Raw genomic sequence first — 115,343 nt, 5'->3', positions numbered from 1 at the left:
ATATTTTGACCTGAGTTAGCACCAATGTGGAAGATTTTGTCGGAAAAAGTACCATCCAACACTTTCTGGTTGTTGAACTCGGTATCGGTGGAGATCCGCTTGATTTCTTTGGAAAGCTCGTCAATTTCTGCTTGCAGCTTCTGACGGTCTACACCTTCGTTGGTATCTGTGGCTGCTTGAACGGCCAGTTCACGCATACGTTGCAGAGCTGCGTGAGTTTCAGTCAAAGCGCCTTCAGCCGTTTGAATCAAGGAAATTCCGTCTTGAGCGTTCTTGGAAGCCATTTGCAGACCGCGAATTTGTCCACGCATTTTTTCAGAGATTGCCAGACCGGCAGCGTCATCCCCAGCACGGTTGATACGGTAACCGGAAGACAGCTTCTCCAGGTTTTTAGCAGAGTTGCTTGTGTTCACACCCAATTGACGGTGAGTGTTCAGAGCAGAAATGTTGTGATTGATAATCATTGAGTTCTTCCTCCTTGAAATTTGTATAGTCCACATCCATGTGGTCGCTTTCTCCATCAGGTCGGCCGCACCTGACAGAAATAGCTTCTATACATATTTATCGTTAGTTGGAAGGTTTTCATGAAGGAGTCAAAAACCGCAAATTTGCCCTTAATCTCTCAATTTTCGATATTTTACGCATCCATTGTCCTATATACCTGCCTTTATCTGCTCAATCCTCCTTTTTTCATCAGATTTTTTATCTGCCCAATCGAAATCCTGCTATCAACCGCTTCCCTATTCGATTCTTTGATGTTGAGATACACTTCTTTACGATAGATATTGATTGCTTTAGGCGCGCTAATGCCGAGCTTGATCTGTTCCCCCTCTATTCCAATGACCGTTAATTCAATATCATCCCCCAGCATGATTGATTCTCCCGGTTTGCGAGTCAACACTAACATGGCTTAGCCCTCCCCCATCTCATCTTTATTACGAATCAAAGCATGCTTAGGCTTATAGGCTGAATCATGAAGAATCACTTGTTTGCCTAGCTTTTGAGCGGTATTGATGACGAGAGGGGCCTGCAAATTAATAGTAGCCGATTCCAACTGTTCCCGAACAGAGATAATAGCTGCGACCTGAACGACCTTCTCATCCTCAATTTCCAACTCCTCTCTAGTACTCTCGGGGAGTTCGAAGGAATACTCCGGATAGAACATGAAAGGATCTGCGATGATAAACGATATATTTCCATCTTCCACCGATTGCAAATAGGAAAAAGGAATTTGTTCATCCGGCTGAAGTATAACGAATTGACGTAAGTGTTCAAAACCAGGAAGCCCTTGTTTGAAATATATAAGTTGATCTTCCTGAATCTCTAATTCACCTAATCTTACAGTTGATAGTTTCATAGCTTCTCACTCTCCCGATTGCATTAAAGTAAAAAAACAAAAAAGCTATAGACCATTTCTCATCTATAGCTCATTATAACGGATTATTTCAACAAATCGATTTGCGGAGGAATTATTTCTACCGATGCGTATTGCCGCATATAAATATCCAGCTTGCCGCGGGTATACTCAATCTCCGGAAGATTCACGCGGGCTTGTATATTTAAAGAGCCTTCTTTTACTTGAATATCGGGTTTATATACCTTATATTCCATCTTCACCATCGGATAGCTGGCAGGCGCCCGTACCTCGACACCTACCTCTTGAAACATGCGTTCTTGGGCAATTTCCGCAAAGGCGTTGCCCTCGAGATGAATGGCTGCCATCCGATTTCCGTCCTCTACTATACGAGCTAACCCTTGCAAAGCAATTTCCTTCGACTGGGAATAAATTCGTTGATTCAACTCAAGAATGTTATCCAACCCCATAGATGCCCATATTCCGCTTTGATCTATGAACAACTCTCCTTGACGAGTCTCGATTTCCCATTTAGCCGGGGTCGTCTCGATCTCCATATCTGCCCTGTGTTGTCTGATCGACATACTTCCCCGGCTTGTTTCTACCCCAATCTTCGCAAATTGTTGACGAATCTCAATCGAAGGGAAAGGAAGCATCATCTATCCCTCTCCTCATCTTAAGAAGTCTACAAGTGTTGGAGTAATAATTTTCGCTCCGACGGACAAGGATGCCTGATAAATGCTTTCATTAATTTTCGATTGAATGAGCAATTCATGATAGTTGGCATCCTCTACCTTCGATTGCATCGTTTCCAGATTAATCTCCAGATCCTTCAATCGACTTTCTATCAGCTCAACCCGGTTCATTCTGGCTCCTACTTCAGCGTGCATGGATAAAATTTGGTCCAGCCTGGAATCAATCTTGTCCAAGGCATTTCCTATATCCTCAACTTCCCCATTCTCTAAGGAGATTAATAGCTGATCAATGATTTGAAATGCATTATCCTCTGCTCCCGGCTCACCAAAAATATCATTCCCCGACAGATTAATCGAAACTTGAACCTTGGTACCGAGTTCCAATGGAATCAATGTCGCATCTGTTACGTCGTTTGCTGCATTGTCAGACGTATACGGTGGCTGATCGGTAAGCTGCCCATTAAACACGTATTTGCCGTTCAATCGACTGTTGGCAATATCTAGTAATTGCTCTCGGAGCTCCTTAATCTCTTTATGGATCGCATCACGAGCCTCATCCGGATTCGAATCTGTTGATGCGTTCACGGTCAGTTCTTTCAAACGATGGAAGATGCCCTCTGTCTGACTAAGCAATGAGTCGGTATGCTCGAGCCATGAATTAGTCATGCTTACGTTCCCCTTATACTGCTCATTGGTGGACAGCTCACTCCGGTATCTCAAGCCATAGGTGATTCCTACCGGGTCGTCAGACGGTCGGTTGATTTTCATGCCGCTGTTCATTTGTTCCTGCAGCTTCTGCATCCGGCCCAGGTTCCGATTCAGGTCGCGCATGAGCTGAGTATTCATCATGCCTTGTGTAATTCTCAAGGACATTCCATTCCCTCCTTCATCTCAAACTGTTATCTGCCAACGACTCCCATGCCGTTGATCACCTTGTCCAACATCTCGTCGAAAGCCGTCATCATCCGCGCTGCGGCCGTATAAGCATGCTGGAAACGAATCATGTCGCCCAGTTCTTCATCAATGGATACCCCGCTGACAGATTGCCGGCCCCCATCAATCTGGGCCACCTTCGAAATCTGGTTATCCAGGTAACGGTTCGCTTCCTGGGCTTGAACACCCAATTGCCCTACAATGGAGCGATAATGTTCGTCTATCGAACCGGAAGAGGCATTGGCCCCCGTCCCGAATTGAAAAGAGGCGTCCCGCAAGCCGCTCATCAACAGAGCCAGAGTATTATTCCCCTTGACCACTTTCTCGCTTCCGCCTGATGTATCCGTCCGCAGGGAGGAGGCGATCTTCTCGGGGTTAGCGGCAATATCCGGATTGAGCTGAAAGCTCTCCGCTGTAATCGGCCCGCCATCCTTGGAGGTGAAGAAATCCCCGCCCGCCTGAATCGGGTCTCCCAGCGTATAGCCAAGCTTGTGCAAGCCGTTAAGTCCGTTGACGACAATCTTCATCCCGCCCGGACCAATCTCCCTGTTGGCTCCGGTCAGAGTAACCGGCTGCACCGTACCGTCCGGCATGACTCGATTGACGGTTGTATTATTCGGCAGCACGGATCCTTCAGGCAGAGTGATGGTGACCTCTCCGTTTGCAATCGTATTGGCCAGTTGATTCAGTTGATTCAAATAGTCGGCAACATACCGGTCCCGGGAAACAATCATCCCGTGAACCTCTCCGCCGTTCAGCGCTCCGGAGGTGAAAGCCGCTTCCAAATTGGCCGCAGTTGTCGGAGTCACATTGTTGTATTGAACCAAATTAGCCCCGGCCAAATCAATGGTATACCCTTGAGGGCCGTCCTGAACCTGAATGTTGGCAATCTGCGCCAATTGGTCGGTCAGTAAATCTCTCTGATCCCGCAAGTCATTGGCATTATGACCCAGCCCCTCGATCCTCTGAATCTCCCGGTTCAAGCTCGCAATGCCCTCAGCCAGAGAATTGATCTCGGTCACTCTTACTTCAATGCTGCTCGTTAAATCCGCATGAAGATCTTTAAGCTGCTTGCTGGCAAAATTAAAGGCATCCGCGAGCGCAATCGCCGATTCCTTAACCAGCTTGCGTCCGGTCGGATTCTCCGGATCCTTGGCCAGGTCGTTCCACGATTTCCAGAACTTGTCGATCACCGTTCTTAGTCCGGTATCGGATGGCTCGTTAACGACCCCCTCGAGCTTGCTTAATGCATCCGCCCGTATGGACCAGCTTCCGAAGTGTTTGACCTCATTGCGGAATTGGTCGTCCAGAAATTGGTTTCGCACCCGGGTAATCGAATCAAACTCCACCCCGGTCCCCAACTGTCCCGGAATGTTCGTCCGCTGCATTCCTACCGGCTCCAACGGCAGGGATGTCCTCATATTGACCACTTGTCTGGAATAACCGGGGGTATTTACATTCGCCACATTATGCCCGGTTGTAGACAGTGCAGTCTGGTGAGTAAATAAACTTCTGCGGATCGTCTCCAGATTATGAAAAGTAGATCTCACGTTGATGGCTGCCTCCTTTACGCTCTCGTGTCAAAAAGCCCGGATCTCTGTATTTTAGACGCTGTTTGATCGGGATGCCGATAGGACCAGTCTTCCTCGGAACCCGACATCACATCGATGGAAAATTCAATGAAGGCCAAAGATTGCTTCACCAGCTCCTGATTCGCTTCATTAAGCTGCTTAAGCTGGTGCAGTGTGTCTACAAGTCTCCCCTGGGCCTCCAGCAGAGCACCCTTCTCCTCCGCATTAAATATAAGCTTGGCTATTTCGGCTACCGTAATCCGATCACTCGGCTTATATCCCTTGGACAACAGAAAATCGTTCGTTACCACCGCTCTCTGCTGTTCAAGCTGACCGATCTGTTTAATCAACTTGTTCTCGTTATGAACCAATTGGTTGAGGGCGGCGACATCATTCCGAATGAGGGCTTGCTTCTTCTGTTCACCGGATTCCAGAAGCAGGGCATGAATTTCGTCCAGCTTGTTCAATACATGAACTAACTGCTTTATTGCCATAAGGTTCACCTGATCTCCATAAAGCTTTATTTAATATAAGGATAGAGCTTCTCCGCTATCTTGCCTGCTTCCACATGGTACGTCCCGGTAGATACGGCGTTCTTAAGATCCTCCACCTTCTTCTTCCTGGCTTCGCTGACCTCCGATGAGGCCGGCTCGGTCCTGGAGCTTAAGAGCTCCTTCGCTTCAGGTGAAATCTGAACTTCATCCTTCGGCTTGCCCTTCTTGCCCGCTTGTATTTGGGCATAGGCGTTCTGATTCCTCTGATAAGGATTGATCGCTCCTATGCGCTGTATATCGTTAATTTTCATAATCTCACCTCATTTGCAAATAAAAAAAGCCGATAAACCCTTCACCCTCTTTATCGGCACGAAATACTTCATAGTTTAGATTTATTTAAAACGGTTCTTGAGCCGATCCTGTATGTTAAATCCCATCCCTGCCTCCTTGTCTTCGTTCTCCTTCTCTTCCGCCAGTGTATGCTGAATGTCCTTCACCAGCCTTCTACGGCAGGAGTCGCACATCGTATGTTCGCGGATCATCGTTCCGCATACCTCGCAAGGATAAGACATGTTAGGCATATTATGAATCGATATCCGGCCTTCCTTGATAAACCTGATTATTTGTTTATAAGGGACTTCCGTAGCCTCATGCAGCTCCTGTAAATTGGCCTTCCGGTTCTCCCTTAAATAGTGATAGCAAGTCTCATACTGCTTTTCAATTTCTTTGATGCATGACGGACATACGTCTTTATAATTTTTCACATAGACTTTGCCACAGCGGGGACAATTATCAACGTTCAATCCCAATGAAGCAACCTCCCATCCTCAACGACCCTTCCCTTACTCTCTGTTCCCGATATCACATCGATCGGATCAAGTTTTCTCTAAATCAGCTTCGCTTAAGCTGATTTTCTTTATATATAGTTTATCGGCTTTTAACGTCTTTGTATAGCTTTTCGTATATACTACGATAAAGATTTGCCCGACAATCCATCAGTCATTCCCATCAAGCGCCCGATGCTATCTGGCCCAGGTCAAACCATACACTTGTGCATTCCTATATGAAGCCAATAGCCGGCTGCATTGATTCAAGGTGCTTCCGGTTGTATAAACATCATCGACCAAAATAACTTTCATTGGCCTTTGGGAAGGGTTGTCCAGCCATAAGGGATCATCATACAAGGACGGATGAAGGGCGAAAGCATCCTGCAGATCGGATAACCGCTCTTGCCTTGTTTTAAAGCTCTGCTTGGGGGTGTTGCGAGTACGTATAAGTGTGCACCGGACGGGAAGCCGAAGCTTGTTCGCCAACCCGGACGCAAACCTCTCCGCCTGATTAAACCCCCGTTCCTCCAGGCGTTCCTCATTCACCGGAACATATGTAATACAGCGGAAATCTTCAATCGACAGCTTCTCGCTTTGCAGAAGAAGGTGAAAAGCATGAACAAGCATCGTAGAAAAAATCGTTTGAAGCCGTTCATCTCCCCGGTATTTATACAGCGCCAGCAAGTCCTTCATCACAGAGTCGTACTTCACGGCACTGCGATTTCTCACAAAATAAGTCTCCTGGCGCCGAGTACAATCCGGACACGGCTCCGCCCTTCCACAACGGTCACATTCAACATTGGTAATCCATGGGATTTGACTAAAACAAGCGTCACACAACCCTAGCGCATTCGGCTGTGAACGGGTATGGGCACTGCAATATGCACATTCCGCAAATGGAGGCGCTAACACCCCTCCGGCTTTGTGGATCCACTCCTTTAGCTTGCTGCGGAAGGATGAAACGGGAGTTTGCGGCATCGTTCATTCCCCTTTCGTTTGAAGAAGATACCCTTTGGACATGGCTAATCGGTTCATCTGCTTTATCTGGCGAATTGCCCCGATCTGGGAGCGGGTTCTGTCTTCCGCCGCGAAGAATACCCTTCCGTCTGGGTCATCCTTCGATCTTCCAGCTCGTCCGGCCATCTGCACAAGGGAAGCTTCATCGAATAATTCGGCATCCGCATTCAGAATAAATACATCGGTCCGCGGAACCGTTACTCCCCTCTCCAGAATGGTCGTTGTCACCAGCATTCTGATCTTGCTCTGACGGAAGAGGATGACCTTCTCCGCTCTAAAAGGATCCATGGAGGAGGTCCCCTCGATCACAATGTTCGGGAAAGCTTCTCTCAACAGCTTCACTAGCGGCTCGACCCATTTAATCTTCGAGATGAAGATAAACAGCTGAGCCCCTCTTTCTACGGATAATTGCAGTTCCTTCAGCAAATTTGCGGGCAGCGACTGCTTCTGAACACAAGAAGCCACCGATTTCATTCGAATAAGGTTCGGGACAGGAAGCGGGTGTCTGTGATATCGAACAGGTACTTTGACATGTGGAAGCTTTTTGCGGGCTGCGGCCTTTTGCATCGGTGGAGGAGGGGTTGCTGAGAGGAATATCGTTCTTCCTTGCTCAGCCAAGGCTTTGCGCGCCGCGTACTGTAGCATGGGATTATTATGATACGGGAAAGCATCGAGTTCGTCGATAATGGCCATGTCAAAATATCCGTGAAAGCGAAGAAGCTGATGGGTCGTGGCCAGAGTAATATCCCCCTGCTCCCACTTCTGCGGGCTCCCTCCGTATAGTGTCACGAGGGAATATTCGGGAAAAGCGGCTTGGAGTCTCGGCATCAATTCCAATACAACATCCTTGCGCGGAGTCGCTATCAGCACCCGATGGCCGCGATGGAGCTCATGTTCTATTAATGGAAAAATCATCTCCGTCTTCCCTGCCCCCGTGACGGCCCAAATCAGGAACGTATTGTCCTCTGATTGTCTGGAATGCTTCCTGGCACCTGATCGTGAAGCCAGGAAATCTAATCCGGCATAGGACGCTTCCGTTTGAGCCGGACTTAGACCCCACCGTTCCTGGAGATGCTGCTTCAATTGCTCTCCCAGAGGCACGGTATCATCCGATGCAGATGGACTGCCTTGCATCCGGATTCCCTGGACAAATAAAGAACAAAACCGGACTCGCCCCATATTGAGACATTCTTCGCAGTACGGACAGGGCTGTCCGCAGTGGAGACATTCAGACCAGAACATCCGGCTTTCATCGGTTCCGCACCTTCTGCACCGGTACCCTAATGTCTTTTTCCATCCCTTTCTGCGAACAACTTTATCCATCCCATTTCCAAAATTAATCCATCCCTGCAAATAAGCCAATTGAATAGCTCGGCGGAGCTCCCTTTTTCCCAATAAAAGATTATGATAGCCAAGCAACGACTGAATCTCCTCATACAAAAGAGACCGGCCTTGCAACCGTTCTGCCGCTTTCTTGGTTGTTTGAATAGTCTCCGTATCTATTATTTCGTCATTTTCTCCGCTTTCTATTAGTTGAAGTTGAATAGATTTTATTTGCAGGCCCATAGGTTCCTTGCGGATTCGGCGCTCCAACTCCTCCTTGGCGGATGGAAGCTGATGAAGGGGAACCGGATGATTCGACAAATTCTCTATCAACCAGGCAGCATGTCCAACAGATAGCTCCGGCTCTACCCGAATCAAACGATCTGCTCTACGGCCTTGCCCGCCTAACCAATAAGAGACATCCATTTGAAAATCCAGCGAGAGCTTCCATCTCCATTCTCCCTGGATTTGAACCGAGTATACAGTTACTTTCATGAATTCCTTCCTTTTCCACGTAAGCGTTTACCAACGCAAGGTTGTTAATGGTTTCTGCGTACTTTGCTGCAACGATACGATATGAAGCGTCTCTTCCTGGTGAGCCCGAATGTACTCCTCAAAACCGGCGACAGATTCATAGATTTCTAAATCCTCCCGGCTCCTTCTTACCCTGCGGGCAATCTCCAGCGTTTCATCCGTCGAACCATCGTCGAATACGGCAACCTTAATTTGGCGTCCCCTCAACCAGGAAGTAAATAATAAGGAATATAAATACCACTCTATTAAGTTCGCATTATTTTTCGTAGTGAAAATAAACCTCGTAACCTTCGACGTTCCTCGTTGTTGTTGGAAATAGCAGACCAGGTGGACAACCAAAACAGCGGCCCCATAAACTCCGCCTATAAAAAGCAACCCAATCCCCATAGCGGCTACCCTCCTTATGGAGATAGTATATGCCGCCATGAGCAATCGGGTTCCTACAACGTTACCCAGCCATTCTTAATCGCAATGATTACCGCTTGGGTACGATCGTCCACTTCCAATTTTTGCAAAATGCTGCTCACATGGTTCTTTACTGTTTTCTCGCTAATGAATAAAAATTCCCCTATTGCCTTGTTGCTCTTGCCTTCCGCCATTAATCGAAGCACTTCCGCTTCTCTCCGTGTCAGCGGGCTATTAGGTGAATGAATATATTTGACTCCGGCTTCATTAACCACAGAACCGTCAGAGGAACCTCCTCCATCTTCCAGGTAGGTCATGCGCCGCAATTGATTAATCAGTTTCCCGGTGACTTTAGGATGAATATAAGCATGTCCGGAAACAACGGATCGAATAGCATTGATTAGAGATTCGGCTTCCATATCCTTCAGCAGATAGCCCGAAGCTCCTTTCCGCAAGGTTTCAAAAACATAGCTTTCATCATCATGAATCGAAAGAATGATCACTTTGATCGATGGAAAGATTTCCTTCAATCTTTGGGTGGCGGTTACCCCGTTCTCTACCGGCATGTTAATGTCCATTAGAACAATATCCGGATTTAGTGAATTGCACAACTCGATGACCTGAATACCGTCCCCACATTCTCCGATGACTTCCAGATCGCTCTCCATATTAATAATTCTTTTGACACCTTCACGAAATAGCTGATGGTCGTCAGCAAGCAGCAGTTTAACGGTTTTCTTAGGATTTTCGGTAATGACCATCCATTTCATTCCTCCCTTTGTTCAGGATTAATCGGAATCAGCATTGTAATTTTGGTGCCTTCGCCCTTTTTCGACTCGATGTCGATCTTCCCTTCCAGCAGGTCGATTCGTTCCTGCATCCCTATCAGGCCATAATGGCTGCTAGTGATCATCTTGGACTCCATCTCTTCGACGTTAAATCCAATTCCATTGTCTTTAACGACGATCTGAGTCATATGCTTCTGGAAGGTTATCGTTAATGAGATATAGGTGGCTTTAGCATGCTTCAATACATTGGAGAAAGCTTCTTGAATCAGACGGTATACGGCTACCTCCATCTCGGATGGAAGCCGCTTCTCCCTTCCCGCCAATTCAAACCGCGTTCTTATTTTCGATTTCTCTTCAAAATCCTGTACAAATTTGTGAAGGGTGGGGATTAGGCCTAAATCGTCCAGAGCCATAGGGCGGAGGTTGAATATCATTTTGCGGACCTCTTCCAGCCCGTCTCTTACCTGACCTTTAAGATCGCTCAGTTCTTCCTTTACCGAATCGAGATGCTCTTGACTCAGCATCCGTTCCGCTATCTCCGTCCTCAGAACGACATGGGCCATCGTTTGAGCTAGACCGTCATGAATTTCCCGCGCAATCCGCTTCCGTTCTTCTTCCTGTGCCATAATAATTTTCAAGCCAAGCATTTGTCTGTTCTTGGCTGATTCCAGCATACGCGTAACCTGGTTCAAATCACCAGACAAGTACTCCAGTACGACATTCATCTGGGAAACTAGCGTCTCCGCACGTTCTACCTGCCGTTCCACACTGCGAATCCGCTTCTGCAGGTCATCCCGGCGCATCTTTAAATGATGCTCCTTCTCCCTGTATATGGTCAGCTGCAATTGTAATTGAGTAGCCGCTTCATAAGCAATCCGGATATCCTCTTCCGTGAAGCGGTGAAAATCCCGGCTTACTTCCGTAAGCCGAATTCTCGATCTTCGGTAGTCCAGCTCAAGCTTATCCACTTGATGGATGGTCAACGTGGTCTCCTCTATCACCTGCTGCAGCTCACGATTGAGTGCATCCAGTTCATTGCGGGCGCTTTCACTGATCTCATATATTTTATACTTGCTGCTTTCCATTACATGAATGGCGTCCTTAATGACACGATCTATGGCATCTACCTTCACTCTATCCCACTCTATCCTTTACCCCTTTAACTCATCGGGTTATTCCCTCAATGATACTATACTAACACATTTCGGAAACATTTGAAGAGTTTCGATGGAACTATTTTACCATATTTACATGCCACTTAAAGGACGCCATGCAGAAGTTTTACAAGAATTGTCGAATTTTTCAAAAATTCGACCTTGTTTTATCGATCTATAAGCTTAATTTAGTTCCAACCCTTATTGGAATTTCTAGTTCAAACTACTCCAGTGTGACAGTAAGTGTCTCTTGGTCCCAAGAAACTTTCCAGCCGAAGTTTTCAGTCAATATTCTAAGAGGTATCATGGTGCGCTCATTCATTAACTGTGGAGGCACTTCGGCGGTTACTACTTTGCCGTTAACGACCAGATCCAGTTGATCCAGCCACAGCTCGGCCATCTGTCCGTCTCTAAAAATCGTCACTTTCCGTTCAGTGTCCCCTTCGTTCCACGGAATGACCTCTCCGCCGAGAGCCTCTACTACAAAACGAACAGGCACCAGTGTATTTCCGCTAATGAGTACCGGGGCTTGATCGATCGTCATGGTCTCTCCATTGACCGTAATCTTCGGCTCATCGATGGTCAAGCTTACCTTGTTGCGCTTGGGACTTGGGACTTCCGACTTATAATGCAGTTTAATATCATCGAATGCGATGGTTCCCTTGCGGGCTCTATCCGCTCTTCCTTGCTCAATGTCCGCAATGTAAATTCGCGTCAGTTGTACCGGATAAGTCATCCCCAGATTAGAGAAGTTCCCCGTCACGGTTTTCCATCCGTCCCAGTCTATCTCTTTGGCGAGATCTACCCGATGGGTTTTGCCGGCTGCATCGATCAGTTCCGCGCGGAGCCAGTTGCGGCTGTTATCCCCCCACACATTAACACTCATCGATTGGGGCTCGCCTTCCAGCAATACACCTTCTTGGCCAAAGTCAGCATATGCCGCCAACGTCCCGGTCTCAGCGATAAACTCATAGTTCATTTGTACCGCATAATTGTCCATTGCCAAGCCAAATAGTCGAGGAGCTCTACTAATATCGCCGGTTACTCCTTCAGTGGCGCTGAAGGATACAGCCGGATTACTCTGCTCAAAATCTGCCCAAAGCTTCTCCGATCCAAGCGGCAGATTCAGTATCGTGCTAAAGCCATCATAGCTGGCGATCAGCTGCCCTGCGGTTGTGCCTTGGATGTCCGTGACATGAAGAGTGTCTCCCTTGATTTCCCCTTGAAACCCTTTGATCTGCCATTGGAATGATTCCGCGGGAACGGTTCTTTCTGTGCCGTCTTTTAATTTGGCCTTAACGGACAATTGAATCTCTTCGTTATTCATCAGCACTCCACTGGAAGGCTGTATGGTCAAGCTTTCAATATCTTCCCTGCGAACAACATCCACCTCTTTGCTGGAGGTAGCTTGTCCTGACGAGACGGAAATCGTAGCTTTCCCCGCTTGCGTAAGTGTGAAGACGTTGTTTTCGAAGGTACCCATGCCATCCGTACTACTCCAAACCGCGTTGTCGTCCAAATTTGTAATCGGGTTATAATAAGTATCATAGCCTCTTGCGTAATAAGCTGCCGATTCATTGACGAATAATTTCTTCGGTCCGGAAATGTTCAATCCAAGCGCTTCTCCCTTAGGGGCAAGAGTGTATACACCAATCCCATTAACAATTTCGCGCTGATAGTTAGACTCTGGAGCAGCAACCAACTCCACACCGGTTTCCCCAAGCGGGCGGGCTACCATCTGGGAGGAACCTCCGCCGTCCAGATTCATTCCTTTCCAGATTCCAATCTGGGTCATAACATCCTGCATTTCGGCAAAGCTCATTCCATCACTGTTCGCATTATCTTCCACATTTATAAGATAAACATATTTTTCATCCTGGGAGTAACCAATTGCGGTACGCGCCCTGGCCTTTGTGTAATCCGCATCTTTTCTAGACAAGGCTGCAGGCTGCCCATTATCCACTAGAATCGTATGACCACCGATCATCATTTGAAAATCTTCGGCATCGTACGGACGGCTGGGATCCCTCGGGACTATATTATAGGCAGAATGAATGGGGTCTCCTATCTTCAAATTATCCTGAACAAATTGTGCTCCTGCACCCGCTGCTCTAAGTATGTACCCGTCTTCAGGAGGTGCCATCTCAAAAATTCCATTTACTTTAATATCTTGAATAATGCCGTTCTGAACCAGCACTTCCGTTGGTACCGTCACCCCATCATTGGCACGGTCTGAGCTTCCCCAAGAACTGGTATAGAGGAAAATACTATCTATCATACTGTGCTGCCCACTAGGTTCAAACCAATAGTAAGTTTTATTAACGCCACCCAAATAATAGCTATTTCCATTGGCGGCCGTAACCGATCCGGTGAAAGTAAACATATCAATGACCGGCTTGTTATCTTTGGTCAATCCAAAGCTGTAGAAGCCCGGCAGTTCATTCGGGGTAGCCATAATCTCGCCGCCGGACATTTGCGGTCCCATCGGAGCTAGGTTTGCTTTAGTATTATAGAAGTCTCCGTTCACTCCGGCTACGGCACCGGTCTCCTGCGCCATTTTCTTTACTGTATTTTTCGTTGTAAATTTGCCGCCTTTTCCGGTCATCACATCCAACTTGACCATAGGGTTTTCCAACGCTACTTCAATCACATTGACGTTGACATGGGCAGGCTTATTATTACGGGTAGACACCCAGTCGTATTTTTTCAGAATCGCTCCAGCGGTAATAATCTCTTGCCCCTTATAAGTTACAGTTCCGCTGGCAGAAGCTGTCTCAGCCGAAAAGGACCATGTCTGCAAAACCAGCATGAACGCTAATACCCAAGTCAAAGCTTTTACATAGCGTTTTTTTCTTTTTTTACGTTTCTCTTGCTGTTGCATTTGCTTTTCTCTCCTCCAAATTTATTAGTCTCTCATTCTTTTTCTCTAGTATTAGACTCTACTTATAGGTAAAAAGTTACGTTAATCAACAAAAAAACGCCTATTAGGAAAAATAGGCGTCGGAATTTTGTCGAATTCAATTTAAAAAGCATCGATGTTGTTATTTTATATCTGTGTAATTTAGTTCTTTGCTTCCTGCTTAAGAATTTCGGCCTTATCCGTTCTTTCCCAAGGAAGATCAATGTCCGTCCGTCCAAAATGGCCGTAAGCCGCTGTTTGCTTATAAATAGGATTTCTTAAACCAAGCTCCTTAATAATGCCTGCGGAGCGAAGGTCGAAATGTTTGCGAATGAGTTCAACAAGCTTTGCTTCGCTAACTCTGCCCGTTCCGAATGTGTCTACACTTATGGAAACAGGGCGAGCTACTCCAATAGCATAGGCCAATTGAATTTCACACTTATCCGCAAGACCTGCGGCCACGATATTCTTTGCCACATAACGTGCGGCATAAGCGGCAGAACGGTCAACCTTAGTCGGGTCTTTCCCCGAGAACGCACCTCCGCCGTGGCGGGCATATCCTCCGTAAGTATCTACAATAATTTTACGTCCGGTTAAGCCGGCATCCCCTTGAGGACCTCCAATAACAAATCGGCCTGTCGGATTAATGAAATACTTCGTATCTGCGTCCAAAAATTGTTCAGGAACTACTGGCAGGATAACATGCTCTTTAATATCCTTCTGAATTTGCTCCAATGTAATATCTTCAGCATGCTGAGTAGACACAACGATAGTATCCACCCTTACCGGCTTGTCTCCTTCGTATTCGACCGTTACCTGCGTTTTCCCGTCTGGGCGCAGATAGCTCAAAGTTCCATCTTTACGAACTTCGGCCAACCGGCGGGACAACCGATGGGCCAATGCAATCGGCATCGGCATGTATTCAGGAGTTTCATTCACGGCGAAACCGAACATAAGGCCTTGATCGCCTGCTCCAAGCGCTTCAATCTCTTCATCCGTCATCTGTCCCTCACGGGCTTCCAGAGCACGGTCAACCCCCTGAGCGATGTCAGCGGACTGTTCGTTTAAAGATGTTAAAACAGCGCAGGTTTTATAATCAAAACCATATTTTGCGCGAGTATATCCAATGTCCTTAATCGTATTACGCACAATCGCAGGAATGTCCACATAATCCGCACGGCTCGAAATTTCCCCAATCACGAGAACCAGCCCTGTCGCTACAGATACTTCACATGCTACACGAGCGTTAGGGTCTTCTTTAAGAAATGCATCTAAAACCGCGTCCGAAATCTGGTCACAAATCTTATCGGGATGACCTTCCGTCACCGATTCCGAAGTAAATAAACGTCTATTACTTGAAGTCGTCACTTCTTCGACCTCCCTATTCAAATATGCTTTACACAAAAAACCAACCTTCTCCAATTAGGAGAGATGGTTGGAATACCTTCATTAATTCATAGTACTTTATTTGTCTAAAGCTGTCAATCGGTGACTTGCCTGATTTAGCGCGGAATTATTTAGGATAAGGAAAAGAGAGCTTCTTCTGCCTTTTGGATCAATCTTTTGGTTATGGTACCACCAACAGCCCCCGTGTCCCGGGTGGCAATATGCCCCCAATAATCTTCACGAACCGCCGGGGAAGCAACGGATCCTAATTCTGCAGCGAATTCAGTATCCAACGCCGCTGTTTGATAATATTGCTGGCCCACCGGAAGCCCTAATTCAGCAGCAATTTCGTATTTCATTTGATCCAAGGCCTGTTTGCTTGCAGGTACTACTTTATTGTTATTGGACTTTGCCATTGCTAGAGTCACCTCCTTATATCGTGTAACCCTAGTATGGCTTGTCCTTCGACCTACAAACGTATAACTTTATGCCATGAGGGGAAAAATTATGGCGTAACTTTAGAGCCGTCTTTGTTAGTTACCATGTAATTGCCTTTAACCATTACATATATGACGGTTTGGTTACTTGTATCCGATTGAATACCGCGTCCTTCTCTTGGGAATAATAATAAATGATTCAATTCAATGACGGTTCCTGCTGACAAATCTTTTCCTGAGGTAACATCGGGAATCCCATTATCGTCACTGCTTACGGCAATTGCCTTGCCATTTCGCACTATAACCTCCGTGCCGGGGGCAGCATATAAAGTCTGGCCAGGATCTAGTTCAACTACCGTCACTTCCAGACTGCTTCCAACGGAAGAACCGGATCCTGAACCTGCCTGTATTTCTTTAAGAATTTCTTCCTTCAGCTTTTGAAGATCAATATCCGTTGTTGCCGGGGTGCCACCGCCTCCGGTTATAGCCTTAATTTGCTGATCTACATAACTTTTTGTAACTAACGGATCGTCAGCCGTTCCAGGCTTTTCACCAGCTCCGGTATCAGCACTTGTCGTCATAATCGAACCAAGCCACAATCCCGCTCCCAACAAAACGGGGGCCGCTATAAACTTCCATTTCGATTTCATAAAGTCACCTCTTGTTCTTTTTTAAACCAGGCTAACTACATTAAACCAAAACCGGACAAAAAAAAGAACCCCCGAAGGGGTTCTTTCGTTGTAACGATTAGTTAATGTCAACAGATACAGAGTATCCATTTGCAGTTTTAACCGTTACAGTGAAGGAAACATTACCACTAATGGACAGAGTTCCATTGTAGTTGTTGGTAATTTTGCTAGTGTCAGAAACGTTGCTAACTCCAACAGTTACTCCAAGGTATCCAGTTTCGAACAATTGAGCATCTTTCAGCTCAACGCCGTACTGATCTTTTACCTTGATTTCGCCAAGAATCGCATCGTCCCAAACATTAACATTACCGCTCAGGTTAGCAGTTCTCTTCTTGCCATCATGCTTAGCAGTGATGGATTGAGCAACTGGAGCTGCTTCGCTAACTTTAACAGCTTTCAGTTCGACTTGATTGTCATTGCCACCAACGCGTACGTTTACGTTAATGTCAATTTCACCATTTTTCTTACCAACGATTTTGAACTTGTTACCGTCTTTTTCAATTGCTGCTACATCGGTGTTAGAGGATGTAACAAACTGAATGGCATCAGACGGAAGAGCAATCGATTTGCCGGAAGAATCTTTAGCAACAACTTTTACTTCTTTCTTGTAAGCAGAATAAGTGCTGCCAGTTACGGAATCTTTGAACTTCTCTACTGCAAAGACACCGTTAGAGATAGGTTCTACTTCGTATCTGATCTTGTTAAGATCAGCATAAGAGATCGTATCAAAAGTTAAATTTCTTGTTCTAACGACGTTACCATTGCTGTCAAGAAGTTTTGCAGTAAAGCGATTTGTAGTTTCGATACTTGTATTGTTCTTGAACGTGATATTCGTATCGTTGATATCCTTGATAGCAAATGTACCATTGCCATTGCCCGTAGTATTAATTACGTCTGCAGCAAGGTTGGATTCAGTCACTACCTTGTAAGCGTTCAGGTCAATGCTGGTATTGTTTACATCAATAACATCGCCATATTGGTCTTTGAACTTCAGCTTCAGGCTGCTGTCAGCACCTGGCAGTAACTTTTCTTTCATTTCGGAAGAAACATAAACATCGTTCACATAACGCTTCTCTTGAATGGAAACATTCAGATTTGCGCTCTTGTTAGTTCTATAAATTTGCACACTGACGTTGACTGTTCCTTGGCGTCCGTTGTCAGCAGGCTTAATGGAAAGATTACCTTTGTTAGAACCGGATTTGATGACATCAACAGTAGCTAATGCGCTAGGAACATAAACAGCCATTTCCTTTTCGTTAAATGCATTTACAACATCTTCAGGAGACAAGGTGTCGCCGTATTGATCCTTAACAACAATCGGAATAACCTTCTCGGAATCACCGAATGCTACAGTTTCGTTGAAGTATCCGAAGCTTACTTCATAAGGAGTCTTGGAAGAAGCAACTTCAAGCTTCAACTGGGAGCTGGAACCAGTTCCCGCTGCAATCGCATTAACAGTCACATCACTATAGTAATTGTATCTGTCGGAAGCTTTGATTCTGATTTCCGGAACGTTATCTCCGGTTTCATCATCAACAAACTTCAACTCGGAAAGCATTCCGCCAGGGAAATGATTCAGACTAGCGTACAGATTAAGAGTATCCAAATCTGTTACAGGGTGACCATATTGGTCAAGAGCATCGTAACTGATATAAGCAGTGTCTCCTGCATCAAAACGCTTCTTGTTGTTTTTCAGAACAAGCTCTTTCAGGGTAATTTTACCTACAGTTTGAACATCACCGATTTGGAATGTTTTGTTCGCAGTAACAGCGCCATCCTCTGCGATGATTGTAATCGGCAGGTATCCGCCTCTTACCAGGTAACCAGCTTCAACTGCAGCAGCAGTGTTGATAGTAAGTCTTTGCTTGTCATTAGAAGCCGTTACAGCAACATTTGCATTACCGGAATGAACGGTCAAACGGGAAGCCGGCAAAGAAGCAGGCTCGTTGTATTGGTTCAATGCCTCAAAATCGATGTTCACTCTCTTAGCTTGAGGAATGATATCGCTAGTAGACTTGAACTTGATAGACTTGATAACTTCTTTTTCAACTTTCAGTTCTTTGGAATCTGTACCAATTACTACGCCGTTATCTTCAGCAGCACGTGCCAATTTTACATTGTAAGTACCTTCTGTCATGGCATTGCTAGTGATGAAAGTAGCCTTAGTTTTAGCGTCGTTCCACACCAAACCGTCTTTTTCCAGAGTTACAGCAGTGTTTCCTCTGTTCAAAGTCAGCTTGATTTTGCTTGTATCTTCAACTGCTTTGTTGAAGGATACTTCAACTTTCTTAGCGCCTACTGCTTTAGCATCACTGATGGAAAGTTCAGCAGGTACGTTAACTTTGTTGTAAGCAGCATAGATTGCCTCAACCAGTTGAGCACGAGTAGCAGGTACAGTGTAGTCAGCAGCTTCAGCAATATAACCGCCTTTGAGAGCAGCAGCAACATGAGCTTTAGCCCACTCGGAAACTACACCTTTTACTTCGTCGTCAGACTGAGCAATTCCCAGTGCGCGAACCAAAGTAGTAGCCAGTTGCTCGATGGTTACTTCACCGGAAGGAGAGAAAATTCCATCCCAAGTACCATCCATGATTTTAGCTTTAGTTACAGCACCGATGAAACCAGCAGCCCAACCTGCACCATCCAGGTCAGTATAAACGTTAGCTGCAGCAGCATCCTCGGTCAAACCTTTAGTTTTAGTCAAAACTTTCGCGAATTGTGCGCGAGTCATGTTTTCTTCAAGAGCCGGCTGGTCGCCGTCAGTTCCTTCGAAAACTCCCTTTTCTTTAAGGAACTCATATTTCTCCAAAGTAGTTGCAGGCTCAGCAGCAGAAACTACTGAAGCAAACATGGAGAAGACCATAGCTATTGCTACGAGTAAAGACAAACTTTTCTTCATAACCTTTTTTTCTCCTCCTCGAAATCGTTTCGGTTCATGAGTGTGAGTATTACAATAATTGGAGCTCGATTTCCTCATTGGCCGATTCACCCCCTTTCCAGAGTTGAGCGTCATTACTATAATGAAAGTCTGCAACATGATGTTACAGAAACTAGTAAACATAGAAAACTAGAGACTCGAATGCCACTTTACCTATTATACAATGGTCTATCCTTGTCGTAAAGTGCATTTTGAGAAATTTATCCAATCGAATCCTGGTAGTAACGGGTTGGATCATTGTTGCTCAATGTATTAAACGTACCCCGTTTCAAAAAGTTGCGCTTATTCGGAAAAAGTTTTTAGATGGAAATAAATACAATATGTTTTCTCACTTGTTTATGTATTCACCCTACTTGTCCGGCACTTCCTAGTATACATGGTTATTCGGGGACCGTCATTCTGAAATAATTACCATGGGATAGAGCCTGACCGTTAATAGACAGGCTCTACCATTATAATACCCTAGTTTAAGTTTTTAGGAAACATCTTTGTCGATTTTTGCAGAAGACGAACAGCAATTTGTCCGGCTTCCGCTCTTGTCAGGTACGATTGCGGATGGAAACTGTAGGTTGGCTTCTTCTCCCCTTCAACAAGCGGGTTCTGCTGCCCCACCATAATCCCCGCTCCGTTGATAGCTTCTACAGACGGACGGGCATAATAAGTGATCTCCGAAGCATCCTTAAAACTCTTCTCCAGCTTAGCAAACAGCTTCTCGTCATTAATGGCAAGCTTCAGCTCCAACGCACGTGCTATCATGGTTGCAGCCTGTTCACGTCTCAGCCTCTCTGTTGGCGCAAAGTATCGATTCGATACCCCGTCAATAAGACCCGCCCGGGCTGCAGTCTCTAAATATTCGTAATTCCATGTGATGGCCTGATCCCCTGGGTTGACGTCTACAAAGGTTGGAACTCCTTCATAGTTTAACGGAATATTTAGCGCTCTGACCAACAGTGCCGCAAATTCCCCGCGAGTGGTGTAATCATCTACCCCGAAATCCTCTGTCCGCAGGTTCGTCATAACACCTTTAGAGAACAACGCCTGCAGAACATTACGGGCCCACGGATGGTTGGTGACATCGTTAAATCCGTATCTTAATTTGGCCACCATATAATAACCAAAGTCGTCGAACGGAACCGTAATTGTATTTTTCTTGGTATCTACTTCTCCACCAATATTAACCCACTGCCCCTTGTCGTTAAAGAAGAATACGGTCACGTTCGTTCCCGCATCATTCACCACGGAATCGTCGAACTTGATGGTCAACTCGCCCCGTTTGGTGGGAACCAGCTTCCGTGCGGGCTCGAATAGGGTAAAGGTCCCTTCCAAAGAATATGGGTTTAAACCGTTTGTAGCCGGCTTATAGGAAGTTGTCCCCTTACGCCCATACTCTCCCACTCCCCCGGAAATCCAATAAATATCTGAAACCGGGGTAAAATGATCCCTGTTCATCATACTGGTAAACAGCCTGGAAAGGCGGGGCTCGATAGGAACAATTTTATGCCCGTTCCCATCCTTATTATCCGATCCCTGGTCCGGATCAAAGTTGATAATATTCCCGTAATCGTTCATTCTTTCCACGACACCATCGCTCGGGTCGGCAATCCCGAACAACAGCTTGGTATCTTCATAAAACTGTTCGACATTATTATTTAGGCCTGGATAAGCCTTTCTCAAAATAGTTCCTTTCGGGAAAGTTAGCTCCAGATTTTTATCGAAAACGCTGTGCTTATTTGATATTTTCTCCATGTACTGAGCGCCTGTTTGATTACTGTAGGCATAGTAAACATTAACCGAAGCATTAATTTTTCCCGATGGTCGCTCGATGACAATTTTGAGCGCGTTATCCTTTTGAGGCTTCAAGCCGACATAATCAAGCACGAAACGGTCATTATAATCCGAACGTTTCTCGGCCTTCTGCCCATTGATCAACACTTCAGTGGCACCTTCCGCCTCGATGTCGAAATGAACGAAGTTTTTGTTCACGACAATCCGATCTCCTACAGTTGGCTGAGGGGAGAGTATACGGAAGCTGGCCAATTCGCGGACCACTTCAATTCTCTGAACGCTGGTAGCTCCCACATTATTTTTCAATTCCAGTACAAAAGGGTAGCTTCCGGTATTGCTCATATCGAAATTTTGCAGCCGGAACGTAAAGTTCTTGGGACTTCCATAATAATCGTAGTCATACCCCTGCTTTATGCTAAGATCCAACGGAGTCGAGCTTTTCGGCCGGTCATTATAAGGATCGGGATCTCCATCGTTCGTTGTTTTAAATTCAACAATCGTTTCTCCGCCATGAGAGAGCTTGACATAGTTGGCTCCACCTGCCTTAAAGACTATATCCACCTTCTTCAGACTGGTAGAAAATTGACCGTTGCGGAACAGGATGTCCGGGGAATCGACAAATATTCTATTCAATTCATTATCCGTGCCATTTACGGACAAAGGAGCTCGGCCATCACTCGGAATAATAACAGGCTCAAATCTTTCGATTGTCGACACATTAGTGTCTACGATATACAAACGAATTTCTTTGATAACTTCACGAATAATGGAGTTATCGTCTGTATATAGCGCTCGAAGAACAAGTCTGTTCTCGCCATAGTTTAATTGCCCCAGAGCATTCCCTACCACTAAAGGCTCCAGAGTAAACTCCAGTGAAGTTCCATCATAGCGGAAGGAAGACGGGGTTATCCCGTTGACCGAGTAGTCGAATTCTTTAACCGAATCGAATCCGACCAGCTTTACTTTAGGAGCATCCAAGGTCTTGTTCCCTTGCCTGGAATCCAGTGTAATGGTCTGGCCATCATAATAATTTTCTACGTAGATAAAGTTTTTGGATACATAATTAACAGTAACGGTATAAACTGCCGTCGTTCCATCATAACTAAACCGAATTTTTTGCTCTCCGCTTGGGAAATTACTGATCTCGTAAATATGGTTTTTAGAATCAATTCGACTGATATGCTTTACAGTCAGGCTGCCTAACGGCATGAGCGCCGCCTTTAATTTATCTTCGGCCCCTGCAGCAATGTCCTTATCAAATTCTACCTGTACATAGAAAGTAGAAGACTGTACTTCGCTATTATCCAGTTTTCCCTTGTTAATATACTGTGAGCCGTCTTTCTCTACCAGATACATATTCTTTATAAGCCTTTGGTTTGGCAAATAGCTGAAGTAACGAGTAACGGTTGTATCCAGAGAGTCGTATTCCACACGAATCGCTACGGCCTGTTCTCCCGAAGCCGGCAGTCCCGTGGTCGTGATTGTATACGGGTTCGTTTTGAACTCCACTAACCGATATTTGATACTTCCATCATTAGCGGGTACATCGGTAATAGAAGTGACGTTCGCCAAATTAACCGGATTTGGATTGTTGGCGGCATTATTGGGGTCTTGAACGGTTACCGTAACATTATTCAAGTCAAACGGTACGGCAGAATACGGAATAATCATGCCCGCTTCAATCACAGCTTGCTGTGAAGGATCGGTCAGTGCCGGTTTCCCTGCTAATAGAGACTGGGTTCCATCCCCGGCATGGACAATGTCCAGCTTATAGTACGGCTGATCAGGATCATAATAGTAAATAGTGCGCTTTACATTGACTTTATTGGCTTGATTCTCCAACTGAAAATCGAGCTCATTCTTACCGGGCTTCAGTGTCAATGGAGGAACGAAGAACATCCCGTCCTCGAGAACATTCGCCTTCTGGCCATTGACCAGAATTGTCTTAACATTATTGGCTTTCCCATCAATATAGACCTGCATTTCAAACGCTTCATCCACTCCGGACGGCTTTTCTATCACAATGGGTGCCCCTTCGTTCAGGTCAACCGCCGTGCTGTTATCGGATCTCACCTTCAACGATTGCAGGTAAGGAGCATCATCATACACGATATAAAACGTATCCGAACGTTCGATATTTCCCTGCTTCCCGGTAATGGTCACTTTATTGAATCCGGAAAACAACTCCAAACTGCGAATTTCAAACCGATTGTTTGACAAAGGATTGCCCGCCGCCGTGAAATATCTCTGGGGATCCGGAACCCATTTGCCCGATTGGTTAATTAACTGTTCCACCCTTACGGTTATGGATTCGGCGGATACATACTGATAAGTTCCAGTAATGTTCAGGCGATTGGAATCCGCCACATAGGAATTATCCCTGCTTATTTCACCGGGATTGGCTTTGTTGGCTAATTGCTGGTTGTCGGGTATAAAATAGTTTGGAGCCGCCGCATACACCTTGGGCGCCAATGCCGGAATAAGAGTGACCAGCAAAGCCGCAACCATAAGCATGCTTGTCCATTTTCGCAATAATACGTTCAACGTTAGAACCTCCTTGTGTATTATCCTATATACTCCGTTCGGGGAACGGGTAATCGTTCATCCAGTCTGTTGAGGCACTTCTGTTCCTCTCCCTTTTCGCTACTTCCCTCCAATCCAAACATCAAAAAAAAGTGGATACATACTTAACTTTATCGGCAAATGAACGATCTTTTTTTATAGCTTTTTGCAGACCAAAAAACCCTGCATCACAAAATGCAGGGTCTTAAAAAAAATAGTATGTTATTTAGAAGTCCGCCTAACGGATGCCGGAAGAAGTCGCCGGAGAAGTCTTAGTACCGGCTTGCGGCTCTTGCTTATTATTCCTATCGCCTCCGCTCCAACCTCCATAACAAGCAATAAAACAACGACAATGACAATTGCGCCCCATTGGGAGGCTTTGGTTAGCAGGACCGCACATAGACCGAAGGCCAGCGAGATGCCGTAGATAATCAGAACCGTTTTGCGCATGCTGAAGCCAAGCCCCATCAAGCAGTGATGGAGATGGCCTTTATCGGCCGTAAAGATAGGCTTCTTGTTCAACTTCCTGCGGATGATGGCCATTAATGTATCCGAAATCGGCACTCCCAATATCGCAAGAGGGACCAAAAAAGAAACGATGGTAGCCGACTTAAACCCAAGAATCGATAAGGTTGCCAAGCTGAATCCGAGAAACAGCGATCCGGAATCGCCCATAAAAATTTTGGCAGGGTGAAAGTTATAGAACAAAAATCCTACAATACTACCAAGCAAAATCAAGCTTATGACAATAACGGTCAGGTTTCCCATCATAATCGCAAGTACAAGAATTGCAGATGTGGCGATCGCAGAAACCCCTGCGGATAAACCGTCTAGTCCGTCAATCAGATTAATGGCGTTAGTTACTCCAACTATCCAAAATATTGTAATTGGAATGCTGATCCAGGAATTCAGATCAATGGCATCGCCGAAGGGCAGCTTTATGTAATCAATCTGCATCCCAAAAGCTATAACCACCCCGGCAGCCGCTAATTGGCCTGCAAGCTTTATCTTGGGAGATAAATTATACTTATCATCCAATGCGCCTACGAATACAATGATGGCACCGCCCAAGATCAACCCAAGAACGACATGAGTATCAAAATCGTTAAGGGCGGGCGAAATAATAAAGAAAGTTGCAACAAAAGCAAGGAATATGGCCAAGCCACCCATTCGAGGCATAATCCGTGTATGAACCGAACGATGATTAGGCACATCAATAGCGCCGAACCAAACCGCAAACTTCTTCACTAGCGGGGTCAAAATGACAGCCAGAACGCACGAAACCGTTAATCCTATGACATAAATGATCCAATTCATTATAATTTACAACCCCTTAGTCTCTCCAGTTGCTTTCAGCACTCCATTATACCTTGTTTGCAGTGCTTACTCCAACCCGTTTTATCGACAAAATGCGGGTTTTTAGTGATATTGTCAGTCATTTTTTCATAGTTTGGTCACATTATCTTTCTCCCGCATTACTTTTCCGATATTTCTCGAACATGCAAGGATAAACAGCTATCGCCGTCCTTTGGACAGGCGTGTTTACCGATGAAATATAAGAACAGGATAGATGATATACTTTCTTATATTTTCAAAAAATCGCTTGCGGCCAAACTAACGCCTTAAGACATCCGGTGGTTAAATTGATACTATCCGCATTCAATCTATACAACTGTATTCTTATATCGCTCACTATGGATGGTATTTGAAGACTTATGAGCCTTCTTTCAGCGCTCGCTTACTTTCCTGCATCAGGGATAGGACATGTTCAGCCGGCCGGTGGGCCGCTTCCTTCAATTGATCGATTAATAGATGCTTGCTCTCTATCCATTCCATTTTACCGCGCAACAGTCCGTCTACTTCCTCCAGAATCTTAGGAACATCCATATGGTCCGTCGATCCGGCCGCTTCCATCCCCAAACGATGCAAAAACTGATCAATCTTCGGATCGTAGGAAATTCCGATCACCGGAACGTATTGAGAAGCGGCGTAAATAAGTGAATGCAACCTCATTCCAATCAGCAAATCACATTGTCCGACCTGAGCCAGCATATCCTGCGGATGTATGACATCCCGTACGATATGTACATTAGGCTTGCCCTTTGCATTCATCCAGTCCATTACATCCAGGGATGCCCTCTCGTCGTCCGGAAGATGGAACGGAAGGAAACGGATTTCGATCTCCCGCTCCTCCTCTAACCTGCCAAGGCATTCAGCCAGCTTGAGAAGTTCCGACCGGTCTTCCTTCCAATACCGGACCGACACGCCGACAACAGGACGATTCGTCCCCGAGCGCTCCGACCTTTGTCCGTTATCCCTTGGGGTCAGCCCCATAACGGGATCCGGGACGACTTCCACCCGCTCCCCTCGAATTCCCATTTGGGCTAGAAGCTCTGCCGACTCGGAATCCCGGACGGAGAGATACTGACATTTGTTATATACCCGCGAAATCCATGAATAAAACATTTTTCGACGAACAGGGCCAATTCCTTGGGAATAAACAAATGTCGGCTTTCCGAACCATTGGGCAAGCTTAATAATAGCCAGGTAATACGGGATCGTCTTGGCTCCCGTCGCATCCTGAAGCAGGCTTCCGCCCCCGCTAATCAAGCCGTCGCTTTGCCTGATGGCCCTAATGACCTCCATCGGCTTCATTCGATGGGCGGCCCTTACCCCATACATACGCTCGGTCCAAGCCGGATCGCCGGACAATACGATGGGTTCGACCCGCACTCCATGCCGCCCGCCTTCTTTTTGCAAAGCGAGTAAGATAGACTGCAGGACAGCCTCGTCGCCGCTATTTTTATATCCGTAATAACCCGAGAGAACTATTCTCTTGACGGCAGCACCCATCTTCGCCAACTCCTCGCCAACAATTCCCATACCACTATAAAGAGGATTCCGACAATGATCCCTAACAAGAGTCCGTATCCGACACGGATCGATGAAATATATACCGGCGTATGCAAATGCGCGAAGGTATCGACAATGGACAGTTGTCCAATAATTCCAAGAATAAAGATGTACAGAGCAGACGGACGATATTTAACCGCTAGATACGCCCCCAAGATAAATACGGGGTGTGCGAATAAGAACTCTTTAATTCTTGGACGTACCCCAAGATTATTTTCCAAAAGCGCGCGAAACAGCTTTTCAAAGGCAGAGGCTTTGCCCTCATTGCCTGTCCTCGACAGATAATACATAATCATGGCGACCAATGCTCCGGCGATAACCACCCAGAGAACAGTTACGGTCGAAGATAGCAAGCTTTTAGCCCGATTAACAATTTCACCCGGCTTGAGCCCCTCACTGAAGAACAGCAAATAGATTCCGATAATGAGAATAGGAGCCAGATGCAGCAGGCTAACCCCTCGGTATTGGTCGATCACAAGGCTATAGATAATATTGTTCAACAAAGCAACAATGAACACAACGCCGATCATCGAGATCAACGAAGTCCGGATGAACAGATTAATGGCGAAGCCCATTTTGGCCCCGGTCAGTTTGCCGGCCCGCCGCTTGCGGATACTCTGGATCGCTAGAATCATCCCCAGAGTAGGTGCGCATACTCCAACACCTAATGCAAGCATTTTGAACAGCATATTGGGGGAGAGGATGTACAAGCCTCCAGCCATCACCGCGCCAAGAATAAAGCTGATCAGCAGCAGCCAAGGGAAGAAATGGGCCAAAGTCAATGCGATAACGGCAACGGACCCAATGACGGCCACCGGCTTGAGCAAACCTTGCCAACTCGAATTATAGATCGTGAATGAGTGAGCGGGACCCAAAGTGTAGCCTGCCTTAACAATCCGTTTTAAAGCCCCTTCCTCCCCCCTCAAGGTCTCTCTTATCTGTTCGAGAGGATCCGTATAGGATGCCCTCTCCAAGTTTTTGGAAGGCCGTGCATTCAGGAAAATCATCTTAATATTGCGATCCTTCGCTGCCAGGACGAAACGGTCGGCTATGACTTGAATTCTCTCTTCCTGCTCTTGCTCGGTTAAGTTTCCGCCGAGCCTGTCCGCTTCCGCTTCAGAGAGAGAGTGCAAACGGAACACATTGTAGCGGCTTTCCTTGGCTAAATAATTGAAGCCTTTTTGCGGAGCCTTCTGCAGTTCTATGGCTGCAAGGGCCATATCGTATTTATCGAGGAGCTCAGCCATTTGCTCCAGTTCCGGAGAATCCTCTTTCCCGGTATAACCCGGTACGCTTTCTCCTTCGAAAATAATCGACTTGGCACCAGCCTCTTTAAACAGGCTCAGCTTGCGGTCCATATCCTCCGCGGAGAAAGGCAGGCTGCGGTTGGACAAACGGGCAACGATGCGAAAGCCCTTGTTCTGAAGGTGTTCCAAGGCGAACGGATCCGGATCCATCACCTTCAACGAAGCCTCCTCCAGTGATGCTTCGACAACCAGTCCTTGCCGATCTTCATACGACCAGGGCCGGACCGTTATGCCCTGAGTTTGGAAAGCCCTCTCCACCATTGGCTGCAATCGCTGCTGTGATTCTTGATCTTTAAACAGCACATACGTAAAATTTTCCCCTGCAGCTGCAGGCTGACCTGTTATCAAAGCGGCATCACGCGACGAATATAAATCGACCCGCTGCGCCAGTCTAAGCTCATTCAGCGTGCTTTCATAAACCGCCATCGATTCGATTCCGGCACGCTTCATGGCATCCAGCTGCTCATCGACGAATTCGCTCGGGTTAGGGCGAAACTCCGCAATATCCAGCAGATCGCGGTAATCAAAAACAAACTCTATCTTGTTGGAGGAACTCTCGGTCATAATCCTCTCATAAGCCAGTGGCAGGGAAGCCAACAAACCGGCTATCACTACCCACCAAAGCCATTTAGAGGCTCTTCGATTCCAGCGTGTGTACCATTGAATCAATAGTTCCACTCCCTATCCTATATCCTTGTCTATCTGTCGATCCGAGTCATCACTTCTTGGCGCAGCTCTGCCAATAACCGTTCCGACTCCTCGGCACTATTGGCTTTAACCGCAAAATATACTTTGATCTTGGGTTCCGTACCGGATGGACGCAGGCAGAACCACGATCCGTCTTCCAGCAAGTATTTGAGCACATTTTCTTTAGGAAGACCATCAATGCCTTCGGTATAATCGAGCATAGTCGTTATTTTCTTCCCGCAGACATTGGATGGCGAATGGCTACGCCACTCCTCCATAATTTGTCTAATTTTGGCCAAACCATCCTTGCCCTTCAAAGTTCGGGACTCCAATGCCTCCCGGTAATAACCGAACTGCCCGTAAAGCTCCTGCAGAACGTCGTACAACGTCTTCCCTTGACTTTTGTAGTAGGCCGCCGCTTCGCAGATTAACATGGAAGCTACTACGGCATCTTTGTCCCGGGCATAAGTTCCCGCCAAATAACCGTAGCTTTCTTCATAACCAAATAAGAAGCTATGATGGCCGCTGCGCTCGAATTCGGTCATTTTCTCGCCAATATATTTAAAACCTGTCAGGGTGTTCATGACTTCCACCCCGTAATGTCTGGCGATCTCCGCTCCCATCTCGCTCGTTACAATCGTCTTGATGACGACTCCGTCCGTCGGGATTCCCTTGCCTTCCTGTAAGCTGGAGAGCAGATAATGAACCATGATAGCGCCGGATTGATTACCGCTTAGCACTACATACTGCCCTGTGGCATCTTTAACAACGGCACCCATCCGGTCACAATCAGGGTCCGTTCCGATAATGACATCGGCCTCAACTTGTTTACCCAACTCTATGGCAAGTGAAAAGGCCTCTTTCTCCTCCGGATTCGGGGATTGGACGGTTGAGAATTGAGAGTCCGGCTTCTCCTGCTCCGGGACAACATGAACGTTCCTAAACCCGGCTTCCCTAAGCACTCTGCGAACAGTTATATTTCCCGAGCCGTGCAGAGGGGTATAAACGATATTCACTTTATTTCCTTGTTGCATACCCACTTCAGGCCTCGGACGGACTGCCAGCACTGCCTTCACATAGGCATCGTCGACAGCTTGGCCTATCCATTGGAGAAGCCCTTGGGATTCCGCCTCTTCCTTGGAAAGCTTGCGAATCATGTTGAATTCCAGTGATTGAATCTGCCCGATGATGCGATCCGCCTGTTCCTTAACGATCTGTCCCCCATCAGGCCCATATACTTTATAGCCGTTATATTCCGGAGGGTTGTGACTGGCGGTAATAACTATCCCTGCAGAAGCTTGTAAATGTCTAACGGCAAAAGAAAGCTCCGGAGTTGTTCTCAAGGATTCGAAGACATATGCCTTGATACCGTTACCGGCAAGCACTAATGCAGCTTCCAAAGCAAATTCAGGACTCTGATTGCGCGAGTCATAAGCAATAACAACAGAAGGATGCCCGCTTGAAGCTTGCAGCAAATCCTGGGCCAGTCCCTGGGTCGCCCTACCCACTGTATACTTGTTCATACGGTTGGTTCCGGCTCCAATAACTCCTCTTAACCCTCCGGTGCCAAACTCCAAATCTTTATAGAAACGATCCTCGATCTCTTTCTCCTGGCCCTCGATAGCCTTCAGTTCTTCTTTGGTCGCGGGATCAATTCCCGGGTCCTGAAGCCATTGTTCATACAGCTTGCGTACTCGAGACATAGTATCCACCTACAAATTCCTCCCTCATTGTATTTATTCCGGATTAGCCAGAGCGAACATCAGTTCACCTTCTGCCACAACTTTATCATTCACTTTAGCAGTTCCCTTTCCTTTACCAATTGAACCCTTCAACCGGGTCACTTCCAGCTCCAAAATCAGAGTATCCCCCGGTTTGACCTGACCTCGAAAACGAAAGTTGTCGATTCCCGCAAGAAATCCTATCTTTCCGCGATTTTCCTCCGCCTTGAGCATAGCCACCGCACCGACTTGTGCCAAAGCTTCGACGATCAGCACTCCAGGCATGACCGGGTATTCCGGAAAATGCCCTTCAAAAAAGGGCTCGTTAATGGTAACGTTTTTCAGACCGACCGCACGTACCCCGTCTTCAACCTCCAAGATTTTGTCAACAAGCAGAAAAGGATAACGGTGAGGGATAATCTGTTTAATTTGTTGAACATCCAGCATATGGACAGCTCCTTTTTCTTTATCATTGTATAAATCATTCCCAATATACTTAAACTATTAGTGTCCCCTTCACGATCTGCAGTAGTGAAGGTTGATATAAGGGACATATTTCCACATGAGGCATCGCGAGTCTTGGAAATATGTCCTTTTCCTATTTATGTGCCATGGAATTCAGCAGGCGGAACTTCAGTATATAAATAGCTGATGTTATAAAAGAAAAAGCTATGACGGCCCATAAATAAGGAATAGCATACGGGATACTGAAGAACAGCATCAGAATGGCTATGTAATACAATACCGTGGTTAATTTGCCCAAAGAATTGGCGGGGACCGTCTTCTTGCCCCGAAAATGGAAAAACGCCGAACCCGCAATCATACCCGCATCGCGAATCATGATGGCTGCAGCCGCCTCCCATGGAATCATACCCGAGATGAGCAATGAGACAAAAACCGCCAGCATCATCGTTTTATCTGCCAGAGGGTCGAGCACGACTCCCAAATCCGTTACCATCCCCCTGCTTCTGGCTAAATGCCCGTCCAGGACATCCGTTGCTCCCGCGATGACTATTATAAAGAAAGCAATTTTGACATGCCCCGAGAAAAAAACAAATAAATAGACAGGCACTAGAGCAAAACGAAGCAGTGTCAACGTATTTGGCAGGTTCACTTCGGGTCTCTCCTCTGTACACAATTCTACATTGTTACATTATACCTTTGAAATTGTAAAAAAAAAACTCCCCTGGGGGAGTGCTGTCGATAAGCGGCATGTAAATGTAAAAAAGATGATGCCTTTTGGCTAATAAACTTATTAATGTCCCCCTAAGTACCGGCAAACATTAAGTCGAATAAGTGCCTCCATGTTTCTATACTCCATACATCCTCTAAAGGCTGTTTCCCGACGTAAACATAACCGATGATCAGTCCTGCGAAAAGAGCTGCCACACACAGGATCGGCACGAGAAGTATTCTTAACAAGCGCAATACCGGTTTCAGTTTGCGATACCAGGGACGGCCCTTCGGAGTTGGTTTAGATTCGCTCATGGTCATTCCTCGCTCACTATCCTCTAAGATTGTTGGCCAGCTGCATCATGGTGTCAGAGGAAGCGATGGCCCGGGAATTTAATTGAAATGCCCGTTGAACCATCATCAGTTCAGCGGTTTCATCCCCTAAATTAACGTTCGATTGTTCTACAAATCCTTGTTTAACCGAAATTCCTCTCTCCAACCCGCCTGGACCAAAGGCATCCTGCACGACCAAATTCCGATCGGCCCCCGCAGCTACCTGGTAGCGGTTATTCCCGATTTCCTCAAGATATTGGGGACGCATGACGCGCATTAACTTAATACGGCCTGCAGGAACTGCCTCCGCCTCGGGCATGGAAGGCCGATAGGCCCAGACATTGCCCTGTTCATCTACTTTCATATCGTAGCCAGATGGAATAGCTATGGGCTGTCCGTTCACATCGCTAATAAGCAGCCCGTCCTTAGTGGCCAAGTAGGTACTTTCCGTATCACCTGCACGAAGAGTAAGTTGAAAGGAGCCCTCTCTTGTATAGACCTCTTCCATTGCCGGGTTGCCGTCCGGCCCCGTAACAGGGTTCAGAACAGCAAAAACGGCTTGTCCCTCAATCGCCAGATCCGTCGAAAGCCCGGATTCGCTTAACGGACCTTGAGACAGGTCTACCTTGACCTGACCCAGCCTGACTCCCCAGCCTTGCGTCAAGCCGAGCGGAGTCAGCCTGCCCTCCTTGCGAAAGCTTTCGGGCTGCTGTTTAACATTAGTCAGCACATCTTCGAAGGTTACATCTTTTCTCTTATATCCAGCCGTGTCAAAATGGGCTACGTTATTAGATAATACATCCAGCTTCTGTTGAAGTGAACGCATCGTCACCATGGAGCTAATCATGGAATGATTCATTATAGTTCCTCCTCAAGACAAGACGGCGTTCAGAAGTACGTTCGTTGGGTAACTCACAAGATTCGTTAGAACTTCCGAACACTGTTATTTCGCTTCAAGTATACATCTATACCCGTCCAATTTCGTTAACAGCTTTCTCCAGGCTCTTGTCATAATACTGAACCATCTTCTGATTCGCTTCATAAGCACGGAGTGCGGACATCATATCGATCATAGCATGGGACGAATCTACATTGGAGCGTTCCAAATACCCTTGATAAACCTCCACATCATCGTCCGGATTCATCCCACGAACCAGATCGGCATCCTCTTCATTCAACCGATATTGCCCATCGCCCATGCGGATCAGCCGATTAGGCTCTTCGACGATCGACAGCAGCAGCCCCGCCTGTTCTCCGGCTGTATTCAGCAACGGTTCCCCGTTCAGAGGATCCAACAGTTCTCCGTTCCGGCCGATGACTGCACCCGATAACGGCTCACCCGTGGCGACATTCATCAGTGTCAATGGCTGTCCGTCCCGTCCAAGCACCCGATACCCGCTCTCGGTTACCAGTTCCCCCGCCATATTCACTTGGAAGCTGCCGTTCCGAGTATAAGTGCGGTTGCCTTGTCCATCAACAACGGTAAAAAAGGCCTGCGGCTGATATATCCTCTCTCCATCAGCGGTTATAGCTTTACCTGAACCATCGAAGGTCACCCCAGGAAGCTGCACATTGGAGACAATGGCCAAGTCAAATGGCTGCTTTGTTTCCATAAGGTCTCCTTGCAGATATACCGACAGAGCCTCCTCCGCGAACACACCGGTATTCATTCGGCCTATATGTCTGGAGTTCGCGCCCTGATCGTCTCCATTCAAAAGCGAGATCATCATTTCCGGAAATGACCGGGCTACCGCATTATTCTGCTTATAGCCGGGAGTCAGCACATTAGCGATGTTATTGGTTGCAACATCGTGACGCCTTTGCTGTGTGATCATCCCGGCACCTGAAGTATACAATCCTCTTAGCATTCCTACGCCCCTTTCCTCTGCCGAGCTTTATAATCCTTTCAAAGCTGATTTCTTGGCTACTTTATCGAGATTATCCAGCATGACTCCGGTCCCCTTGACGACACAATGCATCGAGGATTCCGCCACCAGCACGGGAACCAGCAGTTCATCGGCCAGAAGCTGGTCCAGACCGTGCAGCATCGCACCGCCGCCAGTCAGAATGATTCCTTTATCAATAATATCAGCGGCTAATTCAGGTGGAGTCTTCTCCAGCAGTGCTTTGGCAGAGGCTACGACCGAATAAATCGGCTCCATCAAAGCCTCCTTGATCTCCATGGCATGCACGGTTATAGAGATGGGGAGGCCGGTGACCATATCCCTTCCCCTAATATCCATCTCTTCCTGGCGGCCTTCCGGATGAACCGTAGCTATCCTAATCTTGATATCTTCCGAAGTCCGTTCGCCAATAAGAAGCTTGTACTTATTCTTGATATACTTCATAATGGCATCGTCAAACTTGTCCCCTGCAACCTTAATAGAGGAGGCGGCTACAATGTCGCCCATCGAGATGACGGCTACATTCGAAGTGCCCCCTCCAATGTCAATAACCATATTTCCGCTAGGTTGTGATATATCCATACCCGCGCCGATCGCGGCCGCCTTCGGCTCCTCTACCAAAAATACCTCTTTGGCCCCACTGCGCTTCGCCGATTCCCGAATCGCCTTCTGTTCCACGGAAGTGATATTCGTAGGAGCGCAGATCAAAATTCTTGGATGACTATACCATTTTTTGCCGCCCACTTTATCTATAAAGTATTTTAACATAGCTTCCGTCATTTCGAAATTGGCAATAACTCCTTCACGCAGGGGTCGAATCGCCACAATATTGCCCGGCGTCCGCCCAACCATTCTGCGAGCCTCTTCCCCTACAGCCAGCACCTTCTTCGATTCGCTGTCTACAGCTACAACCGAAGGCTCATCCAGCACAATGCCGCTGCCTTTAACATAAATCGACACATTAGCTGTACCTAAATCTATTCCGATGTCCTTACTGAACATTAAATATGATCCTCCCTGCCCGTCACTGACCGTTCATTTACCCTTGTAAGAAGGTAAGCCCAGTTATCCTTAATAGGTAGTTTCGCCAAAAAAAAACAAAATCCTCCTTTTTCCGTTAAAATATAAGGGTAAAAAAACGAACGGTTGGGAGAATCGAATTTACGATTTGGACGAGACTAATAAATCGGAATTTTTCTTATAATTTCTCGATTTCTTATATTTAATTTTCGTTGCCTCACCTCCCCGCAGATGGCGAATCGATTTGTGATATTCCAATATCGTCTTAACTTGATTGGCCAATTCCGGGTTTATATCCGGAAGCCTCTCGGTTAGATCCTTGTGAACCGTGCTTTTGGATACCCCAAATTGTTTAGCGATTGCACGAACTGTGTGCCTCGTCTCCACGATACATCGACCGATTTTAATGGTCCGCTCTTTGATGTAATCATGCACTCCCCTCGCCTCCCTACTCAAGATAGTTTGGTACATTATATGAGGAGCGAGCCTATATATTCTTTGTTTAAAGAGCTGACAAGCACGGACGAGCCAATAAATTTGTGGGACAAGGCTTCTTTTTATTATTTCGGACTATGGCCCGACGATTTTTAGGGGTTCCACATAACCTTATAACTTATGGAAAAAACAAATAGCGGGAGGTTTACCTCCCGCTGCTTTAATCTGCATGGCCCCCGCAGGCCGTTTCATTATTGTTCTGCGATTAACTCACTTGGATTCAAGGCTGCTCCGTCTTGACCCTGGCGTACTTCGAAATGAAGGTGATTGCCGAGATGCTTCTCCAGCTCGTTGCGACCGGCTGTGCCGATAACATCGCCCTTCTTCACCTCTACATCCTTGGCCACCTTAATTTCATCAAGGCTCTGATATACCGTAACCAATCCGTTGGAGTGAGTAATTTCAACCAGGTTTCCGACAACCGGGTTTCTCTCCACCGCAGTTACCTTACCGCTTAGAGCCGCCAGTACTTCGAAAGACTCTTTATCCGGTCTGGCCAGATCAACACCGATATGCGGTGTGAACGTATCACCATACTCAACCATCGCTTCCTGCTTTACATCACTGGAAGCTTTGCTGTCGAAGAATGGCATGGTCACATCCATTTCGTTGTAATCCTTGACCGGCCACTGCATATTCTCTACATTGGCTGCAACAGGTTGGGCATCCGGATCAGTTGCGTTCTCGCCTTGCTCCAAACCGAGACCGATGCTCTCATCCGTTAGGGGTGGCTGTTTCCCCGAGTTTTGATACACCAACATTAACGTTAAAATAATTGCAGCCGCCACCATGTAGAGCGCCGGAAAAGCCCATTTCTTGGCGAGCAGTCTGCGCCACGGAGAGTACGGGGTTGCAGTTTGTGCTCCTTCTTTGGATTGAGGAGCTTCTTTTTCGGTTTGAATCTCTTTGTTTTGTTCACTCATAGTTATATCACCTCAGTACCATTGTTGCCAGATCGATAGCTTTTATACTTGAGATGATATAAATCGGCATATTATTTTAATTTGCTATATTCGATGCGTTCTGAACTTCTACCCCGGTATAGTAATGTTTAAGAATTTCCACTGCTGTCTTGCCTTCCTTGGCCATGCCGTTGGCCCCCCACTGGCTCATTCCAACCCCATGACCGTAGCCTGTCGTAGTAATCTCCACTTCTTTCCCGTTAAGCTTCCATTGAAATTGAGAGGAGTTCAAACCGAGCTTCTCTCTCACCTCTTTGCCGGAGAAGGTCTTGCCTCCTATCGATAGTTTCTTTATTCTTTTTCCATCCGTATATTCCAAGACTTTACTGTTGGCAAAAACGCTGCTGGCGGACAAGGTTTCCGACAATCCCAGCTTGCTGCGAAACTCGCTATAAGGGATAGAGATCGTCTCCTTATATCTTGGCGCTATCTCTTTATCCCAAGGACTGGCCACACTTCTTAAATAAGGAATTGGATTAGTCCAGTAATCTTCCGAGTTTTCCGTATATCCGTTACTAGTTGAGAAGAAGGTCGCCTCAATCGGTTTATTCTGATAGGTTATCACTTGCCCTCTAGTTTCTTCGACCGCCTGATTCAACCTCTCTCGGTTGCGTTCGAAGTTTTCGCTGCCCCACTGCCGTTTCAGCTCCTCATCGGTCAAATACGCCTGATGCAGTACCGTATCGGTAACAAGCGCTTCCTCATCGGGGACATTGCTGCGATCCTCCGCGAGCCAACGGCGAATGATATAGGTCCGGGCCGCTATCGCCTGGGCTTTTAACGCCTCCAGCTCGAAATCGGACGGCATCTCCGCCGCTACCACCCCACGCACATAGTTCTCCAAATCGATATGATCCACGCGCTTTTCCTTAGTTAGATAGACGGGCACGATCAAAGGGGAGACAGCTTCCGAAACAGGATCGGTCAAACCCTCCTCAGGCTCAGGAAGAAAATTAGATGTCTGCTCGGGCTGATCGGTCTTGCGAACGATCAGGCTCGGCACAAGAATAGTAAGAAGCATGGAAATAGATAGGGCCAGAGCCATCCATAGAATCACTTTCTTCCTTGTTTCTTGGTTCATAGCATCGTTCCTCCCAGACATGATGTATGTAGGCACTGTAGCGATTTGCATCGTGCAGTTATCCTATTTTATGAGATTGGAAGACATGCTAGAACATAAAGAAGCGTTAACGTTTAATAGCTTGCTAGCCAGCCGGGATAATATTCGGTAAGGAAGGATGCGTCGACATCTGCGAAGGGGGATTAATAGAAGCTTTCTTATCGCCAAATAGAATTTAAACCCTGTTCATGACAGAAAACCTATAAAATAAAAAAGCCTCGGTCATCAGACCAAGGCAGATCATTCGTTTTATATTTAAGTTATACGGGAAGGACTCAGACCGAGGCAAACATTACGCCCAAGTGGGCTGCACCGCGAAGAAGCCGACCTCGCTAGGTTTCTCCTCGACTTCTACGGCTCCATCCACTCTCTGGATGTCCGCTCCCAGCGCTTGAAGCTTCTCAACAATGTTCACGTAGCCCCTGTCAATGTGGTGGATACCGGATATTTCCGTTTCCCCATCCGCGGCCAGAGCAGCAAGCACCAACGCCGCCCCCGCTCTTAAATCCGTGGCATTCACCTTGGCTCCCCGCAGACGGGTATTGCCTTGAACAACAGCCGTCCGGCCCTCGACCTTAATTTCGGCATTCATTCGAATAAATTCATCCACATGCATAAAACGATTTTCGAACACCGTCTCTGTCACAAGACTCGTTCCTTCCGCTTTCAAGAGAAGGGCCATCATTTGCGATTGCATATCGGTTGGAAACCCGGGATACGGCAGCGTCTTCATATCGACAGCCCGCAGCGGGCCTTCCCCGCATACCTCGACTCCATTCTCGTCTTCCAGCACCTTCACGCCCATCTCCCTAAGCTTGGAAATGACGGGCTTCAGATGATCGCAGATTGCCCCTTCTATAAACAAGGTGCCTCTGGTAATAGCAGCTGCAACCATGTAAGTTCCCGCTTCAATCCGATCCGGAATTACCGTATGTATAGCACCCTGCAGCGAATCAACCCCATCTATACGGAGCACCCCGGTCCCTGCACCGCGAATACGGGCACCCATGGCGTTTAAATAATTCGCCAAATCTACAATTTCCGGTTCCATGGCCGCGTTCTCGATGTAGGTGGTCCCTTCAGCCAAGGTGGCCGCCATCATAATATTTTCGGTGGCCCCGACACTGGCAACATCCAAATAGATCTTGGCGCCCCGCAGCCTCCCCTTCACTCTGGCTTCTATAAAGCCTTGGCCAAGCTCTATATCCGCCCCCATGGCCTCGAAGCCTTTCAAATGCTGATCGATCGGCCGGGTTCCGATAGCACAGCCGCCGGGGAGCGGTATTCTCGCTCTCCCCATCCGGGCCAGCAGCGGACCGAGAACAAGAAAGGAAGCCCGCATTTTGCGGACCAACTCATAAGGTGCTTCGCATGAATCCAAGCGCGAGGAATCGACCCGAATGACCTCATTCTCATATTTGATTTGTGCCCCCAAGCTTTTGATCAGCTGGTAAATCGTTTTGACATCCTCCAGCAGAGGGGCATCCTTAATTACGCTAATTCCTTTTGTACCGAGCAAGGAAGCAGCAATAATAGGCAGAACAGCGTTTTTGGCGCCGTGTACTTTGACTTTTCCCGATAATCGTTTGCCACCGCGGACGATTATTTTGCTCATCTCTGGTCCCTCCGCGTTCCGTTGTATTTATGTCTTTTCCTTATTCTGTTGAAAAAGGGCTGGATACCAGCCTATCTTCATAATCCGCCCTCGATTAAATTATCGGCGAATAATCGAACATTACACACAGTTTGAGAACCAAAACGCTGTTTTCTTCGTCTATATTATTAAAGACGCCATCTAACTTAGACCAGTAGCTGCGTATATTAGCTCCAAACCTTGGTCGCTCCTATGTTCGCTGGGCTTCGAAGTTTGTCGAAACAACCTGTTTTATTTCCATTGTTGACAAGTAAGACCGATGTTATTCGAAGTCTTGATAGAGCGGTGCAACCGACCCGGGTAATCATCCCCGCCGCTGGTTAATCACTCTAAAACAGCCCCTTCAGCATAGCCGACCAGTTAAAATAGTCAATGAAGAATCGGGCCACCTGATATCCTAATGCCAAGGATAGAAAAATTTGCAGCAGCTTGCTTTGAATGCTTCGCGGATTTTTCACAAACAGATCGAATCGGAATTGCTGCAGCCCCCACCAGGAGAGGGCGATACATACCAAAACAATCAATATGTAGATCATTCCGCTCATTGCAAAAGTAAAACCGATGGAGTCGGTTTCGCCCATCCTGCTCCCCGCCTTCCTAGTGGCTATAAATAACAGGCTTCATTGAATTTACAAATTGCTGACGCAACTATAGTATAGCCATTAAATAGCCCAACTTCTATATAAAACTTCTGAGAAGTGCTGAATTCATTTTGTCTCATTAAGTAAGAATGCAACTGGCCACAGGGAGAAGGGATTCCCGGTACCCTTCAGAACACCGATGGCTTCTTCAGGCTTCCTACCATCCGAAATTGCCTTAAATGGCATCAGCTGAAGGCAAGACTAGTATTATTTCAACAGTTTAGCAAGGACTGAAACAAATTCTGCCCTGGTGGCTTTATGGTCGGGACGAAATGTATTGTCAGGATAGCCTGAAACCCAACCTTCATTCATCAGCTTGACTAGAATAGGGGCTCCCCAGTAGCTTGGGTCCACATCTGCATACGGGGCCTCTGTAACAGCGGGCAGACCGTTCATCAGATTCTGCACTTTGGCCAGAAGAGCGACCATTTCCATCCGGCTTATCGTCCTTTCCGGTTGGAATGAAGCGTCGGGATAGCCGTCGATCCATCCTTGCTGGGACACGGCGGATATCGCATCGTAAGCCCAGTGGCTGGGAGTCACATCGGGAAAGGCAGCCGCTCCGCTCTTGCTGGTAAGGCCGAAGGCCCGGCTAATAACAGCCGCTGCCTGAGCCCTCGTCATAGGCTGATCAGGGGCGAAACGGAATGGCTCAATTCCCTCGACAATCTTCAGGTTCGTTAACCGTATAATATCCTCTTCCGCCCAATGTCCCTCCACATCGCGGAAACCGGCGGTCAACGGAATGCTTTCGGCTTTCAGTCTATAAAACTGATTATCAAAAGCCTGATCGGCTCTTAATCGAACATAATAAGTTCCCGCTTCCAGCTCCTGCGAAAGAGTAAGGGCATCCGCACTCCCCTGCTCCTGGCTGATCAATTGAATGGAATGATCGTATAACTCCATCTCCATCCGTACCCCTTGCGGAATATCCCGCAGCCCCACATCCACCAAGCTGCGTTCATTCAGCCTGAACTGGAACCAATCCGAATCATCCTTCGTCTGAATGTGGCCCTTTACTTCTTTTCCTAAATTGAGGGAGGAAGCCTGGTTCGGTCTATTATTAGGTTCGTTGGGATCCTCCAATTTGGGGGAGTACTCGATAGACAGCGTATATTCGCCAACTACAGGGGCCGAGTAACCGGGGATATTGCTTACTCTGAAATAATAGGTTCCCGGTGTGACATTCATCGGTCCCGAAGTTTCCGTTTCGCCATCTCCGTTCTTATCGATCAGAAGCTCCTTCTCCCCTTGCTTCTGAACAAGAAGAACAGGGTCTATCCGTGCCGTATCGACGGACACCGTCAATTGCAAGGTGCCTTCGCTCCGCACATGCATCGCGAACCAGTCATGGTCATTCTCCTGATGGAAGGTTCCTACTATCGTCTGGCTTCGGTCAGGCAGTACATAAGCTTTATATTGCCGGTCATTATCTTCGAAAGGACCCTTATAGATTAAAAAATCGGTGGTCAGACGGTAAGTTACAGGCTGGTCCGCCTGCAGCTTGATATAGCTTCTGCCTTTGTTTACCTGGATATCCGCTCCGCTTGACAATATGTTCTCATAAGGCACGCCGGACTCGCCGGGATCCGTATAGTAAGTCAAGGTCATTCCGGCCCCAGCCTGATCGGCCTCTGCCGAGAAAGACAAGGTTCCGTCATAAGGCGCATCGATATAAAACCAATCCTGATCAGAAGCTCCGGATAAAGCCGCATTGATTTGTTGACTGATGGAAATGGGATAAGCACCGTCCGGGCTTTGATTTCCCTCATACATATCTTCCTTATACGGAATCGTTAGCGCCCGGTCCGCCCGAAGCAGACCATAACCCGATTTCGGATCCCACCCCGTTTGTGTAATCTCCTGGGCCGATTGGCGGATCAGATTGCGCACCTGATAAGGCTTCAGGTCGGGATACTTGCTCCATATCAACCCGGCAACCGCTGCTACCTGCGGAGCAGCCAAGGAAGTGCCTTCCTTATATCCATAATTTCCCCCCGGAAGAGTCGTAAAGACGTTCCAAGGAGCAACTATATCCAGTTCAGGGCCGTAATTCGATCTTCTATGGGGCTGTAAATCATGAGTGACCCCGCCCACAGCGATAACCGTTGGATAGGCCGCCGGATACTTGACTGCATTCCCTTCATTCCCGGCAGCCGCCACCAGAAGAACCCCATGATCTTCCGCATATTGAACTATGGATTTCATAAATGGTGAAGGCTTATTCAAACCAAGAGAAAGGACCACGATACGCGCCCCATTATCGACTGCGTACCGAATGCCTTCTCCTAACTTATCCTCGTCGCCGCTACCGTCCGCTTCCAAGGCTTTGATCGGCATAATTTGGGCCCTCCACAGAAGTCCGGAAACCCCGATCTCATTATCCGAAACCGCAGCCAGCACACCGGCAACGCTTGTTCCATGACCGTTGTCATCATAAGGGGGAGTCCCCGGTTGAATGAGATTCACCCCGTCAATCAAGTGATCCTTTAAATCCGGATGATTCATATCTATGCCGGTATCGACCACGGCTACAACCAAATCCTCGCTGCCGACCGCTTGATCCCAGGCCTCTTCCGCATGAATCAACTTCAAATATTGTTGATTGCTTAGCATTGAATCGTTCGGCATTTCGGCTATACGGTATTGATGATTGGGCTGAATGTATTCGACTTGTCCCGAAGCGCGCCAGTAATCCAGCCAGGCAGCTTCATTCTCCGTTGTTTTGGGACGAACGACCATTACATTCATGTCGGGATACTGAGAAATGATCGAACTGTTCTCATAAACAACCGGGTCCACATCATTCTTCCACTGAATAATCCAGGATAATTCGGAATCCGTAGTATTTGACGAGAGCAAGGGGGTGGGTTCCTCCGCCGCGAATAACGGGAAGGACAGAAGCAGAATACAAACCAAGCCAAAGGAGAGCAGAGCTTTAGTTAGTCGCATATGTATAATCCTCTTTAAAGGTAGTCCTAATTTCTTCTTAAAAAATACATTCGATACTCTTCACACTACCCCCTTCCGCTCTTTCACAAAAGGGTCTAAAGACCTATATCTTTGAATAATTAACTGCAGGCTGGATTATGGGACAGAATTAATGAAAGCAATGGCTATCGAGGCTGTGCAGATGAGGTGATCAGTAAGGTCTCTGAATCTGCCATTTCCCATACAAAGACCTACAAACTCTACTTGCCATTCGATGTCCGGAACAAGTATCATGCTAGATAATCAAGGAGCATTCCACAAGATGGAAATGCCCTCTGCGATGGTTAAAACTTGTATTCTTTGACGTACACACCTCATATTTGCTGCAAGTACAATCATTATTGGACTACGGTGGTGAAGCCGACATGAATTTTATTGGTCTTGCCGACCCCTTTATCGTGATGTTCGGCAGCGAGCAAAACAAGCTGATGCACCGTCATTACGGAATTCAGTTAGTTATTCCGATCGGCAGTTTGACTATTTAAAAGAGCATTTGCCTTACGCCGATGTGACCAGCAGACTCTTCACCGAAGCCGAAGGCGGAGAGCAGCATTGTCAGGTCGGCAACTATGACCTGGCTATCGAATATATTCTGTCGTGGCTCAAATCTAAATATTGACTCGATTCCGGATTAATCGCAAAATAAACCTTCCCGCAACCCAGTAGGTTCGGAGAAGGTTTATTATTTAGAGATTTCAATGCGCCCGCATCGTTGAAGAACTCGCTAGTAAATAAACAGATCCTTGCCCAGCCTGAAAACCGACTCTACATAATTTAACAATAAACCGGGGAAAAAGCCGAGCACAATTCCAAGTCCGGCACACACCCATAGAGTGATCTGCTGAGGAATGGTTGTCTTGAGCTTTTCCGGCTCCTCGCCGCTGCGCATGAACATTTGCCGGATAACGCCAAAATAGTAATAGTAAGAAACTACACTGGTCAAAATCATAATGATCGCCAGCCAATAGAGCTTCATCTCCAATGCGCCCAGGAGGATGAATAATTTTCCGAAGAAACCGGCGGTAACCGGAATCCCGGCCAGGGACAGAATGATTAAGACCATCGCGACGGCTGTCCATGGAGCACGGTAATACAATCCGGCAAATCCTTTGATTTCAGAGCTTCCGGACGTTGCCTCTATCGTGAATAACAGAGCGAACGCTCCGATATTCATCAATGCATAGGCTACCATATAATAGATAAATTCAGAGAAATTGCTTGTATGAATTAATGAGATTTTAGCCGCTATAGGAACCAGCAGATATCCGGCATTGGCTATTCCGGAATAAGCCAACAGTCGCTTCATGTTTTTTTGCTTAAGGGCCATGAAATGACCGGCAATCATGGAGATCGCGGCCAGCACGCTTAGGGACATATAAACATCCGCATCGATCGGCAGATTGGGGCCGGCGTTGACCTGGAAGAAGACCATATAGAACACCCGGAACATCAGGGCAAGCCCTGCTGCTTTGGAGACTACCGCCAGGAAAGCGGTAACCGGTGTCGGAGCCCCTTGATAAACATCCGGTGCCCAGGTATGGAAAGGCGCTGCAGCTATTTTGAAACCAAAGCCGGCCAGCAGCAGGAAAAACGCCACATAGATCAGAGCCCCGAAAGAACCGGAATAAAGAGACAGCTGCGCATTGATCTCCGCCAAATTGGTGGACCCCGACATTCCATACAAGAATGACATCCCGTATAAAATCATGGCCGAGGACACTCCGCCAAGCACCACGTATTTAAAGGCCCCTTCGTTGGATCGGCTGTCCTTCTTTTTCATGGCTACCATAATATAAGAAGTAATGCTTAGGAGCTCCAATCCGACAAATAATGTAATCAGATCGCCGGAAGAAACCATAATCATGCCGCCCAGTACCGCAGGAAGATAGAAATAATAATATTCCCCGACATGCGGAATTTCCTTCTGCTTGATCCCCCCGATGCTCATCAGCACGATCAAGGCGGTAGATCCCAGCAGCACCAGCTTCACCAGATCGCCGAAATGGTCGACCCGATAGCTGTGATGGAGCAGCTCAATCGGCTCCTCCAGATTAAGGCGCATACCTATGAAGGCAGCAGCGGCCAGTAACCCGGCAATCGTGAGCCAGCCAATGACGGTTCGGCTCCGATGACGCGGCATCAGCAGATCGATTAATGAAATAATGACAGCAGAGATGACCAATGTCAGCTCCGGCGCCAAGTGAGCTAAATCGCTTAATTGGATACCTTGTTCCATTGGTCTACCCTCCCAATCCTACAGTTACTTGTTGTATAAACTGGTTCAAGCCGCTTATGGTTGTGTCCAATGGCTGGCTGAGAATGCCCGGATAAATCCCAAGCAGCAGAATGAAAGCGACTAGGGTGACCATAGGCACCGCTTCAATCAAACGTGCGTCGCGAAGGCTCTTATACTGCTCCGGCATTGGACCGAAAGTAATCTTCATAACCGCACGGAGGACATATACAGCTGTTAGAATAACCCCCAGCAAGCTGATGGCCGTGATGATCTTCATGGAGCCGAATAAGCCGAGGAAGGAAAGATATTCACTGATAAAGCCTGACAAGCCGGGCAAGCCCAGGGAAGCCATACCCGATATGAGCAAGATGCCGCTCATAAACGGCACAGATGCCGCCATCCCTCCGAGTTGCTCCAGCATTGATGTCTGCGTTCTCTCATAAATACTTCCTACAAGCAGGAACATCAGTGCAGATATCAACCCATGCGACACCATCTGGAAAACCGCCCCCTGCATGCCGATTTCGTTAAAGGCGGCTAAACCGAGCAGGACTATGCCCATATGGCTGATACTGGAATAGGCCAACACAAGCTTGAAATCCTTCTGTACAAAAGCCAGTACGGCCCCGTACAAAATGTTAATTAACCCCAACAAGGCAAGTACGAATGCCCATTCCTTGGCCTGCTCCGGAAATAGCAGGATCCCGAAGCGAATTAATCCATACGCTCCCATCTTAAGCAGAATACCGGAGTGAATCATAACAACAGACGGTGGAGCTTCGGTATGGACCTTAAGCATCCAGGTATGGAAAGGAAACATCGGCAGCTTGATGCCGAAGGCTATGAGCAGCATCAGGAAGAGCGCCCATTTTAACCCTTCCGTCATAAAGAATGGGCTCTGTGGATGATCTGTATTGACGAAGGACTGCGGTTCATTAAACAAATGGTTTGAAATCTCGTACAAGCTTCCGGTGAAATAAACCGACGTTCCATCGGGTCCTTCTATTTGAGCAAATCCGGCGGTCGTCACCACAATCAGGAAAGCAATAAGCATGATGGCGGATCCTACTCCGTTATAAAGCAGGAAACGGTTGGCGGCCTTCTCCCGATTCATGTATCCCCATATGCCTACCAGGAAGAACATCGGAACCAGCGTGACCTCGAAGAAGACGAAGAACAGGAACAAGTCCCGGGCCATAAATACACCCAACATCCCGATCTCCAGCAGCAGGAACATGATGAAGTAAGTTTTCCACCGTTTCTTAATTGAGAACGAGGCCAGAGCCGCCATGGCAGCAACGAGCGCTGTCAAGAACACCAGCGGAAGCGACAATCCGTCTACCGCGAGGCTGTAATCGAATTTCAGGTGGAAAGTGCCCTGCTCGTTAAAAAGCAGCTCTGAATTTAGCGGAATGTTGATCCAGCTATAGCTCTCGGCGTACTGATCCCCTCCGTCAGACTGATTAAAATCAACATACAGCCAGCCCGCCAATACTAATGGTATCAGCGTTGCGGCGATTCCAATCCATTTGATCCAGCGGCCTTGCTGGTTAGGGATAAATAACAGAACCAGGATGCCCAGCAGCGGAGCAAAGACAATCATACTCAGGATAGGTAAATTAGCCAAGGTCGATAAACCTCCTTCCGGCCAAAACCAATGCTAAAGCAACAAAGCCAAGGAGTGTAACGAGCCCGTAAGTCTGGACCTGCCCGTTCTGCAGCTTCGTTCCGAGACGTCCGAGCGAAACGACAGACCCCGCTACCAGCCGTACCAGACCATCGACTACGGACCGGTCTATCCCGTAGAGAAGCTTCCCCAAAACCTTCAGCGGACGAACAAGGATCCGGCTGTACAGCTCATCGATATAATATTTTCGGTTGACCAACTGATACAGCCAAGGTGCTCTCTCCGAAACCATTTCTCTGGACAAGCTGCCTTTGCCATAAATCGCCCACCCCAAACCGATTCCAAGAATAGCTGCCAAATTGGAAAGAATCACTACGATCCAATTCAGCGACTCCTCGACCGCCTCCGGTGCAAGCCAATTTCCAAACCAGGGATTAAGCCCTGGAATAAACACAAACCCGGCGATGACCGCAAGCACAGCAAGAACTATCATCGGGAAGGTCATGGATGCCGGCGACTCCTTCACTTCATGCTCGGTCTTGGGCCGACCGGTAAAGACGAGAAAGAACAATCTGGACATATACAAGGCCGTGAAGAAAGCCGCAATTAACCCGACCCAGAATAACATCTGATTATGATGATAAGCCTCGGACAGGATAGCGTCCTTGGACCAGAACCCGGATAGTGGAATCACACCTGCAAGCGCCAGTGCCCCGATGGCGAAGGTCCAGGTTGTAATCTTCATTCTGCCCGCCAATCCGCCCATTTCGTTAATGTTCTGCGTGTGCACGGCATGAATGACACTGCCCGCAGCCAAGAACAACAGAGCCTTGAAGAATGCATGGGTAAACAAATGGAAAATTCCCGCCGTGTAAGATACCCATGTACCTATCCCCAGCGCCATCATCATATACCCCAATTGGCTGACGGTAGAATAAGCGAGTACCCGCTTGATATCGTTCTGTGCCGTTCCTATAGTGGCTGCAAAGATGGCCGTGAAGGCTCCTACGATCGCAACCACTGTCAAGGCATCCGGCGACGCCCGGAAAATATCGAAGGTGCGGGCGACCAGGTAAACACCGGCAGCGACCATCGTTGCAGCGTGAATAAGCGCACTGATCGGAGTCGGGCCTTCCATTGCATCCGGCAGCCAGACGTGAAGCGGGAATTGCCCTGATTTCCCGACGGCGCCGACAAAGATTAATATGGCAATCCATGTAACGATGCCGGGAGCTATATCCGGTTGGAGAGCGAATACCTTATGTATGGATGAGAAGTCCAGAGCATGACCAGGCATATACCAGAAAAGAAGCAAAATGGCCAGAAGAAGGCCCACATCCCCGATTCGCGTCACAATAAAAGCCTTCTTGGCCGCGGCCTTCGCTTCCGGTTTATAATACCAGAAGCCGATAAGCAAGAACGAACATACCCCTACCAATTCCCAGAATATGTACATCTGTAGAAGATTAGGCGACATGACCAAGCCAAGCATCGAGAATGTGAATAACGATAAATAACTGAAAAAGGCCGACTTTCTTTCGTCCTCCTGCATATAACCTTTGGAATATATGTTAACGAGCAGACTGACTGTAGATACAATTACGAGCATGAGAGCATTCAGATTGGAAATCTCGAATCCGAATTTTACGGACAGATCGCCGATTTTAAGCCATTGAATTCCGGTCCATAAATAATTTTCGGTCGGGCCTCCCAGCCTTTCGATCAAGACGAGCACAGCCAGGATGAATGAAACGGCCGAGGCTAGAATGCTGATGTAGGCGCCCGTATCTTTAGCCTGCCGGCCTACGCCGATCAGGACCAGGAAAGCCAATAACGGAATTAGCGGGATTAACCACGCATATTGTGAAATGTCCAATTCCATGGATTTATTGTTCCTCCTTATGGTTGTTAGACAAAAGAGGCTTTTTTCTAAAGATTAGGCTAATGCTTCATCGAGTTCATTTCATCGACATTCGATGTTCCCCGATTTCGGTAGAGCATAATCAGAATAGCTACCCCGATAGCCGCTTCCGCCGCCGCAACGGTTATGGCAAATAAAGAGAACACCTGACCGGTCAAGGAAGGGTTGATCCCCAGCTTCGAGAAGGCTACCAGATTAAGATTGACCCCGTTCAGCATCAATTCAATCGAAAGCAAGATAATGATGGCGTTCCTTTTGGAAAGTGCTCCATAGAGACCGATACAAAAAAGAATGGCTCCCAAGGTTAAATAAGGAGAAATAAGGCCGCTCATCGTCAATCCTCCTCTCTTTTGGCCACGACAATCGCTCCTATGAAGGCTACGGTCAGCAGCACCGACATTAATTCAAACGGGATGACATGATCGGTAAAAATACGCGTTCCGATCTCCAGTGTGTTATCCTGTGCCAACGACACGTTCTCCACGGGAAAATCCGCTGTCTGGATGGCATAGAACAAAATTCCGAACAAACCCAGGATACCGATTCCGAGCAGAATGTTATGCGTCTGTCGGGGAGGGGGTGCCTTGTCTTCATCCCGATGCTTGGTCATCATAATTCCGAAGATCATCAGGATCGATACTGCCCCTGCGTAGATCAACACCTGGACAAAAGCTACAAATTCCGCTTCAAGCAGCACGTACAAGCCTGCCAGGCTTAGAAAAGAAAAGGCCAGCGCCACGACCATATGAACCACTTTGGTGAAGCTGATCATGAAGATCGCTCCCCCGATAATCAACAAGGCAAAGACAAAAAACACCAGATTGCTTCCGTTCGAGAAAAATTCGACAATATTGCTAAGCATCCTTCTTCGCCCCCCCTTTAGGAGACGACGAATGGTTTTCCTGTCGAATGTTCTGATCGTTCTCGTACAGCCATTGCATGTTCTTGAACAAATCATCCCTGCTGTAAGTCGCTAGTTCGAAATTATTCGTCATCACTATCGCTTCCGTCGGACATACTTCTGTGCAAAAATCGCAAAGAATGCATATTTCGAAATTGATGTCGAACGTTTCCAGTACCCGGGCTATTTTCGACTCCGGATCGGGGTTCGGCTTGCCTACCAAGGTGATGCACTCCGTCGGACAGACTCTGGCACACTGATTGCATACAATACATTTTTCAGGATCCAGATACTGAATTCCCCGGAAACGATCGGGCATTTTCAGCGGAACATCCGGATAAGCGTAAGTCACTTTCTTCCGGGTCATATTTTTGAAGGTCACGCCTAGTCCTTTCAATAAGCCTTTCATGAGATCTCCTCCCTTCGGCTCGCTCTACCGGCCAAAAATTTCGTAGAAGACGGCGGTTATAATAATATTAAGCAGGGCCAGCGGAAGCAGCACCTTCCAGCCCAACCCCATCAACTGGTCCACTCGCACCCGTGGGAAAGTAGCCCGGAGCCAGAACAGGAAAAAGACAATAAACGAGAATTTCAGCAAAAACCAGATGATGCCCGGCACGAAATCAAGAAAAGGGAACGGCGCATGCCAGCCGCCCAGAAACAGAACGGTAGTCAGCGAAGCAATGGCAAAGACGTAGACATATTCCGCCAGCATAAAGAAGGCAAAGCGAAAGCCGCTGTACTCTACATGATAACCCGCAACCAGCTCCGATTCAGCTTCGGGCAGGTCAAAGGGGGTCCGGTTCAGTTCCGAAACCGCAGCCACGACAAATACACCAAAGCCGATGATTTGGGGCAGGAAGTTCCAGTGCCAGAAACCTCCGCTTTGACCTTCTACAATGGTGGTTAATTGCATGCTGCCGGACAGCATAATGACCCCAACCACCGAAATCACGAGCGGAATTTCGTAGCTGATCATCTGTGCCGCAGAGCGCATGCCGCCGAGAAGCGCATATTTATTGTTCGAGGCCCAGCCTCCCAGAATAATTCCGATGGTCGATATCCCTGACAGGGCGACGTAGTAGAGCACACCGACATTCAAGTCGGCGAAATATATGTTTTGTGTATAAGGAATGGTGGCTAATACGGCAAAGGAAGGAACGAATGCGATGATCGGCGCGAGAATGAATAGCTGTCTTTCCGCCTTCTTCGGAATCGTATCCTCTTTCATCAACAGCTTGGCGACATCGGCCACCGTCTGCAGCAGCCCTAGTGGGCCCACCCGGTTCGGACCGTGTCTGCTCTGCATCCAGCCGATCACCTTCCGCTCGAAATAGATGGCATAGGTCACATAACCCAGGATGACGAGAAGCAGTACCACGGATAACAGAAAATAAATAGTGAAGCTCTTCCACGTTAACGCGTCCAGAAACCAGTTGGCCATTAGCTGTCCACCTCCCCAACAACGATGTCTATCCCGCCGAGAATCGTAATCAGATTGGTCATCGTTTCCCCTACCAGCAGTTTAGGAAGAATTTGCAGATTGATAAATGAAGGCCTTCTGAACTTCAATCGATAAGGCTTATCACGCCCTCTGGATATAATATAACATCCAATCTCCCCGCGTGGCGATTCAATTCCCGCATAAACTTCCCCTTCCGGAGCGCGGATGACTCTCGGTACCTTACCCATAATTGGCCCATCTTCGGGGAACTGCTCCAAAGCTTGTTCCAGGATGCTAAGCGATTGCCTGATCTCCTCCAGCCGAATGCAATAGCGGTCATAGCAATCCCCGTTCTTGCCTACCGGAACGTCGAATTCAAATCGGTCATAGAGGCAATAAGGTTGAGCTTTACGCAAATCCCAGTTCACACCCGTGCATCTGAGATTGGCTCCGCTTAACCCATAGCTGATGGCAGTTTCCGCATCGTATTGACCGATTCCCTTTATTCGGGCCAGAAAGATTTCGTTGCCGCTCACCAACTGATCGTATTCTTCGACTTTTTTCTTCATATACGGCACGAAATCTCGTACTTTATCAATCCAGCCTTCGGGAGCATCCCATTTGACGCCCCCTACCCTCATATAACTATAAGTTAATCGGGCCCCGCACAGCTCATTGAATAAATTAATAATCATTTCCCGATCGCGAAAGGCGAACAGGAACGGGCTCATCGCCCCAATGTCGAGCAGGTAAGTCCCCCACCAGACCAGATGACTGGCAACCCGCTGCAGCTCCATGACAATAAGCCGTAGAAATTCGGCTCTCTCGGGAACCTCCAATTGCAGAAGCTTCTCCACCGTATGAACAAGCACATAGTTATTGGTCATGGCCGAGACGTAATCCATCCTGTCCGTATAAGGTATGATTTGAGTATAGGATAAATTCTCGGCCAGCTTCTCTGTCCCTCTGTGAAGATAACCCATAACCGGGATGGCTTCCTTAATGACCTCTCCATCCAGTTTGACAATGATGCGGAACACTCCATGCGTGCTGGGATGCTGTGGTCCTACGTTTAGCAGCAGCTCTTCTGTCCGTATCAATCGTTACACCTCCGGATCAATCGGTTCATAATCTTTGCGCAGCGGGTGACCGACCCAATCGTCCGGCATCATAATTCTCCTTAAATCCGGATGCCCCGGAAAATCAATCCCCAGCAAATCGTAAATTTCCCTTTCCTGCCAATTTGCCCCCTGCCATACGGAAGTAACAGAAGGAACGGCAGGCTGCTCCCGGTCGGTCTTAACCTTAAACAAAAACTCCTGCTTCGTGTTCAAAGAAATTAAATGGTACGCAACTTCCATATGCGTTTCCTGATCGATCCCGGCAACATTCCGTAAATAATTCAATTGAAAATGCTCATGATCCCGAACGAATTTCGCTGTTTCCGCCCAATAATCGCTCTTGATGAAAATGTATGGCCGATGACCGTCTAATTCGTTAATAAACGCATCCTCAACGGCCTCGTGAGAGACTTTATCCCTTATCCATTGTACCGACTTATCCAATAAAGGCTGCATCGGAGAGGGCTCCTTGGGAACTTCCGCCTCTTCTTTCTTAGCCTTGGCTTCCGCTCTGGCGGCACGCGCCTCCGCGGCTCTCTTCAGCTTGGCTTCGCGGTCCTCTGCAGCCTGTACCTTTCCTTCCTTAGGCGCGGAATCGGAAGGCTCTGAAGCAGTCTTCTGCTCGGAAGCCTCTGGTTTCGGGCTCTCCGCTTGATTCCGGGTACTCCGCGCGGCTCTGGGAGGTGGGCTGGCCGCATTCTCCCCCGCAAGCGGTTTCATAATTTTATCCTGTTCCGATTCGGGAGGAGGGCTTGTTTCAGCTTTCGCCTTGACCGCTTCAGAATCACCAGATGAGACTTCGCCGCTGTTCTTCGAATGGTCCTGTTGTCTCGGCTCCTCAGATGGAATATCTTCTCTCTTCCCCTGCTCCTTCTTATCCTCACTCACAGATTCGTCACCTGCTTCCCGGTTTTCGCTTCGTAACGAATTTTCTCCTGCAGCTTCATTACCCCATAAATCAACGCTGCGGGATTAGGCGGACAGCCTGGAATATAAACATCGACAGGTACAATCTGGTCTACTCCTTTGACGACCGAATACGACCGGACATAAGGCCCTCCGGCTGTTGCACACGAGCCCATGGCAATAACCCATTTCGGTTCCGGCATCTGCTCATACAGCCTGCGAATGAGAGGGGCCATCTTCTTAGTCACCGTCCCGGACACGATCATGACATCCGCCTGTCTGGGCGAGGTACGGAACATGACGCCGAAGCGGTCAAAGTCATAGTGGGGGCCACCGGCTCCCATCATCTCAATGGCACAGCAAGCCAAACCGAAAGTGAGCGGCCATAAGGAATTGCTCCTAACCCAACCCTTGACCTGCTCTATAGTCGAGTAAAAAACAGTTCTCTCCAGCTCCTGTCTTTCCTCCGGACGAATAGACTCTAACGGGAATTCCATTTCAGCACCTTCTTCTTCCAAGCATAGATTAGCCCCACAACCAGCAAGGAAATAAAGATTAGCATCTCTACAAGCGCAAACAGCCCTAGCTTATGATAAGCTACGGCCCACGGGTAAAGAAAGACGGCTTCCACATCAAAAATTACGAACATCAAAGCAAACAAATAATAGCGGATATTAAATTGAACTTGACCTTCTCCCACTGGTACGTTACCGCTTTCATAGGTGGTCAATTTTTCTTCGTGCGGTTTATTAGGTCTCAAAAGCTTGCCGATCGTCAGAGCGATTACTGGGAGCAGTACGCCTAACGAAACGAAAATGGCGACAATTACGTAATTGTTAATATACTGCATTCTCGCCGTTTCCCTCCAGTCTCTTGAAATGAATAATCCCCACAATTATAACAAATGGGGAAAATAGTGTCTAATGAAATAACACATCAAGGATAAACTGCTATAAGCCGTCCTTAGGACGGGCGCGTTTACCGATGAAATACTAAGAACAGGTATAGATGAAAACTTATACTTTCTTATATTTTGAAAAAGCCCGAAGCCCACATCTATTGCCCATTATTAACCGCCAAATGTCCAAAATCAGGAAAATGTAGCCATGCACAAAAAAAAGCGCGAAGGATTGTCCCTCGCACTTCATTCTCGGGGTTACTTTCTACCGGCAACTTCCAAACGGGTCAGCGCACGCTGAAGCGCCAACTCGGCCCGGCGATAGTCAAACTCATCTCTCTTCGCCAAATACTTCTCCGCACGTTCCTTGGCCGCTCTCGCTCTTTCCAAATCGATATCGCCAGGATATTCGGCACTCTCCGCAAGAATGACTACCTTATCCTTACGAACCTCCATAAATCCTCCATGGACGGCCAGAACCTCTTCCGTATTCCCTTTTTTGATTCTGACCGGAGCGATTTTTAAAGGAGAGACCATCGGAATGTGGTTCGGCAAAATTCCAAGTTCCCCTTCTACTCCCTTAACAACGATCATATTGGCGTCAGACCCGTAGAGAACTTTCTCGGGTGTAACGACTTCTAAGAAAAAGGTACTCATGCCGATCCCTCCTGAGAGTTTCCCGGTTCAAGCTTCATCCAGACGAGGATGAAGCTCAGCCAGAAAACACCACTTCGTAAGCCCGTGTCGATTTCTGCCGACGATACAGGCCTTTAAAAACCATTTCACAGGCTATCCGTTACATACTTTTAGCTTTTTCGACAGCTTCTTCGATCGTACCAACGTACAGGAATGCTGCCTCCGGCAAATCGTCATGCTTTCCTTCCAGAATTTCTTTAAAGCTGCGAACCGTATCTTTAACCGGAACGTACTTACCGGGATTACCCGTGAACTGCTCAGCAACGTGGAAGTTCTGGGACAGGAAGTTCTGGATCTTACGTGCACGTTGAACGGTCAGCTTATCTTCATCGGACAATTCGTCCATACCCAGAATTGCGATAATATCCTGCAGCTCCTTATAGCGCTGCAAAATTCTTTTAACGCCTTGAGCTACATTATAGTGCTCTTCGCCAACTACTTCCGGTGTCAAAATCCGGGAGCTGGAAGCGAGCGGGTCTACCGCAGGGTAAATTCCCATCTCGGAGATTCTACGCTCCAGGTTGGTCGTTGCATCCAAGTGAGCGAATGTCGTTGCCGGAGCCGGGTCCGTATAGTCGTCCGCCGGAACGTAAATCGCCTGGATCGAAGTAACCGATCCTTTCTTGGTTGACGTAATCCGCTCTTGCAGCTGACCCATCTCTGTTGCCAGAGTAGGCTGGTAACCAACCGCAGAAGGCATCCGTCCAAGCAGGGCCGAAACCTCAGATCCCGCTTGGGTGAAACGGAAGATGTTGTCTACGAACAGAAGAACGTCTTTACCTTCCTCGTCACGGAAATGCTCTGCCATTGTCAGACCGGTCAAAGCTACGCGAAGACGGGCACCCGGGGGTTCGTTCATCTGTCCGAATACCATCGCGGTTTTCTCGATAACGCCTGCATCCTTCATCTCGTGGTACAGGTCGTTTCCTTCCCGCGTTCTCTCTCCAACGCCCGCAAATACGGAAATCCCGCCGTGCTCCTGGGCAATGTTATTAATTAATTCCTGAATAATAACGGTTTTACCAACTCCGGCACCGCCGAACAGACCGATCTTACCGCCCTTCGCATATGGGGCCAGCAGGTCTACTACTTTAATTCCGGTTTCCAGAATTTCCGCTTGGGTGGTCAGTTCTTCAAATACAGGAGCCGATTTATGAATCGGGCTGGTCAGAGATCTGTCCACTTTTCCGGCATTGTCAATTTCATCGCCCAATACGTTAAACACGCGGCCCAGCGTGGCATTACCTACCGGCACGGAAATCGGTGCCCCTGTATCCAGTGCTTCGATTCCGCGAACCAATCCGTCCGTGGAGGACATAGCGATACAGCGAGCTACGTTATCTCCCAGATGAACCGCCACTTCCACCGTCAAATTGATTTCCGGATCGTTGGCGGAAGTGGATGGCTTATGAATCTTGACCGCATTTAAAATCTCAGGCAGTTGTCCGCGCTCGAACTCAATGTCGACGACCGGACCCATAACCTGCAAAACGCGTCCTTTGTTCATTCTTTTCCCTCCTAAAGCTTTTTACCCGGGGTAAGAAGCTATCTTCGTAAGCTTAAGCTGAACTTTGAAATCTATATAGTGCTGCAAATTTTGTAGGAATAAGCCGAATCTTGTTAGGCTGCCGGGGTTATACCTGGGCATTCGCACCGGCAACAATTTCCGATATTTCCTGGGTAATAGCAGCCTGACGTGCCCGGTTGTACTGAAGGGTCAGCGAGGAAATGAGCTTGGATGCATTTTTCGACGCATTTCCCATAGCTGTCATTCTTGCCCCGAATTCCCCGGCTTTTGCCTCCAGTACAGCACTGTACACAAGAGTTTCCGCATATTTGGGCAGCAGTACTTCCAATACCTTCTCTGCAGAAGGCTCATACTCATATTCCGTCCGAGCATGGCCGCTATCCTCAACCTCTACAAGAGGGAGCACGCTCTTCTCTATCGGTCTTTGCGAGAGGGCATTGATAAATTGGTTGTAAACCAGTATCAACTCGTCGCAATGGCCTTCTTCGAAATAGCGGACAGCAGCATTGGCAATCGTCTTAATATCGGAAAACTTCGGAGAGTCGGACAGACCAACTACTTCCTCTACGACCGGGTACCCGCGCTTCGTCAGGAAATCCCGGCCCTTGCGCCCGATCACGAACAGTGAGTATTCGTCAAAAGATTTATGCTTGCTCTGCAGCGTCTGAGTAAGCTTCCTCAACAGGTTGGAGTTATATCCTCCCGCCATTCCACGGTCAGATGTAATCACCAAATAACCGGTTTTCTTAATCTCCCGTTTCTGCAGCATGGGATGCTGAACATCCCTTGTCCCGGCCGCAACGTTAGAAATGACTTCCTTCAGCTTGTCGGCATAGGGCCGGGATGCCAATGCGGCATCCTGCGCCTTCTTCAACCGGCTGGCGGCAATCATCTCCATCGCCCGGGTAATCTGCTTCATGCTCTGCTTACTTTTGATCTGACGCTTTATATCACGCATACCTTTAGCCATTCATGTTCACCGCCTTTGAACTTGCCCGGTGCAAGTCAGAATCGTTGTGAATCGTTACTCAGATACGGAAAACCCTTTTTTAAACTTCTCGATAGCCGCACCCAGCGCCTTCTCATTATCCGCCGTCAAGTCTTTCGTATCGCGGATCGACGCCAGAATTTCAGGGTGACTCATATCCAGGAACGCCAAGAACTCTTTCTCGAACCGAAGGACGTCCTTAACCGGAATATCGTCCAAATATCCTTTAACGGCTGTGTAGATGCTGACTACCTGTCTCTCTACCGCCATGGATTCGTTAACGCCTTGCTTCAAAATTTCAAGCGTACGGGCTCCGCGGTTAAGGCGGGCTTGTGTCGCTTTATCCAAATCGGAAGCAAACTGGGAGAAAGCCTGAAGCTCACGGTAAGAAGCCAGATCCAGCTTCAATGTACCGGCTACTTTCTTCATGGCTTTGATTTGGGCCGATCCCCCTACCCGGGAAACGGAAATACCGACGTTGATAGCCGGACGCTGTCCCGAATAGAACAGGTCGGACTCCAGGAAGATCTGTCCGTCCGTAATCGAAATAACGTTCGTCGGGATATAGGCCGACACGTCGGAAGCTTGGGTTTCAATGAACGGCAGCGCCGTCAAGGAGCCTCCACCCAGCTCATCGTTCAGCTTAGCCGCACGCTCCAGCAAACGGGAGTGTAGATAGAACACGTCACCGGGATAAGCTTCACGGCCCGGAGGACGTCTAAGCAGAAGGGACAGTTCCCGGTAAGCTGCGGCTTGCTTGGTCAAGTCGTCATAAATAACGAGAACGTGCTCGCCTTTATACATGAAGTATTCGCCCATCGCGCATCCGGAATAAGGAGCGAGGAACAGGAGCGGAGCGGGCTCGGACGCACTGGCCGTAACTACAATGGTGTAATCCATTGCACCGTTGCGGCGCAGCGTTTCGACAACTTGAGCAACAGTCGATTGCTTCTGTCCGATAGCTACGTAAATACATTTCACGCCGTTGCCCTTCTGGTTGATGATCGTATCGATGGCAATCGTCGTCTTACCGGTTTGACGGTCACCGATGATCAATTCCCGCTGTCCGCGTCCGATTGGAACCATCGAGTCGATCGCTTTAATTCCGGTCTGCATCGGCTCATGAACGGATTTACGGTCAATAACACCAGGAGCAGGCGCTTCCACCGGCCGGAACGCTTTCGTAGCGATCGGCCCCTTGCCGTCTACCGGCTCGCCAAGAGGGTTAACTACACGGCCCAGCAGCTCTTCGCCTACCGGAACCTCCATAATGCGGCCCGTCCGTTTAACTTGATCGCCTTCGCGAATATCTTTGTAAGGACCCATGATAATGATCCCGACATTATCTTCCTCGAGGTTCTGGGCCATTCCCATTACCCCGTTGGAAAATTCCAACAGTTCGCCGGCCATAACGTTCTGGAGGCCATGCGCACGGGCAATTCCGTCCCCGACTTGAATGACGGTTCCCACGTCGACTACTTGAATATCGGATTGATATTGTTCAATCTGCTGTTTAATCAGAGAGCTTATTTCTTCAGGTCTGATACTCAACGAACCTCACCCCTATCTACATTGCTTGAGTTTGCTTCAACGTTTTTTCCATCCGTGCAAGCTTGCCGGACAAGCTTCCGTCATACAGCCGGTCGCCAATCCGCACCTGAATCCCGCCGATCAGGCTGGAATCAACTACATTATGGACACGTATGGTCTTGCCGATCAATTTGCCGAACTGTGCAGCGATCGCCTGATTCTCCTGCTCATTCAGAGCGTCCGGAGAGTAGACGGTAGCATCCGCTTGCCCCAGTCTTTCGTTGGCAATGCTGATGTAATAGTCCAGCAGAACATGGAACAGCGTTCCTCTCCTTCTCTCGATCAAAAGGCATATCGTATTGAACACAATATCGGAGACGCTGTCTTTAAACACCCGGGACAGAAGGTTAATTTTATCGTTCAGATCAAATTTCGGATGCAGCAGAAACTCGTACAAATCCTCGTTTTGTTCGATAATGGCAACAACCGATCTCAATTCTTCCTCTACCTGAGAGACGAGGCTCCGGCTTTGAGCAATCTCAAACAGCGCTTTGGCGTACCTTTTCGCTACGATCGTATCGCTGCTCATAGCTTGCCTCCCACCTCTTTAAGATATTGATCGATCAGCTGCTGCTGGGATTTCTCATCGATCTGCTTTTCAATAATTTTGGAGGCGATCATAACAGCCATGGCGCTTACTTGACTGCGCAGAGCGGCTACAGCCTTATCTTTCTCGTTGGCAATATCCTTAATCGCTTCCTCTTTAATGCGGTTGGATTCGTCTCTTGCCGCCTGAACGATCTCTTCCGCCTGTTTCACGCTCATTTGTCTGGCTTGTTCAATAATTTCATGCGCTTCCTTGCGGGCTTCCTGAATTGCCTGTCTTTGCTCGGTGATCAGCTTCTCGGCCTCTTGACGGTTGGATTCCGCAGATTGGATTTGACTCTGAATCATCTCTCTCCGCTTCTCCATCATTCCGAACAAAGGACCGAAAGCGAATTTATTCAGCAACCAATATAAAATCAAGAAAGCGATAATCGCAAATACTGTAGATTCCCAATGAAAACTCATTCGTGTCACTCCCTCCTTACTTGACGACGTTCCAAGAATGCAACCTTAAGCAAAACGAAGGCGTGGATGGCCCAGGCCCTCCCCGCCAAGCTTCGGGCTTATGTGGAATTAGCTGCTGAAGAACATCAAGAATGCCAGAACGACCCCGATCAAAGGAACAACCTCAACGATACCAACCCCGATAAACATCGTCGTTTGCAAAGTACCGCGCAGCTCAGGCTGACGAGAGATTCCTTCTACTGTTTTGCTGACAATCATACCGTTACCAATACCGGCGCCGAAAGCACCCAAACCAACTGCAATAGCTGCTGCTAAAAATTCCATTGTTAAAAAACCTCCCAAATTGTTTAAGTTATAATAGTATATCTGATCTCATGCCCAAGGAAAGTCTCGTGTCCTCCGACAGAGCTCGACAAAGGTTAGTGTCCTTCTTCATGGACAGATGCCTGAGAAATATAGACCATCGTCAAAATAGTGAACAAGAAGGCCTGTATTGCCCCGACGAAAATACTGAAGCCTTGCCACACGGCCAACAGCGGAATACCAAATGCTCCCGCCATGATAATGGTCGCTATCAAAATTTCGCCCGCAAAAATGTTCGCGAACAAACGAAGACCTAAAGTAACCGGCTGGAAGATAGTTTTAATCAAGTTCAGCGGGAAGAATATCGGATAAGGTTCAAGGTAATGCTTGAGGTAATGCTTGGTGTTCCGTGTCAAGCCCAGATAGTGGACCAGAACAAACACGATAGCCGCAAGCCCCATCGTCACCGAAAGGTCGGCTGTCGGGGATTTCCACCACAGCACCTCGGCTCCCTCGTGCCCTTTCGCTTGCCCTTCCTGAATAGCATCCTCAGAAACTATCGGCATCCCCATAAACTCGACAGGCTCCGTATGCCCCGTAACGACAGCAAACGGCAGTCCCAGCACGTTGGATATAAAAATGAACATTATCAAGGTAAGACCTAACGAAACGAAGGCCTTCGCCTTCTTCAAAGGCATGGTGCTGGCAATGGTATTATGAACAAACTCAACCAACCATTCCATAAAATTCTGCATCTTGGAAGGATTCTCGACGGAGAGATTCCGGACACCCAAGCGAGCAACGATAAAAGTGATGATCGCAGCTACGATAATGACGAAAAAAGTCGACAGATCAATTGTAAGACCGCCAATCTCTAGCAAAGGAGAGCTATGCATCGATCATTTTCACCCCTTTCCACGCATGCCTTTATTGGTTTTGAAATACGACAAGATTCCCATCAGGAGTGTTGCCATCTGAACAAAGAATAAACCTATGATCATGGAAATCAAATCGAACTGCGGAAACTTGACACAAATCATCGTTCCGATCAGAGCCATGCAGGCCCTAGAGATAAAACCCGAATTGATCCGCTTCCCCGTATTCTCCATGACAAGCCTTGTAATCGCCTGGATCTTGGCTCCCAGCAATCGGGCATTGATCAGACTGATGACCGTTCCGAGGACAAGTCCGGCCGCATAAGGCTTGGCTTGAGGCACGAGAGCCCAGACGAGCAGACAAATAGCCAGAAAAAACATGGCGGCACGGGAAACGGTTTTCATATAGGCCGTTAAATCATTCATTCGTGTCCTCCAGAAATCGCTTGATCAGAAACACGACACTGACAATGCCGACAAACAGACCTATAATCAGTCCTCCGGCTTTCCAGGCTGGGGATAAGCCGAATCGATCGCTCACAAACGAACCTCCAAAATATCCAAGCAGTATGCATACAATAAGATCAGCGCCGATCGCACTGACCATTCCCGCGGCCCGCCATGGATTATCATTCGGGTTAGGCTTTTTCATACTTTTTCTCCTATCGTCAGTGACGTAAACGGACAAAAAGGAACCTGCCTATGAAATCGTTTTTATTCGGGTAATTTGCGCAGCAATCCTAATTCATTTTAATAAAGCGCGGTCCTGTTTGTCAATTCATTAAAATCCAAACATTTCGTGAACAGCATACAAAAAAGCCTTATAAAATCTGGATTTTTCAGTATCGCCAACTAAACAGTGCAACTGTATGGTGTATGGTAGACTTTAACTTATTACACTTTAAAAGGTTGTGGTCTTTGTGACGATAACCCAAAGTGATAAAGAATCGCTTGAACAATCCTTTGGGAGGCTTGTCCGTCACCATAAGGATTTGCCGCCCTGCTCATTTTACCATAGAGTTCTTCGTTCGTCAGCAAAGCCCGCATCCTTCCATAAACATCCTCTTCCTTGGTGCCGACCAGCTCGAGCGTCCCCGCCTCAATTCCTTCAGGCCGCTCAGTGGTATCCCTAAGGACAAGCACGGGAATCCCGAAGGACGGAGCTTCTTCCTGCAATCCCCCGGAGTCGGTCACTATCAAATGAGTATGAGGATAAAAATTATGAAGATCTACGACATCCAATGGTTCAATCAAGCGAATCCGCGGGTGATCTCCTAAATATTGGCGGGCAGGCTCCAGAACGGCTGGATTCGGATGGACCGGATAGACAATTGCAATATTTTCGAACTCATCGGCGATCCGGCGGACAGCCTGGAAAATTTGACGGTGAGGCTCGCCCTGCGATTCCCTGCGGTGAGCCGTCATCAGAATCATCCGCTTGCCCTCCGCCCATTCGAGCATCGGATGGGTGTAACCTTCTTTAACCGTATATTGGGGAACATCCGTCACCGTGTTGCCGGTAATGTAGATTCCGTCTTCGGGCTTGTTCTCCTTGCGCAGATTACCCGCAGACCATTCTGTCGGAGCGAAATGCAAATCGGCGAGCACCCCGGTCAGCTGGCGGTTCATTTCTTCCGGATAAGGAGACAGCTTATTCCATGTTCTTAATCCTGCCTCCACATGGCCTACTTGAATCTGCTGCAAGAAAGCGGCGTAGCTTGCGAGAAATGTCGTTGACGTATCCCCGTGGACCAAGACAACATCCGGCTTTGCTTCACGGAAGACCGGCTCCAGACCTTGCAGCACCCGGACGGACAGCTCGGCCAATGTCTGGCGGTCCTTCATCACATCCAGATCATAGTCCGGCTTAATATCGAATACCTCCAGCACCTGGTCCATGATTTGACGATGCTGGGCCGTAACGCATACAAGCGACTCTATCTGATCGGGATGTTTCTCTAATTCCTTGACCAGCGGAGCCATCTTGATGGCTTCGGGTCTTGTTCCGAATACGGTCATCACCTTTATTTTCTTCATGATTATCCCCCTCCCGATTTACATGTAACCCGCAGGTAGTCTGTCGGTAAAAAGTGTTTATTTCGTGCCGAAAAGACGATCTCCGGCATCCCCGAGGCCGGGAATAATATAGCCGTGTTCGTCTAAACGATCGTCAATGGCCGCCACATAAATATCGATGTCCGGATGCTCCTCCTGTACGGCCTTGACTCCTTCCGGAGCGGCTATCAGGCACATCAGCTTGATCTGATTGCAGCCTCTTTCCTTCAAGAGCTGGATGGAAGCATTCGCCGAGCCCCCGGTCGCCAGCATCGGATCGATGACGATCAGCTCGCGCTCGGTAACATCGGTAGGCAGCTTAACATAGTATTCTACCGGCTGCAGGGTCTCCGGATCACGATATAATCCGATGTGTCCGACCTTCGCCGCCGGGAGCAGCTTCAAGATTCCATCTACCATTCCGAGTCCCGCCCTGAGGATGGGGATCAGCCCCAGCATCCGGCCGGAGATGATCTTGCCATCGGCGTCTGAAACCGGCGTTCTGACCTTTACCTTCTCCAGCGGAATATTTCTTGTAATTTCGTAGGCCATCAGAGTAGCCACTTCATCGACATAATCGCGAAAATCTTTGGTCTTAGTATTAACATCACGTATAAAGGTAAGTTTGTGTTGAATTAACGGATGGTCGCATATAAAGACCTTGCCCATAAAATTAAATCCTCCCATACAGGTGTGTCTTTCTTTCATTTATGACTGAGCCTCTGTCCTCTAATGCCTTCACAACGCAGCCCGATGGAGTATTCGATCAGCAGCTTTTTGCCATAAACCTTGTTCATTATACCACAAATAATATGAAAATATCCGACAAAAAAAAGAGGCATTCCCCTTCATATAATGCCTCTGCTCATAGTCTAGAAGGACATCCACCGGCACCCTCCTATCTTCCGGATAAACAGGAAAACTCCCCGGGCAAACAGGGTAGAATGACCTGTCGCCCGGGGAGATCAAGCAGCCTTATTCGTATCTGAGACCCGAATAAAGCGGATATTGCTCCGTCAATTCCTGAACCATACCGCGGACCTTGTCGTGAACGGCCTCGTCCTTCGGATTTTTCAATGCCAGAGAGATGATTTGGGCAATCGACTTCATAGCTTCCCGTCCCATTCCTCTGGAAGTAACGGCAGGGGTACCGATCCGAATACCGCTCGTAACGAACGGGCTCGTCGGGTCGAAAGGAATGGCGTTCTTGTTAACCGTCACTCCCACATCATCCAATAGATTCTGAGCTTCCTTACCCGTCAGATTAATGTTGCGAAGATCCACAAGCATCAAGTGATTGTCCGTGCCTCCGGTCAGAACATTGAGCCCTTCAGCCATCAGTTCCTCAGCCAGCACTTGAGCATTGCTGATAATATTTTGACAATAGGTCTTGAAGTCATCCTTCAGCGCTTCACCAAAAGATACCGCCTTGGCTGCTATAACGTGCATCAACGGACCGCCTTGAGATCCGGGGAATACCGCTTTGTCAATTTCCTTGGCCCAAGCTTTGCGGCACAGGATCATACCACCACGGGGACCGCGGAGAGTTTTGTGCGTGGTCGTCGTGACAAAATGAGCATGGGGCACCGGATTCGGATGCAGGCCAGCGGCCACCAGACCGGCAATGTGAGCCATATCTACCATAAATAATGCTCCCACATCGTTCGCAATTTCAGCCAACGCTTCAAAGTCGATTGTGCGCGGATAAGCGCTCGCTCCGGCTACTAACATCTTCGGACGATGCTTGAACGCCGCTTTCCGAACCTCGTCATAATCGATGCGGAACGATTCCTCGTTAACACCATAAGCCACGAAATTATAGAGAATGCCGGAAGCGTTCGCCGGGCTGCCGTGAGTCAGATGTCCGCCGTGGGCCAGATTCATTCCCAGCACGGTATCTCCAGGCTTGATAGTCGCCAGGTAAACGGCCATATTAGCCTGTGCACCGGAGTGAGGCTGTACGTTGGCGTGTTCCGCGCCGAATATTTCCTTGGCCCGATTAATAGCGATCGTTTCTACTTCGTCCACATATTCGCAGCCGCCATAAAATCTCTTGCCCGGGTAGCCCTCCGCATATTTATTGGTCAATACGGAGCCCAAAGCTTCAATAACCGCTTCACTGACAAAATTTTCGGAAGCAATCAATTCAATTTTGCCGCGTTGCCGGCCGAGCTCCAGATTCATAGCCTTCAAAATTTCCGGATCGGCAGTACGTAAATGTTCCATCCTCATTTTCCTCCCAATGATCGTATTATAAATGATGGTTATTGGCATAAAACTTATGTCGAAAAAATCTGTCTATTTTCAAGATAAGGATAAACGGCTATCGCCGTCCTTTGGGCAGGCGCGTAAAAGCTACCTTTAAAACCGGGTTATTCGTCTTCGAAGAAGATCCGTTAGGTGCTTTTTTTAAATTTTAAGGAAACCCTGCAGCCTCTAAGAGCCGTCAATGCCCTATAGCGTTTCGCCGATTCTAGAGGCAGGCTCCTTCATTCGAAGGTTCCTGCTTCGTGTAGACCGCCCTGGCCCCGCCAATCAGCTTGGGACGGGTATAGGCCATAACAACATGGGCCTGACCTACGGAACGTATGGAAGGGCGTACGGGAACCGCCACCTTGCGCAGATGCATGCCGATTAATGTATCGCCGATATCTATTCCCGCATGGGCTTGAACGGTCTCGACCACAACCGGCTCGTTCAAGTGGTTATAGGCGTAGGCAGCCATAGAACCGCCGGCCTTGGGGACAGGAATAACGGATACCGGCTCCAGCGAAGGGTACGAAGCCAGCGCCTCCTTCTCGAGGACGAGAGCCCGGTTCAGATGCTCGCAGCATTGAAAAACCGGATAAAACCGCACCTTCTCGCGGGCTTTCATCACGCCTTCAAAAATACGTTCAGCTACACCCATAGCACCTGCGGAGCCTATTCGCCGCCCCATAACCTCGCTGGTACTCGTCCCGACAACGACCAACTGCCCATCTTGAATATGGCCGGCTTCGAGAAGTTCTCTCAGAATGAGGTTTACATCTTCTGTAATTTTCAGAAGGGATTCGTTCACTGGATAGTCGTCGGATCTGGAATCGGCCATTCCGGCCCGCCTCCTTCCACCCTGTAATTAATAAAATGATCCCACTTAATTCAGAATACCGGCATTCAGTACTCAACACGGACTGTTTCAGGCGAACCTTATCCGTTAGGGGTGAATGGAATATTTCTCTTCGATGGATTTCAATTTGCTTACCCGGCCTTCGTGACGGGAACCTTGAGAGAATTCCGTCTCCAGCCAAACCTTGACGATTTCCAGGGCAACCCCCGGCCCGACCACTCTTTCTCCTAAAGCCAGAACATTGGTATCATTGTGCTCTCTGGTCGCTTTGGCCGAGAACAGATCGGAAACGAGCGCACAGCGGATCCCCGGTACCTTGTTCGCGGCTATGGACATCCCGATCCCGGTGCCGCAGATGAGAATTCCTCTATCCGCCTGACCTGAAACTACCTGATCACAAACCTTGAGGGCATAATCCGGATAATCGACGGAGTCGGAACAATGGCATCCCAAATCCTCGACTTCATGTCCAAGGGCAATCACCTGCTGCTTGATATCCTCCTTCAGCCGTACCCCGGCATGATCCGCGCCAATCGCAATTTTCATCAACTTTTACCTCCCTTGTCGACCGATAACCGTTAGCCGATCACGGTTCAGTGTCCGTTAGTATACCCAAGCTGTTAAAATAGAAAAAAGAGCAGGCGGCGTGCGTGCACGACGTTGCTCTTTGCCCAGGCGACCGGCCGTATCCCCCGATGCTCCATTGTGGTTATTCCCACTTGTCGCCAGTTACATCGGGTTCTGATTAACGTTACCCCCATAATACCTTATAAGGCGGCAGGTTGTAAAGCTTCCTTTTGGCCTTTGTAAAGTCGTTTTTTATTACTACAAACAGTGATAATGAAAGGCACCTTTATAATTTATTGTTGTGATGATTTTAATTTATCGAGCAGTCTCCGCAGACAAAGCTCAATTTCATCCGCACAGCGCTTATAAACATCGAAGGAGCCTCCGAAAGGGTCCGAGATATCATAATCGGAGGAAGTCGCCGACCATTCCAGCCATGGCGGCATTTCCACCCCTGACAAGCTGGGGTTGAGCGCCTTCTGGATTTCCCATTCAGCCACCGCCCTTTCCTTCTCTGCCTCGGCGGCTGCTTCCTCTTCGTGGCGGACGTACTCTTTCAAGGTGAAGGTTTTATCCGCGGCTTCCGGATATTGTTGAATGAGCGATCTTTTGTGCCCCATGGTCATCGTCAGAATAAGCTCTGCCCAGTTCACATGCTCACCGGATACGGGAGAGGACAGAAGCATCTCCTGCATCCCTTTGGACTGAAGAATTTGACGGGAATGAGGGGAGATCGGACAGCCTTCCGAAGCGGCCGTTCCGGCTGAACGAATGTCCAGAGGAAGGCCCGCTTCTTCCGCCATAAGCCGCAGCATACCTTCAGCCAGCGGACTGCGGCAAGTATTACCTGTACAGACAAATAAAATGCGGTTAACCATTCGTTCACACCTCCTTATTAAGGATTGCCCGCTTCTTTCCCTTTCATCCGGGCTCATTTAACGATAAGCCTGCCTGTTCTTCCTGCAACAAAACCTAGTATGGCAAATCGTATGACTATTGTACCTCATCCGCCAAGAAGCGAACAATCAGAGAATGAACTGAACTCCGAACATTAGCAGGATGGCGCCTCCTATTGCCTCGCCGTAATTGCCCGCCCAATAGCCCATCCTTCTTCCGAGCCATAGACCGATAACGGACATTGTCCCGCCAAAAAAACCGAATAGGAGAACCGTCAGTAAAACATCGGAGTCGAACATCCCCATAGAGACTCCTACTGAAAAGCTGTCTACACTAACCATCAGGGCGAATAGCAGAAGTCCCCAGGCATTCCGGAAATCGAGGGTATGTACGGATTCTCCCCGCAAGGAACTATAGATCATATGCCCCCCGAGCAAAATGAGAAGCCCTCCTCCGGCCAATGTGGCTACCTCACCCAACAGATAGCCGACGTAATGGCCTGCCAGCATTCCCATAAGAGGCATCAATATATGGAATAGTCCGATCACGAAGCTCACTTTCAGAATACTTAGCAGCCGAATTCCCCTGAAGCCTATGCCTATCCCCAAAGAAAAAGCGTCCATTCCCAAAGCGAACGCCATCAACAGCAGTGTCGCAACGTGCCCCCAATCGAGCGTACCCAGAATCATGCGGCCTTCCCCCTGTCCACTCTTCTTCTTTCCAAACATATGCGGACAAGGGGGTAAACATACTATAAGTCTGTCCCAAGCCTTATATTAAATTTAGGTTTATCGTCTACGAGGGCTAAGTCGGGAATGGCTTCATCCAAGTAACGTAGTGTATTCCTTCGTAATCGCGATACTGGGAGAAGGAATCGCTTAATTTGTTGGCTTTTAGCACCTTTTAACAACGCACGCCTCTCCCGGCGCATTCTGAGGCGCTGATTGTATTCGGGAGGAAATGGTGATAAAAAGACATGCAAATGTGCATGTCTTTTTTACGAAAATATGTAAATCCCGGGAAAGACGAGCAAAACTGCAGGTCATTCGCGCATTTTAACTAATATCTCCTCAAAGACTGCATTTCTGTTGGTCCTTGCTGCGTTCTCACCGAAACCGGGTAAGGCAGCGGAGGCCTAAACGAGCTTAATCCGATGACCGGCCGCCTTCAGAAGACGGTTCATTACCGCCAGTCCGATCCCTTCTTCCTCTAAGGCTTCCGCATAAATAACGGTGACGTTCTGTTCATCGAACGATCTTAACGCTCCATACAAATTTCTGGCGACGGTTTCGGGGCTCTGCAGACTCCCCGCGGCCACTACCACATCCGCTTCGGAGCCGTATTGTTCGCAATGCTCTTCGAACGTAAGGACCCCGGTCCTCTCTCCTTCCGCAGAGGCCTTGCGCAATTGTTCGCGTATCCATGCGGATATCCGGTCAGGCGAATCTCCGCTGACCACTGTGAGCCGGCCACGCGGCGCGTAATGCGCGTACTTCATTCCGGGCGACTTCGGAGCAGCCTCTTCCTCCGCCAGCTGCCCGGAAGAAGGCCGGCCCTCGCCGGAGCGGGCCAGCGCCGCAGAGAGCTCGCCGCGAGCCTCCACGCGGCCGGCCACGCGGCGCAGCTCCTCGGCGGAAACGCCGCCAGGGCGCAGCACGTGCACGATCCCGTCGACCACCTCAACGACGGTCGACTCTACGCCGACCCCGGTCGGCCCGCCATCGACGATTCCGTCGATGAGGCCGTCCAGGTCGGCGAGCACGTGCGACGCCCGCGTCGGGCTCGGCCGGCCGGAGCGGTTCGCGCTCGGGGCCGCCACCGGGCAGCCTGCCGCCTCGATGAGGCGCAGGGCGACCGGGTGGTCCGGCATGCGGACCGCGACCGTCGGCAGGCCGGCCGTCACGTTGGCGGCGACGGCGCCGGGCTTGGCCGGCAGCACCAGCGTAAGCGGGCCGGGCCAGAAGGCGTCCATTAGACGCCGGGAGGTCTCGTCGAGGCGATCCGCATCCGTCAGATCGCCTAGTTGAGACCTGTCGGCTATATGGACAATCAGCGGGTTGTCCGACGGCCTGCCCTTGGCCGCGAAGATACCCGCCACCGCTTCCGCGCTGCGGGCATCCGCTCCGAGACCGTAGACGGTCTCCGTCGGGAATGCGACTCGCTTTCCTTCCCGCAGCCAACGGGCGGCTTCCTGCAAGCCTGAATCCGCAGCTTCTATCGTCTGTGGATTCATGATCCACACTTTAGTCATCTTCGGTTCATCCTTTATCATTTATGTTTATTTATTTCATTTCTATCCTAGCCCCGCTCGGGAGCGACTTTATTGTACCCAACCGCTAACAACATTGTAAACAGAAATCAACCATCCCCGCTAGGAGTGAGATGTTTAGTAGGGATGGAGAGATTCGGAAGGTCGTACGGCACAATAATGATCCAAAAAGGGGGATCACTTGAAAAATCGCCGACATTTTTATAAGTAATGGCGCGGAACAAGCGGCATAGGGATCAATAATCATAAAATGTCCCGATTCGAGCCCTCGCTCTTCCTAATAGGTAAAAAGCGCAAAAGTGCATCTTTTCCAATCAAGCCAACCCGATTTAGAGAAAAAGCCTGCAATTGTGCGCCAATTCTTAACCAACTATACCCGAAATGGGACAGACTAGATCAAAAAGAGGCATTTTTGCAGGAATATTTCCGATGGAATATAAGATTTGCCTAAAAGATGTAAAAATGCATCTTTTCTATAATCGATTGAACACGCAAGCTTTGAGCCTGTCATAGGCTGCTCCGCTTGAAACCCGTTCATCCGAAATTGCCTATCTTGCTACCGTCCCACTATTGAATTGGTGCCTACGCAAACCATCCTTTAACCCAGGACAGCAAGCCTTGAAGCAGATCCCACAGGAAAAACCTTACCTCCCGGTCAGCCGGTGCCTGGAGAGAAGCTTGCCGAAGCGAGTCGTCCTCCTGCTGAGCCTTGCTTTGCCCATCGCCGCCTTTGGTATCCTTGGCAAGCTGAGAAGCACCTTGTCCCTCCTCCTTCTTCCCTTTAGATGAAGTGGAGTCCTCCTTGTCTTGGGCGACGGCTTGACCGGAAGCAACGTCAACGAAGCATAGCGGCGGGAAGAGCACGCACCACCAGTTCTGTCCCTGGCCACTGCCTAATGTAACTTTAAGAGCTTCGTAATCTCCGGCCGGATATACGCGGCTGCCATAGAGCTTGGTCGGAAATTCAGCGCTTCCCAACTCTACTTTAAATTCGTAGTCGTAGCCCCGTTTTTCCAGAATTTCTGCAATCAACTCACGAAAAACCGGCAAATGTGCTTCCACCTGCTCCCTAGCTTCCTCAATAGAGGCAGGGCCGGTTACCCAGCCGTTCATCTCTTCAACGATCGCATCGCGGATCAAACGTTTGATCGCCTGATCCTGCACCGAATCGGAATTGGCCAATATTCTTAGGCGGATCGCCTCCTCCGGAATACCCGATTGGAAGACAGCCGCGTTGGTTTTGTTCGATTCCCAGCAAAATAACAGAACAATAAGGGCAAAAGCGATATAAGCGTATTTATGAAAGGATACTCTTCTTACCATTGGAATCTATCTCCTCTCCTGAATGCCTACTATCCAGTATGGCCTTCCCGAGAAGGAGTTATACTATATCTCAATATTTTTAGTAGATTGATAGAATCCTTTAAGAAGAGTCCTTAGCAGCCCAATATAGGGGGGTGGCTGTCGGCTTGGGAACCTGATTTATGAAAGACGGGATCAACTATCCGGCTGAACCCGTCCCGTCTTGAATGGCCACGTTATAGCGAAGCTTTCAGCGCCAGGCCAGAACATGCCTCTCTATCCCCGCCAGATCGGTAACAATTTGGGTCTCCGACCATTTTCCTTCCCGCTTAAGCATCTCTTCGACCGCCCTTGCCTGGCCCTGCCCGACCTCAAAGCCGACCAATGCAGGAGGGGCAGCCAACTTGTCCATGTCAATCAGGAACCGGCGATAATAGTCCATCCCGTCTTCCCCTCCGTGAAGCGCGAGATGCGGCTCATATTGGCCAACTTCCTTCTGCAGTGAAGGCATGTCCCCGGATGGAATATAAGGTGGATTGGAGACGAGAATATCGATTTCTGCCCTCTTCCGAATGAGCGGATCGAGCAAATCTCCAAGCATAAACTCGATCCGTCCTTCTCCGGTATGCTTTGCCCCGTTCAATTTGGCAACCTGCAGAGCCTCCTCCGACAGGTCCGTAGCCCATATCCGCCATTCCGGACATTGAACGGCCACAGTCACCGCGATAGCGCCGCTTCCCGTCCCAACATCGACCAGAAGCGGTTCTTGCTCTGGCCACATTCGTTTTCCCTGCTTGATCAGGGCTTCCACCAGAAGCTCGGTCTCGGGGCGTGGAATGAGAACTGCCGGTGTAACCGTATAAGAGAGTCCATAAAACTCCTGCTCTCCTATAATATACTGTACAGGCTCTCCGCTTGCTTTCCGTTGGATGGCCACCTGCCATGCAGACATCCGGTCTTCGGGAAAAGACTCCTGCCAATTCAAGAGCAGCCGGTTGCGGTCCCACCCCAGTACATACTGGAGAAGCAGCTCGGAGCAGGCTCCGGCATCCGGAACCCCCTGCCCCTGTAAAAAAGAAGAAGCCCATATATAGGCTTCCCGAATCGAAGAAGGCCGGTTGACATTCATCGGCTTACTCCCCTTTTTCCAACTGTTCGGCTTGTGCCGCTACGGTTAACGCTGAGATGAATTCTTCCATATCCCCATCCATTACGGATTCCAGCCGATGAACGGTCATACCTATGCGATGGTCGGTGACCCGGCTTTGCGGAAAGTTATAGGTACGAATTCGTTCGCTCCGGTCTCCCGTTCCGATCTTGTTCTTGCGCTCCGAATCGTACTTCTGCTGCTCTTCCTGTAAAAATTTATCGTAGATACGGGCACGCAATACTTGCAATGCTTTCTCTTTATTCGAGTTCTGGGATTTGCCGTCCTGACAGGTGGCCACTATTCCCGTTGGCAGGTGGGTAACGCGAACCGCCGATTTGGTCGTGTTGACGGACTGTCCTCCCGCCCCGCTCGAGCAGAATGTATCTACACGGATGTCGCTTTCCTTGATTTCCACTTCTACTTCCTCGGCTTCCGGAATGACTACAACTGTCGAGGTCGAAGTATGAATCCGTCCTCCCGATTCCGTCACCGGTATCCGCTGCACACGGTGTGCCCCGCTCTCATATTTGAGCTTGCTGTAGGCCCCTTTACCGGACACCATGAAGATGACCTCTTTAAAGCCTCCCAGATCATTCAGGCTGGCTTCCAAAATTTCCGTCTTCCAGCCTTGACGGTCGGCATAACGCGTGTACATCCGATAAAGATCGGCAGCAAACAGCGCCGCTTCGTCTCCTCCGGCTGCACCGCGAATTTCGACAATGACGTTCTTGTCGTCATTCGGGTCCTTGGGAAGCATTAATATTTTGATCTGCTCCTCCAGCTGTTCCCTGCGCTCCTCTAGCTCATCAATCTCCATTTTGACAAGATCGCGCATTTCATCGTCCAGCTTTTCATTCTGCATTGCCTTGGCATCGGTCAGCTGTTCGATTACCATTTTATACTCGGTGTAGGCATCATAAGCTTCCTGGAGGTCGGATTGTTCTTTGGAATATTCTCTTAATTTTTTGGTATCGTTAGCTACGTCCGGATCGCAGAGCAATTCGCTCAGCTTCTCATAACGATCGGCCAACGATTGGAGCCGGTCTAACAAGCGCACTCACCTCTTGACAAGGATGGATTAATCAATCGTTCGATCTTTCTTGGGTTGCGTAAATGGCGAGATTTCATATCGCTTTATATGATTCTGGCTTCAGGAACCTTCCCATATCGGGTTAAAATTCCGTCCGCTCACATCTATACATTAAAGCGGAAATGCATTACATCTCCGTCCTGAACTACATAATCTTTACCTTCCAGACGCAGTTGGCCTTTTTCCTTGGCTGCGTTCATAGATCCGGCTGCAACCAAGTCCTCATAGGACACAACCTCGGCACGGATAAAGCCCCGCTCGAAGTCGGTATGAATAACGGCCGCCGCCTGAGGCGCTTTCGTTCCCTGGCGGATGGTCCAGGCCCGTACTTCCTGTACTCCTGCTGTGAAATAAGTATACAAGCCCAGAAGCTTATAAGCGGCCCGAATAAGCCTATCCAGTCCGGACTCCTTCAGTCCGAGCTCCTCCAGGAACATTTCGCGGTCCTCACCCTCGAGCTCCGCGATTTCCGATTCTACCTTGGCGCTGATCGGAACTACCTCTGCGCCTTCCTTAGCCGCGTATTCTCTTACCAGCTGAACATAAGGATTGCCATCGGCATTGCCGGCCTCGGCCTCGCTTACATTCGCTGCATACAGTACAGGCTTGATTGTCAACAAATGAAGATCGCGGATCAGCAGTTTCTCCTCATCGCTAAGCTCGACACTGCGGGCCGGTTTGTCCGTCAGCAGAGCTTCCTTGATCTTTTCCAGACATTCTACCTCGGCCGCGTATTTTTTATCCCCGCTTTTCATATTTTTACGGGAACGGTCGATTCTTTTCTCAACGGAGTCCAAATCGGCCAGAATCAGTTCGAGGTTAATGGTCTCGATATCGTCAATCGGGTTCACTTTACCCGACACATGTGTAATATTCTCATCCTGAAAACAACGGACAACATGAACAATGGCGTCCACTTCGCGAATATGGGCCAAAAATTTATTCCCCAGGCCTTCTCCCTTACTGGCTCCTTTGACAAGCCCGGCAATATCGACAAATTCAAAGGCTGTCGGAACGATCCGGTTAGGCACGACGATCTCTGCAAGCTTCTGCAGACGTTCATCGGGAACTTCAACGACCCCCACGTTCGGATCGATCGTACAGAACGGATAGTTGGCGGATTCCGCCCCTGCTTGGGTTATCGCGTTAAACAAAGTGGATTTTCCCACGTTAGGTAAGCCGACAATACCTGCTTTCAAAGCCATTTAGGACAACTCCCTTATTATATACGTCAATCAAGTCATCAAGATATTATACCGCATATTAAGAAAAAGCTCCAGAGACTTATACGGGAGCGGTTCCATTTGAAGGAAATCGACAAGGCATAGCCGGTTTGACTGTTTATTGTGAGAAGTTCCTTTTGGGCACAAAAATCCCCGTCAGCCGGTCGCTAACGGGGATTCGTAGGTTGAAAAGATTTAATTATTCTACAACACCGTATATGATCTCTGACTAAATCCTCATGCTGTCACCCTAACTCTTCTCACATTGGAATTCACAGAGTCGTTACTGGATCATTCGTCAGATCGTTGGATTGGATGGAGTAACTTCGGCTTAAGGGTTTAATCTGATATTATTAGAATCAACCCTATATTGAGATTTAGCGACAACTGAATATTAGTTCTGAACGTTATTATAAAGAGAGCGGTGAAAGGAGAATTACAATGAAGCTTTATATTCTTGCCATCTTCATTCTGCTTACTAGTTGTACACTGTCACCAAATAATGATCCTCATGAGTCTACCGAGTTCGAAAGCCCGCCATTTTCACTTCAACCTTCATCTTACCCATCTCCGCAATCAACTCCCCAACCTTCAACCCATCCAATATCTGAAAGTAAACAATTAGCTCATTCTATGCTTAAAGATGCTTCTAGTAATCAATTCGATGATATCGAAAATATCGTTGGCGGATTAGACAAGGAAGAGCTGGACGAACTTCTTAAGTATGTCTTGACTTATTGGCACCAATACTCCTATAAAAATCAAGAAGATTTACAATTGGTATCTTTATTACTGGAAAAAGGCGCGGATCCTAACGGTGTGGATGATGATGGAATGCCCTTGCTTTTTATTGCGAGGACAGCCGATATGCTTATTCTAATGGCAGAAGATAGAAGGGCTGATTTAAATGTTAGATCTCCTCATGGAAACACATTACTATTAGACGCTATTGGATCCTATAGGAGTGATAAAGTGGAATACTTGCTTCAAAGAGGTGCTGATCCCAATGAAGAAGGAAATCCCAATGAACAAGAGAAGTGGTCGCCTCTTCATCTTGCCATTGCATATGCAGATTATGAAGATTTGATGATGCCAATTGTGGAAAGTTTATTGAATCATAAAGATATTGACTTGACCAAAGTAGATGAGGAAAACCGGACTCCCTATGAGCTGGCTCTTCAGCTGGAGAGAACCGCGGTACTTGAATTATTTGAAAAGAAAGGGTTAGTTAATTCTGCGGATTAAATAACAAAAAGGGCTTTCTTGCGAGGCATTATCTTGTCACTTGCGGAGAATAATTCGGACAGATAGGCTTGCCCCCAAAGCATATGTGCCCCAGGAGCAGCTATATGAACGATGATCGGCAATGTTCAGTAAGTTGTACTTAAGTGATTATTGGAATTCGATCGCCTCCCTCCCCCACTAATTGAAAATCTGCAGGGGAAGGGGGAAAACAGAGGGATCGCGATAATGGGCGAGTAACCTGCCGCTCTGGCCTGTTGAGCCAAAGCTTCCGCATTCGCACGGACAGAGAATGCGCCTAGCTGTACTTTGTACAGTCCCCCCGTAAACACAATATAAGGGGAAAAGCCTTTGGAGCGTGCATCTGCAGCCATTGTTTCCGCATTGGCACGAATGCTGAAAGCACCGATTTGCACTTATTTTGGCCGTGATCGTCACCTCCATGCTTCAATTTATATGCAGCTGATATTAACGGCTTGTACTCCTGTAACAGAAGAGCATAAGATGGTAGGGTTTCCTAGATTAAGCAGGTCAAAGCCCCCTTTTCTATAATGAAAAGAGGGCTCCGTTGAAATTGAATTCATTAAGATTATATTGTTGTCGTTGCACTAATACCCAAGTTTTCTTTTTTTCATTAGTATCCGACAATCCAGCTATAAATTGAAACCTTTGCCCTCCGGCTTGGTTGGATTGCTTATGATGCCAAGCGTGGCCAGGACGACTAAAATAGCATCGGCCAACAGCACGATCCCGGTCGACCAATCATGGATTAATGTATAGTTTTGGGTTTGCTTTTTCACGTTGCTATCCTGTCTCTACAATCTTCCTTTCGTACCCCATTCTTAATAACGATTAATTCGGAAGTACAAAATCTTATCGAAAACGATATACTCTTTGCGATCCAGGAACGGCCCCCGATTCTCATATCTTTCGATTACATAAGCAGCCGGCCCCCGTCCTTCTGAACGGTTCTCGTACCAGTTGGTGAAGGCCTCGAGCTCCCAATTCCACAGGTCAAACTCGCGCTCTAACCCGTTGTCCATCGTAATGAGCAAAATTCCACGCTCCATGGATCGAGCCTCCGGAGTAGCCCATGCAACGCGCGAAGGCGGACTTTCCCCATTGTGCTTGTCTACTGCCGTAACGGTATAAAAATAGGTTTGGCCGTTATAGACATTGAAGTCGGAATAATGGGTGTATACACTGGAGGTCACGGTTACAAACGGACCTTCCGGAGAAGTTGATTTTTTAATGTTGTAATAGACGGCTTCGCTTACATCTGGCCAATGAAGGTAGACTTCATTGTCTTCGCCATATGCCCACAAGTAAGACGGTGCATCTGGCCACGGTACAGGCGCACCTCCATAAATGTTCAGCTCCTGAATGTTGACCACGTCTTCTTGACCGCTGTAGCTAAATGAAATATAGCGGACATTTCTTACTTCTTCGTTCGTGTACTTGATGGTTCCGTCTGGAGCACCGTTGTACAAATAAGTAACATCAGTAACGGTCATCAGTTGGCGGCCGGAGCTGTAGTAATACACGTCAACCGGTTGCGAAGCTTGTACCTTCAGAGCTGTCGCTGACACTTCTTTTCCAAGATCGATCGTCAAATATTGGTTTTTCGGTAAGGTGTAACTGGTGTCTGGATTATGGTCTGTTACCGTAGTTACCGAATTTCCCTCGCCAAAAGGCGTTGTACTGTGAGTCAATGGTTTGTAGCTTAAATAGCCTAGTGGATCACCATCCGGACATGCCGCGGAAGCGAATGGCATAGCCAGGGTCAGGCCCAGCGCCAGCATAAGAATGATAGCCATAGCGCGTAACCCTCTCTTTTTAGTTAACATCATTGTTTCTTCCTCTCCTTTGTAAAAAAGTATTTATTTTCATAGATGGGGCTTGAGTCCGGCAAGGTATTACGACTAATCAAACAAACCTCAGCCAGCCCTCGGTACCCCAAACTATAAAAACCAAAATTGTTGCTGCATCGGGATCTACAAAACAGTTCTTATGAAGAAGTGAAGCGTTGGGTGCTCCCCTTGCATCATGTCGCCACTATCTTGAATCCTGAAGAACAGGTGTAAAACTGCCTTTTACGCTACAAGTTAAAGCCTTTGCTTTGAGGATGAGTAGGATTGTTTAAAATCCCAAGCAGCACAAGAATCTCAAGCATTCTTTGCGTAACAAACTCTACCTCTTCCCGGGTAAAAGTGATAAGTCCGGTGTAGATCAAAATATCGGTTACCAAAGCAATTAACGCCGCCCATAACCCGTAATTTCTAAACCGTCTTTTTTCCAACATCTTTATCCTCTCCTCCAACTTCAATTTGGTTATGTCTAGCTAATAGGATCAGATTCAGCCACGCCAATTCAGATAAGGTGAGCCGGCCGGTATAGGCTTTTTCCGCCCAGGTATAGTCCGTTATGAGCGCCGGCTGCATTTTTCCGTTGACGCTTTCTCTGTACATTTTGTCTATGGCGTCCCCAAGCATTTTCCATTGCCACGTCTCCAGCTTCAATGTGTCTCCCTCCCCCTCATCCCGTTCTCCTTGTAATTCCCGATAGAGTCGAGCCCACGGAAACTTTGGCCCCGGACAGGACGGCTTTCCTCTCGGATTAACTTGAAAATGACCGATAACATGATAACGGTCCAGTTCGAAGACTGGGCCCCATATTTCTTGAACCTGCTGCTGGATATACCGGTGCAGCCAAACCGAAGCCTGGAACTGAGCCTCGGTTAAATCACCGTCCGTGCCTTCGTGTTCGATGGAAACGGAATAAAGGTTAGGGTTGATTCCCGGATGGTCTTGGATCACAGGTGTCTTCGACTTGGCAATATCGTCAGCCCCGATTCCGTTAGCCCAAGCCATCCTGCGAATATCTACATATTGGTGGATGCGGCCGTCCTTCGACACTCCGAAATGAGCCGATGATGTATAGTTATTGGGGCTCGTAAACCAGGAATCCATGCTTACCATGGATCCCGCCGAGATATGGTTAACAATGACAAAGGGGACCTGCGTCCCCCGGCTGCTGCTGTTGGTATGTTTGTTTCCTTTCCACTCAATAGATCTCAAGCCGATTCCCTCCGCGGCAAAGAATCTTTAATTTCTTCCACTTCATCAGCCAGCTTCTGAACGGCTATCGCTAACTGTTGATTGTTAGTTTGCGCTTTTTCCAACGCAACGATCAGCCGCTTCTCTCTGGCTTCGCTCTTCTGCTCCCTCTTGTCATGAGTCCGAATAACGTAAAAAAATAAGGCAACAAACAAAATCGCGAAAATTCCTTGCGTTGCCGCAGCATTGATAACTTCGGATTCCATCACCTCACCTGCTTTCTAATAAAATGAGGAACATTATAAAAAAATGTTGAATTATTGGGTGCACCAAGTTAGAGCAACCAGATTTTTGTGTTCAGAATGTCCGCTATTTTCTTCACCTATGAGGCTGATCTTTGTTATGAACGGCAAAAACCGAGTACATTATCGCACCTTAATTGGACAAGACTTGAGTGAGTTCATGATGTTTTTCTCTTGGAAAATAGGGTTCGTTTGAGCAAAGATGCGGGTTTAGAAAATCGCTTCGGGGGGGCTTCACCGGTAAGCTGTTGGTATTGCTCGGGTGTTATTTGTTTTGCCTGCAGGAAGACCTTTAAATCTTCGGTGGTGTACCGCCCTTCCTCGTAATAGCTTTTGATACACGGGTACCAGTTCATCCTTTTCCGCCTCCTTTCTATAAGCTTCCTTTCGTGGCCAAAGTTAGCAGCAGCTCTGCGTTTCGGCTTTTGATCTCGTTTATTTCCGCATCCTTAGCCATAAAATCTTGTTGCAATTTCGCCATCGCAGCTTCCAACTGCTCGACCTTCTCTTCGGTTGAGTGCGGTTGGGGCTGGCTTCGAAGTTCCTCAATTTCCCCCGGCATCAAACCTTCTATCCAAAACTGCATAAGATCTATGGGAGACAGAGAAAATGGTGTTTCAATTCCCGTTTCGCCGTTCCCTTGCTCCACCTCTTGCTGCCGTTCTTCTAGTTCCTGTTCATACTGCGATACAGCGGCTTGCCACGCCTCAAGATCAAACCGTGGCTTGTACAGCCCAGGAGGTACGGGGACGGCCACTGTGTAGCCTATGAGGACAACTTCGGGATTTACCGGCTCTTTTGCCTCCTCTGCCTCATCCAGAAATTCCATTGGTTCCAACTCGTTCGATGCCGGAACAGGCTCCATAATAGGAAAAACGCCTGTCACATGGTCGGCAACAAGCGTTACATCCTTCATATATCCGTCCAAGTCGGTTATTATTGCTTCTTTCAAAGTGTGACCTCCTTACTTATATGCACGGAAAGTTATACCCTGCAATGAAATATAGGCATTTTTTGCATTTGATGAGGCAAGCTTTACAATTCCCGTCGGATCCACATCTATTCGGATAAAGCTATCACCTATACCCGTAACATAACCATTAACCGGAAAAATAAGTGTTTTGTCCGGCCTAAATCCTACGGGAAGTATAAATAATGGTGTACCTGCTGTCGATATCCCCTTGCTCACTAAACCCATAATAGTAACAACATTTGATTCATCCTTATAGTAAAAAGAACGTTCATAATCTCCTCCATAATCTTCCCACCCATTAAGAAGCGTCGGCTTTATCCGCTGCGGCAGCTCCTTCGTAGCCTTTTCATTTTCAAGGACTGTGATGCGGGCAAGAGCATTCTTGCTTTCCTCGACTAGACTATCAACTGTTTTCCTCAGATTAGACGCATACTCGGCGCTGATAACTGTTGGAGCTATGCCGATCTTGTATGTGTCCAGAGCTAGGTAGGTGACTTGGTAGACGGCTGAGGGGTCGTAAAGTCCTGACTCCTTTTTAACATATGCGAGTTGATTGCCATATGAATTAATTGGGTCATAATTCAAAACCCATGTGCTGTCCTTAATTCCGTTTTTATACACGCCCTTAATGACATCCGTTCTGTATTTCAATAACGTACCTGTAACATTTTTATTATTTATAGCCCAAGTGGTAGTGCCCTCTCCGACATTTGCTTTTTCTCGAACCACAATCCCCGTACCAACTTCAACCTTGTTCGTTCCCTCATAGAGCATCAGACTACCTTCATGCCCCAGTGGCTCATCTATAGGGTTGGCTAGCTTGTATTGAAGGAGGTAGGGAGTATAACCAGGAGAAAGGGTCGTAGGGGTAATACCTGTCGGATTCCCTGCACTCCACATCTCTACCCAACCCTTAATTTGTCCGGGCTTTCCATTATAAGGACTCCTTGCGTCTGACGTACTTGCATCATACATTCTCCAGCCCCAAAAATACGCCTTAATCTCGTCCTGGCTCGGTTCGTAGTCTGGCCCCCATCCACTATCGGAATTGGCAATAATAATATGGACAGCGCCACTACTTATTGATGATGTATCAGGTCTGCCGTCCGCAGACGAGCTATAGTACTTACCGAGGATTCGTCCATCATATTTAACAACGAAATGAGCATCTGGATTATCATTGCTATTAGATGTAATGGCGTTGTTATCAACAAATGCAGAAACTGTTTTAAACTGTTGATTTTTAAAGCTGTTCTTCCAATCTAAATTACCATCCAACTCCATCCGTCTAAAATGCCTCACAGCTCTTGGCCTGCCCTCATTGTCCATGTACATCCTGTCTGCCACTGAGCCGTCTGGATTAGACGCTAACTGGCATGTTGGCAGGTACATATAGGTCTCTCGTCCATCATCTGCTTTAGTACTTAGATACACCCTATTGACGTTTTGCAATGAATCCACATAGGGATATTTTGCTGCGACTTGCTCAGGAGTCATGGAGTCGATGGTGTTATACTCTGCTTCAGTGATTTCGTAAAGTCGGATACCATCGATATACATCACATTTCCGGCCTCGCCTTGACCGTAAAAATAGATAGTGGGGCTAGTCCCCTGCGTATACCGGAACTTTAAGACGGCAGCTTTAAATTTTGTACTAATTTCAATGTTATTGGAGTCAACTATTTCAGAGATTCCATCCCAATATTGCATTCCGGAAAAGGATGAAAAGCTTTCATTTTTTATATATGATACAGCTACATAGTAACTATTGAGTTTCAAATTGAACCTTCTACTAAATCCTTGTGTGCTAGTACTCGTAGCTGTGATCTTAATAGAAGTATTCCCATATACTTTATTTTCCGAGTTCAGTTCTCTTACAGCATAATTCAGTGAATTCCAAACATTTATATCTTCGCATTTCCCGTCCCGACCCAACAAGTTAATTAATGTTCTGCCTCGTATGTTCGTAATTCTAAGCGGAGTATCCCTGTTAGCTGTTATTGTTTGCAGGCCAGATTTTAGTGTTATTGGAACACTTGGGACCTTGTCTAATTCTGCATGTACATCGTGAATGCCTTGTTCAATTCGATTCAAATCAGTTTCTTTGACGATATCATCATATTTCCAATCAGTCTTAGACTGATAGGTCATGTTCTTTGCACCTCCCATGTTAAACTTATGCCGAAAGGTTAATAATGAGAAAAACTACCGCGGCGTTGAAATTATTTCTTCGTATTCAGCTTGCGTTATTTTATCTGCATCTACCCAAACCTGTAGTTTTGCTTCATCTGTCCACTTACGCTTCCAAGCAAGTAAGCACCAGTCATAGTCTTTGCTTTTCATCTACAGCACCCCTCTCAGCATTAGATCAGTTTGCAGGTCGAACAATGTCTTGCCAAGCATTTCATTTTCCATTTTTGTTTGGATCAATTCAGTTTCATCATCAAACAGCCTTTCGCCTAGTATTTCCGTCTCGGTCGGCCCCCTTGGCGGAGGAGGTGGGCGATTTGCTATTTCTTCGTCGATCTCTTCTTGTGTCTTCTCACGAATTTCGTTACCGTCGAGTTTCCACCGGGAAGTATCTGTTAGAAACATTTGCCATTGATCGAACGTAATTGGGATGGCAGATTCAGGTATTTCGTCATAAACGTCACTTGCGTAGAATGTGAAGATGTTCCCGGAATCGTCGAATTCTACGTATCTTACGGGTTCTTGCGTAAATTCTTCGTTCATTTCTTTACCTCCCACTTAGTGTCCAACGGCGAACCAGTAGAACCCTCTACCTCCGCCTTGCTCTCCAGAATACTTGAAATTTGCGGTAAATCCGAACCTAGTCGAACTCCATACGCTTAAGTCGACGGCATAATTATCGTACTTTATAGATGGAGATATTGTTATATTTCGCGCGTAGTTAGGGAAGGCTATCGGGAACGTGACCGGATATTCTCCCGAAGTCGGAGGAGTTCCGTAGCCCCACTGGATAATTAGACCGCTGGCTAAACACTGATATCCCGCTTGAGCTAATGATGCAGAGTTGTTCCTATTCGTCCATACTTCCGAGCCATTAAATTTAAAGCTTGAGCCGTCGTGTTTAAGCTCAATAAGTCCATTTGTATACGCCAGGCTATCATTGAGCGCTTGCAGACGAAGCATATCCTCAACGACATCCCATCTATAATTCCTTTTATTAGGGGTATCATTAGCACCCCCTAGGAAATGCAGAGGGAAATTTCCAGAGCAGTGTACTTCGCTGTTAAATTTTTGAAGTGCCGCGAATGTCTTTTCGCCCGTTATCGTCTCCGCTCCAGCCTTGCTAACTTTCGTATTTGGATCAAAATTTCCAGTGTGAAAGACTGTTTTTCCCTGTCCGGTATAAAGCTGGCTCCCGTCCATGGAAGCCCGCAGAATGTCATTTATCCATGAACCGATAGGGTTTGATGAGTCCATTCTTTGTATATAAAAAGTAGAACTGTTTAACGTAGCTCTGACCGCCACATCTTCACCAGCGTGTCTTATTGCTATTGTAGGACTGGAGGAACGCGACGATATCAGGGCGGGGACATATAGATTACCGTTCATAGTATCTCCGGCCTTGCTGACTTTGGAAGAAGGGTCAAAGTTTCCAGAATGCCAGATCTCCAACCATTCCGTCCAAGTAGTGTTAAGTTTCCTTGTTAGTATGCGCACAGTACTTGCGTCCGTCCTTAGCGCTGTCTGATACACTTGGTTTGGGTGTCTCGCCTCTATCCTACATATTCCCCATGGGACATCTGACGGCCTATTGACGGTAGTATCGTTAATCAATACCCATCCATTTTCTTTCTCATCGTTCAAATTAGTTGAAGTTCGAAGAGCGTTCGTCCCTAATCCAAACGACTTCACCCAGTTAATCGTGCTCTGCTCCGCTGTATTCGCTTTGGCTTGAGCTCCATCTACTGACTCAACCTTTACCCATCCAGAAAAATTAGGGTTTACATTTGTATCAAAGTATCCAATCCATTCATGAGCAGCTCTTCCGTTTCCGTTAAAAAACTTTAGTGCAACGCGATATGTCGAGTATCTTCGTACGAATAGCATCCCCGCCGTTGCTGGGTAGGCCGTCGAAGGGTTTGTAGTAAACTTTTGGAATCGCAACTCCGACTTATCCGGCATCGCTCTGCAAATTGCTTCCATGGTCTCAGAACCTTCTGTTAACCCAAGCTCAGTAATGTTGTTGAATACTTTCCAGCCAGCAGCATTATTAGCTATCGCATCCACTTCCGCCTTCCTGGCCACATGGTTACTATCAGTAGGCACACCAACCATAAATTGCCCTGACGCATCACGCAGAGCTATCCGGTTAGGCATTGCATCATCGGTAGCTCCATGTACGAGAGTCGCATTTTCGTGGGAGGTTAAGTCGGATTGAGCTTCTTCCGCCTTTTGGCGGGCAACCTGTGCTGCTGATTTATTATCGTTAATCTCCTGCCCAAGCTCATTCATATCCTCCGGCTTAACTATGTCCTCGTATGTCCAATCGGTTTTTGCCATGCTATCCCTCCTTGACCTCGATGGTCTGAACCATAATCGTATCGGTTGTCACCGGAACGTAAACCTGGTTTGAGCTCAGGACCCGGTTGTCTGCTTGTTTAAGCTCGATCAGTGTGATCGTCTCGACTGAACCGAACGGAACCATATAATTGAGGATCACTTCATTATTCTCCGCTTGTTTTGAAGTGAAGCTGGTAATCTCATAGGTTCCATTCAATACGATTTTGGCTATTTTCGAATCCGTAAACTTCGCAACCTCGTTTAATAAATGAGTTGTTATCACTTTATGACCACCTCCGGACCTAAGGAAGCAAAGGGACGTTCTCCAAGCTTCCAGGTTCCATCCAGTTTATAATTCCATGTCATTTCATGCTGTGAAATATGCTCAACCAGTTGGATCTCATCCCTTACTGCGGTTTGCTGATGATAGACCAGGTTGGCCGGCTTCATGCTCATGACCGTATGTTCCAGTTCTTTAAAAATGTGCGCATCCTGGATGCTGGCCGTGATTGTCAGGATAAAATTCTGAATATCGACTCTGGCGGAAGCCCGGTTCTTCCCCAGCAGGTAATCCATTCTTTCCTGAAGGTAACGAATCGTGAATGGCGGCTTGGTGGAATATCGGTTAATGATGCGCTTCTTACGAAACTCCAGAGACTCCGCATTCGGATCGGCCTTAATTCCCAACTGCTGCTCCCGCCGTTTAACCGCCTGCTCGGAGGAAGTCAGCACGAATTGATCCTGGAACCATCGATCCAAGGCCTCATAAAGCCGGGCCAGTTCTTCATCGGAACGATCTGTCAGCTCCAGAACCTCTACAATCTCGTGATAGATTTCAGGCAAATAAGAAAGCAGTTTATCCCGCATGGAGTCCCACCCTTCCCATGACCGGCACTTCCTCAGGCCCAAGTTCCAGGTTGCTGCTGCTGCCGTTCAATTTCGTCTGGGCAATGTCGGCTATTCCTTTGATCGATAAGACACGCGCTTCCAACTGACTGATCCGAACCGTGAGCCGCTCTTCCTGATTCCAAAACTTGCGCAGGGACAACAAATAATCCTCAATAACTCCTTCAATGTCTTCCTGTACTTGCCCCAAGGTCATCTCCGGTTCCAAAGTAATCGTCGTTTCGACATCAATGGAGATCCCCTCCACACCGCGAATGGTTACTTGATGGCCAATCGGTGCCAGACCTTGCCCTTTGCCCCTGTTTTGAACCGGATCGATTAGGGTCTGCACTTCTTCGATCAGCTTCTCTGCCGGAGGGGAAAAATCGCTGGTAATGACCGTACACTTAACGGTCCCTCCACCCTGCCAAACCGGGAACACTTTCACCCCGCCAATCCCCGGAATAGACTTGATTTTCTGCCGGTAATCCGAAATATTGCCGCCGAATGGCTGCTCATTGATCGTTTCCATATAACGCTGACGGAGGGATTCGTCACTCTCTTCATCTTCGCCGTGAACCAGCACTTCTCCCAACTCCGCCCGGGCCAAATCTTTAATATAATCGACCGGAAGCATAGGGCCAAACAGACCATTGCCTATCTCCCCGGCTTTCTCACAGACCATAGTATACTCACCGACTGCTCTTTTTTCCGCAACCACGAAATATACCTGATCCACAGAAAAACGGCTTCCTACGGGAACGTCTACGGGCTCGCCTTTGGAATTATAAAAAAAGCCCTTACGCCTGGCAGGGGTCGCGGGCTTCCTTAATATTCCGAACTCTGCGGTTCTGCGCGCGAGATACTCCCCGCTTGAGGTGTCCGCGTAGGAAAGTCGGATATTTTTGTCTACTTCAATGTAAAACTGCGCCAGCTCCGCTGCAGCCGGAGCCAATGCATCATAAATGATGCTTCCTTCCCTCTTGTCCAAATTTGCAGGAATGCGATCCAGCATCCGCTGCAAAATCGCCTCGAAGGTCTGCTGCTCATACATTCGATTTCACCTCCTCAGAAATGCGAAAGCTGCCATAATCGGAATGAACCGTAAACTGCGCCAGAGCTGAATCTCCATGATAAGTAATATCGAAATCATCCACTTCCTTAACCCGGTCATCCTGCATCAATGCCTCCCGGACCCGGCGCTTCAATTCCGAATGAAACAGCCCGGCGTCCTTTCCCAGCAAACCCATCAGCTCACTGCCGTAATTGGGACTATAAATGAGATGCTCATACCGCTCGGTTCGCAATATTTTATAGACGGATTGCCGGACAGCCTCCAGCCCGTCGGTCATGCCGATGATTCGCTTATTAGACAAATCCAGCCGATAGGTTCGGCTGGGCTGCCGTCTCTGTCTGATCTCCTTAGCTTCACGAATGGTGCCTCCTTGAGGGATCATGATCCCACCACCCGACCCAGGATCACGAAGCTCTGTCCGCCTTGCGCCCGGATGAGAATTAGTTTATCTCCGCGCTCCAATCCTCTGCGGATGATAACCTCCTGATCGCCTATCCATACTTTGTACTCTGTCATATGTTCGGGAATAATTAAAAAATCCTCCGTGAGCGTAGACTTCTGATCTACATATAGCTCCAGAGGATTTACTTGAGAAACGGTCGCATAGGTGACCGTGACCGGGTTGCCGGCTTGTACGGCACCTATGCCCGCTTTTTTAATAATATCCAGCATAGCCATCAGATCACCCTCAATTCCAACGTCATCGTATGGTTCTCTCCTTCGATCTTGTGACTGCATTGATCCACCAGAAATGTCTGGTTAATATCCAACTCTTCTATCAGGATGGGAACGACACAGCCGGCTCTCAACCGGATATCTCCCAGAGCGTCGACTCTCAACGTTTTTTGCTCCCGATTTTTCAACTGGATCAGTTGATTGAGCATTTCGCTGATTTGCGCCTGGTTCAACTGTTCATCCACCGATTTATATAGCTGAAGCTGCCCCCATCTGGCTATATTGGCGCTGTCCTGTGCAATATAGATTTTTTTCGTATTCTCTTCCTTATTTTCTTGGGATAGCTTTATTCTATTGTAGGTTTCTTTATCGATCGAACGCGAATACTGATAATCATAGAGGAGGCTTTGTTCCCCGAGGGCGAAGTCCACCCTCATATCATCAACACTGCGTAGTGACAGCTCGCCAAAATCATCATAAAAAACATAAATCCGCTTGGTCGATATTAGTGTCAGGTCGATGGCCTTGCAAATGATGTCGAGAAGCTTCTTGTCTTCCTCCAGCATTTTCGGAATACGATACCCGGTATCATCCAATCTTCCTACTTTCAATTGATTGTCTTCGGCAATGCGCTGAATAATTTGTGCAGCCGTAACATCCGCAAACCGGTAGTAGTCGTTGGACAGTAAGTATCGTACCTGATCATAAGCTTTCAGCTTAACGGATTCGTCCATCCCTCTATCTATCGAAAAGACATAACCGTAGAACACATTCATGTCATCCTTGCGGAAACGGATAATGTCCCCGTTGTTAAATTCGAAGCTTCGTTCCTCGTAAAGCCCCCCCCGGACAAAAGTAATATCCAGACTGGCCGGCTTCCCGGTGCGGCTGGTCGCCCATGTTAAATCAGTGACAAGATGGGTAATATCCCATACGTTGCCGTTCTTGTTATCCAATAAAACTTCTATCATACGAACATCCTCCTACGGCAGCTGGATCGTCATACCAATAGGCAAGCTATTCAACTGAGCGTCGCTGATTCCATTTAATTTCTGGATTTCGGGATAGCGGGAACCGTCTCCCAGACATTTTTGTGCAACCTTCCATAAGCCGTCTCCGGCAACCAAAGTATAGGTTTTGGGAGCTTCCCTTTCATCCGGACGCTGCGGCTGCTGAGCTTCCAGAACCGCCTCTCCCTGATCTTCAACAATGGACGTTCTCAGAGCCGAATAAAATACATATTCCTTGAGAGTCAGCTTGAATTCCAAATCGCCGGGGGAGCCCGCCACTTCTCTCCAGGTGAAGTTTTCGATACTAGCCGCAATATTCAATTCCGCTATTTTGACTCCCTCGGAGTCGGGATACATATTTGCACCGGCATAAACCAGTCGGATAGGCCGCTTGGTGGCCATCCATTTTTGAATTTTTTCCACATACCATATCGGTTTCTCAGGCTCTTCAACGACAACATATGGGTATTTCACCATAGGAAAGAAGCTTTCCAGACTTACCTCTCTCAGTTCCGGAGCCTGAATGACATTGATTTCACCCTTGCCCAATATCGTATGAGTTTTGCCTTTTACGCCTTCTTTAATTTCAATGGAAGCAGGATTGACCGGAAGCCGAAACCCGTCTTCTTGGTTATTGTAGCTAAGCCAGACTCCTTCAGTAATCTCTATAGTCATTACCCGTAAACCCCCTCTGCCGCCGACACGAATTCTTCCTCCAGCTTCTGCTCGATACGTCGGATAATCGTCTCGGCATCATAACCGTTGTTGATATCGCCGGTTTGCATATGCACGGTAGGAGTCAGAGTGACAAAGTTCTGAATGCTTTCTATTTCCGCTAGCTCCCGCATGATCTCCAGATCTTCGCTGGCCACTTCGACCGTATTATTGATTTTGCCAACCTCGCCCACTTTCCCGATGGAGTCCATACTTGGAGCCTGCCCCATGAAAGGACTGTCCGTTATACCGGAATTCCAACCACCTAGCAAATCTTCTGAATGGTTGTTATTACCTGTAGAAGGTTCTTCGAGGCCGAACTTGGCTTTAATATCATCCAGGGTAAAGTCTTCAATAAACTCTTGGCCCGCTTTTTTGAATTCCGAGAAATCTGCCTTAAATTCAATTTCAGGGATGAGATCCTCTTCTATTCCAACCAATCGGCCAAAAAAACCGGCTATAGAGTTTATTCCGCTGATTAATCCATTTACAAGGCCGATAATGAAATTAACAGCCCCTTCCGCCACATCCACAATAAAGCCAAACGCCTGGCTGAAAACTTTACGCAGACCGCCGGTTACCGATTGAAAAGCCAATATGGCGGAGATGATTCCAATTATAATCGAGACAAAAAAGATAATCGGATGTTTCCCCATGATTTTGCCTAATGTGCTTAAAGCTGTCCCCAACACTCTTAAGGCGGTAGCAGCGAATCCTGATACCATCCCTACCACTCTTGTTACTAGAGAATAAGTTTGCCAAGCGACCGTGATACCTATTATTAGAGGGGAAAGTGCAATCAATATAATCGCTAATGAACGTATGGCAGTAGCAACCCCTGCAATAACTTGCTTTATAACCTCCCATGCAGGCGGAATATTAAGCACAAGCCATTCAAATCCAAAGGCTAAAAACTCAAGTCCCGAAGCAAGGGCATTAATAAAGGGGTCGAACTGTCCACTTTCAAAAGCGGCGTTTAAAGTATCCATAAGAGGGGCCAAAGCTTCCAATGCTTTAGTTCCAATAGTCGCCAGCATGGTATTAAAGTTGCCCAGTAAGGTCTGCCACTTGTTCACCGGGCTGTCCATCATCGTTTCGAAGGCCTCTTGCCCCATTCCTTGGCTCTCCAATAATTGGTTAAAAGCTGATATAAACCCGTCAAAATCTCCTTTACTTGCGAATTCCCCTAGTTTAAAGGATTCAAGAGCCTGAAGCGGCAGATTTAGTTGGGCAGCCAAACTCCCCAAATCACCCGCTAATGCTTTGCGCACGGTTTCAAATGATCCTTCCATGCCTTTGCCAGACTTGTCAAATACCCGCAGTTTATTCGCTAACAAGTTTAGTTCGCTTATTTGATCAGTGTTTTTAGTCAGGGAGAAATTCTGCAACGTACCTGTTAAATATTCCTTGATATCTGCACCGGTTCTAAGAGCATCCTTCCGGAATTTTTCAAACATCGCGGTTCCAACTTCTTCATTGCCGGTTCTGGCAATGAATGCATCCTTAAGTTGTTCTTGCTCCATAGCGGCATTAAGAACGGCCCCTCCATGTTGTTTTGCCATACTAAATCCTTTGGGGATCCATTTTTTCGCGCCATCCATAAATTTGTTGGATGATTTCTTCTCGCCATTATTTGAAGAGTCCGGAGAGTTCTTATCGGAACTCGGCAAAAAACCGGCCTTCTTCGCTGAATTCTCAATCTTATCAGCTGCTTGTCGCAGCTTGCCCCCTAACTCGTCCAAAAATTTGGCTACTCTTTTAACTCCTTTATTGGAATCTTTGGCAGCTTCGCCTAATTGCTTTGCAGAGTTTGCGGCATAGCTAACACTACTTCGAAATTGCATCGTTACTGAAGTGCATGTATATACCATTCTCTGAAACTTGACCATGGATTGCGCCGTTGAGTCCGAGCTTTGTTTTATACTACGCATAGAAGTAAATTTGGTAATGGTTTGTGTCGCTATCATGAGATCGCTGGTCATTTTAGTAGCTACGACCGGCAGTTGATTCATTGCTTTGGCCGCAGAATCGGCGGCTTGACCTGTTCTATTAAACAACCTACCCATATTGCCGAATATCTGTAAAATACCGCTTATAGAAGCCATATTCCCACCTCCTTCTTTCATTTCTCTGTCGGGAGTATGCTTCGCTTTACTTCCTTCTCTTCTTGGAGGCCCGTTTCTCTTTCTCGACGCGAATGTCGATCATGGCGAAAATCGCAGCCTTCTCAGGCCGCGACATTCTCGCCAGTTCATGCGGTAAAATATGAAGTTCATGGAGGGCATAGTAAGCGTAGTTCGCTTCCCCATCTCCTCCCAATATTAGTTTTTTACTTCGTCCACCATTTCGTTCAGATCTTTGTCGAAGCCGTTGATTTCCTGCACTTTCTGCACAAGAGTTGCATATTCTCCGGGGAGGAGCATCTTCCGCAGCAGCGACTCGGCTCCGAGAACGCCGTACGATTTCTGCAGCTTGTCATCGTTCAGGTTAGGATAGACGACGCTGGCCACAGCGAGCTTGGCCACATATTCGTCGGAGTTGATCTCCGGAGTGTATGCGCCGTTCTTGCCCTTGACCCGTTTGGTCGCGGCCTTGCGGCACTGCTCGTTCTCCTCTTCCGTCATGCTCTTCAGCTTCCAGGCAATCGCTTTGCCATTCGCATCCCGAAACCGGGTCGAGACGACGACCTCCTCCGTCAAATCAGCAAGCGCATTCTGCGCATAGAACATACTTAAATCGCTCATGGTTCATCCTCCTTATTCTGCCGGTTTTCTGAAGCTGCCGATGATCTCTACATCTTCAAAGGTGAATTCAAGCTCTTCCTCGAGAGCCTCGGACTCTGTGTCCAAAGAAGCCATAACGACGCTGTTCAGGTTGACTCCCTTCAATCGGACGATCTGCGAACCAATGCTCGAAGCCGGGTCTTCATTAATAACCTCGATTTCGAAGTAAGTATCGATGCCGGTTTTCATGTAGTCATACATCAATTCCCTAAACCGGGTTGTGACATAATAAATGGTCATGCTTCCCGATCCGTTCCAGCCAATGGCCTTATGCTGAGTTCCCCGACGGCCAAGCGTTTTGACCTCCGCCTTCTCCTTCTCTACCGTTGCTTCCAGCGTTTTAATATAAAACATCTCAATGTTATCGCCATTAATTTTGGCATAAGCCCGACCTTCCTGACCGGAAATCGTATCTCTCGCTCTTAGAAATGCCAATTTACTTCACCTTCACTTTCATATAGATTTTTTCGATGGCATCTACCGGCTGAACCTGAGTTTCCACATAGATACTATCGAGGTCGTGTCCTTCGGAGACGGTAATATCCGTTTGCGAATTGAAATTTTGAATGGCGTTCATGTTCTGATAACGCTCCAGATCGTTGACGCATTCCGAGCGGAATAGACTTCTACCATCCGGATTGTTGTCTACCTTGCCGATATAGTACGTCTCGAATTTCCGTTTAAATTCGTTCGCCAAACCGTCCAGCACGCGGATAGCCCGGTTTTTGGAGAACAGCTTGCCCTTAGTCGGAGTATAGGAGCGGAAGGTATTAATGTCCTGCTCGATAACCGCACGGCCATAGTTGTGCACGAAGACGAACTCGCCGCCGCGCAGAGCGGCTTCGATTTCGCTGTTCGTATAGCGGATGTCCACATCCACCGCATCGTCATAGGCTTGATAGGTTAACGATTCGTTAACCTCGGTGGAGGCAGTTGCTGCCGCAACCCAAGCCGTTGCCTGAATCGCATCCAGCTTAGTTCCGTCGGACAGGATGACTCCATTCTTAACGCTGATAATTCCTTCATAATCCGCTTCCGGGTAGTTGGCCAACACGGCTTGAACCTTCTTCCCTTCGGACTCTCTTAACCGCTTGATAAAGGAAGTATATAGAGATTTCAATGTCGCATCTCCGGAAGGAAGCGCCATCGTCTCAAAATCATACACTTCAATGGCATTCAAATAATCCGTGTAGTCCTGATTGCTTGCCGTACCGTCTTCTCCTCCGGTTAAAGGAAGTCCGGCAGTTGCCTCCGGCACTCCTCCTCCTTCAAATTCAGCCCATGCGTTAGCTTGAAGCTCGGAGAGGTCGCCTACTGTTTGCACGTCCACTTCTTCACCGGCAACCAGCGTGCGAACATCAAATTTATCATTCTGATCAATGTTCGGCTGGACCGTAATCATGATGTCGTTTCCGCGAATTCCGCCGTGCTTCGCTGTCACCCTAAGATCGGTCAGGGTAGCCGATGCTTTAACCCCAGCGTTCACCCGAAACACAAGCAAGGTCCGGGCTCTCTTGAGCGCTTCCCGCACAAGCAGCATTTGGGGCGCTGCAAGGTCATATCCCAATACATCCTTCAGAGAATCACCGGCATGAATGGTCATGACCGTCTTGGCGGGCCCCCAGCTCAATGGAAGCGGCATGGTCACCGTTCCTCGATCCCCCATGGCGCCAAGCGGCTTCGCTTCTCCTGCAAAATTAATATAAACGCCCGGGCGCACTTTATTTTGTGTCGTCCATGTTCCTCCGGCCATTTATTTCGCCTCCCTTTTCATAAACTGTTCTACTTTTTTGGCAACCTGCTCCGGCGTATAGGTTTCGTTGTCCGTCAGCAGGGCGTCCAACACATTTTTTTGCACAGGGGAATACCGGTTGGATTGCAGATACTGCTCCTTGGTATATTCCGCGGGCTGTGCTTTTTTGGGCTTAGCCATGTTTTAAATCCCCTTCCTGGTACATAGTCTTCATCTTTGGCGAGGATGGCCTGGCCCGAATCAACTGCATAGGATACTCGACAATAAATTGAAGGATCCCGTTCTTGATTTCGTGGCTCCAGTGCCTTCCCCGGCATAAATCCCCGGCAATTTCAATTGTCTCCAGATGATCGTATAGAGCTTCGGCCACTTCATGCAGTCCTGCGATGGAGCCGGACCAATATTCAATCGTAAAAGAATGAGTCCGCAAATAACGGTGCTCCGCCTTTTTGACTTGGCGCACGGATGACAGCTTTACGATAAAACACGGCCGTTCCGGTTCTCCGATTACTTCCTCCTCCAGCCAGACGGCGGCATCCGGAAAACGGCGGCGAATGGCCGAAGCGACTGCGTTCCTCACATCATCGAGTGTGACTGACATAATCTATCACCCGCTTGCGGAGATTTGCTGCCCGACCCCTTGAGCCCGATTAAATGCTGCAGGTTAAACGATGGCAACGGTCCCTCCCTCCTTCCTTGCTGGCCCGGATTGCTGCCGCGGCTGTTCCGCATGGCAGCAGCCCCTTGCTGTGATATCTATAGTCAAGAAGAGATTCCTTTCTTCAGGAACTCCCTTCACCTATAGGTGGCAATCGTATGACATCGCAATGGCTTGGGATATTTTTTTCTGCGCCCTTAAGATGTACTGCCCCACACTGCCTTTCGTTATTTGCAGCATGGCTGCAATCTGGCTGTAGGAGAAGCACTCTCCGTAAGCCAACACATAGCAATCCCTCTCCCTGATGCTGAGTCGGGATAGGACGAATTCCAGCCTGGCTCTCTGTCTATTCGTCAGTAGGGCAGGTTGGGGATGGATCCTCTTATCCGCATAAACCTGGATGGAAGCAGGATCGGTAAGCTTCTCTCCCTGATAAGAAGCCCTTCTTTCGATCCCGCGGCGGTTTCCCGGAGGTCTTCCCGTATCCAGCCATTCCAGGGCAAACCTGCAATCCGACAACATGCCGGAAAGAAGCTTCTTCTCCCCTAGATCCGATGCCGATTGATGAGCCTTCTCAATGACACGGCAGGTGCGGCGGTAAGAATCCCGCAGTTCCTTATGGCTTAACCAGCTTTGCTTATTAATCAACTCTCCCCTTTCCATTCCCTCGCGCCTCCTTTAGCGTTTTTGCCATTTTGGCAAATTCAATTCAAAATTTTTTTACCAAAATGGCTACAAGGAGAGAGAAGACATTCAAATGTTGCCATATTGGTAACTTATTACAGATCATATCATTACCGTTTTGGTAATGTCAATCATTTTATTTCCGTTTTGGCAAAACTATTTATTACCGTAATGGTAAATGGTAATATTTGAGTACTAACTGATTTCAAAGTGGGGACATTCCAATGAGCGTATTGGGTAATCGAATCAAATCTCTTCGAGACAAGGCAGGACTCTCACAAAAAAGACTGGCCGAATCCTTGGGCATCTCCAATGTTCAGTTATCCAGATATGAAACGGGAGACCGGAAGCCGGACCCGGACACTATAAAGCAAATAGCCGATTTCTTCGATGTCTCTGTCGACTATCTGCTTGGTCGGGATACGCCAACCCAGGATATACCCGATATTGATGATCCGGAGCTGACGATTCTGTTTAGGGATTTAAAGAACGCTTCCCCGGAAATACGCGAGGAGACTCGCAAATTTCTTGAATTTCTAATGGAGAAGGAGAAAGACCGCAAGCCGGGGGACCGGCAGGGAAAATAACCTGACCAGCGGGAAGCTATGAGGGAATCCATGGCTAAACCGGACAAGCCAGTTACGAGAGGCTATGTTACCCGGTCGCTGTTTTGATTCAAGTAGAGGTGCAGGCTCGTTCGAGCTGCCTGAAACGAAGAATTAGAGGCATGGCAAAATAACAATTACTAAAGGAAAGTTCTGTGCCCAGTAAGGGCTTTCTTTTTCGAAATAAAAGGAACATACGTTCTGTATTAAACTGATGACAAGAGGTGATAACGGTGTTATCTCTTTACAAATGCACTCCTTTCGAACAATGGGTCGAACAAATTTGCCGCAAATATCGAATTACCACTCCGGAGCATCTCACCATAGAATATGTGTCATCAAGAATGAATATCTGGGTATATTATCAGCCTTTTCGGAGCAGTCATATTGACCGTGGTCTAGGTATGTACAGCGTAAATGTGGATGCCCGCCTATCTCCTGAGGAGCAGTGGGAGGATTTCCTTCATGAGCTTTGCCATGTCCTGAGGCATTCCGGAAATCAATTCTGCATGCCGGAATCCTTTCTCCAGTGGCAGGAACAGGATGCGAACAGCTTCGTGCCCTATGCGGCCATTCCGTTCTTCATGCTAAACCGGATGGAACTGCCTCCTCATCAGAATGATTTGATAGACTTGATTACACATACGTTCAGAGTCACCAGAGAGCTTGCGCGAAGAAGAGTGGAGCAAATTCAACGTAGAATCCTGCAAACTATACTGCACGAAGAATGGCTTAAACAAGTAGCTTTGGATGAGCGCAAGCTGATTTAGCATGAGTTATTCAGGAGTTATTCACAGGTTGGAATGATTTGGATGTAGTTATTTTCAGGGCGGCAGTCAAACGGGTTTATGCTGAAATATTCTGACTTTTCGACGTTTTTCATAGTTTGTTTGCTCTTCAGATTAAGGAATTATACAATAGAAAACGGAAGTCATCAGAACTTATCCACAATCTTATCCACAACATGTTAACAAAGGAATGGATGTTCGATGAATTATCCACATTTCAGAAGTTGGGAGGGACAAGCAGTGGACCATCCGGACCATGTCCGTTGGATGCGCGAAGCTATAACAGAGGCGGAGAAAGCATTGGCCAAAAGAGAAGTTCCCATCGGTGCCGTTATTGTTCATAATGGAGAAATTATTGGCCGGGGGCACAATTTGCGGGAAACCTCACTGGACCCGACTTCTCACGCCGAATTAATCGCGATCCGGCAAGCGAGCGAACATCTGCAGGCCTGGAGGCTGCTGGATTGCTCCCTGTATGTAACATTAGAGCCCTGTCCTATGTGTGCCGGGGCTATTGTCCAGTCAAGAATACCCCATGTCATATATGGAACGGCGGATCCTAAAGCGGGCTGTGCAGGGACATTAATGAATCTGCTGCAGGAGGAAAGGTTTAACCATCAGGTGGAGGTTACCAGCGGAATTCTCATGGAAGAATGTGCTTCTATGCTCACCGACTTCTTCCGCACCTTGCGAAAGAAAAGCCGTTAGACTTATGCTGATTCCGGCGCAACTGTCCGGGATCAGCGGAAATTTTGGAAGGCTGCTCCTCTTCCCATTCCCGGTTATTTATGATATAATGATTTTTGCTTAAGCGCCCGTAGCTCAGCAGGATAGAGCATCAGTTTCCTAAACTGCAGGTCGTACGTTCGAATCGTATCGGGCGCGCCAGTAAGTTAATAAGATATCGAGACGTGGCTCAGCTTGGTAGAGCGCTTGGTTCGGGACCAAGAGGTCGCAGGTTCAAATCCTGTCGTCTCGACCATTACATAAGCATCGGGGACCCAGAATTGGGGGTCCCTTTCTTGTTGTATTTTAGATGCATAACACGAGCTAAAAGGATGAATTTACCCATGATGCGATACGTAATTCTGGTATTTTTAGGTGCCTGCAGCTTTGGAGTGCTGTCCACCTTCGTCAAGCTGGCCTATCAATCGGGCTTTACCGTCAATCAGGTCGTTGGAAGCCAGACCTTACTGGGGATGCTTACACTGTGGATAATCTTTATCGTCGTTAAAATCAGAAAAAAGGGAGGCGCGGTATCACCGGCATCCTTTAAAGAAATACTAATGCTGATGGCCGTCGGAACAACGACCGGTTTGACGGGTGTATTTTATTATGCTGCTTTGCAATATGTACCGGCTTCCTTGGCAATTATTCTGTTGTTTCAATTTTCGTGGATGGGCCTGCTTATCGAGTCACTACTCAACCGGAGGTGGCCGGGCAAAGAAAAGCTGGTCGCTCTATTGATTCTTCTGGCCGGAACGGTACTTGCCAGCGGGATTCTGGAACAGGGACTGGGCTCCTTTACTTTAGCAGGCGTGGCCTTGGGTTTGGTTGCCGCCCTTATGTATACACTGTTCATTCTATTCAGCGGCCGAACCGCTCCTCATATCCATCCGGCCAAAAGAAGCGCCATCATGCTCACCGGTTCATTTATACTGATCAGCATCATTTTCCCGCCATCTTTTCTGGTCGACGGCTCCTTATGGAACGGACTCATTAAATTTGCGGTTGTTTTGGCCTTGCTCGGCGCCGTAATTCCCCCTTTTTTATTTGCGTTGGGGGTTCCTCATATCGGCGGATCACTGGCTACGATCCTGAGTGCTGCAGAGCTTCCGACCGCAGTTCTTGCTTCCAGCCTTGTCCTTCGGGAAGAGGTTTCGGTGACGAAATGGATCGGCGTACTGATCATATTGGCAGGCATCGCATTGCCGGAATGGATCGCCAGCCTAAGAAGGAAACGCCAGCTCAAGCTTCAGTAAAACGTCTTCGGACGTTTTTTTGTTTTTCCGAGAGAAAATAAAAAGAGCAGAGTCGCACTCTGCTCTAAATCATATTATTGGGTTAAATGGCGGAGCTGACGGGATTCGAACCCGCGGTCTCCTGCGTGACAGGCAGGCATGTTAGGCCTCTACACCACAGCTCCTTGGCAACTACTATAAGAAAGGCACAAGCAATATAATAGCATGTCCTAGAATCAGATGCAAGTACTTTTTAGTAGCTGCCCTTGTTAGTCGGGAATATTCATCCGTGGTATCACGATTCCCTCATCGAAATCCTTCAAGCATCGTAATGAACCATTCCTTCAATCCATTCTTTCTCATCAGGGAACTGCCCGATGAATTTGTCATACAATGGAGGATGCTCCTCTCCCTGCCTCATTCTCGCCGCCAAATACCACCGGGTCAATTCACGGCTTGCCGGAAGCTCCCAATTCCCTTCGGTATAGGGTTCCATGACATCCGCGGCAGTCTTGTAATCATTCCGCAAATAATAAATTTGTCCGATAGACAGTGCCATCCCCGGACCCACCCCGAACGGCTCGTGCATCTGCCCTTCCGGAAGCTGCTCCAGCTCCTTCATTTTATCCAGCACCGTTTGGTAAAGCTGAATGGCATCATCCCAGTATTTTTGCTGCGCTGCAGGATCATTATTTTTTCTGGCCTGATCACCCAGCTGCAGGTTCAGATCAACCGCACGATCATACCAGTTTGGAAAATCCTCAAACAGGCTCAGGCCCCAAATACTGCTTTCCAGACGTGAATATGCAACGTCCAATGCTTCCGGGAGCTCATCCTTTCGGAGATGTAAAATGAACTGCTGTTCAACAAGCAAACGATTGTAAGGCTCCTTCTTACTTAACTGCTGCAGGTGCTTCGCCACTTCCTCCAGAATCTTCGAATCCCCTGTTTGGTTATACATCTTATTTAATTCATTGACCTTGGCCAACACATATTCAGGATGATTCGGCCTCGCCTTTAAGGCTTTTTCTAAAGCTTGGTTCGCATGGGCATTGTTCCCCTTCATGCTTTGATCCAAGTAAGTATAGAAGGTTCTATTCGCCTGATAGTCGTAAAAGGATATGATCAGTACTATAAGGGCCGCGGCCGAAATCATACCCGGAACAAGCCGTCCCCAGGTTTTATCCGTAAGCCAACCCCACAGCTTGCTTCCTTCCAGGCGTAATTCAGTAGTTACAGCGGATGCCATCCCACCCAAACACAGGAACACGAGTGCGGCGATATAGCCATAGCTCATTTCAAAATCAAGCGCGCTATGAAGCAAGATGGACATGGCCACAAGATAATAAAGAATTGATTGATCGGGATCTGTTGTTTTGCTTAAGAACACATTTTTGATATAAAAAATAAACACCAGCAGGAGTAACCCTCCCAGGAAAATAAGCCCGACCAAGCCGGTTTCAACAAGGTATTCAAAGAAATAGCTATGAACCTGCCTCGGAAGATAAGGAGCACCCTGGTAAGCGGTGAACAGCGCCTCCCAGACCCCGCCGCCTCCGCCGAGAACCGGCCGGTCGGCGAATATTTTCAATGAGTCGGCGAACATCATTAATCTTTCGAGTACACTGTGCTGTTGGAGGTTAATGCTTGCGATCCTCTGGTGCAGCGCTTGCGGGAGCAGATTCCCGACCATTGAACCCTGAGTGATAAGCAGAAGTCCGATTCCCCCTAAGGCTATGAGGCCAACGGGAACAATCCAATTAGACCATTTCCAGCCGGCAAACCGCGCAAGCTTTCTTTCCATCAACGGCGCCAGGTATAGCTGGAGGATGACAATAAGGGCTGCCGCCCCAATCGATACCGGTACGAGCGTCAGCCAGCCTTTCCAGGAAAGAGGATCCAATAGGCTGACCGTATCGGCGGCACCATTCTGTTCATAAGAGGCTTTCATTCGTTTGAGCATTTCGAGTGATATGCTCTTGATCCGGTCCGTAATCAGGAAGGAGGCTGTGAAGCCGATCCCCAAATATATAAAAAAACAGATTTGCCGGACAACGGAGAGGAAAGGCAGCAGCGCCAGCAATATAAGCGGAAGCACCACAATTCCCCCGCGGGATAGAGTTAGCGAGAACGAGAGAGCCAATGGAACCAGCATTAATGCATTCAGTGCAACGATCACCCGGCTGCGGGAGGACATGATAAAATGCAAGCAGCCCAAAAGCAGGGCAATCAGCACAGCCGCATAAGCATTGGCATACTGAAAGACAGCCGTCAGCCTCAAGCCTTGGTCTTCCATGACAGCATCACGAAAATAAGCGTTTCCGAACATGTTTAGAATGCAATAAATGACCACCATATAACCGGAAGTCATAATTCCGAATTGGAGCATCCGGTTCCCCGATTGGCTTCGAGCGAAATAAGCCGCCAGCCCGAATAACATCGCATACATGGCATGAAGCAAAATCTGCTTTCCATTGCTGTAGGGAGATACGGCCACGAATCCGGATAAGAGGTAGGATAAAGGCAAACCCCAAGCTAATAACATTAACGCATCTCTCACGGAGCTGATTTTCCAACGAAAGATCCAATAAAGCGAAATGAGAAAGAAGAATAAGGCTGTCCAAGCTGCCGACCCATAAACATTGACTTCGTATTGAATCAGATAGCCGTTATATAAGCCGGTGCGGAACGGGGCGATGAACAAGAACAATAGAATAAATCCCAGGCCAGTCCAATATATGATTTCATTGGGCTCCGATATTCCCAGGTTTACCGGGAGGCGCTCGGGTTGTTTGGTTAATTTAGTCTTCATCTCTGCTCCTTTATCTTTATGGGCCTGTTTCATCTGGCCCTTCCATGCTGTAATGAATATTACAACCATATAGACTTATTACTTTGGAAAAAGTTTCTATATTTTAAAAAATTAAATGAATAAATTCATTTTGTGTCAGGAAATAGAGCTTTCTAAAATAAAAATGTAAAATTTTTACTTTCGGCTTCTCCCCTTTGCATGTAATACACCGCGGCATGCTATACTATACGAAAAGTATTTTTACGGACCTGGTTATGTGCCTGTTTTTCTTTATCCATTACAAATCGAAAGGTGGGAAAACCCATGCATAAAGCTCAATTACGCACTCTGGGGCAGAAGGTGGAGCTGGCCTATGAAGATCGCGGACAGGGTCATGCCGTAGTCCTGCTGCATGGATTTTGCGGAAGCTCGCAGTATTGGAAGTTCATCGCGCCGGCATTAGAGAACGGCTACCGGCTCATCATTCCGGATTTAAGAGGGCACGGGCAATCTTCCGTTCCGGAAGGCCCGTACTTAATGGAAACTATGGCGGAAGACATTGCTGAACTGTTAGAGCAGCTTGAGATCGAGAAGGCCGTTCTATTCGGGCATTCTATGGGCGGATATGTAACTGCCGCCTTTGCCGGGAAGCATCCGGATAAGCTGGCCGGCTGCGGTCTGATTCACTCTACCGCGCTGCCTGACAATGAAGAAGGTAAGCGGAAGAGATCCGATAATATGGAAGCCATCCGGCAACGGGGAATGAATGCATTTGCAGGGGAATTGATCCCGAAGCTTTTTGCCAAAGCCCATCTGGAGAGCATGAGCCGGGAGGTCGAGAGCATGACGGCAATAGGCCAAGCAACGCATCCGGACGGAGCCATCCGCTCCCTCCAGGGGATGAGGGAACGAACAGACCGCACAATGGTGCTGAGAATGGCCGAAGTGCCCGTACTGTTGGTGGCCGGAGCGGAAGACCAGATTGTCCTTCCGGACAAAACCTTCTCGGTTGAAGGGGACAACATCTCGACATTTCTGCTCGACGGTGCCGCACATATGGGGATGATCGAAGCTCCCTCATTGCTGGCTGATCGAATGAAGGCCTTCCTCTCGCAAATCTACGGATAACCATTAAGCTTAACAGGACCAATCGAAGCCGGTTGGTCTTTGTTTCGGTTAAGTCTAATTCAAACTTTTTACATAGGGCAATCGTTGAAGGATTAGAATGCGATTCATATAGTCCGGCAAAGGATGAGAACGTTGATCAAAATTGAAGATTTATCCAAACAATTTAAAAAAGACGTTTGGGCGATTCGCAACCTAAATTTAACAATCCCAACGGGAATGTTCGGGCTGCTGGGACCGAATGCAGCCGGTAAAACAACTCTGATGCAGATTCTAGCCACTTTGCTGAATCCTACATCAGGTACGGTTCGAATAAACGGCCGTCCCCTGTCCGATGCCGAAGAGATCCGCCAAATAATCGGGTATCTTCCGCAGTTTATCGAAATTTATCCGCATATGACGGGTTATGATTTTCTCGATTATATCGGCGTTATGAAGGGAATGAACGACCCCAGACTAAGGAAGTCTGCTATTGACACTATACTGGAAAAAGTCAATCTACAGACTAAAGCAAAGGATAAGGTCAGAACCTATTCCGGAGGCATGAAGCAGCGGCTGGGGATCGCCCAAGCGCTGCTCGCTTCACCCGAAATTCTGATTGTGGACGAGCCCACTGCCGGTCTTGACCCGGAGGAACGTATCCGTTTTCGGCATTTGTTATCGGAGTTCAGCATTAAGCGAACGGTACTCCTATCGACACATATTGTTTCGGATATTGAAAGCAGCTGCCAGCGGCTTGCCGTAATGAAGCAAGGGGTTCTTGCCTTCGTCGGGTCCCAACGGCAGCTGCAAGCCCGCGCCGAGGGCAAGGTGTGGCAAGTAGAGGTGAAGGAGGAGCAATTCCTCCGGTTGGTTGGGAATCCGGAAATCCAGCTTATTCACTCCCGCCGCATACCGGGAGGAATTCAATGCAAGCTTATTGCCTCCGATTCCCCTACGGCTAATGCTCTCTCGCTCTCCCCTTCCCTGGAAGACGGTTACCTGGCCTTGATCGGCGGTGAGGCCAGTTGAGCAAATGGGTTGGACAGGTAAAGTCTGAAACCAAGGCATTGCTAAGTAAACCAATCCTGTTTCTGCTGCCTCTGCTTTATGGTTTTTGGTTTGCCTTCGAACTGTCGCATATCGCACCTCCCGCCTCCGAGAATCTGTACGCCTACGCTTACCAATTTCACAAGGTTAAGCATGTATTGACTCTCGGGGTGGCATTCATGCTTGGAATTTGGTCCATTCGCTCCGATTTCCACCGGCCCGGATATTCATGGATGGGGAGCTTGCCGGTTTCTATCTGGACTCGGATTACTGCGAAATATACTGTTTATTTAATTTATTTAAGTCTTTTTACTGCAGCTATGGCCATCGTATTTATATATTACGGATGGATTCGTCAGCTTTCCGTCTCTGCAGTGATAGATTACACGCTGCTGTTCGCTCTCCAATATGAAGTGTCCTATGCTGTCACACTGGCACTAGCTATGCTTCTGAGTGCATGGATACCGGGAAGAATTACATATCTGATCGGGTTTTGTGCCTGGATGTTCGGAACCTTCTTCCTGGACGTATTCATCATTAATCGTTATGAGCTGTACCCTCTTACCACTTTCCATCTAAACCAATTTCTCGTTGATTCCCTTCTGGAAAGCGAACTATGGGGACATTCCATCATTGCGGACGAGCTGTGGTATGCCAGAGGTTTCACCCTTTCGGTTACGCTCTTACTGCTGGTCGCTGCTGCAGCTTATCTCACTCTTCATCGGCCCTCTCGCCTCCGGAGATGGTGGTTGGGACTATGTGCGGGGGCTGCTGCCTTAGTCATTCTATGCTTCATTCCATACGGAAAACTATGGATAGACCGCTATAAAGAGTATGAAGCGGCCAGGGAAGATGCAGCTTCTTATGAACAGCTTGTTTCGAAAAATAAGCCCGACGAGTTTAGAATAGGCGAATACCAACTGTCGGTATCCCGTATATCCAACCACCGGATTCAAGTCGATGCCGTCTTAACGATTCCTAATTATGATCAGGAGAAAACGGCCTCCCTGCCATTCGTCTTAAACCGTAATTTGGAAGTCACCCGTGTGCAGTGGAATCATCAATCGGTCGCCTGGGTCCGGGATGGAGACCGGTTCATTCTGGAATCCGTCCGCCCGGATCCGGATCTTGAGTTTCAAACCTTGGAGTTATCTTATAACGGTCCTTTATACGAATGGATGGTTTTATCCGAACGTCCCGCCATCCCGATTTTCCTTTCGGGCAAGAACGCATTTCTTCCGGAGAGCGCCGCGTGGTACCCTTTGCCCGGAGAGCAATTTCGTTATTTTAAAGGTAGAATGGATACGGACAAGCTTTATTTGAATACGGAAGCGGGGCTGGAATATAAAGCTCGTTTTAAAGTCCAATTTCAAGGATTTGACCATCGGCTCTATGGGACTATTCCCGAAACGGAGTCAAGCAAGCCGGGAAACCAACAATTTGAATCAGCAGAAGCAGACGGGCTGACGGCCCTCTCGGGCAGCTTTATAGAAGTAACCGTACCCGAAGAGCCGGTTCGAATCATTACTACGCCCAGCAACAAGCTTGAGGCGGAACGATTTCTTCGGGACTTGTCTAAGCATTTGAACTATTACCGCTCCTGGTTGAATGAACCGCCCAATGGGATTGATCAAATTTTTTATCTATCGTTGGCTAACCAAGGCTACGTTGGGGGTATGGCTAAGGTTACCGGGCATAGCCTCATCCTGTCTGAAACGACGTCCCACAATTTGGATAAGTATCAGCTGGGGAAAACGGTAAATGCCTATCTGTTCGGAGATTTACATATGAATTATTACTCCGAACCGGAAGAGGAACAACCTCACTCCATCGTTGGCCTGATTCGCAATGCCTTCTATTATCTTTATTTACGTGAAGAGATGCATTTCACCCATGAACAGATAGTCAAAGGAAGCTTGGCTGGTGTATACCCGCTGCTTTCCCTAAACCAGGGAACAGATCTGTACGCCATGATCGACCGGGCTATCGCCGAGGGAAAAACAGCGCAGGTTAAATCGCTGTTAAATACCTTTTATCAACGGGGGCTATCTATTCAAAGCCATTCCTCAGAAGCGGATATTCCGGTCATTACCGAACAAGAATGGCTGGAGGAGTGGAACCGGGTAATGCAACCATACTCCGGAGAGGAGAGATAACCGGTGACGGATGAACAATTGGTCGAAAGGATGGCCGACGGGGATCAAGCGGCATTTGAGGTGCTTATCCATCGCTATCATGGACCCCTGCTCGGCTATTTGGAACGGCATCTGTACAATCGGGAAAGAGCGGAAGACTTCGTTCAAGAGACGTTCCTGCGATTAATCCGGCAATTGAAGAAGGGAAGGCTGCCTGAGCAAATCCGCCCCTGGCTGTATCGTGTCGCTCTGAATTTATGCCGCGATTACTGGAAAAGCCTCGGATTTCAGAATGAAAAGCAGCAGATTGCTGAAACGCCGGACAGACGGGATGAAGGGCCTTCCGTCGTCGAAATCTACGAAAGACAGGAAACGCGTAAAGAAATTCTAATGTCACTTCATGAATTAGGCGAGCTTCAGAAGGAAATTATTATCCTAAGGTTCTACCAGGATTTGAAGCTGCATGAAATCTCGGAAATTATGGAGATCCCGCTGTCCACCGTCAAAACCAATTTATATCAAGGATTGAAAAGGCTGCGTTCACGCTTAATCCAAGAAGGTGTGCAGATCCGCCATAAGAAGGAGGGGGAAAATACGTATGCATAAGACGGATTTGAAAGAAATCGATGAGATGATGAATGAGCTGGCAGAGCCGTTATCCAGATATATCGTTAGTTCCCCGAAGCCGGAGGATACACGTCGTCTGATTGCCAATCTGCAGAATGAATTTGACCGACTTAAGGAAGAGCATCAAGCCCTTCAACTGTCCGCCGTCCCGCGCAAAAAGCCGTCATTCATCCGATTGTGCAGGAACCAGCTTCAAGCCTATCATAAATCGTTCTGGGCGGTCAGTGTTGTTGTATTTATTATGATTACTTTGACGACGTGCGGTATGATTGCTAACTACACCTTCGTCCCGCGAAATCTGTTTTCAACTGCCATTCCCTTGTTTATTCTCGTCGGAATGGCCTACAGCTACCGTTCCTGGAATAAGGAAATGAGGACGATCGAGAGCATCCATCCCTTCCCACCGGCGCTGTTAATATTGAGCCGGCTGCTGATCGTCGTCGCTATTAATATTGTGCTGGGACTCTTTGGTACACTTTTTTTGTTATGGACGGTTAAGTCCTTTTCGTTTCTGACCTTCATGTTGTCCTGGTTATCCGTTGTTCTCTTCATGGGAGGGTTGATGGCGTATCTTACGTATCGCAAAGGGATTGCTGCAGGGTTCACCATTTCCATCGCGGCCTTTCTCTTGTTTCATTTCGGCCAGGAATGGCTGCTTATTCATCAGTGGATCGAACTGGGACAGCTAAAAGTCTATTATGGACTATTTCTGATCGCCGGATTGGCTTGCTTCCTTTCGGCCTATCGGCCGCGCAAATTGGATTGGACATCCCGTGAGAGGAATCCGGTATGATTGAACTGAACAAAGTGAAATATCGCCATCCCGACTTCCTGTTGAACATAGACCATCTATATTTATCCCGGGGCATCACTTTGCTCGTTGGGCGGAATGGAGCCGGTAAGACCACTCTGCTCAAGCTGTTGGCGACCGCGCTTTTCCCCAATGAAGGCGAAATTCGTTATTTAAACCATACCGTTAAAGAGGCTCTCCCCCTTATTCGAAGCTGCATCGGATATATGCCTACCGGATTGCAAATGTATGAAGAAATGACACCCTACAAGCTCCTGTCTTATTTAGCCGAGCTCAAAGGATTAGATTCCCGGGAGGAGGTGGAAGCGGTTATCGAGAGATTTCAGTTCCAGCCCCTGAGAAATGTAAAAATAAAGGAGCTTTCGCAAGGCCAGCATCAGCGTCTTGGCATAGCGCAAGCTTTTCTCGGGGACCCTTTGTTCCTTCTATTGGATGAAGCGTTGAATTACCTGGATATACACGAACGGAAGAAGATCATTAGCGAATTAGCGAGGGAATCCGAACGAAAGGCTATAATCGTGTCCACCCACGAATTGAATGAATGGGAATATGCGGCCGACGAAATCGTTTGGATCGATGAGGGTATGCTCTGTTTCCACGGTACCCCTGCCCGATGGACGAAGGACCTCCCTTGGTCGGTCTGGAGCGGAACTATGGACCCTGAACTTCTCCCTAACCTGAATCCGGACAGGATCCTATCGCTTCGCTTAGAAGGGCAGCAGGCCATTATTCGTTCAATAGGACCGGAGCCTCCTGCAGATTCCTTCGTCGATGTTCCACCGAACTTGGAGGACGCTTACTACATTCGCCGCTGGACACGGGAAAAGAACGGCAGATTTTAATAAAGAGTCGGCAGCATTGCCCATTAGGCTCTAAGGAACGATGATCGACGACCGATAAAGCTCCGAATCCCATTCCACAGTAGCGCCCAATGCTTCAGTAACAAATCTTAAAGGGATATAAATATGTCCGTCTATAATGACGGGGGCGGAATCGAGGCTGACGGATTCCCCATTGACATAAGCTGTTTGGTCATCCGGCCTAAGAATGAGCTGGATATTATCCTTCCAAGCGGTCAACGTCCGAGTTTCATTATCCCATTCGAAATCCGCCTCCAACCGTTCAAATATTCCACGGAATGGAGCCATTGTCGTATTTCCGTTAATATATCCCCGATAATCATGAACATATTGCCCGTTTACAAAAATTTGCACCTGCGGTTGCTCCAGCTTCTGAACGATCCAGGCATTGCTTAACGGCCTTCCTGCCGGACGAACGAACTTGCCGTTCACATATAGGGCTGAGCTTGCTCCGCCATCCATATTCATCGCCTCAACTAAGCCCAAATCCAGTAAAATATGCCCCATTTGCGATAAGGTTGCGGCCGATGTTGTCCCCATTACCATCTTGCCTTCATGGTTAATTCCTACAAAACTCCTGACCGCCGCCAAGCTCGTTATCTTCGGATCATTGAATCCATCGCGTTCCGGATCGATATCTATTCGGCCAGCGGTTATAAGCTTGGGACCTACTCCAATAGCAGAGAGCCAATCACTGCTGCCGCTCTGACCGTTTGTATTTCTCTGAAGAGCCGCCTCTAATTGAATGTCAACCCCGACCTGGAGATGCGGCAATAAGTATTCGATGTTTCCTTTGGCATGACCGATAAAAAGAACAGCCCCATTCTCCGGAATCTGAGCCTCGTCTTCCGTAATTTCGACAATTTTCCCTTCACGAATCACAATCTTGCTACCGCCGGGATAGTCAATATGCTGCTTACCGAATTCGGGGGAGTACCAATTAACCTGGTCATGAGCTTCCGCTCCGAAGTATTTGTTAACACTCCACGGAGTGAAGGAATAAATATTCTGACCCTCGTGGAATACATGAGCTTTCAGTGACATCTCCCAATGCTCAATAACAGCCTTCTTATCCAGGCCTATAGCCAAAGTCTGGTTTATCCCGGAATGAATCGCCCTTCCATCCGCGATCATCAATCCGTTCGGGTACCGGATGCCGGAGTCCTGTTCATATGCGTTGAAAAAAGTCCCGTTAACGGCAGCTATCGCACCGCTTCGCCGAATCATTTGGTCAAACTCTTCCACGTGGCCTATTCCGCCCTCTGCAAGCAATGGTGTTACTTTAATGCCAGGATCCTTTAAGTCCACTTCTATGTATTGAATCGTGAAGGATTTACCTTCATAAATTACCTTGTGCTCGGAATAACTTACGGATTCTTGTTCCGCCGCTTGTACCTCATTGGTGAGAACCATATAACAGATCAAAAACAACGCCCAATATAATAGAAACCGATAGCTTTTCAATTGGCCCCTCCATCTTCTCATCCTTTATACGTTATTTTCATTATATCGGTGCTTCTGCAGCTTGTCAGTATACGGTTTATCTTAATAACCACCTCCGAAAAGTCATACTTTATAATATGAAGTAATACTAAATATTACCCGATGAGCCTGACTCGTTTAATTAACCTTAATTCTCCGCTTCCGCGAAACAACAAAAATCAGAGGTCTCCAGGAGACCTCTGATCGTGACGGTGACTTGTTCGGGATCATTTCAAGCTTCGTATAGCTTCCTTTTGGATAACATGTCTCCGACAATGTCCCGATGTGTTGGAGACACGTCTAACGTGTCTTTGGCACATCCCTCCAGTTTCTATAACGAGCTAAAATAATCGTACACTCGGTTGTTTCGCTGAGAAGTTCAACGGAACCACAACCTCTCTTGTCACCGTCGATTATAGTATGCGGCCGTTATTAATAAATATTCATACTCCAACAATTACCATAACATCAGAGTCTTAAGGGTTTATCTTCTTTGTGCTAATTAACTGCCTTCTCCATGGTTATTGCGGGAATGATTGTGATTTTTGACCTTCTTGGAGCCGGAGAGAGGTTCATTGGCAGGTTCATCATGTCTATCCCGGAACTGCTTATCATCCGGAGAAGGTACGGGTATCGTTTTAGTTTTCGGCAATGGTTTTACCCCCTATTCTTCGTCATGGTTCAAAGCATCTTGATGCCGACGGTCATTGGTATCCTGCTGAATCTGCTGCCGCTGGTGACTATTTACCGCAGTTGTCTCCAGCTTATCGACAACATTCTGCAAATTCTTGTCTTTCCTTGCTGCTTTCGTCATATAATGAACGGCCTCCTCACTTGTTGGTCAGCTCATGTAAAGCCTGAGCACATTCATGAATATGTCTTACGTAATCATCTGCAAGCTGTTGAATCGTTTCGTTACGCTCATCAATGGTTCGATTGTTGATCTCTACATCGACGAGCTCAACCTTTACTTCCCGGGAATCGACATACGTGCACAGAAAGTCAAAAGAATATCCCGTATGCCCTGCAGTATCAATGTGTATACGAAGCGATTGCTCATCTACCCCGTCCCCGACGACATTGGATCGGTCACCATCATTAAGCAGGGTCGGCAGGGTTTCCTGCCAGGCTTCCACCAAAGCCGCTTGATTAACCACTGGAGCTTCGATATTGCTCATTTTATGAACACCTCCATGAGTTTAAAATGCCGAAGCTTCGCCTCTTTTATACAAGGAGTAGTATGAACCAAGCTGTTTAGCATCTAACACAACCTTTTTTCGTTTTAATACCGTCTAAATGTCTGGACAAATAAAAAAGCCGCAACCTATTCAGGTTACAGCTTAACTATTTACTATTTAATTAAAATATTGGCGGAGAGGGTGGGATTCGAACCCACGGAAGAGTCACCCCTTCGCTGGTTTTCAAGACCAGAGCCTTAAACCACTCGACCACCTCTCCGAGCGGACGATTCCATACGGAATCCTCCCATTGCCCATTTGGGGACAATGATCATTGTATCACATATAGCAGTGAATTTTCAACGTTACTTTTTGCTAATGACGGCAACATTGTTCATATATGGACGAAGAACTTCCGGAATCACGACACTTCCGTCCTCTTGTTGATAATTCTCAAGAATAGCCGCCACTGTTCTTCCTAACGCTAATCCAGATCCATTCAAAGTATGGACAAATTCAGGCTTTGCCTTGGCATCTCTGCGGAAACGGATATTCGCCCTTCTGGCTTGGAAATCTTCAAAATTACTGCAAGACGAGATCTCCCGGTAAGCTTGGCTGTTAGGCAGCCAGACCTCCAGATCATAAGTTTTCGCTGAGGAGAAACCGAGATCCCCCGTACACAAGTTCATTACCCTATACGGCAGCTGCAGCAATTGCAGAACCTTCTCCGCATTTTCCGTCAGCTTCTCAAGCTCATCGTAAGAGCTTTCCGGCGAGACAAGCTTGACCAATTCCACTTTATTGAACTGGTGCTGGCGAATCAACCCTCTTGTATCTCTACCGGCGGCACCCGCCTCCGAACGGAAGCAAGCACTGTACGCGACAAAATATTTAGGCAGATCTTCCATAGATAGAATTTCATCTCTATGGTAATTAGTAACTGGAACTTCTGCGGTCGGAATCAAAAAGTATTCCGTTCCTTGAATTTCATATACATCCTCAGCAAACTTCGGCAGCTGTCCCGTTCCGGTCAAGCTCTCTTTATTTACGATCAGCGGAGGGAGCATTTCTTCATAACCGTGCTCACTGCTGTGCAGATCCATCATAAAGTTCGCAAGCGCACGCTCCAGGCGGGCACCTAATCCTTTATAGAAAACAAATCGCGAACCGGTTACTTTAGAAGCCGCCTCAAAATCGAGAATACCGAGTTCTTGGGCAACCTCCCAATGAGGCTTCACATCGAAGGAGAAGGACTTGGGCTCCCCCCAGCGGCGGATTTCCACATTGTCATCTTCTGAAGCCCCGACAGGCACGGAGACATGGGGCATATTGGGAAGCGACAGCAGAATCGCATTCAAATCCTCTTCGATTCCCCGAAGCTGCTCGTCCATCTCTTTAATGCGGTCGGAAACTTCCCTCATCTCAATGATGAGTGGTTCCGCGTCCTCCTTAGCCCTCTTCTTGGCGGCAACCTCTTGAGAAACTACGTTTCGGCGATTTTTCAATTGTTCAACTTCTTGCAGAAGTTCGCGCCTCGTCTTGTCCAATCCGACAAATTGATTAAGCTCATCCGGAGAGCCTCCCCGGTTGATCATCGCTTGTTGGGCGCGTTCGAATTCATATCTAAGCAATTTTGCATCAAACAAAAGTAATTCCTCCCGAAAGGGATATTTTTAATCCTGCATATACCTAAAAAAACATTTTACAGGAAGGGATTTAAATAAACAACTGTTTGCCCGCATTTTAAATCCCCGGTATCGGAATTTTAGTCCGTTCTCGTTCCAAATTTATCTTATTAATAAGAAGAAACTCTAGAACAAATTCTTAATGCTTGTTCCTATGCTGACGAAAAAGTCCTTAATCGCCCGGAACAGCAGACGGAGCCAGCTTCCCTTCTCATTATCCTCGGCCGCAACGAGATCAACGGAAAATTCCTGTTCGTTGTACTTTACCTTTAAGGTACCCATTTTATCACCTTTTTTAATAGGTGCGACCAGCTGATCTTCCGGAAGAGGGGTTGCTTCTTTGACAAATTCCTCGTCGCTGGCTCCCTTTCTTACCAATATCGACAGATCAGAACCGGTTACGACAGGAACTTGGGTTTTAACCCCTTTATTCATTTTGACGGTTTTCAGTTCTTCGATTTCACTGCCGGAACTATAAATCGTTTTCTTCTCGAAATTTTTAAACCCATAATCCAGCAGCTTGCGGGTTTCTTCAAAACGTTTCGGCTCCGATTGGGCACCCATGACGACACTGATTAATCTCAAGCCGTTTCTCTCGGCGGTTCCGGTAAAGCAATAGCCGGCTTCATCGGTATGGCCTGTCTTCAATCCGTCCAGACCTTCATAAGCATACTTTTTCAAGCTGACTGAATCATTGCTCCACCCTTCCAGCATCCAGTTCCAGTTCGTCATCTCGGTCGTGTCCCGTTCTCTCAGCTTTCTCCGGGTGGTCTTCGTATATTCCAATACTTCCTTGTGATCTTTAATAATATGATAAGCCAGTAATGCGGAATCTCGGGCAGTCATCATAGTTTCCCCCGGAATGTTCTGAGGGGCATATTTCCCAAGGTCATCCCTTCCAAGTCCAGTGGAATTGATAAAATGTGCAGACTCGGAAAGCCCTAATTCCCGAGCTTTCTCGTTCATCATTTCGGCGAATTTCTCTTCGTTACCAGCGATATGCTCCGCTAAAGCAACAGTTGCATCATTTCCCGAATAGATAGACATTGAAGCAAACATATCCTTAACCGGCAGTTTCTCCTGATAGGCGAGGAGCTGTCCCGATCCAATGACATTGGCCGCATATTCCGTAGTGGTCACCAAATCGTCCCAACTGAGTTCTCCGCTCTCTATCTTCTCCATTACTATGTATTCAGTCATCATCTTCGACATGCTGGCGGGAGGCAGAGGCTCGTCCGCGTTAAATTCATAGATGACTTGACCGGTAGCTGCATCCATCAATATAGCTGATTTGACTTCCAAATTTAATTCATTGTCAGCAGCAAGGGCTTCTTCAGGAACGGCAGACAGAAATGCAGCCATCGCAATTAAAGCTGCAAGAAACATACACAACGGTTTTCGTAGTGATAACCCGTACTTCACCTTTCACACTCCCATGGTCGTAGTCCTCTTATTTTAACATAGAGCCTTGTCCAAACAAAAGGAAAAACAGGGTAATTCCGCACCCTGTTCAACCTTCATTCTATTTAATTAATTTCCGTTAGAGTTATTAATAAACGAGAAACCATCCAGCGAATGGTTGTATGCAACAAATTTGCGTTAGTCGCGGGTTTATAACGAATAGTTAGGTGCTTCCTTAGTAATTTGCACATCGTGAGGATGGCTTTCCCTTAGACCTGCACCGCTAATCCGAATAAATTGCGTATCTTCCCTGAGCTCTTGCAAATTCTTGGTTCCGCAGTAGCCCATACCTTGAATCAAGCCGCCAATCAACTGATGAATGGAGTCCTTCAAAGGTCCTTTGTAAGGAACGCGTCCTTCAATGCCTTCCGGAACCAGTTTGGTCTCATCCTCCTGGAAATACCGGTCCTTGCTTCCTTCCTTCATAGCCCCGATAGATCCCATACCACGATATACTTTAAATCTCCGGCCCTGGTAAATTTCCGATTCTCCCGGGCTTTCTTCCGTTCCGGCAAACAGGCTTCCGATCATGACGGCATCTGCACCTGCCGCCAGCGCCTTCGTAACATCCCCGGAGTACTTGATTCCTCCATCGGCAATGATCGGTACATTGTATTGTCTGGCCACTGTGGCACAATCATAAATCGCTGTAACCTGAGGTACGCCTATACCGGCAATAACCCTTGTCGTACAGATGGAGCCTGGTCCGATACCTACCTTAATTACGGAAGCGCCGGCTTCAATCAGGTCTCTTGTCCCATCCCCCGTAGCAACGTTGCCTGCTACAATAACCAGTTCCGGGAAATGCTTTCTCAATTCGCGAACCGTATTGCTAATATTAATATGATGGCCGTGAGCAGAGTCAACGACAATCATATCGACTCCCGCGTTTACAAGCGCTGTAGCCCGCTCTAACGCATCCTTAGAGGCTCCGATAGCCGCACCTACCATCAGCCTTCCCTGGCTGTCCTTGGCGGCATTAGGGAACTGTATAGCCTTCTCAATGTCTTTAATCGTTATAAGACCTTTAAGCTCGTTAGTCTCGTCCACCAGGGGCAGCTTCTCTATCTTATGCTTCTGCAAAATATGCTCCGCTTGCTGCAGCGTCGTACCGACCGGCGCGGTTACCAAATTGTCCTTCGTCATGACATCTTTAATTTTAATCGAATAATCATGAACAAAACGAAGATCCCTATTCGTCAGAATACCAACCAGCTTATTGTTCTCATCGACAATCGGTACCCCGGAAATACGGAACTTGCTCATTAGCTCTTCGGCATTGTATACATGATGTTCCGGGGTTAAAGAAAATGGATTGGTAATAACGCCGCTTTCCGAGCGCTTAACCCGATCCACTTCCTCTGCCTGCTGGGCAATACTCATATTCTTATGAATAACTCCGATTCCGCCTTCACGAGCCATGGCAATAGCCAGTACGGCTTCCGTCACCGTATCCATTGCCGAGCTTAGCAAAGGAATGTTTAGTTTAAGATGTCCTAAACGAGTAGATACATCTACCTGTTTAGGTCCGAACACCTCCGAACGACGAGGGACGAGAAGCACGTCATCGAAAGTCAATCCTTCTTTAGCAAATTTGGTTTCCCACACACCAATATCCTCCTTAGCCTGATAACTGCCTATACGTATATTATTGAAATATTATCAGAAGCCTATTTTTAATGTCAAGGACACGTTTAAATGGTAATGTTTCCAATTCAAAATATGGTGAAAAGGCAGTAAAAATAAGGGATTTTAAGTAATTTAACCTAAAAAATATTAAAAAACGCCCTGCAGTGAGCAACGACCATCAAAGTTCAAAGCATTGTTTACATTGTGAGGTTTTTCAACTATTTCTATACACTGCGAAAGAATGGCCCTTCTTTATGAACAAACGCCGTAGGTATTAACTGCAGGGTAAAATAAAAAAGCCTCACCGGCATATACCCGCAAGGCTTGGTTCTCACTTTAAAACAAAAAAAAGCCGCTTGGCAACGTCCTTCCGCACCGGCTGAAAATGCTTCTCGAATCACTTCGAGGTCGGCATCGGAA

The 115,343-nt window shown here is 47.7% G+C and carries 116 protein-coding genes, 4 tRNA genes and 1 riboswitch (1 of these 121 running past the window's edge); of the genes, 13 read left to right on the top strand and 107 right to left on the bottom strand.

Going from position 1 to position 115,343, the window contains the following annotated elements:
* The 69 genes from ACTHRH_RS06065 to ychF all read right to left on the bottom strand — a co-directional run.
* Positions 1–464 carry the beginning of a flagellin N-terminal helical domain-containing protein gene (locus ACTHRH_RS06065; RefSeq protein WP_440414566.1) on the bottom strand. Its footprint begins 724 nt before the window's first position, so the window shows 464 of its 1,188 coding nt (coding positions 1–464); the start codon lies at positions 462–464; its stop codon lies beyond the left edge, outside the window.
* Positions 465–667: 203 nt separating this feature from the next.
* Positions 668–907 (bottom strand): carbon storage regulator CsrA, encoded by a 240-nt coding sequence (gene csrA / locus ACTHRH_RS06060; RefSeq protein ID WP_150959392.1) that lies wholly within the window; start codon positions 905–907, stop codon positions 668–670.
* A gap of 3 nt (positions 908–910) precedes the next feature.
* Complete coding sequence (gene fliW, locus ACTHRH_RS06055) at positions 911–1,357, bottom strand: flagellar assembly protein FliW (protein WP_150959391.1); 447 nt, start codon at positions 1,355–1,357, stop codon at positions 911–913.
* Between the two features lie 83 nt (positions 1,358–1,440).
* Positions 1,441–2,013, bottom strand: coding sequence for a DUF6470 family protein (locus ACTHRH_RS06050; RefSeq protein ID WP_150959390.1), 573 nt, complete (start codon positions 2,011–2,013; stop codon positions 1,441–1,443).
* Positions 2,014–2,025: 12 nt separating this feature from the next.
* Positions 2,026–2,922: a flagellar hook-associated protein FlgL gene (gene flgL / locus ACTHRH_RS06045; RefSeq protein ID WP_150959389.1), complete on the bottom strand. Its 897-nt coding sequence runs from the start codon at positions 2,920–2,922 to the stop codon at positions 2,026–2,028.
* A 26-nt stretch (positions 2,923–2,948) separates the two neighbouring features.
* Positions 2,949–4,532 carry a flagellar hook-associated protein FlgK gene (gene flgK / locus ACTHRH_RS06040; protein WP_440414562.1) on the bottom strand — a complete coding sequence of 528 codons (1,584 nt, stop codon included), beginning with the start codon at positions 4,530–4,532 and terminating at the stop codon, positions 2,949–2,951.
* A 17-nt stretch (positions 4,533–4,549) separates the two neighbouring features.
* Positions 4,550–5,047 (bottom strand): flagellar protein FlgN, encoded by a 498-nt coding sequence (locus tag ACTHRH_RS06035; RefSeq protein WP_144934279.1) that lies wholly within the window; start codon positions 5,045–5,047, stop codon positions 4,550–4,552.
* Between the two features lie 26 nt (positions 5,048–5,073).
* The gene (gene flgM / locus ACTHRH_RS06030; RefSeq protein ID WP_144934281.1) at positions 5,074–5,358 is read right to left on the bottom strand and encodes a flagellar biosynthesis anti-sigma factor FlgM; all 285 of its coding nucleotides are present in this window, start codon (positions 5,356–5,358) and stop codon (positions 5,074–5,076) included.
* 81 nt (positions 5,359–5,439) lie between these two features.
* Entirely contained in the window at positions 5,440–5,856 is a 417-nt protein-coding gene (locus ACTHRH_RS06025) for a TIGR03826 family flagellar region protein (RefSeq protein ID WP_144934283.1), read from the bottom strand.
* A gap of 213 nt (positions 5,857–6,069) precedes the next feature.
* Positions 6,070–6,603 (bottom strand): ComF family protein, encoded by a 534-nt coding sequence (locus ACTHRH_RS06020; protein ID WP_186328265.1) that lies wholly within the window; start codon positions 6,601–6,603, stop codon positions 6,070–6,072.
* 252 nt (positions 6,604–6,855) lie between these two features.
* Positions 6,856–8,709 carry a DEAD/DEAH box helicase gene (locus ACTHRH_RS06015; RefSeq protein ID WP_440414559.1) on the bottom strand — a complete coding sequence of 618 codons (1,854 nt, stop codon included), beginning with the start codon at positions 8,707–8,709 and terminating at the stop codon, positions 6,856–6,858.
* 27 nt (positions 8,710–8,736) lie between these two features.
* Positions 8,737–9,135, bottom strand: coding sequence for a glycosyltransferase family A protein (locus ACTHRH_RS06010; protein WP_144934290.1), 399 nt, complete (start codon positions 9,133–9,135; stop codon positions 8,737–8,739).
* A 53-nt stretch (positions 9,136–9,188) separates the two neighbouring features.
* Positions 9,189–9,914, bottom strand: coding sequence for a response regulator (locus ACTHRH_RS06005; protein ID WP_150959309.1), 726 nt, complete (start codon positions 9,912–9,914; stop codon positions 9,189–9,191).
* Positions 9,915–9,919: 5 nt separating this feature from the next.
* The gene (locus ACTHRH_RS06000; RefSeq protein WP_150959308.1) at positions 9,920–11,074 is read right to left on the bottom strand and encodes a sensor histidine kinase; all 1,155 of its coding nucleotides are present in this window, start codon (positions 11,072–11,074) and stop codon (positions 9,920–9,922) included.
* 244 nt (positions 11,075–11,318) lie between these two features.
* Positions 11,319–13,976 carry a stalk domain-containing protein gene (locus ACTHRH_RS05995; RefSeq protein WP_440414556.1) on the bottom strand — a complete coding sequence of 886 codons (2,658 nt, stop codon included), beginning with the start codon at positions 13,974–13,976 and terminating at the stop codon, positions 11,319–11,321.
* Positions 13,977–14,156: 180 nt separating this feature from the next.
* Entirely contained in the window at positions 14,157–15,362 is a 1,206-nt protein-coding gene (gene metK, locus ACTHRH_RS05990; protein ID WP_440414554.1) for a methionine adenosyltransferase, read from the bottom strand.
* Positions 15,363–15,511: 149 nt separating this feature from the next.
* On the bottom strand, positions 15,512–15,796 hold the full coding sequence (locus ACTHRH_RS05985) for an alpha/beta-type small acid-soluble spore protein (RefSeq protein WP_144934298.1): 285 nt from the start codon (positions 15,794–15,796) through the stop codon (positions 15,512–15,514).
* An 89-nt stretch (positions 15,797–15,885) separates the two neighbouring features.
* Positions 15,886–16,467: a hypothetical protein gene (locus ACTHRH_RS05980; protein WP_144934300.1), complete on the bottom strand. Its 582-nt coding sequence runs from the start codon at positions 16,465–16,467 to the stop codon at positions 15,886–15,888.
* Positions 16,468–16,564: 97 nt separating this feature from the next.
* The gene (locus ACTHRH_RS05975; RefSeq protein WP_379289138.1) at positions 16,565–19,405 is read right to left on the bottom strand and encodes an S-layer homology domain-containing protein; all 2,841 of its coding nucleotides are present in this window, start codon (positions 19,403–19,405) and stop codon (positions 16,565–16,567) included.
* A gap of 501 nt (positions 19,406–19,906) precedes the next feature.
* A complete protein-coding gene (locus tag ACTHRH_RS05970; RefSeq protein ID WP_440414550.1) occupies positions 19,907–23,773 on the bottom strand; it encodes an S-layer homology domain-containing protein in 3,867 nt (1,288 codons plus the stop codon).
* A gap of 240 nt (positions 23,774–24,013) precedes the next feature.
* Entirely contained in the window at positions 24,014–25,108 is a 1,095-nt protein-coding gene (locus ACTHRH_RS05965) for an MraY family glycosyltransferase (RefSeq protein ID WP_144934306.1), read from the bottom strand.
* Positions 25,109–25,504: 396 nt separating this feature from the next.
* Entirely contained in the window at positions 25,505–26,644 is a 1,140-nt protein-coding gene (gene csaB, locus ACTHRH_RS05960; RefSeq protein ID WP_440414547.1) for a polysaccharide pyruvyl transferase CsaB, read from the bottom strand.
* Positions 26,620–28,680, bottom strand: a complete 2,061-nt coding sequence (locus ACTHRH_RS05955; protein WP_440414545.1) for a DUF5693 family protein — start codon at positions 28,678–28,680, stop codon at positions 26,620–26,622. Before ACTHRH_RS05955 ends, csaB begins: the two co-directional genes overlap by 25 nt.
* Positions 28,681–28,709: 29 nt before the next feature.
* Positions 28,710–30,401, bottom strand: a complete 1,692-nt coding sequence (locus ACTHRH_RS05950; RefSeq protein ID WP_440414623.1) for a phospho-sugar mutase — start codon at positions 30,399–30,401, stop codon at positions 28,710–28,712.
* A 33-nt stretch (positions 30,402–30,434) separates the two neighbouring features.
* On the bottom strand, positions 30,435–30,866 hold the full coding sequence (gene fabZ, locus ACTHRH_RS05945; RefSeq protein ID WP_144934312.1) for a 3-hydroxyacyl-ACP dehydratase FabZ: 432 nt from the start codon (positions 30,864–30,866) through the stop codon (positions 30,435–30,437).
* A gap of 151 nt (positions 30,867–31,017) precedes the next feature.
* Positions 31,018–31,533 carry a CDP-alcohol phosphatidyltransferase family protein gene (locus ACTHRH_RS05940; protein WP_144934314.1) on the bottom strand — a complete coding sequence of 172 codons (516 nt, stop codon included), beginning with the start codon at positions 31,531–31,533 and terminating at the stop codon, positions 31,018–31,020.
* A 152-nt stretch (positions 31,534–31,685) separates the two neighbouring features.
* Complete coding sequence (locus tag ACTHRH_RS05935) at positions 31,686–31,907, bottom strand: DNA-directed RNA polymerase subunit beta (RefSeq protein WP_225312532.1); 222 nt, start codon at positions 31,905–31,907, stop codon at positions 31,686–31,688.
* 16 nt (positions 31,908–31,923) lie between these two features.
* Positions 31,924–32,784, bottom strand: coding sequence for a flagellar hook-basal body protein (locus tag ACTHRH_RS05930; protein WP_379289128.1), 861 nt, complete (start codon positions 32,782–32,784; stop codon positions 31,924–31,926).
* Positions 32,785–32,890: 106 nt separating this feature from the next.
* Positions 32,891–33,793 (bottom strand): flagellar hook-basal body protein, encoded by a 903-nt coding sequence (locus tag ACTHRH_RS05925; RefSeq protein WP_440414542.1) that lies wholly within the window; start codon positions 33,791–33,793, stop codon positions 32,891–32,893.
* 27 nt (positions 33,794–33,820) lie between these two features.
* Positions 33,821–34,831, bottom strand: coding sequence for a rod shape-determining protein MreB (mreB, locus tag ACTHRH_RS05920; protein WP_144934323.1), 1,011 nt, complete (start codon positions 34,829–34,831; stop codon positions 33,821–33,823).
* 159 nt (positions 34,832–34,990) lie between these two features.
* Positions 34,991–35,284: a sporulation transcriptional regulator SpoIIID gene (gene spoIIID, locus ACTHRH_RS05915; RefSeq protein ID WP_144934325.1), complete on the bottom strand. Its 294-nt coding sequence runs from the start codon at positions 35,282–35,284 to the stop codon at positions 34,991–34,993.
* A 251-nt stretch (positions 35,285–35,535) separates the two neighbouring features.
* Positions 35,536–36,267, bottom strand: coding sequence for a M23 family metallopeptidase (locus tag ACTHRH_RS05910; RefSeq protein WP_440414539.1), 732 nt, complete (start codon positions 36,265–36,267; stop codon positions 35,536–35,538).
* A gap of 76 nt (positions 36,268–36,343) precedes the next feature.
* Positions 36,344–37,387 (bottom strand): stage II sporulation protein D, encoded by a 1,044-nt coding sequence (gene spoIID, locus ACTHRH_RS05905; RefSeq protein WP_144934329.1) that lies wholly within the window; start codon positions 37,385–37,387, stop codon positions 36,344–36,346.
* 331 nt (positions 37,388–37,718) lie between these two features.
* A complete protein-coding gene (gene murA, locus ACTHRH_RS05900) occupies positions 37,719–39,041 on the bottom strand; it encodes a UDP-N-acetylglucosamine 1-carboxyvinyltransferase (protein ID WP_440414537.1) in 1,323 nt (440 codons plus the stop codon).
* Between the two features lie 368 nt (positions 39,042–39,409).
* Entirely contained in the window at positions 39,410–39,661 is a 252-nt protein-coding gene (locus ACTHRH_RS05895; protein WP_144934334.1) for a DUF1146 family protein, read from the bottom strand.
* Positions 39,662–39,928: 267 nt separating this feature from the next.
* The gene (locus tag ACTHRH_RS05890; RefSeq protein WP_260982027.1) at positions 39,929–42,673 is read right to left on the bottom strand and encodes a S8 family serine peptidase; all 2,745 of its coding nucleotides are present in this window, start codon (positions 42,671–42,673) and stop codon (positions 39,929–39,931) included.
* A 763-nt stretch (positions 42,674–43,436) separates the two neighbouring features.
* Complete coding sequence (locus ACTHRH_RS05885) at positions 43,437–44,948, bottom strand: NADH-quinone oxidoreductase subunit N (RefSeq protein ID WP_379291040.1); 1,512 nt, start codon at positions 44,946–44,948, stop codon at positions 43,437–43,439.
* A 4-nt stretch (positions 44,949–44,952) separates the two neighbouring features.
* Positions 44,953–46,551 carry a complex I subunit 4 family protein gene (locus ACTHRH_RS05880; RefSeq protein ID WP_379291074.1) on the bottom strand — a complete coding sequence of 533 codons (1,599 nt, stop codon included), beginning with the start codon at positions 46,549–46,551 and terminating at the stop codon, positions 44,953–44,955.
* A 16-nt stretch (positions 46,552–46,567) separates the two neighbouring features.
* Positions 46,568–48,457, bottom strand: a complete 1,890-nt coding sequence (gene nuoL / locus ACTHRH_RS05875) for an NADH-quinone oxidoreductase subunit L (protein WP_440414534.1) — start codon at positions 48,455–48,457, stop codon at positions 46,568–46,570.
* A gap of 59 nt (positions 48,458–48,516) precedes the next feature.
* Positions 48,517–48,828 (bottom strand): NADH-quinone oxidoreductase subunit NuoK, encoded by a 312-nt coding sequence (nuoK, locus tag ACTHRH_RS05870; protein WP_150959293.1) that lies wholly within the window; start codon positions 48,826–48,828, stop codon positions 48,517–48,519.
* Between the two features lie 2 nt (positions 48,829–48,830).
* Entirely contained in the window at positions 48,831–49,358 is a 528-nt protein-coding gene (locus ACTHRH_RS05865) for an NADH-quinone oxidoreductase subunit J (protein WP_144934341.1), read from the bottom strand.
* Positions 49,351–49,806, bottom strand: coding sequence for an NADH-quinone oxidoreductase subunit NuoI (nuoI, locus tag ACTHRH_RS05860; RefSeq protein WP_379291045.1), 456 nt, complete (start codon positions 49,804–49,806; stop codon positions 49,351–49,353). Before nuoI ends, ACTHRH_RS05865 begins: the two co-directional genes overlap by 8 nt.
* A 24-nt stretch (positions 49,807–49,830) precedes the next feature.
* The gene (gene nuoH / locus ACTHRH_RS05855; protein WP_144934344.1) at positions 49,831–50,841 is read right to left on the bottom strand and encodes an NADH-quinone oxidoreductase subunit NuoH; all 1,011 of its coding nucleotides are present in this window, start codon (positions 50,839–50,841) and stop codon (positions 49,831–49,833) included.
* Positions 50,841–51,941, bottom strand: coding sequence for an NADH-quinone oxidoreductase subunit D (locus ACTHRH_RS05850; protein WP_379291047.1), 1,101 nt, complete (start codon positions 51,939–51,941; stop codon positions 50,841–50,843). Before ACTHRH_RS05850 ends, nuoH begins: the two co-directional genes overlap by 1 nt.
* Positions 51,942–51,944: 3 nt before the next feature.
* Positions 51,945–52,850, bottom strand: coding sequence for an NADH-quinone oxidoreductase subunit C (locus ACTHRH_RS05845; RefSeq protein ID WP_379291049.1), 906 nt, complete (start codon positions 52,848–52,850; stop codon positions 51,945–51,947).
* Positions 52,847–53,365 (bottom strand): NuoB/complex I 20 kDa subunit family protein, encoded by a 519-nt coding sequence (locus ACTHRH_RS05840; protein WP_379291051.1) that lies wholly within the window; start codon positions 53,363–53,365, stop codon positions 52,847–52,849. The genes ACTHRH_RS05845 and ACTHRH_RS05840 overlap by 4 nt, the downstream gene beginning before the upstream one ends.
* Positions 53,350–53,718: an NADH-quinone oxidoreductase subunit A gene (locus ACTHRH_RS05835; protein ID WP_144934350.1), complete on the bottom strand. Its 369-nt coding sequence runs from the start codon at positions 53,716–53,718 to the stop codon at positions 53,350–53,352. The genes ACTHRH_RS05840 and ACTHRH_RS05835 overlap by 16 nt, the downstream gene beginning before the upstream one ends.
* Before the next feature lie 306 nt (positions 53,719–54,024).
* Positions 54,025–54,423, bottom strand: coding sequence for a F0F1 ATP synthase subunit epsilon (locus ACTHRH_RS05830; RefSeq protein WP_144941529.1), 399 nt, complete (start codon positions 54,421–54,423; stop codon positions 54,025–54,027).
* 139 nt (positions 54,424–54,562) lie between these two features.
* Positions 54,563–55,969 carry a F0F1 ATP synthase subunit beta gene (atpD, locus tag ACTHRH_RS05825; protein WP_144941531.1) on the bottom strand — a complete coding sequence of 469 codons (1,407 nt, stop codon included), beginning with the start codon at positions 55,967–55,969 and terminating at the stop codon, positions 54,563–54,565.
* Positions 55,970–56,096: 127 nt separating this feature from the next.
* Positions 56,097–56,960, bottom strand: coding sequence for an ATP synthase F1 subunit gamma (gene atpG, locus ACTHRH_RS05820; protein WP_144941533.1), 864 nt, complete (start codon positions 56,958–56,960; stop codon positions 56,097–56,099).
* 54 nt (positions 56,961–57,014) lie between these two features.
* Positions 57,015–58,529 (bottom strand): F0F1 ATP synthase subunit alpha, encoded by a 1,515-nt coding sequence (gene atpA, locus ACTHRH_RS05815; RefSeq protein ID WP_144941535.1) that lies wholly within the window; start codon positions 58,527–58,529, stop codon positions 57,015–57,017.
* Positions 58,530–58,545: 16 nt separating this feature from the next.
* The gene (locus ACTHRH_RS05810; protein ID WP_379291055.1) at positions 58,546–59,097 is read right to left on the bottom strand and encodes a F0F1 ATP synthase subunit delta; all 552 of its coding nucleotides are present in this window, start codon (positions 59,095–59,097) and stop codon (positions 58,546–58,548) included.
* The gene (gene atpF, locus ACTHRH_RS05805) at positions 59,094–59,579 is read right to left on the bottom strand and encodes a F0F1 ATP synthase subunit B (RefSeq protein ID WP_379291057.1); all 486 of its coding nucleotides are present in this window, start codon (positions 59,577–59,579) and stop codon (positions 59,094–59,096) included. The genes ACTHRH_RS05810 and atpF overlap by 4 nt, the downstream gene beginning before the upstream one ends.
* A 108-nt stretch (positions 59,580–59,687) precedes the next feature.
* Positions 59,688–59,903 (bottom strand): F0F1 ATP synthase subunit C, encoded by a 216-nt coding sequence (gene atpE, locus ACTHRH_RS05800; protein WP_144941541.1) that lies wholly within the window; start codon positions 59,901–59,903, stop codon positions 59,688–59,690.
* A 95-nt stretch (positions 59,904–59,998) separates the two neighbouring features.
* A complete protein-coding gene (gene atpB / locus ACTHRH_RS05795; RefSeq protein ID WP_379291060.1) occupies positions 59,999–60,778 on the bottom strand; it encodes a F0F1 ATP synthase subunit A in 780 nt (259 codons plus the stop codon).
* 9 nt (positions 60,779–60,787) lie between these two features.
* Complete coding sequence (locus ACTHRH_RS05790) at positions 60,788–61,183, bottom strand: ATP synthase subunit I (protein ID WP_379291062.1); 396 nt, start codon at positions 61,181–61,183, stop codon at positions 60,788–60,790.
* Positions 61,176–61,409: an AtpZ/AtpI family protein gene (locus ACTHRH_RS05785; protein WP_379291064.1), complete on the bottom strand. Its 234-nt coding sequence runs from the start codon at positions 61,407–61,409 to the stop codon at positions 61,176–61,178. The genes ACTHRH_RS05790 and ACTHRH_RS05785 overlap by 8 nt, the downstream gene beginning before the upstream one ends.
* A gap of 242 nt (positions 61,410–61,651) precedes the next feature.
* Complete coding sequence (wecB, locus tag ACTHRH_RS05780) at positions 61,652–62,794, bottom strand: non-hydrolyzing UDP-N-acetylglucosamine 2-epimerase (RefSeq protein WP_440414526.1); 1,143 nt, start codon at positions 62,792–62,794, stop codon at positions 61,652–61,654.
* Between the two features lie 57 nt (positions 62,795–62,851).
* Positions 62,852–63,481 (bottom strand): uracil phosphoribosyltransferase, encoded by a 630-nt coding sequence (gene upp, locus ACTHRH_RS05775; RefSeq protein ID WP_144941551.1) that lies wholly within the window; start codon positions 63,479–63,481, stop codon positions 62,852–62,854.
* Positions 63,482–63,787: 306 nt separating this feature from the next.
* Positions 63,788–65,038, bottom strand: coding sequence for a serine hydroxymethyltransferase (gene glyA, locus ACTHRH_RS05770; RefSeq protein ID WP_144941553.1), 1,251 nt, complete (start codon positions 65,036–65,038; stop codon positions 63,788–63,790).
* Positions 65,039–65,285: 247 nt separating this feature from the next.
* On the bottom strand, positions 65,286–65,900 hold the full coding sequence (locus ACTHRH_RS05765; protein ID WP_379291069.1) for a TIGR01440 family protein: 615 nt from the start codon (positions 65,898–65,900) through the stop codon (positions 65,286–65,288).
* A gap of 105 nt (positions 65,901–66,005) precedes the next feature.
* Entirely contained in the window at positions 66,006–66,464 is a 459-nt protein-coding gene (gene rpiB, locus ACTHRH_RS05760) for a ribose 5-phosphate isomerase B (RefSeq protein ID WP_144941558.1), read from the bottom strand.
* Positions 66,465–66,580: 116 nt separating this feature from the next.
* Positions 66,581–66,661: riboswitch (ZMP/ZTP riboswitch) on the bottom strand.
* Positions 66,662–66,778: 117 nt separating this feature from the next.
* A complete protein-coding gene (locus ACTHRH_RS05755) occupies positions 66,779–67,363 on the bottom strand; it encodes a low molecular weight protein arginine phosphatase (RefSeq protein WP_379291071.1) in 585 nt (194 codons plus the stop codon).
* Positions 67,364–67,510: 147 nt separating this feature from the next.
* Positions 67,511–68,071, bottom strand: coding sequence for a manganese efflux pump MntP (locus tag ACTHRH_RS05750; RefSeq protein ID WP_144941562.1), 561 nt, complete (start codon positions 68,069–68,071; stop codon positions 67,511–67,513).
* A gap of 446 nt (positions 68,072–68,517) precedes the next feature.
* Complete coding sequence (locus tag ACTHRH_RS05745) at positions 68,518–69,633, bottom strand: L-threonylcarbamoyladenylate synthase (RefSeq protein WP_440414522.1); 1,116 nt, start codon at positions 69,631–69,633, stop codon at positions 68,518–68,520.
* Between the two features lie 600 nt (positions 69,634–70,233).
* Complete coding sequence (spoIIR, locus tag ACTHRH_RS05740) at positions 70,234–70,974, bottom strand: stage II sporulation protein R (RefSeq protein ID WP_440414520.1); 741 nt, start codon at positions 70,972–70,974, stop codon at positions 70,234–70,236.
* 229 nt (positions 70,975–71,203) lie between these two features.
* Positions 71,204–72,082, bottom strand: coding sequence for a peptide chain release factor N(5)-glutamine methyltransferase (prmC, locus tag ACTHRH_RS05735; protein ID WP_440414518.1), 879 nt, complete (start codon positions 72,080–72,082; stop codon positions 71,204–71,206).
* 4 nt (positions 72,083–72,086) lie between these two features.
* The gene (gene prfA, locus ACTHRH_RS05730) at positions 72,087–73,154 is read right to left on the bottom strand and encodes a peptide chain release factor 1 (protein ID WP_379289756.1); all 1,068 of its coding nucleotides are present in this window, start codon (positions 73,152–73,154) and stop codon (positions 72,087–72,089) included.
* 143 nt (positions 73,155–73,297) lie between these two features.
* Positions 73,298–74,398: a redox-regulated ATPase YchF gene (ychF, locus tag ACTHRH_RS05725; protein ID WP_379289754.1), complete on the bottom strand. Its 1,101-nt coding sequence runs from the start codon at positions 74,396–74,398 to the stop codon at positions 73,298–73,300.
* Positions 74,399–74,857: 459 nt separating this feature from the next.
* On the opposite strand from ychF, the gene ACTHRH_RS05720 reads away from it, so the two are divergent.
* Complete coding sequence (locus tag ACTHRH_RS05720) at positions 74,858–75,661, top strand: ankyrin repeat domain-containing protein (RefSeq protein WP_440414515.1); 804 nt, start codon at positions 74,858–74,860, stop codon at positions 75,659–75,661.
* Between the two features lie 125 nt (positions 75,662–75,786).
* Here ACTHRH_RS05720 and ACTHRH_RS05715 read toward each other — a convergent pair whose 3' ends face one another.
* The 27 genes from ACTHRH_RS05715 to ACTHRH_RS05585 form a co-directional block, all read right to left on the bottom strand.
* On the bottom strand, positions 75,787–76,074 hold the full coding sequence (locus ACTHRH_RS05715; RefSeq protein WP_260982160.1) for an SPOR domain-containing protein: 288 nt from the start codon (positions 76,072–76,074) through the stop codon (positions 75,787–75,789).
* A 237-nt stretch (positions 76,075–76,311) separates the two neighbouring features.
* The gene (locus ACTHRH_RS05710; protein WP_186328425.1) at positions 76,312–76,458 is read right to left on the bottom strand and encodes a hypothetical protein; all 147 of its coding nucleotides are present in this window, start codon (positions 76,456–76,458) and stop codon (positions 76,312–76,314) included.
* A gap of 42 nt (positions 76,459–76,500) precedes the next feature.
* Complete coding sequence (locus tag ACTHRH_RS05705; protein WP_144939544.1) at positions 76,501–77,508, bottom strand: fibronectin type III domain-containing protein; 1,008 nt, start codon at positions 77,506–77,508, stop codon at positions 76,501–76,503.
* 248 nt (positions 77,509–77,756) lie between these two features.
* The gene (locus tag ACTHRH_RS05700; protein ID WP_144939542.1) at positions 77,757–77,960 is read right to left on the bottom strand and encodes a holin; all 204 of its coding nucleotides are present in this window, start codon (positions 77,958–77,960) and stop codon (positions 77,757–77,759) included.
* On the bottom strand, positions 77,938–78,735 hold the full coding sequence (locus ACTHRH_RS05695) for an N-acetylmuramoyl-L-alanine amidase (RefSeq protein WP_260982159.1): 798 nt from the start codon (positions 78,733–78,735) through the stop codon (positions 77,938–77,940). Before ACTHRH_RS05695 ends, ACTHRH_RS05700 begins: the two co-directional genes overlap by 23 nt.
* Positions 78,732–78,980, bottom strand: a complete 249-nt coding sequence (locus ACTHRH_RS05690; protein ID WP_144939541.1) for a BhlA/UviB family holin-like peptide — start codon at positions 78,978–78,980, stop codon at positions 78,732–78,734. Before ACTHRH_RS05690 ends, ACTHRH_RS05695 begins: the two co-directional genes overlap by 4 nt.
* A gap of 194 nt (positions 78,981–79,174) precedes the next feature.
* A complete protein-coding gene (locus tag ACTHRH_RS05685; RefSeq protein WP_144939539.1) occupies positions 79,175–79,372 on the bottom strand; it encodes an XkdX family protein in 198 nt (65 codons plus the stop codon).
* A gap of 17 nt (positions 79,373–79,389) precedes the next feature.
* On the bottom strand, positions 79,390–79,968 hold the full coding sequence (locus ACTHRH_RS05680; RefSeq protein ID WP_144939537.1) for a hypothetical protein: 579 nt from the start codon (positions 79,966–79,968) through the stop codon (positions 79,390–79,392).
* Between the two features lie 12 nt (positions 79,969–79,980).
* Positions 79,981–82,140, bottom strand: coding sequence for a hypothetical protein (locus ACTHRH_RS05675; RefSeq protein ID WP_144939535.1), 2,160 nt, complete (start codon positions 82,138–82,140; stop codon positions 79,981–79,983).
* Between the two features lie 54 nt (positions 82,141–82,194).
* Positions 82,195–82,332, bottom strand: a complete 138-nt coding sequence (locus tag ACTHRH_RS05670; RefSeq protein WP_186328424.1) for an XkdX family protein — start codon at positions 82,330–82,332, stop codon at positions 82,195–82,197.
* Positions 82,333–82,722: a hypothetical protein gene (locus ACTHRH_RS05665; protein WP_144939533.1), complete on the bottom strand. Its 390-nt coding sequence runs from the start codon at positions 82,720–82,722 to the stop codon at positions 82,333–82,335.
* A 15-nt stretch (positions 82,723–82,737) separates the two neighbouring features.
* Positions 82,738–84,519 (bottom strand): pyocin knob domain-containing protein, encoded by a 1,782-nt coding sequence (locus ACTHRH_RS05660; protein WP_144939531.1) that lies wholly within the window; start codon positions 84,517–84,519, stop codon positions 82,738–82,740.
* 1 nt (position 84,520) lies between these two features.
* The gene (locus ACTHRH_RS05655) at positions 84,521–84,802 is read right to left on the bottom strand and encodes a ketopantoate hydroxymethyltransferase (protein WP_144939529.1); all 282 of its coding nucleotides are present in this window, start codon (positions 84,800–84,802) and stop codon (positions 84,521–84,523) included.
* On the bottom strand, positions 84,799–85,386 hold the full coding sequence (locus tag ACTHRH_RS05650; RefSeq protein ID WP_144939527.1) for a putative phage tail protein: 588 nt from the start codon (positions 85,384–85,386) through the stop codon (positions 84,799–84,801). Before ACTHRH_RS05650 ends, ACTHRH_RS05655 begins: the two co-directional genes overlap by 4 nt.
* Entirely contained in the window at positions 85,376–86,458 is a 1,083-nt protein-coding gene (locus tag ACTHRH_RS05645; RefSeq protein ID WP_440414508.1) for a baseplate J/gp47 family protein, read from the bottom strand. The genes ACTHRH_RS05650 and ACTHRH_RS05645 overlap by 11 nt, the downstream gene beginning before the upstream one ends.
* On the bottom strand, positions 86,451–86,861 hold the full coding sequence (locus ACTHRH_RS05640) for a DUF2634 domain-containing protein (protein ID WP_440414506.1): 411 nt from the start codon (positions 86,859–86,861) through the stop codon (positions 86,451–86,453). Before ACTHRH_RS05640 ends, ACTHRH_RS05645 begins: the two co-directional genes overlap by 8 nt.
* Positions 86,858–87,157, bottom strand: coding sequence for a DUF2577 domain-containing protein (locus tag ACTHRH_RS05635; RefSeq protein ID WP_313960603.1), 300 nt, complete (start codon positions 87,155–87,157; stop codon positions 86,858–86,860). Before ACTHRH_RS05635 ends, ACTHRH_RS05640 begins: the two co-directional genes overlap by 4 nt.
* The gene (locus ACTHRH_RS05630; protein ID WP_440414504.1) at positions 87,157–88,125 is read right to left on the bottom strand and encodes an XkdQ/YqbQ family protein; all 969 of its coding nucleotides are present in this window, start codon (positions 88,123–88,125) and stop codon (positions 87,157–87,159) included. The genes ACTHRH_RS05635 and ACTHRH_RS05630 overlap by 1 nt, the downstream gene beginning before the upstream one ends.
* Before the next feature lie 12 nt (positions 88,126–88,137).
* Positions 88,138–88,839, bottom strand: a complete 702-nt coding sequence (locus ACTHRH_RS05625) for a LysM peptidoglycan-binding domain-containing protein (protein WP_440414502.1) — start codon at positions 88,837–88,839, stop codon at positions 88,138–88,140.
* Entirely contained in the window at positions 88,839–90,983 is a 2,145-nt protein-coding gene (locus ACTHRH_RS05620; protein ID WP_440414500.1) for a hypothetical protein, read from the bottom strand. Before ACTHRH_RS05620 ends, ACTHRH_RS05625 begins: the two co-directional genes overlap by 1 nt.
* Positions 90,984–91,029: 46 nt before the next feature.
* Positions 91,030–91,197: a hypothetical protein gene (locus ACTHRH_RS05615; protein ID WP_186328423.1), complete on the bottom strand. Its 168-nt coding sequence runs from the start codon at positions 91,195–91,197 to the stop codon at positions 91,030–91,032.
* A gap of 2 nt (positions 91,198–91,199) precedes the next feature.
* Positions 91,200–91,622 (bottom strand): phage tail assembly chaperone, encoded by a 423-nt coding sequence (locus ACTHRH_RS05610; RefSeq protein WP_144939519.1) that lies wholly within the window; start codon positions 91,620–91,622, stop codon positions 91,200–91,202.
* Between the two features lie 12 nt (positions 91,623–91,634).
* On the bottom strand, positions 91,635–92,096 hold the full coding sequence (locus ACTHRH_RS05605; protein ID WP_144939517.1) for a phage tail tube protein: 462 nt from the start codon (positions 92,094–92,096) through the stop codon (positions 91,635–91,637).
* A 1-nt stretch (position 92,097) separates the two neighbouring features.
* Positions 92,098–93,414 (bottom strand): phage tail sheath family protein, encoded by a 1,317-nt coding sequence (locus ACTHRH_RS05600; protein WP_440414497.1) that lies wholly within the window; start codon positions 93,412–93,414, stop codon positions 92,098–92,100.
* A complete protein-coding gene (locus ACTHRH_RS05595; RefSeq protein ID WP_144939513.1) occupies positions 93,415–93,594 on the bottom strand; it encodes a hypothetical protein in 180 nt (59 codons plus the stop codon).
* Complete coding sequence (locus ACTHRH_RS05590) at positions 93,587–94,015, bottom strand: phage tail terminator family protein (RefSeq protein WP_440414495.1); 429 nt, start codon at positions 94,013–94,015, stop codon at positions 93,587–93,589. The genes ACTHRH_RS05595 and ACTHRH_RS05590 overlap by 8 nt, the downstream gene beginning before the upstream one ends.
* Positions 94,016–94,213: 198 nt before the next feature.
* The gene (locus ACTHRH_RS05585; RefSeq protein WP_440414493.1) at positions 94,214–94,735 is read right to left on the bottom strand and encodes a sigma-70 family RNA polymerase sigma factor; all 522 of its coding nucleotides are present in this window, start codon (positions 94,733–94,735) and stop codon (positions 94,214–94,216) included.
* Between the two features lie 245 nt (positions 94,736–94,980).
* Between ACTHRH_RS05585 and ACTHRH_RS05580 the strand changes: the two genes are divergently transcribed.
* The 6 genes from ACTHRH_RS05580 to ACTHRH_RS05555 all read left to right on the top strand — a co-directional run bounded on the left by ACTHRH_RS05580 (position 94,981) and on the right by ACTHRH_RS05555 (position 98,131).
* Entirely contained in the window at positions 94,981–95,343 is a 363-nt protein-coding gene (locus tag ACTHRH_RS05580; protein ID WP_144939507.1) for a helix-turn-helix domain-containing protein, read from the top strand.
* Between the two features lie 251 nt (positions 95,344–95,594).
* Positions 95,595–96,131: an ImmA/IrrE family metallo-endopeptidase gene (locus tag ACTHRH_RS05575; protein WP_144939505.1), complete on the top strand. Its 537-nt coding sequence runs from the start codon at positions 95,595–95,597 to the stop codon at positions 96,129–96,131.
* Positions 96,132–96,389: 258 nt separating this feature from the next.
* Positions 96,390–96,857 (top strand): tRNA adenosine(34) deaminase TadA, encoded by a 468-nt coding sequence (tadA, locus tag ACTHRH_RS05570; RefSeq protein WP_186328422.1) that lies wholly within the window; start codon positions 96,390–96,392, stop codon positions 96,855–96,857.
* A 103-nt stretch (positions 96,858–96,960) separates the two neighbouring features.
* Positions 96,961–97,037, top strand: a tRNA-Arg gene (locus tag ACTHRH_RS05565).
* A 17-nt stretch (positions 97,038–97,054) separates the two neighbouring features.
* Positions 97,055–97,131 (top strand) — tRNA-Pro (locus tag ACTHRH_RS05560).
* Between the two features lie 88 nt (positions 97,132–97,219).
* Entirely contained in the window at positions 97,220–98,131 is a 912-nt protein-coding gene (locus ACTHRH_RS05555) for an EamA family transporter (RefSeq protein ID WP_440414490.1), read from the top strand.
* An 87-nt stretch (positions 98,132–98,218) separates the two neighbouring features.
* Here the strand turns inward: ACTHRH_RS05555 and ACTHRH_RS05550 are convergent.
* Both ACTHRH_RS05550 and ACTHRH_RS05545 read right to left on the bottom strand, forming a co-directional pair.
* Positions 98,219–98,295: transfer RNA gene (locus tag ACTHRH_RS05550), tRNA-Asp, on the bottom strand.
* A gap of 134 nt (positions 98,296–98,429) precedes the next feature.
* Positions 98,430–100,922 (bottom strand): O-antigen ligase family protein, encoded by a 2,493-nt coding sequence (locus ACTHRH_RS05545; RefSeq protein ID WP_379290316.1) that lies wholly within the window; start codon positions 100,920–100,922, stop codon positions 98,430–98,432.
* Positions 100,923–101,225: 303 nt separating this feature from the next.
* Between ACTHRH_RS05545 and ACTHRH_RS05540 the strand changes: the two genes are divergently transcribed.
* The 6 genes from ACTHRH_RS05540 to ACTHRH_RS05515 all read left to right on the top strand — a co-directional run bounded on the left by ACTHRH_RS05540 (position 101,226) and on the right by ACTHRH_RS05515 (position 107,470).
* Entirely contained in the window at positions 101,226–102,029 is an 804-nt protein-coding gene (locus ACTHRH_RS05540) for an alpha/beta fold hydrolase (RefSeq protein WP_144939499.1), read from the top strand.
* A 132-nt stretch (positions 102,030–102,161) separates the two neighbouring features.
* Positions 102,162–103,037 carry an ABC transporter ATP-binding protein gene (locus ACTHRH_RS05535; protein ID WP_144939497.1) on the top strand — a complete coding sequence of 292 codons (876 nt, stop codon included), beginning with the start codon at positions 102,162–102,164 and terminating at the stop codon, positions 103,035–103,037.
* Positions 103,034–105,211 carry a hypothetical protein gene (locus ACTHRH_RS05530; protein WP_379290319.1) on the top strand — a complete coding sequence of 726 codons (2,178 nt, stop codon included), beginning with the start codon at positions 103,034–103,036 and terminating at the stop codon, positions 105,209–105,211. The genes ACTHRH_RS05535 and ACTHRH_RS05530 overlap by 4 nt, the downstream gene beginning before the upstream one ends.
* A 3-nt stretch (positions 105,212–105,214) precedes the next feature.
* Complete coding sequence (locus tag ACTHRH_RS05525) at positions 105,215–105,796, top strand: RNA polymerase sigma factor (RefSeq protein WP_260982157.1); 582 nt, start codon at positions 105,215–105,217, stop codon at positions 105,794–105,796.
* Entirely contained in the window at positions 105,789–106,610 is an 822-nt protein-coding gene (locus ACTHRH_RS05520; protein ID WP_144939493.1) for a hypothetical protein, read from the top strand. Before ACTHRH_RS05525 ends, ACTHRH_RS05520 begins: the two co-directional genes overlap by 8 nt.
* On the top strand, positions 106,607–107,470 hold the full coding sequence (locus ACTHRH_RS05515; RefSeq protein ID WP_144939491.1) for an ATP-binding cassette domain-containing protein: 864 nt from the start codon (positions 106,607–106,609) through the stop codon (positions 107,468–107,470). Before ACTHRH_RS05520 ends, ACTHRH_RS05515 begins: the two co-directional genes overlap by 4 nt.
* A gap of 30 nt (positions 107,471–107,500) precedes the next feature.
* Here ACTHRH_RS05515 and ACTHRH_RS05510 read toward each other — a convergent pair whose 3' ends face one another.
* From ACTHRH_RS05510 to ACTHRH_RS05470, 9 genes are all read right to left on the bottom strand, one after another.
* Complete coding sequence (locus tag ACTHRH_RS05510) at positions 107,501–108,952, bottom strand: stalk domain-containing protein (protein WP_440414485.1); 1,452 nt, start codon at positions 108,950–108,952, stop codon at positions 107,501–107,503.
* A gap of 520 nt (positions 108,953–109,472) precedes the next feature.
* The gene (locus ACTHRH_RS05505) at positions 109,473–109,622 is read right to left on the bottom strand and encodes a small acid-soluble spore protein P (RefSeq protein WP_379290326.1); all 150 of its coding nucleotides are present in this window, start codon (positions 109,620–109,622) and stop codon (positions 109,473–109,475) included.
* Between the two features lie 12 nt (positions 109,623–109,634).
* The gene (locus tag ACTHRH_RS05500; RefSeq protein ID WP_186328529.1) at positions 109,635–109,784 is read right to left on the bottom strand and encodes a hypothetical protein; all 150 of its coding nucleotides are present in this window, start codon (positions 109,782–109,784) and stop codon (positions 109,635–109,637) included.
* Positions 109,785–109,800: 16 nt separating this feature from the next.
* Positions 109,801–110,148, bottom strand: coding sequence for a hypothetical protein (locus ACTHRH_RS05495; protein ID WP_379290328.1), 348 nt, complete (start codon positions 110,146–110,148; stop codon positions 109,801–109,803).
* Between the two features lie 190 nt (positions 110,149–110,338).
* Positions 110,339–110,428 (bottom strand) — tRNA-Ser (locus ACTHRH_RS05490).
* An 85-nt stretch (positions 110,429–110,513) separates the two neighbouring features.
* Positions 110,514–111,794: a serine--tRNA ligase gene (gene serS, locus ACTHRH_RS05485; RefSeq protein WP_440414482.1), complete on the bottom strand. Its 1,281-nt coding sequence runs from the start codon at positions 111,792–111,794 to the stop codon at positions 110,514–110,516.
* Positions 111,795–111,959: 165 nt separating this feature from the next.
* A complete protein-coding gene (locus ACTHRH_RS05480) occupies positions 111,960–113,255 on the bottom strand; it encodes a D-alanyl-D-alanine carboxypeptidase family protein (RefSeq protein ID WP_440414480.1) in 1,296 nt (431 codons plus the stop codon).
* A 189-nt stretch (positions 113,256–113,444) separates the two neighbouring features.
* Positions 113,445–114,902: an IMP dehydrogenase gene (gene guaB, locus ACTHRH_RS05475; protein WP_144941940.1), complete on the bottom strand. Its 1,458-nt coding sequence runs from the start codon at positions 114,900–114,902 to the stop codon at positions 113,445–113,447.
* 245 nt (positions 114,903–115,147) lie between these two features.
* Positions 115,148–115,343: hypothetical protein (locus ACTHRH_RS05470; protein ID WP_440414478.1), on the bottom strand; the 196-nt coding region annotated here is incomplete at its 5' end.

It is taken from the genome of Paenibacillus sp. SAFN-117 (assembly GCF_051966115.1).
Taxonomy (GTDB): Bacteria; Bacillota; Bacilli; order Paenibacillales; family NBRC-103111; genus Paenibacillus_L; species Paenibacillus_L residui.
Note: the sequence above shows the minus strand (reverse complement) of the source record. Positions and strands in the feature narration are given on the sequence as shown.

Coding starts and splice junctions, on each gene's coding strand:
- csrA (WP_150959392.1), bottom strand. CDS start 907: ATGTTAGTGTTGACTCGCAAACCGGGAGAATCAATCATGCTGGGGGAT.
- fliW (WP_150959391.1), bottom strand. CDS start 1,357: ATGAAACTATCAACTGTAAGATTAGGTGAATTAGAGATTCAGGAAGAT.
- ACTHRH_RS06050 (WP_150959390.1), bottom strand. CDS start 2,013: ATGATGCTTCCTTTCCCTTCGATTGAGATTCGTCAACAATTTGCGAAG.
- flgL (WP_150959389.1), bottom strand. CDS start 2,922: ATGTCCTTGAGAATTACACAAGGCATGATGAATACTCAGCTCATGCGC.
- ACTHRH_RS06035 (WP_144934279.1), bottom strand. CDS start 5,047: ATGGCAATAAAGCAGTTAGTTCATGTATTGAACAAGCTGGACGAAATT.
- flgM (WP_144934281.1), bottom strand. CDS start 5,358: ATGAAAATTAACGATATACAGCGCATAGGAGCGATCAATCCTTATCAG.
- ACTHRH_RS06015 (WP_440414559.1), bottom strand. CDS start 8,709: ATGAAAGTAACTGTATACTCGGTTCAAATCCAGGGAGAATGGAGATGG.
- ACTHRH_RS06010 (WP_144934290.1), bottom strand. CDS start 9,135: ATGGGGATTGGGTTGCTTTTTATAGGCGGAGTTTATGGGGCCGCTGTT.
- ACTHRH_RS06005 (WP_150959309.1), bottom strand. CDS start 9,914: ATGGTCATTACCGAAAATCCTAAGAAAACCGTTAAACTGCTGCTTGCT.
- ACTHRH_RS05995 (WP_440414556.1), bottom strand. CDS start 13,976: ATGCAACAGCAAGAGAAACGTAAAAAAAGAAAAAAACGCTATGTAAAA.
- ACTHRH_RS05985 (WP_144934298.1), bottom strand. CDS start 15,796: ATGGCAAAGTCCAATAACAATAAAGTAGTACCTGCAAGCAAACAGGCC.
- ACTHRH_RS05980 (WP_144934300.1), bottom strand. CDS start 16,467: ATGAAATCGAAATGGAAGTTTATAGCGGCCCCCGTTTTGTTGGGAGCG.
- ACTHRH_RS05975 (WP_379289138.1), bottom strand. CDS start 19,405: ATGAAGAAAAGTTTGTCTTTACTCGTAGCAATAGCTATGGTCTTCTCC.
- ACTHRH_RS05965 (WP_144934306.1), bottom strand. CDS start 25,108: ATGAATTGGATCATTTATGTCATAGGATTAACGGTTTCGTGCGTTCTG.
- csaB (WP_440414547.1), bottom strand. CDS start 26,644: ATGGGTGCTGCCGTCAAGAGAATAGTTCTCTCGGGTTATTACGGATAT.
- ACTHRH_RS05950 (WP_440414623.1), bottom strand. CDS start 30,401: ATGTCTCGAGTACGCAAGCTGTATGAACAATGGCTTCAGGACCCGGGA.
- fabZ (WP_144934312.1), bottom strand. CDS start 30,866: ATGCTGGATGTTCAACAAATTAAACAGATTATCCCTCACCGTTATCCT.
- ACTHRH_RS05935 (WP_225312532.1), bottom strand. CDS start 31,907: ATGAGCGAATCTAAACCAACTCCGAAGGGCCGTCCCTGGTATCGCAAA.
- ACTHRH_RS05930 (WP_379289128.1), bottom strand. CDS start 32,784: ATGAATCATTCCATGATTAGCTCCATGGTGACGATGCGTTCACTTCAA.
- ACTHRH_RS05925 (WP_440414542.1), bottom strand. CDS start 33,793: ATGCTAAGAGGATTGTATACTTCAGGTGCCGGGATGATCACACAGCAA.
- mreB (WP_144934323.1), bottom strand. CDS start 34,831: ATGTTCAGTAAGGACATCGGAATAGATTTAGGTACAGCTAATGTGTCG.
- ACTHRH_RS05910 (WP_440414539.1), bottom strand. CDS start 36,267: ATGAGTGAACAAAACAAAGAGATTCAAACCGAAAAAGAAGCTCCTCAA.
- spoIID (WP_144934329.1), bottom strand. CDS start 37,387: ATGAACCAAGAAACAAGGAAGAAAGTGATTCTATGGATGGCTCTGGCC.
- murA (WP_440414537.1), bottom strand. CDS start 39,041: ATGAGCAAAATAATCGTCCGCGGTGGCAAACGATTATCGGGAAAAGTC.
- ACTHRH_RS05895 (WP_144934334.1), bottom strand. CDS start 39,661: ATGGGCGAAACCGACTCCATCGGTTTTACTTTTGCAATGAGCGGAATG.
- ACTHRH_RS05890 (WP_260982027.1), bottom strand. CDS start 42,673: ATGCGACTAACTAAAGCTCTGCTCTCCTTTGGCTTGGTTTGTATTCTG.
- ACTHRH_RS05885 (WP_379291040.1), bottom strand. CDS start 44,948: ATGGAACAAGGTATCCAATTAAGCGATTTAGCTCACTTGGCGCCGGAG.
- ACTHRH_RS05880 (WP_379291074.1), bottom strand. CDS start 46,551: ATGATTGTCTTTGCTCCGCTGCTGGGCATCCTGGTTCTGTTATTTATC.
- nuoL (WP_440414534.1), bottom strand. CDS start 48,457: ATGGAATTGGACATTTCACAATATGCGTGGTTAATCCCGCTAATTCCG.
- nuoK (WP_150959293.1), bottom strand. CDS start 48,828: ATGAGCGGCCTTATTTCTCCTTATTTAACCTTGGGAGCCATTCTTTTT.
- ACTHRH_RS05865 (WP_144934341.1), bottom strand. CDS start 49,358: ATGCTTAGCAATATTGTCGAATTTTTCTCGAACGGAAGCAATCTGGTG.
- nuoI (WP_379291045.1), bottom strand. CDS start 49,806: ATGAAAGGCTTATTGAAAGGACTAGGCGTGACCTTCAAAAATATGACC.
- nuoH (WP_144934344.1), bottom strand. CDS start 50,841: ATGGCCAACTGGTTTCTGGACGCGTTAACGTGGAAGAGCTTCACTATT.
- ACTHRH_RS05840 (WP_379291051.1), bottom strand. CDS start 53,365: ATGGAATTCCCGTTAGAGTCTATTCGTCCGGAGGAAAGACAGGAGCTG.
- ACTHRH_RS05835 (WP_144934350.1), bottom strand. CDS start 53,718: ATGCAGTATATTAACAATTACGTAATTGTCGCCATTTTCGTTTCGTTA.
- ACTHRH_RS05830 (WP_144941529.1), bottom strand. CDS start 54,423: ATGAGTACCTTTTTCTTAGAAGTCGTTACACCCGAGAAAGTTCTCTAC.
- atpD (WP_144941531.1), bottom strand. CDS start 55,969: ATGAACAAAGGACGCGTTTTGCAGGTTATGGGTCCGGTCGTCGACATT.
- atpG (WP_144941533.1), bottom strand. CDS start 56,960: ATGGCTAAAGGTATGCGTGATATAAAGCGTCAGATCAAAAGTAAGCAG.
- ACTHRH_RS05810 (WP_379291055.1), bottom strand. CDS start 59,097: ATGAGCAGCGATACGATCGTAGCGAAAAGGTACGCCAAAGCGCTGTTT.
- atpF (WP_379291057.1), bottom strand. CDS start 59,579: ATGAGTTTTCATTGGGAATCTACAGTATTTGCGATTATCGCTTTCTTG.
- atpE (WP_144941541.1), bottom strand. CDS start 59,903: ATGGAATTTTTAGCAGCAGCTATTGCAGTTGGTTTGGGTGCTTTCGGC.
- atpB (WP_379291060.1), bottom strand. CDS start 60,778: ATGCATAGCTCTCCTTTGCTAGAGATTGGCGGTCTTACAATTGATCTG.
- ACTHRH_RS05790 (WP_379291062.1), bottom strand. CDS start 61,183: ATGAATGATTTAACGGCCTATATGAAAACCGTTTCCCGTGCCGCCATG.
- ACTHRH_RS05785 (WP_379291064.1), bottom strand. CDS start 61,409: ATGAAAAAGCCTAACCCGAATGATAATCCATGGCGGGCCGCGGGAATG.
- wecB (WP_440414526.1), bottom strand. CDS start 62,794: ATGAAGAAAATAAAGGTGATGACCGTATTCGGAACAAGACCCGAAGCC.
- upp (WP_144941551.1), bottom strand. CDS start 63,481: ATGGGCAAGGTCTTTATATGCGACCATCCGTTAATTCAACACAAACTT.
- glyA (WP_144941553.1), bottom strand. CDS start 65,038: ATGGAACATTTACGTACTGCCGATCCGGAAATTTTGAAGGCTATGAAT.
- ACTHRH_RS05765 (WP_379291069.1), bottom strand. CDS start 65,900: ATGGCCGATTCCAGATCCGACGACTATCCAGTGAACGAATCCCTTCTG.
- rpiB (WP_144941558.1), bottom strand. CDS start 66,464: ATGAAAATTGCGATTGGCGCGGATCATGCCGGGGTACGGCTGAAGGAG.
- ACTHRH_RS05755 (WP_379291071.1), bottom strand. CDS start 67,363: ATGGTTAACCGCATTTTATTTGTCTGTACAGGTAATACTTGCCGCAGT.
- ACTHRH_RS05750 (WP_144941562.1), bottom strand. CDS start 68,071: ATGATTCTGGGTACGCTCGATTGGGGGCACGTTGCGACACTGCTGTTG.
- ACTHRH_RS05745 (WP_440414522.1), bottom strand. CDS start 69,633: ATGACTAAAGTGTGGATCATGAATCCACAGACGATAGAAGCTGCGGAT.
- spoIIR (WP_440414520.1), bottom strand. CDS start 70,974: ATGGTAAGAAGAGTATCCTTTCATAAATACGCTTATATCGCTTTTGCC.
- prmC (WP_440414518.1), bottom strand. CDS start 72,082: ATGAATGTCAACCGGCCTTCTTCGATTCGGGAAGCCTATATATGGGCT.
- ychF (WP_379289754.1), bottom strand. CDS start 74,398: ATGGCTTTGAAAGCAGGTATTGTCGGCTTACCTAACGTGGGAAAATCC.
- ACTHRH_RS05720 (WP_440414515.1), top strand. CDS start 74,858: ATGAAGCTTTATATTCTTGCCATCTTCATTCTGCTTACTAGTTGTACA.
- ACTHRH_RS05705 (WP_144939544.1), bottom strand. CDS start 77,508: ATGATGTTAACTAAAAAGAGAGGGTTACGCGCTATGGCTATCATTCTT.
- ACTHRH_RS05700 (WP_144939542.1), bottom strand. CDS start 77,960: ATGTTGGAAAAAAGACGGTTTAGAAATTACGGGTTATGGGCGGCGTTA.
- ACTHRH_RS05690 (WP_144939541.1), bottom strand. CDS start 78,980: ATGGAATCCGAAGTTATCAATGCTGCGGCAACGCAAGGAATTTTCGCG.
- ACTHRH_RS05685 (WP_144939539.1), bottom strand. CDS start 79,372: ATGAACTGGTACCCGTGTATCAAAAGCTATTACGAGGAAGGGCGGTAC.
- ACTHRH_RS05675 (WP_144939535.1), bottom strand. CDS start 82,140: ATGACCTATCAGTCTAAGACTGATTGGAAATATGATGATATCGTCAAA.
- ACTHRH_RS05670 (WP_186328424.1), bottom strand. CDS start 82,332: ATGAAAAGCAAAGACTATGACTGGTGCTTACTTGCTTGGAAGCGTAAG.
- ACTHRH_RS05665 (WP_144939533.1), bottom strand. CDS start 82,722: ATGAACGAAGAATTTACGCAAGAACCCGTAAGATACGTAGAATTCGAC.
- ACTHRH_RS05660 (WP_144939531.1), bottom strand. CDS start 84,519: ATGGCAAAAACCGATTGGACATACGAGGACATAGTTAAGCCGGAGGAT.
- ACTHRH_RS05650 (WP_144939527.1), bottom strand. CDS start 85,386: ATGCGGGATAAACTGCTTTCTTATTTGCCTGAAATCTATCACGAGATT.
- ACTHRH_RS05645 (WP_440414508.1), bottom strand. CDS start 86,458: ATGTATGAGCAGCAGACCTTCGAGGCGATTTTGCAGCGGATGCTGGAT.
- ACTHRH_RS05640 (WP_440414506.1), bottom strand. CDS start 86,861: ATGATCCCTCAAGGAGGCACCATTCGTGAAGCTAAGGAGATCAGACAG.
- ACTHRH_RS05635 (WP_313960603.1), bottom strand. CDS start 87,157: ATGGCTATGCTGGATATTATTAAAAAAGCGGGCATAGGTGCCGTACAA.
- ACTHRH_RS05630 (WP_440414504.1), bottom strand. CDS start 88,125: ATGATAGAAGTTTTATTGGATAACAAGAACGGCAACGTATGGGATATT.
- ACTHRH_RS05625 (WP_440414502.1), bottom strand. CDS start 88,839: ATGACTATAGAGATTACTGAAGGAGTCTGGCTTAGCTACAATAACCAA.
- ACTHRH_RS05620 (WP_440414500.1), bottom strand. CDS start 90,983: ATGGCTTCTATAAGCGGTATTTTACAGATATTCGGCAATATGGGTAGG.
- ACTHRH_RS05610 (WP_144939519.1), bottom strand. CDS start 91,622: ATGAGCGATTTAAGTATGTTCTATGCGCAGAATGCGCTTGCTGATTTG.
- ACTHRH_RS05600 (WP_440414497.1), bottom strand. CDS start 93,414: ATGGCCGGAGGAACATGGACGACACAAAATAAAGTGCGCCCGGGCGTT.
- ACTHRH_RS05595 (WP_144939513.1), bottom strand. CDS start 93,594: ATGGCTAAGCCCAAAAAAGCACAGCCCGCGGAATATACCAAGGAGCAG.
- ACTHRH_RS05590 (WP_440414495.1), bottom strand. CDS start 94,015: ATGTCAGTCACACTCGATGATGTGAGGAACGCAGTCGCTTCGGCCATT.
- ACTHRH_RS05585 (WP_440414493.1), bottom strand. CDS start 94,735: ATGGAAAGGGGAGAGTTGATTAATAAGCAAAGCTGGTTAAGCCATAAG.
- ACTHRH_RS05580 (WP_144939507.1), top strand. CDS start 94,981: ATGAGCGTATTGGGTAATCGAATCAAATCTCTTCGAGACAAGGCAGGA.
- ACTHRH_RS05555 (WP_440414490.1), top strand. CDS start 97,220: ATGATGCGATACGTAATTCTGGTATTTTTAGGTGCCTGCAGCTTTGGA.
- ACTHRH_RS05545 (WP_379290316.1), bottom strand. CDS start 100,922: ATGAAGACTAAATTAACCAAACAACCCGAGCGCCTCCCGGTAAACCTG.
- ACTHRH_RS05540 (WP_144939499.1), top strand. CDS start 101,226: ATGCATAAAGCTCAATTACGCACTCTGGGGCAGAAGGTGGAGCTGGCC.
- ACTHRH_RS05520 (WP_144939493.1), top strand. CDS start 105,789: ATGCATAAGACGGATTTGAAAGAAATCGATGAGATGATGAATGAGCTG.
- ACTHRH_RS05515 (WP_144939491.1), top strand. CDS start 106,607: ATGATTGAACTGAACAAAGTGAAATATCGCCATCCCGACTTCCTGTTG.
- ACTHRH_RS05500 (WP_186328529.1), bottom strand. CDS start 109,784: ATGACGAAAGCAGCAAGGAAAGACAAGAATTTGCAGAATGTTGTCGAT.
- ACTHRH_RS05495 (WP_379290328.1), bottom strand. CDS start 110,148: ATGAGCAATATCGAAGCTCCAGTGGTTAATCAAGCGGCTTTGGTGGAA.